This is a genomic window from Bacillus sp. FSL M8-0071, assembly GCF_037975455.1.
Taxonomy (GTDB): domain Bacteria; phylum Bacillota; class Bacilli; order Bacillales; family Bacillaceae; genus Bacillus; species Bacillus subtilis.
In genome coordinates this window covers 1,400,755-1,516,097 of the sequence record NZ_CP150256.1, presented here as the reverse complement: position 1 = coordinate 1,516,097, position 115,343 = coordinate 1,400,755, and the positions used below count along the sequence as shown (strand labels likewise).

117 protein-coding genes, 3 pseudogenes and 3 riboswitches (2 of these 123 only partly in view) are annotated in these 115,343 nt (G+C 42.2%); of the genes and pseudogenes, 33 read left to right on the top strand and 87 right to left on the bottom strand.

From position 1 onward, the window contains the following. Together MKX71_RS07885 and def are read left to right on the top strand one after the other, a co-directional pair. Position 1: a 1-nt sliver of a YjcZ family sporulation protein gene (locus MKX71_RS07885; RefSeq protein ID WP_003232317.1), read on the top strand. The gene continues 158 nt to the left of window position 1, outside the view; just 1 of its 159 coding nucleotides falls inside the window; the start codon falls outside the window, past its left edge; the stop codon is cut by the window's left edge — 1 of its three bases falls inside, at position 1. Between the two features lie 109 nt (positions 2-110). Continuing rightward, positions 111-665, top strand: a complete 555-nt coding sequence (def, locus tag MKX71_RS07880) for a peptide deformylase (RefSeq protein WP_003245474.1) — start codon at positions 111-113, stop codon at positions 663-665. A 35-nt stretch (positions 666-700) separates the two neighbouring features. Here def and MKX71_RS07875 read toward each other — a convergent pair whose 3' ends face one another. Then, positions 701-1,474, bottom strand: a complete 774-nt coding sequence (locus MKX71_RS07875; protein WP_015252170.1) for a Cof-type HAD-IIB family hydrolase — start codon at positions 1,472-1,474, stop codon at positions 701-703. A gap of 385 nt (positions 1,475-1,859) precedes the next feature. Here MKX71_RS07875 and rnpZA point away from each other — a divergent pair, with 385 nt between their 5' ends. Continuing rightward, on the top strand, positions 1,860-2,069 hold the full coding sequence (rnpZA, locus tag MKX71_RS07870) for an RNA polymerase subunit omega 1 (RefSeq protein WP_003222303.1): 210 nt from the start codon (positions 1,860-1,862) through the stop codon (positions 2,067-2,069). A 5-nt stretch (positions 2,070-2,074) separates the two neighbouring features. Continuing rightward, the gene (gene rnjA, locus MKX71_RS07865; RefSeq protein WP_339231936.1) at positions 2,075-3,742 is read left to right on the top strand and encodes a ribonuclease J1; all 1,668 of its coding nucleotides are present in this window, start codon (positions 2,075-2,077) and stop codon (positions 3,740-3,742) included. A 33-nt stretch (positions 3,743-3,775) separates the two neighbouring features. On the opposite strand, the gene ade is transcribed toward rnjA, so the two are convergent. The 5 genes from ade to abhA all read right to left on the bottom strand — a co-directional run bounded on the left by ade (position 3,776) and on the right by abhA (position 8,996). Continuing rightward, positions 3,776-5,509, bottom strand: coding sequence for an adenine deaminase (gene ade / locus MKX71_RS07860; RefSeq protein ID WP_144482484.1), 1,734 nt, complete (start codon positions 5,507-5,509; stop codon positions 3,776-3,778). A 155-nt stretch (positions 5,510-5,664) separates the two neighbouring features. Then, a complete protein-coding gene (ktrC, locus tag MKX71_RS07855; protein ID WP_003222311.1) occupies positions 5,665-6,330 on the bottom strand; it encodes a Ktr system potassium transporter KtrC in 666 nt (221 codons plus the stop codon). A gap of 62 nt (positions 6,331-6,392) precedes the next feature. Continuing rightward, positions 6,393-7,226, bottom strand: a complete 834-nt coding sequence (locus tag MKX71_RS07850; RefSeq protein WP_144482485.1) for a gamma-glutamylcyclotransferase — start codon at positions 7,224-7,226, stop codon at positions 6,393-6,395. A gap of 15 nt (positions 7,227-7,241) precedes the next feature. After that, positions 7,242-8,528 carry a two-component sensor histidine kinase KinC gene (gene kinC, locus MKX71_RS07845; RefSeq protein WP_003232333.1) on the bottom strand — a complete coding sequence of 429 codons (1,287 nt, stop codon included), beginning with the start codon at positions 8,526-8,528 and terminating at the stop codon, positions 7,242-7,244. A gap of 189 nt (positions 8,529-8,717) precedes the next feature. After that, on the bottom strand, positions 8,718-8,996 hold the full coding sequence (abhA, locus tag MKX71_RS07840) for a transcriptional regulator AbhA (protein WP_003244728.1): 279 nt from the start codon (positions 8,994-8,996) through the stop codon (positions 8,718-8,720). Positions 8,997-9,279: 283 nt separating this feature from the next. On the opposite strand from abhA, the gene mreBH reads away from it, so the two are divergent. The 3 genes from mreBH to MKX71_RS07825 all read left to right on the top strand — a co-directional run bounded on the left by mreBH (position 9,280) and on the right by MKX71_RS07825 (position 11,863). Beyond that, positions 9,280-10,287 (top strand): cell shape-determining protein MreBH, encoded by a 1,008-nt coding sequence (gene mreBH / locus MKX71_RS07835; RefSeq protein ID WP_003245743.1) that lies wholly within the window; start codon positions 9,280-9,282, stop codon positions 10,285-10,287. Positions 10,288-10,387: 100 nt separating this feature from the next. Beyond that, positions 10,388-10,522: a protein YkpC gene (locus MKX71_RS07830; RefSeq protein WP_003238865.1), complete on the top strand. Its 135-nt coding sequence runs from the start codon at positions 10,388-10,390 to the stop codon at positions 10,520-10,522. A 108-nt stretch (positions 10,523-10,630) separates the two neighbouring features. Then, on the top strand, positions 10,631-11,863 hold the full coding sequence (locus MKX71_RS07825) for an aminopeptidase (RefSeq protein ID WP_144482486.1): 1,233 nt from the start codon (positions 10,631-10,633) through the stop codon (positions 11,861-11,863). A gap of 33 nt (positions 11,864-11,896) precedes the next feature. On the opposite strand, the gene MKX71_RS07820 is transcribed toward MKX71_RS07825, so the two are convergent. Both MKX71_RS07820 and MKX71_RS07815 read right to left on the bottom strand, forming a co-directional pair. Next, positions 11,897-12,808: a ketopantoate reductase family protein gene (locus MKX71_RS07820; protein ID WP_144482487.1), complete on the bottom strand. Its 912-nt coding sequence runs from the start codon at positions 12,806-12,808 to the stop codon at positions 11,897-11,899. A 56-nt stretch (positions 12,809-12,864) separates the two neighbouring features. Continuing rightward, a complete protein-coding gene (locus MKX71_RS07815; RefSeq protein ID WP_029725931.1) occupies positions 12,865-14,487 on the bottom strand; it encodes an ATP-binding cassette domain-containing protein in 1,623 nt (540 codons plus the stop codon). Positions 14,488-14,667: 180 nt separating this feature from the next. Between MKX71_RS07815 and MKX71_RS07810 the strand changes: the two genes are divergently transcribed. Beyond that, positions 14,668-14,937: a hypothetical protein gene (locus tag MKX71_RS07810; RefSeq protein ID WP_003232345.1), complete on the top strand. Its 270-nt coding sequence runs from the start codon at positions 14,668-14,670 to the stop codon at positions 14,935-14,937. Positions 14,938-14,970: 33 nt separating this feature from the next. Here MKX71_RS07810 and lepB read toward each other — a convergent pair whose 3' ends face one another. From lepB to MKX71_RS07730, 16 genes and pseudogenes are all read right to left on the bottom strand, one after another. Then, positions 14,971-15,552 carry a signal peptidase I gene (lepB, locus tag MKX71_RS07805; protein WP_003232348.1) on the bottom strand — a complete coding sequence of 194 codons (582 nt, stop codon included), beginning with the start codon at positions 15,550-15,552 and terminating at the stop codon, positions 14,971-14,973. A gap of 143 nt (positions 15,553-15,695) precedes the next feature. After that, positions 15,696-17,600 carry a fructose-specific PTS transporter subunit EIIC gene (locus MKX71_RS07800; RefSeq protein WP_339231934.1) on the bottom strand — a complete coding sequence of 635 codons (1,905 nt, stop codon included), beginning with the start codon at positions 17,598-17,600 and terminating at the stop codon, positions 15,696-15,698. 14 nt (positions 17,601-17,614) lie between these two features. Continuing rightward, a complete protein-coding gene (gene pfkB, locus MKX71_RS07795) occupies positions 17,615-18,526 on the bottom strand; it encodes a 1-phosphofructokinase (protein WP_033883800.1) in 912 nt (303 codons plus the stop codon). Next, positions 18,523-19,278 carry a DeoR/GlpR family DNA-binding transcription regulator gene (locus MKX71_RS07790; protein ID WP_014476685.1) on the bottom strand — a complete coding sequence of 252 codons (756 nt, stop codon included), beginning with the start codon at positions 19,276-19,278 and terminating at the stop codon, positions 18,523-18,525. The genes pfkB and MKX71_RS07790 overlap by 4 nt, the downstream gene beginning before the upstream one ends. Positions 19,279-19,557: 279 nt before the next feature. Then, positions 19,558-20,751 (bottom strand): sporulation-delaying-protein transporter subunit SkiZ, encoded by a 1,194-nt coding sequence (skiZ, locus tag MKX71_RS07785; RefSeq protein ID WP_015252177.1) that lies wholly within the window; start codon positions 20,749-20,751, stop codon positions 19,558-19,560. Continuing rightward, a complete protein-coding gene (yknY, locus tag MKX71_RS07780) occupies positions 20,748-21,440 on the bottom strand; it encodes an ABC transporter ATP-binding protein YknY (protein WP_003232356.1) in 693 nt (230 codons plus the stop codon). The genes skiZ and yknY overlap by 4 nt, the downstream gene beginning before the upstream one ends. Then, positions 21,441-22,574: an efflux RND transporter periplasmic adaptor subunit gene (locus MKX71_RS07775; RefSeq protein ID WP_339231933.1), complete on the bottom strand. Its 1,134-nt coding sequence runs from the start codon at positions 22,572-22,574 to the stop codon at positions 21,441-21,443. Between the two features lie 4 nt (positions 22,575-22,578). Then, positions 22,579-23,274: a toxin SDP protection protein YknW gene (gene yknW, locus MKX71_RS07770; RefSeq protein ID WP_014479677.1), complete on the bottom strand. Its 696-nt coding sequence runs from the start codon at positions 23,272-23,274 to the stop codon at positions 22,579-22,581. A gap of 109 nt (positions 23,275-23,383) precedes the next feature. Then, a pseudogene (locus MKX71_RS07765) lies at positions 23,384-25,199 on the bottom strand (ABC transporter ATP-binding protein). A gap of 11 nt (positions 25,200-25,210) precedes the next feature. After that, on the bottom strand, positions 25,211-26,968 hold the full coding sequence (locus MKX71_RS07760; protein ID WP_339231932.1) for an ABC transporter ATP-binding protein: 1,758 nt from the start codon (positions 26,966-26,968) through the stop codon (positions 25,211-25,213). Positions 26,969-27,194: 226 nt separating this feature from the next. Next, the gene (moaD, locus tag MKX71_RS07755; protein WP_014476678.1) at positions 27,195-27,428 is read right to left on the bottom strand and encodes a molybdopterin converting factor subunit 1; all 234 of its coding nucleotides are present in this window, start codon (positions 27,426-27,428) and stop codon (positions 27,195-27,197) included. Then, positions 27,421-27,894, bottom strand: a complete 474-nt coding sequence (locus MKX71_RS07750) for a molybdenum cofactor biosynthesis protein MoaE (RefSeq protein ID WP_032721483.1) — start codon at positions 27,892-27,894, stop codon at positions 27,421-27,423. Before MKX71_RS07750 ends, moaD begins: the two co-directional genes overlap by 8 nt. Next, positions 27,894-28,415, bottom strand: a complete 522-nt coding sequence (mobB, locus tag MKX71_RS07745; protein WP_003232370.1) for a molybdopterin-guanine dinucleotide biosynthesis protein B — start codon at positions 28,413-28,415, stop codon at positions 27,894-27,896. Before mobB ends, MKX71_RS07750 begins: the two co-directional genes overlap by 1 nt. Then, entirely contained in the window at positions 28,376-29,668 is a 1,293-nt protein-coding gene (gene glp, locus MKX71_RS07740; protein WP_029317736.1) for a gephyrin-like molybdotransferase Glp, read from the bottom strand. The genes mobB and glp overlap by 40 nt, the downstream gene beginning before the upstream one ends. Positions 29,669-29,685: 17 nt before the next feature. Further along, positions 29,686-30,705, bottom strand: a complete 1,020-nt coding sequence (locus MKX71_RS07735; RefSeq protein ID WP_032721477.1) for a molybdopterin-synthase adenylyltransferase MoeB — start codon at positions 30,703-30,705, stop codon at positions 29,686-29,688. 50 nt (positions 30,706-30,755) lie between these two features. Then, positions 30,756-31,355 (bottom strand): molybdenum cofactor guanylyltransferase, encoded by a 600-nt coding sequence (locus MKX71_RS07730; protein ID WP_014479670.1) that lies wholly within the window; start codon positions 31,353-31,355, stop codon positions 30,756-30,758. A 136-nt stretch (positions 31,356-31,491) separates the two neighbouring features. Between MKX71_RS07730 and cse15 the strand changes: the two genes are divergently transcribed. Beyond that, complete coding sequence (cse15, locus tag MKX71_RS07725; RefSeq protein WP_048654871.1) at positions 31,492-32,457, top strand: spore protein Cse15; 966 nt, start codon at positions 31,492-31,494, stop codon at positions 32,455-32,457. Positions 32,458-32,497: 40 nt separating this feature from the next. On the opposite strand, the gene rok is transcribed toward cse15, so the two are convergent. From rok to ahpA, 3 genes are all read right to left on the bottom strand, one after another. Continuing rightward, the gene (gene rok, locus MKX71_RS07720; protein WP_003232378.1) at positions 32,498-33,073 is read right to left on the bottom strand and encodes a transcriptional regulator Rok; all 576 of its coding nucleotides are present in this window, start codon (positions 33,071-33,073) and stop codon (positions 32,498-32,500) included. A gap of 465 nt (positions 33,074-33,538) precedes the next feature. After that, positions 33,539-33,985: a thiol-disulfide oxidoreductase YkuV gene (ykuV, locus tag MKX71_RS07715; protein ID WP_015252187.1), complete on the bottom strand. Its 447-nt coding sequence runs from the start codon at positions 33,983-33,985 to the stop codon at positions 33,539-33,541. Positions 33,986-34,056: 71 nt separating this feature from the next. Further along, positions 34,057-34,599 (bottom strand): biofilm-specific peroxidase AhpA, encoded by a 543-nt coding sequence (gene ahpA / locus MKX71_RS07710; protein WP_003245371.1) that lies wholly within the window; start codon positions 34,597-34,599, stop codon positions 34,057-34,059. Positions 34,600-34,835: 236 nt separating this feature from the next. Here ahpA and mscT point away from each other — a divergent pair, with 236 nt between their 5' ends. After that, the gene (gene mscT / locus MKX71_RS07705) at positions 34,836-35,639 is read left to right on the top strand and encodes a small-conductance mechanosensitive channel protein MscT (protein ID WP_003244994.1); all 804 of its coding nucleotides are present in this window, start codon (positions 34,836-34,838) and stop codon (positions 35,637-35,639) included. 36 nt (positions 35,640-35,675) lie between these two features. Here mscT and MKX71_RS07700 read toward each other — a convergent pair whose 3' ends face one another. From MKX71_RS07700 to fadH, 13 genes are all read right to left on the bottom strand, one after another. Further along, positions 35,676-35,921 carry a YkuS family protein gene (locus MKX71_RS07700; protein ID WP_003232382.1) on the bottom strand — a complete coding sequence of 82 codons (246 nt, stop codon included), beginning with the start codon at positions 35,919-35,921 and terminating at the stop codon, positions 35,676-35,678. A 61-nt stretch (positions 35,922-35,982) separates the two neighbouring features. Beyond that, positions 35,983-37,107, bottom strand: a complete 1,125-nt coding sequence (locus tag MKX71_RS07695; RefSeq protein WP_048655217.1) for an N-acetyldiaminopimelate deacetylase — start codon at positions 37,105-37,107, stop codon at positions 35,983-35,985. 69 nt (positions 37,108-37,176) lie between these two features. Then, positions 37,177-37,887 (bottom strand): 2,3,4,5-tetrahydropyridine-2,6-dicarboxylate N-acetyltransferase, encoded by a 711-nt coding sequence (dapD, locus tag MKX71_RS07690; RefSeq protein WP_003218680.1) that lies wholly within the window; start codon positions 37,885-37,887, stop codon positions 37,177-37,179. 104 nt (positions 37,888-37,991) lie between these two features. Then, entirely contained in the window at positions 37,992-38,447 is a 456-nt protein-coding gene (locus MKX71_RS07685) for a flavodoxin (RefSeq protein WP_032721472.1), read from the bottom strand. A 15-nt stretch (positions 38,448-38,462) separates the two neighbouring features. Then, on the bottom strand, positions 38,463-39,356 hold the full coding sequence (locus MKX71_RS07680) for an exo-alpha-sialidase (RefSeq protein WP_339231931.1): 894 nt from the start codon (positions 39,354-39,356) through the stop codon (positions 38,463-38,465). Beyond that, positions 39,346-39,822 carry a flavodoxin gene (locus tag MKX71_RS07675; RefSeq protein WP_014476664.1) on the bottom strand — a complete coding sequence of 159 codons (477 nt, stop codon included), beginning with the start codon at positions 39,820-39,822 and terminating at the stop codon, positions 39,346-39,348. Before MKX71_RS07675 ends, MKX71_RS07680 begins: the two co-directional genes overlap by 11 nt. 111 nt (positions 39,823-39,933) lie before the next feature. After that, the gene (gene ccpC, locus MKX71_RS07670) at positions 39,934-40,815 is read right to left on the bottom strand and encodes a transcriptional regulator CcpC (protein WP_003232387.1); all 882 of its coding nucleotides are present in this window, start codon (positions 40,813-40,815) and stop codon (positions 39,934-39,936) included. Between the two features lie 146 nt (positions 40,816-40,961). After that, entirely contained in the window at positions 40,962-41,405 is a 444-nt protein-coding gene (gene cbpB / locus MKX71_RS07665; protein WP_003218674.1) for a cyclic-di-AMP-binding protein CbpB, read from the bottom strand. Positions 41,406-41,542: 137 nt separating this feature from the next. Further along, positions 41,543-41,740 carry an AbrB antirepressor AbbA gene (gene abbA / locus MKX71_RS07660; RefSeq protein ID WP_010886502.1) on the bottom strand — a complete coding sequence of 66 codons (198 nt, stop codon included), beginning with the start codon at positions 41,738-41,740 and terminating at the stop codon, positions 41,543-41,545. A 133-nt stretch (positions 41,741-41,873) separates the two neighbouring features. Continuing rightward, positions 41,874-42,392, bottom strand: coding sequence for a ribonuclease H-like YkuK family protein (locus tag MKX71_RS07655; RefSeq protein WP_003232389.1), 519 nt, complete (start codon positions 42,390-42,392; stop codon positions 41,874-41,876). Positions 42,393-42,502: 110 nt separating this feature from the next. Further along, a complete protein-coding gene (locus tag MKX71_RS07650) occupies positions 42,503-42,742 on the bottom strand; it encodes a DUF1797 family protein (protein WP_003218671.1) in 240 nt (79 codons plus the stop codon). A 607-nt stretch (positions 42,743-43,349) separates the two neighbouring features. Beyond that, entirely contained in the window at positions 43,350-44,573 is a 1,224-nt protein-coding gene (locus tag MKX71_RS07645; RefSeq protein ID WP_003232391.1) for an EAL-associated domain-containing protein, read from the bottom strand. 63 nt (positions 44,574-44,636) lie between these two features. Then, positions 44,637-45,401 carry a 2,4-dienoyl-CoA reductase gene (gene fadH, locus MKX71_RS07640; RefSeq protein ID WP_339231930.1) on the bottom strand — a complete coding sequence of 255 codons (765 nt, stop codon included), beginning with the start codon at positions 45,399-45,401 and terminating at the stop codon, positions 44,637-44,639. 142 nt (positions 45,402-45,543) lie between these two features. Between fadH and MKX71_RS07635 the strand changes: the two genes are divergently transcribed. The 4 genes from MKX71_RS07635 (at position 45,544) to MKX71_RS07620 (ending at position 48,913) form a co-directional block, all read left to right on the top strand. Beyond that, positions 45,544-46,404 (top strand): metallophosphoesterase, encoded by an 861-nt coding sequence (locus MKX71_RS07635; RefSeq protein ID WP_339231929.1) that lies wholly within the window; start codon positions 45,544-45,546, stop codon positions 46,402-46,404. Between the two features lie 56 nt (positions 46,405-46,460). Continuing rightward, positions 46,461-46,955, top strand: coding sequence for a L,D-transpeptidase family protein (locus tag MKX71_RS07630; protein ID WP_072174092.1), 495 nt, complete (start codon positions 46,461-46,463; stop codon positions 46,953-46,955). A gap of 75 nt (positions 46,956-47,030) precedes the next feature. Next, the gene (locus tag MKX71_RS07625; RefSeq protein WP_015252195.1) at positions 47,031-48,323 is read left to right on the top strand and encodes an MFS transporter; all 1,293 of its coding nucleotides are present in this window, start codon (positions 47,031-47,033) and stop codon (positions 48,321-48,323) included. A 125-nt stretch (positions 48,324-48,448) separates the two neighbouring features. Further along, on the top strand, positions 48,449-48,913 hold the full coding sequence (locus MKX71_RS07620) for a YkyB family protein (RefSeq protein WP_003232406.1): 465 nt from the start codon (positions 48,449-48,451) through the stop codon (positions 48,911-48,913). Positions 48,914-48,956: 43 nt separating this feature from the next. Here MKX71_RS07620 and cheV read toward each other — a convergent pair whose 3' ends face one another. After that, on the bottom strand, positions 48,957-49,868 hold the full coding sequence (cheV, locus tag MKX71_RS07615; RefSeq protein ID WP_014476655.1) for a chemotaxis protein CheV: 912 nt from the start codon (positions 49,866-49,868) through the stop codon (positions 48,957-48,959). A 203-nt stretch (positions 49,869-50,071) separates the two neighbouring features. On the opposite strand from cheV, the gene MKX71_RS07610 reads away from it, so the two are divergent. Both MKX71_RS07610 and MKX71_RS07605 read left to right on the top strand, forming a co-directional pair. Next, on the top strand, positions 50,072-50,233 hold the full coding sequence (locus MKX71_RS07610) for a hypothetical protein (protein WP_003245246.1): 162 nt from the start codon (positions 50,072-50,074) through the stop codon (positions 50,231-50,233). 200 nt (positions 50,234-50,433) lie between these two features. Further along, positions 50,434-51,615 carry an aminotransferase A gene (locus MKX71_RS07605; protein ID WP_033884231.1) on the top strand — a complete coding sequence of 394 codons (1,182 nt, stop codon included), beginning with the start codon at positions 50,434-50,436 and terminating at the stop codon, positions 51,613-51,615. 9 nt (positions 51,616-51,624) lie between these two features. Here MKX71_RS07605 and kinA read toward each other — a convergent pair whose 3' ends face one another. Continuing rightward, positions 51,625-53,445 (bottom strand): sporulation histidine kinase KinA, encoded by a 1,821-nt coding sequence (kinA, locus tag MKX71_RS07600; protein ID WP_015252197.1) that lies wholly within the window; start codon positions 53,443-53,445, stop codon positions 51,625-51,627. 163 nt (positions 53,446-53,608) lie between these two features. Then, positions 53,609-55,723, bottom strand: coding sequence for a penicillin-binding protein 2 (locus MKX71_RS07595; RefSeq protein WP_017697267.1), 2,115 nt, complete (start codon positions 55,721-55,723; stop codon positions 53,609-53,611). 336 nt (positions 55,724-56,059) lie between these two features. Between MKX71_RS07595 and MKX71_RS07590 the strand changes: the two genes are divergently transcribed. Next, on the top strand, positions 56,060-56,833 hold the full coding sequence (locus MKX71_RS07590) for a CAP domain-containing protein (RefSeq protein WP_003244693.1): 774 nt from the start codon (positions 56,060-56,062) through the stop codon (positions 56,831-56,833). Between the two features lie 39 nt (positions 56,834-56,872). On the opposite strand, the gene MKX71_RS07585 is transcribed toward MKX71_RS07590, so the two are convergent. Both MKX71_RS07585 and mcpC read right to left on the bottom strand, forming a co-directional pair. Further along, positions 56,873-57,739: an NAD(P)-dependent oxidoreductase gene (locus MKX71_RS07585; RefSeq protein ID WP_003245029.1), complete on the bottom strand. Its 867-nt coding sequence runs from the start codon at positions 57,737-57,739 to the stop codon at positions 56,873-56,875. 137 nt (positions 57,740-57,876) lie between these two features. Then, positions 57,877-59,844 (bottom strand): methyl-accepting chemotaxis protein McpC, encoded by a 1,968-nt coding sequence (gene mcpC, locus MKX71_RS07580; protein ID WP_339231928.1) that lies wholly within the window; start codon positions 59,842-59,844, stop codon positions 57,877-57,879. Between the two features lie 134 nt (positions 59,845-59,978). Between mcpC and MKX71_RS07575 the strand changes: the two are divergent. Next, positions 59,979-60,658, top strand: a pseudogene (locus tag MKX71_RS07575) (GNAT family N-acetyltransferase). Positions 60,659-60,672: 14 nt separating this feature from the next. On the opposite strand, the gene splB reads toward MKX71_RS07575, so the two are convergent. From splB to papB, 8 genes are all read right to left on the bottom strand, one after another. Continuing rightward, entirely contained in the window at positions 60,673-61,701 is a 1,029-nt protein-coding gene (splB, locus tag MKX71_RS07570) for a spore photoproduct lyase (RefSeq protein WP_003245173.1), read from the bottom strand. Positions 61,702-61,778: 77 nt separating this feature from the next. Then, positions 61,779-62,018 carry a splAB operon transcriptional regulator SplA gene (splA, locus tag MKX71_RS07565; RefSeq protein WP_003218644.1) on the bottom strand — a complete coding sequence of 80 codons (240 nt, stop codon included), beginning with the start codon at positions 62,016-62,018 and terminating at the stop codon, positions 61,779-61,781. A 90-nt stretch (positions 62,019-62,108) separates the two neighbouring features. Continuing rightward, positions 62,109-63,821, bottom strand: a complete 1,713-nt coding sequence (gene ptsP / locus MKX71_RS07560; RefSeq protein WP_003218638.1) for a phosphoenolpyruvate--protein phosphotransferase — start codon at positions 63,819-63,821, stop codon at positions 62,109-62,111. Then, positions 63,821-64,087, bottom strand: a complete 267-nt coding sequence (locus MKX71_RS07555; protein WP_003154654.1) for a phosphocarrier protein HPr — start codon at positions 64,085-64,087, stop codon at positions 63,821-63,823. The genes ptsP and MKX71_RS07555 overlap by 1 nt, the downstream gene beginning before the upstream one ends. A 97-nt stretch (positions 64,088-64,184) precedes the next feature. Then, the gene (ptsG, locus tag MKX71_RS07550) at positions 64,185-66,284 is read right to left on the bottom strand and encodes a PTS glucose transporter subunit IIABC (RefSeq protein ID WP_003244661.1); all 2,100 of its coding nucleotides are present in this window, start codon (positions 66,282-66,284) and stop codon (positions 64,185-64,187) included. 228 nt (positions 66,285-66,512) lie between these two features. Further along, positions 66,513-67,379: a ptsGHI operon transcription antiterminator GlcT gene (gene glcT, locus MKX71_RS07545; protein ID WP_339231927.1), complete on the bottom strand. Its 867-nt coding sequence runs from the start codon at positions 67,377-67,379 to the stop codon at positions 66,513-66,515. 62 nt (positions 67,380-67,441) lie between these two features. Beyond that, the gene (locus tag MKX71_RS07540; protein ID WP_033884224.1) at positions 67,442-68,407 is read right to left on the bottom strand and encodes a LacI family DNA-binding transcriptional regulator; all 966 of its coding nucleotides are present in this window, start codon (positions 68,405-68,407) and stop codon (positions 67,442-67,444) included. 281 nt (positions 68,408-68,688) lie between these two features. After that, complete coding sequence (papB, locus tag MKX71_RS07535) at positions 68,689-69,783, bottom strand: di/tri-peptidase (protein WP_042974913.1); 1,095 nt, start codon at positions 69,781-69,783, stop codon at positions 68,689-68,691. Positions 69,784-69,948: 165 nt separating this feature from the next. Here papB and MKX71_RS07530 point away from each other — a divergent pair, with 165 nt between their 5' ends. Continuing rightward, positions 69,949-70,152 carry a hypothetical protein gene (locus MKX71_RS07530; RefSeq protein WP_014476643.1) on the top strand — a complete coding sequence of 68 codons (204 nt, stop codon included), beginning with the start codon at positions 69,949-69,951 and terminating at the stop codon, positions 70,150-70,152. A 37-nt stretch (positions 70,153-70,189) separates the two neighbouring features. Here MKX71_RS07530 and pfeT read toward each other — a convergent pair whose 3' ends face one another. The 5 genes from pfeT to MKX71_RS07505 all read right to left on the bottom strand — a co-directional run bounded on the left by pfeT (position 70,190) and on the right by MKX71_RS07505 (position 75,461). Further along, positions 70,190-72,103 (bottom strand): metal-transporting ATPase PfeT, encoded by a 1,914-nt coding sequence (pfeT, locus tag MKX71_RS07525; protein WP_339231926.1) that lies wholly within the window; start codon positions 72,101-72,103, stop codon positions 70,190-70,192. A gap of 235 nt (positions 72,104-72,338) precedes the next feature. Further along, positions 72,339-72,836 (bottom strand): sporulation thiol-disulfide oxidoreductase StoA, encoded by a 498-nt coding sequence (stoA, locus tag MKX71_RS07520; protein WP_029317723.1) that lies wholly within the window; start codon positions 72,834-72,836, stop codon positions 72,339-72,341. Positions 72,837-72,886: 50 nt separating this feature from the next. Next, positions 72,887-74,224 carry a sporulation protein YkvU gene (ykvU, locus tag MKX71_RS07515; protein ID WP_014476640.1) on the bottom strand — a complete coding sequence of 446 codons (1,338 nt, stop codon included), beginning with the start codon at positions 74,222-74,224 and terminating at the stop codon, positions 72,887-72,889. A 117-nt stretch (positions 74,225-74,341) separates the two neighbouring features. Beyond that, the gene (locus MKX71_RS07510) at positions 74,342-74,968 is read right to left on the bottom strand and encodes a cell wall hydrolase (RefSeq protein ID WP_015252205.1); all 627 of its coding nucleotides are present in this window, start codon (positions 74,966-74,968) and stop codon (positions 74,342-74,344) included. A 298-nt stretch (positions 74,969-75,266) separates the two neighbouring features. After that, a complete protein-coding gene (locus MKX71_RS07505; protein ID WP_003218622.1) occupies positions 75,267-75,461 on the bottom strand; it encodes a hypothetical protein in 195 nt (64 codons plus the stop codon). 165 nt (positions 75,462-75,626) lie between these two features. Here MKX71_RS07505 and MKX71_RS07500 point away from each other — a divergent pair, with 165 nt between their 5' ends. Next, a complete protein-coding gene (locus MKX71_RS07500; RefSeq protein WP_003232446.1) occupies positions 75,627-75,812 on the top strand; it encodes a YkvS family protein in 186 nt (61 codons plus the stop codon). A gap of 120 nt (positions 75,813-75,932) precedes the next feature. Here MKX71_RS07500 and MKX71_RS07495 read toward each other — a convergent pair whose 3' ends face one another. The 5 genes and pseudogenes from MKX71_RS07495 to MKX71_RS07475 all read right to left on the bottom strand — a co-directional run bounded on the left by MKX71_RS07495 (position 75,933) and on the right by MKX71_RS07475 (position 80,832). Further along, positions 75,933-76,223, bottom strand: a complete 291-nt coding sequence (locus MKX71_RS07495) for a YkvR family protein (protein WP_015252208.1) — start codon at positions 76,221-76,223, stop codon at positions 75,933-75,935. A gap of 836 nt (positions 76,224-77,059) precedes the next feature. After that, positions 77,060-77,894, bottom strand: a pseudogene (locus tag MKX71_RS07490) (glycosyl hydrolase family 18 protein); the annotation flags it as partial. 96 nt (positions 77,895-77,990) lie between these two features. Next, positions 77,991-78,218 carry a LysM peptidoglycan-binding domain-containing protein gene (locus tag MKX71_RS07485; RefSeq protein WP_017695061.1) on the bottom strand — a complete coding sequence of 76 codons (228 nt, stop codon included), beginning with the start codon at positions 78,216-78,218 and terminating at the stop codon, positions 77,991-77,993. Positions 78,219-78,233: 15 nt separating this feature from the next. Continuing rightward, positions 78,234-79,433: a spore protein YkvP gene (gene ykvP / locus MKX71_RS07480; protein ID WP_339231924.1), complete on the bottom strand. Its 1,200-nt coding sequence runs from the start codon at positions 79,431-79,433 to the stop codon at positions 78,234-78,236. A 652-nt stretch (positions 79,434-80,085) separates the two neighbouring features. Next, a complete protein-coding gene (locus MKX71_RS07475; RefSeq protein ID WP_339231923.1) occupies positions 80,086-80,832 on the bottom strand; it encodes a glucose 1-dehydrogenase in 747 nt (248 codons plus the stop codon). 168 nt (positions 80,833-81,000) lie between these two features. Here MKX71_RS07475 and MKX71_RS07470 point away from each other — a divergent pair, with 168 nt between their 5' ends. Continuing rightward, complete coding sequence (locus MKX71_RS07470) at positions 81,001-81,357, top strand: winged helix-turn-helix transcriptional regulator (protein ID WP_015715792.1); 357 nt, start codon at positions 81,001-81,003, stop codon at positions 81,355-81,357. Positions 81,358-81,905: 548 nt separating this feature from the next. Here MKX71_RS07470 and queF read toward each other — a convergent pair. The 5 genes from queF to MKX71_RS07445 form a co-directional block, all read right to left on the bottom strand. Further along, positions 81,906-82,403, bottom strand: a complete 498-nt coding sequence (gene queF, locus MKX71_RS07465) for a preQ(1) synthase (protein WP_003218613.1) — start codon at positions 82,401-82,403, stop codon at positions 81,906-81,908. A 17-nt stretch (positions 82,404-82,420) separates the two neighbouring features. After that, positions 82,421-83,152: a 7-carboxy-7-deazaguanine synthase QueE gene (gene queE, locus MKX71_RS07460; RefSeq protein WP_003232460.1), complete on the bottom strand. Its 732-nt coding sequence runs from the start codon at positions 83,150-83,152 to the stop codon at positions 82,421-82,423. Next, positions 83,145-83,594 (bottom strand): 6-carboxytetrahydropterin synthase QueD, encoded by a 450-nt coding sequence (queD, locus tag MKX71_RS07455; RefSeq protein WP_003232462.1) that lies wholly within the window; start codon positions 83,592-83,594, stop codon positions 83,145-83,147. The genes queE and queD overlap by 8 nt, the downstream gene beginning before the upstream one ends. Then, positions 83,587-84,246: a 7-cyano-7-deazaguanine synthase QueC gene (queC, locus tag MKX71_RS07450; RefSeq protein ID WP_003245417.1), complete on the bottom strand. Its 660-nt coding sequence runs from the start codon at positions 84,244-84,246 to the stop codon at positions 83,587-83,589. Before queC ends, queD begins: the two co-directional genes overlap by 8 nt. 129 nt (positions 84,247-84,375) lie before the next feature. Next, positions 84,376-84,420, bottom strand: a riboswitch (PreQ1 riboswitch). Positions 84,421-84,558: 138 nt separating this feature from the next. Beyond that, positions 84,559-85,602, bottom strand: coding sequence for a membrane protein (locus MKX71_RS07445; protein WP_032721430.1), 1,044 nt, complete (start codon positions 85,600-85,602; stop codon positions 84,559-84,561). A gap of 366 nt (positions 85,603-85,968) precedes the next feature. On the opposite strand from MKX71_RS07445, the gene clpE reads away from it, so the two are divergent. From clpE to motB, 3 genes are all read left to right on the top strand, one after another. Further along, complete coding sequence (gene clpE, locus MKX71_RS07440) at positions 85,969-88,068, top strand: ATP-dependent protease ATP-binding subunit ClpE (RefSeq protein WP_339231921.1); 2,100 nt, start codon at positions 85,969-85,971, stop codon at positions 88,066-88,068. A 383-nt stretch (positions 88,069-88,451) separates the two neighbouring features. Next, positions 88,452-89,264 carry a flagellar motor stator protein MotA gene (gene motA, locus MKX71_RS07435; protein WP_003238984.1) on the top strand — a complete coding sequence of 271 codons (813 nt, stop codon included), beginning with the start codon at positions 88,452-88,454 and terminating at the stop codon, positions 89,262-89,264. After that, positions 89,236-90,021, top strand: a complete 786-nt coding sequence (gene motB, locus MKX71_RS07430) for a flagellar motor protein MotB (RefSeq protein WP_003232473.1) — start codon at positions 89,236-89,238, stop codon at positions 90,019-90,021. Before motA ends, motB begins: the two co-directional genes overlap by 29 nt. A gap of 39 nt (positions 90,022-90,060) precedes the next feature. Here motB and mhqR read toward each other — a convergent pair whose 3' ends face one another. Beyond that, on the bottom strand, positions 90,061-90,498 hold the full coding sequence (gene mhqR, locus MKX71_RS07425) for a MarR family transcriptional regulator MhqR (protein WP_003232475.1): 438 nt from the start codon (positions 90,496-90,498) through the stop codon (positions 90,061-90,063). A gap of 192 nt (positions 90,499-90,690) precedes the next feature. Here mhqR and kinD point away from each other — a divergent pair, with 192 nt between their 5' ends. Next, on the top strand, positions 90,691-92,211 hold the full coding sequence (gene kinD / locus MKX71_RS07420; protein ID WP_072557174.1) for a sporulation kinase KinD: 1,521 nt from the start codon (positions 90,691-90,693) through the stop codon (positions 92,209-92,211). Positions 92,212-92,238: 27 nt separating this feature from the next. Here the strand turns inward: kinD and MKX71_RS07415 are convergent, their stop codons facing one another. Both MKX71_RS07415 and spo0E read right to left on the bottom strand, forming a co-directional pair. Then, positions 92,239-92,670 carry a hypothetical protein gene (locus MKX71_RS07415; protein WP_144458953.1) on the bottom strand — a complete coding sequence of 144 codons (432 nt, stop codon included), beginning with the start codon at positions 92,668-92,670 and terminating at the stop codon, positions 92,239-92,241. Positions 92,671-92,755: 85 nt separating this feature from the next. Further along, positions 92,756-93,013: an aspartyl-phosphate phosphatase Spo0E gene (spo0E, locus tag MKX71_RS07410; protein ID WP_003232480.1), complete on the bottom strand. Its 258-nt coding sequence runs from the start codon at positions 93,011-93,013 to the stop codon at positions 92,756-92,758. A 202-nt stretch (positions 93,014-93,215) separates the two neighbouring features. Between spo0E and MKX71_RS07405 the strand changes: the two genes are divergently transcribed. After that, the gene (locus tag MKX71_RS07405) at positions 93,216-93,536 is read left to right on the top strand and encodes a YkvA family protein (protein WP_029317715.1); all 321 of its coding nucleotides are present in this window, start codon (positions 93,216-93,218) and stop codon (positions 93,534-93,536) included. A 40-nt stretch (positions 93,537-93,576) separates the two neighbouring features. Here MKX71_RS07405 and mtnD read toward each other — a convergent pair whose 3' ends face one another. The 5 genes from mtnD to mtnE form a co-directional block, all read right to left on the bottom strand. Continuing rightward, positions 93,577-94,113 (bottom strand): acireductone dioxygenase, encoded by a 537-nt coding sequence (gene mtnD / locus MKX71_RS07400; RefSeq protein WP_003232483.1) that lies wholly within the window; start codon positions 94,111-94,113, stop codon positions 93,577-93,579. 15 nt (positions 94,114-94,128) lie between these two features. Beyond that, positions 94,129-94,758, bottom strand: a complete 630-nt coding sequence (locus tag MKX71_RS07395) for a methylthioribulose 1-phosphate dehydratase (protein ID WP_339231920.1) — start codon at positions 94,756-94,758, stop codon at positions 94,129-94,131. Then, positions 94,716-95,423, bottom strand: coding sequence for a 2-hydroxy-3-keto-5-methylthiopentenyl-1-phosphate phosphatase (gene mtnX / locus MKX71_RS07390; protein WP_046380981.1), 708 nt, complete (start codon positions 95,421-95,423; stop codon positions 94,716-94,718). The genes MKX71_RS07395 and mtnX overlap by 43 nt, the downstream gene beginning before the upstream one ends. Further along, positions 95,420-96,637: a 2,3-diketo-5-methylthiopentyl-1-phosphate enolase gene (mtnW, locus tag MKX71_RS07385; RefSeq protein ID WP_339231919.1), complete on the bottom strand. Its 1,218-nt coding sequence runs from the start codon at positions 96,635-96,637 to the stop codon at positions 95,420-95,422. The genes mtnX and mtnW overlap by 4 nt, the downstream gene beginning before the upstream one ends. Positions 96,638-96,721: 84 nt before the next feature. Continuing rightward, positions 96,722-96,822: riboswitch (SAM riboswitch) on the bottom strand. A 38-nt stretch (positions 96,823-96,860) separates the two neighbouring features. After that, on the bottom strand, positions 96,861-98,057 hold the full coding sequence (gene mtnE, locus MKX71_RS07380; RefSeq protein WP_339231918.1) for a methionine-glutamine aminotransferase: 1,197 nt from the start codon (positions 98,055-98,057) through the stop codon (positions 96,861-96,863). A 94-nt stretch (positions 98,058-98,151) separates the two neighbouring features. Between mtnE and MKX71_RS07375 the strand changes: the two genes are divergently transcribed. The 3 genes from MKX71_RS07375 (at position 98,152) to mtnA (ending at position 101,525) form a co-directional block, all read left to right on the top strand. Further along, on the top strand, positions 98,152-98,931 hold the full coding sequence (locus MKX71_RS07375; RefSeq protein ID WP_003232495.1) for a carbon-nitrogen family hydrolase: 780 nt from the start codon (positions 98,152-98,154) through the stop codon (positions 98,929-98,931). An 82-nt stretch (positions 98,932-99,013) separates the two neighbouring features. Continuing rightward, positions 99,014-99,170, top strand: a riboswitch (SAM riboswitch). Between the two features lie 92 nt (positions 99,171-99,262). Then, positions 99,263-100,456, top strand: a complete 1,194-nt coding sequence (gene mtnK / locus MKX71_RS07370; RefSeq protein WP_339231917.1) for an S-methyl-5-thioribose kinase — start codon at positions 99,263-99,265, stop codon at positions 100,454-100,456. Between the two features lie 7 nt (positions 100,457-100,463). Then, entirely contained in the window at positions 100,464-101,525 is a 1,062-nt protein-coding gene (gene mtnA, locus MKX71_RS07365) for an S-methyl-5-thioribose-1-phosphate isomerase (RefSeq protein ID WP_046380979.1), read from the top strand. 33 nt (positions 101,526-101,558) lie between these two features. Here mtnA and MKX71_RS07360 read toward each other — a convergent pair whose 3' ends face one another. The 3 genes from MKX71_RS07360 to kinE form a co-directional block, all read right to left on the bottom strand. Beyond that, complete coding sequence (locus MKX71_RS07360; RefSeq protein WP_339231915.1) at positions 101,559-101,684, bottom strand: hypothetical protein; 126 nt, start codon at positions 101,682-101,684, stop codon at positions 101,559-101,561. 89 nt (positions 101,685-101,773) lie between these two features. After that, entirely contained in the window at positions 101,774-102,271 is a 498-nt protein-coding gene (gene ogt, locus MKX71_RS07355; RefSeq protein WP_339231913.1) for a methylated-DNA--protein-cysteine methyltransferase, read from the bottom strand. Continuing rightward, positions 102,268-104,484, bottom strand: coding sequence for a PAS domain-containing sensor histidine kinase (gene kinE, locus MKX71_RS07350; protein WP_217011470.1), 2,217 nt, complete (start codon positions 104,482-104,484; stop codon positions 102,268-102,270). The genes ogt and kinE overlap by 4 nt, the downstream gene beginning before the upstream one ends. A gap of 252 nt (positions 104,485-104,736) precedes the next feature. On the opposite strand from kinE, the gene MKX71_RS07345 reads away from it, so the two are divergent. Continuing rightward, a complete protein-coding gene (locus MKX71_RS07345) occupies positions 104,737-105,759 on the top strand; it encodes an acyltransferase family protein (RefSeq protein WP_003245573.1) in 1,023 nt (340 codons plus the stop codon). A gap of 40 nt (positions 105,760-105,799) precedes the next feature. Here MKX71_RS07345 and MKX71_RS07340 read toward each other — a convergent pair whose 3' ends face one another. From MKX71_RS07340 to htpX, 4 genes are all read right to left on the bottom strand, one after another. Next, positions 105,800-105,982 carry a hypothetical protein gene (locus tag MKX71_RS07340; RefSeq protein WP_029317708.1) on the bottom strand — a complete coding sequence of 61 codons (183 nt, stop codon included), beginning with the start codon at positions 105,980-105,982 and terminating at the stop codon, positions 105,800-105,802. Positions 105,983-105,984: 2 nt separating this feature from the next. Continuing rightward, complete coding sequence (locus MKX71_RS07335; protein WP_003232510.1) at positions 105,985-106,140, bottom strand: hypothetical protein; 156 nt, start codon at positions 106,138-106,140, stop codon at positions 105,985-105,987. Between the two features lie 144 nt (positions 106,141-106,284). Continuing rightward, the gene (gene ktrD / locus MKX71_RS07330; RefSeq protein ID WP_003244672.1) at positions 106,285-107,634 is read right to left on the bottom strand and encodes a Ktr system potassium transporter KtrD; all 1,350 of its coding nucleotides are present in this window, start codon (positions 107,632-107,634) and stop codon (positions 106,285-106,287) included. Positions 107,635-107,807: 173 nt separating this feature from the next. Continuing rightward, a complete protein-coding gene (gene htpX / locus MKX71_RS07325; protein WP_029317707.1) occupies positions 107,808-108,704 on the bottom strand; it encodes a protease HtpX in 897 nt (298 codons plus the stop codon). Positions 108,705-108,874: 170 nt separating this feature from the next. Between htpX and htpK the strand changes: the two genes are divergently transcribed. Together htpK and sspD are read left to right on the top strand one after the other, a co-directional pair. Beyond that, entirely contained in the window at positions 108,875-109,576 is a 702-nt protein-coding gene (htpK, locus tag MKX71_RS07320) for a transcriptional regulator HtpK (protein ID WP_015252224.1), read from the top strand. A 130-nt stretch (positions 109,577-109,706) separates the two neighbouring features. Next, positions 109,707-109,901: an acid-soluble spore protein SspD gene (gene sspD / locus MKX71_RS07315; protein ID WP_003218568.1), complete on the top strand. Its 195-nt coding sequence runs from the start codon at positions 109,707-109,709 to the stop codon at positions 109,899-109,901. A 10-nt stretch (positions 109,902-109,911) separates the two neighbouring features. Here the strand turns inward: sspD and rsgI are convergent, their stop codons facing one another. The 4 genes from rsgI to MKX71_RS07295 all read right to left on the bottom strand — a co-directional run bounded on the left by rsgI (position 109,912) and on the right by MKX71_RS07295 (position 113,789). Beyond that, on the bottom strand, positions 109,912-111,057 hold the full coding sequence (rsgI, locus tag MKX71_RS07310) for an anti-sigma-I factor RsgI (RefSeq protein ID WP_015252225.1): 1,146 nt from the start codon (positions 111,055-111,057) through the stop codon (positions 109,912-109,914). After that, entirely contained in the window at positions 111,054-111,809 is a 756-nt protein-coding gene (gene sigI / locus MKX71_RS07305; RefSeq protein ID WP_003245855.1) for an RNA polymerase sigma factor SigI, read from the bottom strand. Before sigI ends, rsgI begins: the two co-directional genes overlap by 4 nt. Before the next feature lie 263 nt (positions 111,810-112,072). Then, complete coding sequence (locus MKX71_RS07300) at positions 112,073-113,047, bottom strand: TerC family protein (protein WP_014479617.1); 975 nt, start codon at positions 113,045-113,047, stop codon at positions 112,073-112,075. 76 nt (positions 113,048-113,123) lie between these two features. Then, positions 113,124-113,789: a DedA family protein gene (locus tag MKX71_RS07295; protein WP_339232036.1), complete on the bottom strand. Its 666-nt coding sequence runs from the start codon at positions 113,787-113,789 to the stop codon at positions 113,124-113,126. Positions 113,790-113,969: 180 nt separating this feature from the next. On the opposite strand from MKX71_RS07295, the gene MKX71_RS07290 reads away from it, so the two are divergent. Next, on the top strand, positions 113,970-115,343 hold the 5' portion of the coding sequence (locus MKX71_RS07290) for an EAL domain-containing protein (protein WP_128992276.1). Its footprint extends 1,029 nt past the window's final position; the window shows 1,374 of its 2,403 coding nt (coding positions 1-1,374); it begins with the start codon at positions 113,970-113,972; its stop codon lies beyond the right edge, outside the window.

Below are 115,343 nucleotides of genomic sequence, written 5' to 3'. Positions count from 1 at the left end.
ACCACACAGCATGAAATTGACCAGCCATATACGGCTGGTCATTCGTTTCGTTGCACCTTTGTGAAGAAATCCGATATAATTTACATATTAAGCTTTAGGAGTGAAGTTTCTTGATTACTATGGAAAACATCGTACGTGACGGCCATCCAGCCCTCAGAGAGACTGCCGAACCTGTTGAGCTGCCTCCAACTGATGCAGAAAAACAGCAGCTGGCCGACATGATCGAATTTGTTAAAAACAGTCAAAATCCGGAATTAGCCGAAAAATACAAGCTGCGCCCTGGCGTAGGACTCGCAGCTCCTCAAATTAATATCAAAAAACGAATGATCGCCGTTCATGCGGAAGATGCTTCCGGTAAATTATACAGCTATGCTCTGTTTAATCCTAAGATCGTCAGCCATTCAGTTGAAAAAAGCTACTTAACAAGCGGCGAGGGCTGCCTCTCTGTAGATGAAGCGATTCCCGGTTATGTTCCCCGCTATGCTCGCATCAGAGTAAAAGGAACAACACTAGAAGGCGAAAATATTGATATTCGTTTAAAAGGATTTCCGGCTATTGTGTTTCAGCATGAGATCGATCATTTGAACGGCGTTATGTTCTATGATCATATTGACAAGGAAAATCCTTTCAAAGAACCTGAAAATGCAATCGCAATTGAGCGCTAAAAGAAAAAACGGCTGGCACAATGCCAGCCATTTCTTTATTTTAAAAGGCCCAATTCTTTGACAGCGTATGCAATTCCATCCTCGTCCACCGGTTTTGTTACAAAGTCCGCGATTTCTTTCAGTTCGGGAACAGCATTTCCCATAGCAACGCCTGTCCCAACATATTCAATCATTTGCAGATCATTTAATCCGTCGCCGAAAGCATATGTATCGCCGATATCAAACGGAAGACGCTCAATCACTTTTTTGATTCCTTCTGCCTTCGAACCTCCGTGCGGCAGAACATCAGTCGATAGCTCATGCCAGCGAACTAGATCAAACTCAGGAAAAGCGGCATAAGCTTTTTCTTCTTCATCCTGACAAAATAAAAGAAGCTGAAAAATTTCTTTTCCTTCATAAAAAAGGTCATCGGTCTCTGGGTAATCGGTTTTAAGGCTGCCGATTCCCTCGAGAACATGAGGGTGATCCGCAACAGTCGCTTTCATCGTGTCCTCAGCCATAAACACAACAGGATGCTTGCCTTCATCCGCCTGCTTTAATAATCGCCTGATTGCATCTTCAGGCAGCGGATTTTTATAAATCACTTGATTTTCAAAGACAACAAACTGTCCATTGTAGGAAATAAATGAGTGGATGCCCAGCTCCTCCAAAATCGGCTTAACCAAAAATGGAGACCGGCCGCTGGCAATAAACACATGATGCCCTTGGCGCTGCAGCTCCGCCACGGTTTTTCTCGTACTTTCCGGTATATTCTTATCATGATCATATATTGTGCCGTCAATATCAAAAAAGATTAATTTAGAATCCATCGCAACTTCCCCTTTATCGTCTTGGTCTGCAATTCCCACCCTCATCATACAAAAAGATTGTCATTCAGCAAACAATTTCGTTCAAAAATCATATTAAATTCCATTAATAACCACGAAAAGTCTTCCTCAATCTCCGTATACTATTTGTATAAAAAAACTCTGGGACAAATATTTTAATAAAGGAGGAACTGGCTAATGCTGCGTAAATTAAGAAAGAAACTCAGAAGACAATGGAACGGAATGCTCCGTAAGAAAGCAATTGCCTGACAAGGGATCTTTCACTTTTTGAGAGATCCTTATTTTGCTCAAGGCTTTCCTTATATTCCGTTTTCGAATATAATAGAATGAGCGAGTCTAACATACGGCATTTAAGGAGAGATTTGGAATGATTTATAAGGTATTTTATCAAGAGAAGGCTGACGAAGTACCTGTTCGGGAAAAGACAGATTCACTTTATATTGAAGGCGTATCTGAGCGTGACGTCAGAACAAAGCTGAAAGAAAAGAAATTTAATATTGAGTTTATTACACCTGTTGATGGTGCATTCTTAGAATATGAACAACAGAGCGAAAATTTTAAAGTATTGGAGTTATGAGCGGTATGAAATTTGTAAAAAATGATCAGACTGCTGTTTTCGCCCTCGGAGGTTTGGGCGAAATCGGTAAAAATACGTACGCGGTGCAATTCCAGGATGAAATTGTACTGATTGATGCGGGGATCAAGTTTCCCGAGGACGAACTGCTCGGAATTGACTACGTCATCCCTGATTATACGTATTTAGTCAAAAACGAAGATAAAATTAAAGGGCTTTTTATCACCCACGGGCACGAAGACCACATCGGTGGTATTCCATACCTGCTCAGACAAGTGAATATTCCTGTATACGGCGGAAAACTCGCGATCGGCTTACTTCGGAATAAACTTGAAGAGCATGGATTATTGAGACAGACGAAACTGAACATTATCGGCGAGGATGATATTGTAAAGTTCCGCAAAACGACTGTGTCATTCTTCAGAACAACACACAGTATTCCGGATTCCTACGGCATTGTTGTAAAAACGCCGCCCGGAAACATCGTACATACTGGGGATTTCAAATTCGACTTTACTCCAGTCGGCGAGCCGGCAAACTTAACGAAAATGGCCGAAATCGGTAAGGAAGGCGTTTTGTGCCTTCTTTCAGACAGCACAAACAGTGAAAATCCGGAGTTTACCATGTCTGAACGCCGTGTAGGAGAAAGCATTCATGACATTTTCCGCAAGGTGGACGGCCGAATTATCTTCGCTACATTTGCGTCGAATATTCACCGCTTGCAGCAGGTAATTGAAGCTGCTGTACAAAATGGAAGAAAAGTTGCCGTATTTGGACGCAGTATGGAATCGGCTATCGAAATTGGACAGACACTCGGTTATATTAACTGTCCTAAAAATACGTTTATTGAGCATAACGAAATCAATCGTATGCCTGCTAATAAAGTAACAATTTTATGTACAGGAAGCCAAGGGGAACCAATGGCGGCGTTATCAAGAATTGCAAACGGCACACACCGCCAAATTTCAATCAATCCTGGGGATACGGTCGTATTTTCTTCATCCCCTATCCCAGGCAACACAATCAGCGTGAGTCGAACAATCAACCAGCTGTATCGTGCGGGTGCTGAGGTTATTCACGGCCCTCTTAACGATATCCATACATCCGGTCACGGCGGACAAGAAGAACAGAAGCTGATGCTTCGTTTAATCAAGCCTAAATTCTTCATGCCGATTCACGGTGAGTACAGAATGCAAAAGATGCATGTCAAGCTTGCAACAGATTGTGGCATCCCAGAGGAAAACTGCTTTATCATGGATAATGGTGAAGTATTAGCACTTAAAGGCGATGAGGCTTCAGTTGCAGGAAAAATCCCGTCCGGTTCAGTGTACATTGACGGAAGCGGTATCGGTGATATTGGCAATATCGTACTTCGTGATCGCAGAATTCTCTCTGAAGAAGGACTTGTCATCGTTGTTGTCAGCATTGACATGGACGACTTCAAGATTTCAGCGGGTCCAGATTTGATTTCCAGAGGATTTGTGTACATGAGAGAATCTGGCGACTTGATCAACGACGCTCAAGAGCTCATTTCAAATCACTTACAAAAAGTAATGGAACGAAAAACGACTCAATGGTCTGAAATCAAAAACGAGATTACAGACACTCTTGCGCCTTTCTTGTACGAAAAAACAAAGCGCCGTCCAATGATCCTGCCGATCATTATGGAGGTTTAAAAAAAGAGGCACTCCCTAAGGGAGTGCCTCTTTTTATTGCAGTGATATGTGTTGAAATGATTTTACATCGAATAATCCCGTAGTCGTCATTTTAATATCAGGAATGACAGGCAAAGCTAAAAACGACAATGTCAAAAATGGATTAAATCCGCCTGTGAAACCGATTAACGGCAATTTATCATGAAGCGTCAGCAAGCTTTGATTCACTTGCTCTGCAGATTGGTCGGATAATAACCCTGCAATCGGCAACGGTACTGAATGGAGCTCTTCCCCATTTTTTATAATCGTTAATCCTCCGCCAATTTCCTGCAGCTTATTAACTGCCGCCGCGATATCCTCATCATTCGTTCCGACAGCAATAATATTATGGGAGTCGTGTGAAATGGTTGTGGCAATCGCTCCGCTCTTGAATCCAAAACCTTTCACAACACCAAGTCCGGTTTCTTTCAATCCTTTATGCCGCTCGACAACTGCAATCTTTAACAAATCAAACTCAGTGTCAGGCTCAAATTCGCGGGCATCAGGAGCCGGAACTTGTACTAATCTTGTTTCAAGCTGATTTGGTATGATTTGAATGACATTGATTTGCTGCTCTGAATCGATTGGCATATGAAAATCCTGTTTGTTAAGAGGAGCAGCAAGCTTAACAGAATCAAGCAGTGCCTGATCTGGTGCTGCAGTTGAAGCATGATCCTGATAGACCGCTTTGCTGTCTTCAGCAACAGTCTGCCCTTTTACCATCGTCATTGTGACAGTGACATTTTCCAGATCAGATACAAAGAGCAAATCAGCGTCAAAACCCGGGGCAATCGCTCCCTTTGTATCTAATCCGTAGCACTCGGCCGCATTGAGGCTTCCTAATTGATAGGCTAAAAACGGATCAAGTCCGGCTTGAATCGCCATTTTCACCTGATGGTTTACACTTCCCTCTGACAATAAATCATCCACATGCTTATCATCCGTACAGAAAAAGAACCGACGTGCGTTCTTTTCATTTACCGCCGGCAGCACATTGAGCGTGTTTTTGGCGACTGATCCTTCACGCATCATGACATACATGCCTCTTCTGATACGATCAAGGGCTTCTTCCTTCGATGTTACTTCATGGTCGTTTAAGACAAAGGCGGTTCTGTAAATGTTAATGAGGTCTGTTGATAAACCAGCTAAATGACCGTCTATCCGTTTTCCTGCCACACGGGCATCGAGCAGTTTCTGAACCATGTCTTCTTCAGCCTGCTGAACCGACACATAATCCATAACTTCAGCCAGCCCTAATACTTCTTCTTCTTCATAAAAAGGCTTGAGATCGGCAGCTTTGAGAATTGCGCCTGATCGCTCAAAACTTGCGGCAGGCACACTGGAAGGAAGCATAAAATGGATATTCAGCGGTGTATGCCGAGCTTGTTCAAGCATAAACACAATCCCTTTTTCACCAGACACATTCGCGATCTCATGCGGATCTGTAACGACCGTCGTCACGCCATGAGGCAACACTGCTTTAGCGAACTCAATCGGTGTAACCATTGATGACTCAATATGTACATGTCCATCAATAAAACCCGGAACAATCATTTGTCCCTCTGCATCAATGGTATTTTCGCCTTCATACTCACCGAGGCCTACAATAACTCCATCTGTAATCGCAATATCTTCATATATCCATTCTTGATTATATACGTCCATGATTTTTCCGTTCTTAATGACGATATCAGCTTTTTGTCTTTTGGCCGAAGCATTCAGCCTATTGACTAGCGCTTCTTTATTCAAATAGGCCCCTCCTCTTTTTTATTATATGGTACAATATGCTATCGGAACGCCTGTGCTTAGTCAATGAAATTTTAAGAACTTGACGCTCAGTTCATTAAAGTTGTTATATTCTGATAATATGAAAAACCGCCCTTTGAGGACGGCTTATTTGACTGCTATTTTGTATGAAGAACTCTTTTTTCGAAACGGGAGATGTCTGTAACTGATCCAATAACAATGAGTATATCTTCTTGGTGGATGACTTCGGTTGCAAGCGGTGATACGATGACTTCCTTGCCCCTTTTTATGGCTACGATGTTAATACCGTATTTCGCGCGAATATCTAAATCGAGAAGTGTATTTCCAGCCAGGCGGCTGTTAGCTACGATTTCAACAAGACTATGCTCTTCAGACAGCTCCAAATAGTCAAGTACATTGTTGGACACGATATTATGCGCAATTCGTTTTGCCATATCGCGTTCCGGGTGGACGATGTGATCCGCGCCAATTTTAGACAGCACTTTTTCGTGATAATCGTTCTGCGCTTTAACTGTAATCGTATGGACGCCAAGTTCTTTCAGAATGAGTGTCGTTAAAATACTCGCTTGAATATTTTCCCCGATTGCTACAATAACGTGGTCAAAATTTCGCAGGCCTAAATTTTTCAGGACAGATTCGTCTGTCGAATCACCGATAACTGCGTGAGATGCAATCTTGGCATACTCGTTGACTTTATCTTCATCGATATCCATTGCCATAACCTCGACGCCTTCTTCGCTTAATGCTTTGCAAATACTGCCACCAAAACGGCCCAGCCCAATTACCGCAAATTCTTTTTTCATCGTGGTGCTCCTTTATATGACATGATATTGATCAAATTTTATCATATTCTTTTGTTACAGTGTTATCCTTTTGGCAGCGAATTCATATGCCGCTTGAGCTTTTCAGTAAACTCAGGCGACAAATACAGCTCCGCTCCGCGTTCGATTTCAATCTGATAGTGCTGAGGCGGGGCAATTTCCGCTTCTTTTTGGAGGACGAGAAAGGTTAAGCAGTCTTTGTAGTGCCTTCCGCCAGCTTCAACGTCTACAAATGCCGGCCGATACGTAAGAGATTCGACGCCCTCCCTTTTAAATAGATAGGAGAGAGCAGAATAAGGAATACGGTATAAAACGCCTTCTGTTGTTCCTCCGTCTTCCAACATGTCCGCTCTTGAACCGTCATCCCTTTTTAGCGTGAAGCGGGTTGTGTATCCTTTTAAAACAGCTCTTCCTACTGGATCTTGAAAATAGTGATCGACTCCCGCTTTTTGAAAGCGGGCATTATCCATGCATGATCCATAGGCAAAATAATAAATGGGATTTTTCGATTTGCTGATCATCTGATGTTCTTTCCAGTCGCCGCTGCTTATTTTCGTAAAACCGGCACACCCGTCTTTGTTCATAAAATAAATAAGCGCAATTTTAATCCCGATATCCGTTTCTACAAACACCGTTTGTTTATGATATCCTTGAAAAAATTGATCGAGCTTATGTATACACAATTCATCTGCTTCATATACTTCGCCATAAATATAGCCTTCATCTTCATCATTGAAAACAGCTGTGGGCCCCTCTTTTGCAGCAAACAAACTTCCCTTTGTTCTCGCCTGCTCATTGATACATGCCGATTGTGCCAGCAAATGATGGTTTTTTTCATGCTTTCTTAATGTCCCGTATACAAACAGAAGCGAGTTCACTTTATTTTTCTCCTCTCAGCTGTCTGATTTTAAAGGCAAAACCACTTGAAAGACGCTGCCTTTTCCAGCTTCACTTTCGATTTTCAATTCCCCGTCATGTTCCTTCAGGATTCTCAAACAAATGGGAAGTCCCAGTCCAGTGCCCTTTTCTTTTGTTGAATAAAAAGGTTTGCCAATCTGCTTCAGCTTTTCCTGCGGCATGCCGTTTCCTTCATCCTTTACGCTTATCACTGCATGAGAGGCGGTTTTAGCAGTTGAAATGGTTACGACACCGCCCTTTGGCATTGCCTCAATTCCGTTTTTAATGATGTTGATAAAGACCTGCTTCAGCTGATTTTCGTCTCCATTAATCATACAGCCATCTGTCTCTTTGAAATTTTTCTCTATGACGATATTGGACAGAATTGCATTGGTATCAAGCAATGTCGTGACTTGTTTCAAGATCTCATTAAGCTGGTGTGTTTTAAATGTGATTGCCTGCGGTTTTGCAAGCAGCAGCAGCTCGCTGAGCACTAAATCGATTCTTTTAATCTCTGAAAAGATGATGTCAAAATAGTCTTTTCTGTCCGGATATTGTGTTTTCATAATCTGGAGGAAACCGCTGACAGATGTTAAAGGGTTTCTGACCTCATGAGCAATACCTGCGGCAAGTTCACTTGTGATTGATAGTTTCTGGGATTCCCTCGCCAGCCGTTCATTAATCTCAATGAGCTCATCTTCAGCCTCTTTCCGCTCAGTGATATCTGACATTGTACCCAGGCTGCCTGTAAATTGGTCATCCCGGTCATAGTAAAGTTTATAATGAACTTCTCCCCAAAAAATCGTGCCGTTTTTTGTCACGTATTTTGCCGTAAACATGCCAGAAGACGCTTTGTTTTGGATTTGGGTGTTAATGTGGTCGGCTACGTGCTTTTCTTTTATGAAGTAATCGTTATACATTGTTCCCATACATTCACTGATTGAAAACCCGGTTATAGATGCCCACGCTTGGTTTAAATATGTAATTTCACCTTTTGCATTCGTTTGAAATACGATTTCCTGCAAATTATCCATGATGCGGTTTTTTTCTTCAGAAAGCTGTTTATACTTCCATTCGTTATCCTTCATTTTCTTAACCAGCTGCTGTTTCTCATCAATATAATAAGCCAACATCCAGACACTTACCAGCGTGACTGCAGTATACACAATATCAACAGGCCAATTAATCGGGTTTTTGCCTATAAAATAAAATAAATAATCCCAAAACATTATAAAAATCATTGCCAAAATGATGGAAATGATACGAGCTTGATATTTTCTCATATGACCACCTGCCGCTTGTGTTTCTCTACTTATTGTACCATTCTTCGACAAATAATTGAGTAAAATATGTAAAGTATCCCAAATCATTCATTACCAAATATCTTGATGTCTTATCTTAGGCGGCGGTAATCAAAAATTGGCACGCAAAAAAGGCGGAGATGATATCACTCCGCCTTTTTTAGCATAATTTTATTCTTTTAAAGCGGCTTGAATTTCTTCGAGAAGCAGCTGTGCACCCTCAGGGCTTAGCGTAATTTTACCGTTGCCGTATTCTTTATTTTCTGAAGTGATTTCTCCAGTCATTAAACAAACGCCATGAGGTTTGTACTTTTTCAAGATAATTTTATCTCCGTCAACAAAAAACTCAATGCTGTCTTTTATGGCAATATCCAATGCCCGTCTCAACTCAATCGGCATGACAATGCGGCCTAATTCATCTACTTTTCTCACAACACCTATTGATTTCATAAAAACCCTTCTTCCTTTAAATGTTTCTTTTCTCATGTAATGTTTTAAGGATGTACCTCAATATATCGTAGACGAATGAAACTTTGAAAAAGTTTCCCGCTTTCTATAAGAATTACAAGATATTTTTTCCATAAAACCGAAAAATGTATTACTTCTATTACACAGTTCCTTGATTTTTTACAAAAACATTTCTTTACCGACACACACCCCCAAAAATCGCAGTATTTCTGAGAAACTTTAAATGTAGAATCATATTAAATTAGGATAGAGATTGGGTGAAAACATGTTTCAATCAACTGAAATTGGGATTGACTTAGGAACAGCTAATATACTTGTTTACAGCAAAAATAAAGGGATTATCCTAAATGAACCATCTGTTGTCGCAGTGGATACGACGACAAAAGCAGTGCTTGCAATCGGAGCTGACGCGAAAAACATGATCGGTAAAACACCGGGAAAAATTGTCGCTGTCAGACCGATGAAAGATGGCGTGATCGCAGACTATGATATGACAACTGACCTGCTAAAGCACATTATGAAAAAAGCCGCAAAAAGCATCGGCATGTCGTTCAGAAAACCGAACGTAGTCGTTTGCACACCATCAGGCTCAACAGCAGTAGAACGCCGCGCCATCAGTGATGCGGTGAAAAATTGCGGCGCGAAAAACGTTCATTTAATCGAAGAGCCAGTTGCAGCCGCCATCGGAGCGGATTTACCGGTTGATGAGCCGGTTGCCAATGTGGTAGTAGATATCGGCGGAGGGACGACAGAGGTCGCTATTATTTCCTTCGGTGGCGTTGTTTCCTGCCATTCTATCAGGATCGGCGGAGACCAGCTTGATGAGGATATCGTTTCTTTCGTCCGTAAAAAATACAATTTGCTGATCGGCGAACGCACAGCTGAGCAGGTAAAAATGGAAATTGGCCATGCTCTGATTGAACATATACCAGAGGCAATGGAAATTCGGGGACGTGACCTCGTGACAGGTCTTCCAAAAACCATTATGCTTCAATCCAACGAAATTCAAGATGCAATGCGTGAATCCCTCCTGCATATTCTTGAAGCCATCAGAGCGACACTTGAGGACTGTCCGCCTGAATTGAGCGGAGATATTGTTGATCGCGGCGTTATTTTAACAGGCGGCGGCGCGCTCCTTAATGGAATTAAAGAATGGCTCACAGAAGAGATTGTCGTGCCTGTACACGTGGCGCAAAACCCGCTTGAATCTGTAGCAATCGGCACAGGCCGTTCTTTAGAAGTGATTGATAAGCTGCAAAAGGCAATTAAATAGTCTTTACCCGCAAAATTCTCACACACGGCAAATTTCTTGCTTCTTTTTTCCTCACTTCCTTCATATTGTGGGAAATGGAGAAACGTTAAGGAGGAAACAGATGCTAAGAGATTTAGGAAGAAGAGTAGCGATCGCAGCCATTTTAAGCGGAATTATTCTTGGAGGCATGAGCATTTCTTTGGCAAATATGCCCCATTCGCCTGCAGGCGGCACTGTAAAACTGAATCATCCATAATATTGAAAAACCCAAGACGTGTCGTTTTGGGTTTTTCACTTTGGGCTCCTTCTTTCCTTTATAGGATCATATTTGATATGATGAGAAAAAAGCTTGGAGGAATGATTCATGGATTCATTTTCACAGAAATTAAATACATATGCACAGCTGGCGGTAGAAGTCGGCGTTAATGTCCAAAAAGGCCAGTATGTAGTCGTAAATGCTTCAACAGACGTTCGGGATTTTGTCCGTTTAATTGTAAAACACGCATATGAAAAGGGCGCAAAAAACGTCACCGTGAATTGGCAGGATGACGAAGTCGCCAAATTAAAATACGAACTTGCGCCGTTTGAAGCATTTGAAGAATATCCTGAATGGGAAGCAAAAGGCAGAGAAGAGCTTGCCAAAAATGGAGCTGCTTTCATTTCTGTTGTGTCGTCAAACCCAGACTTGCTAAAAGGTATAGATTCCAAACGGATTGCGGCATTCCAAAAAGCAGCAGGCAAAGCATTACATACATACAGACAATATATTCAATCAGACAAAGTCAGCTGGACTGTCGTAGGTGCGGCATCAGCAGGCTGGGCTCACAAGGTGTTTCCTGGCAAATCAGAGGAGGAAGCGATCCACCTTCTGTGGGAAGAAATTTTTAAAGTGACGCGCGTAAATGAAGACAACCCGGTTCAGGCGTGGATCAATCATGACCAAAATCTTCATGAAAAAGTTGACCATTTGAACGAGAGACATTACGCTGCCTTACATTATCAAGCTGAAGGAACTGATTTAACAATTAAGCTGCCTAAGAAGCATGTTTGGGCAGGTGCGGGAAGCGTGAATGAAAGCGGCCATGAGTTTATGGCCAATATGCCGACAGAAGAAGTGTTCACGCTGCCGCAAAAAGACGGGGTTGACGGAGTGGTATCAAGCACAAAACCATTAAGCTACGGCGGAAATATTATTGAAAATTTCACCCTGACGTTTGAAAATGGCCGTATAGTCGACATTAAAGCTGAAAAAGGTGAGGATATTTTAAAAGAACTGGTGGAAACAGATGAAGGTTCTCACTATTTAGGTGAAGTGGCACTTGTTCCTTACGATTCACCTATATCACAATCAAACATTCTTTTCTATAACACGCTGTTTGATGAAAACGCGTCAAATCATTTGGCGATCGGAAGCGCCTATGCCTTTAATATTGAAGGCGGAAAGCAGATGTCTCGTGAAGAGCTTGTCAAAGAAGGCCTAAATGAAAGCATTACACACGTGGACTTTATGATCGGTTCTAAGGATATGAATATTGACGGAATTACGGCAGACGGGAAAAGAGAGCCTATCTTCAGAAACGGAAATTGGGCTTTTTAAGTAAATAAAAGGAGGCTTTTCCGCCTCCTTTTTTTATTTTTCTGCTTCATACATTTGCAGATTCGCATAAACGGTTTCTAATACTGGTGCAGCGAGAGATAAACGTTTTGCTTTTTCAAGCAAAAATCCATGCAGGTGGTCTCCTTCAGTCGTTTGGCCGTTTTCCATATCCCGAAGCATGGAGGACTTCATATGGTAAGACATGCTGGTCATCGTACGAAAGCTCTCTTCCTCAAGATCCGGATCAGCCGGAACACCTTCTTTTCGTAAAACAGCGCAAATTTCCCCAATAAGAGTTTGGGCCGTGTGACGTCCGGCTTCTGTGGCGAGGATTGGGCCAAGCGGTCGTTGAAATAACGTTGTGATCCCCGCTTGCGCTGCAATAAAGAGATACTTTTTCCAAATGTCCTTCTCGATATGCCCGCTAATGATGACTTCAGCCTTCACACCTGAAAATGCCTCTTCAAGCGCTCTTATCCGCTCCGTACGCTCGCCGTTCCATTCTCCAAATACAAAACGATGCGATGTGCTCGTATGATGAATTTCTCCTTTGTTGTCTAAAGCACTTTCTATAAAACACAGGCCGCCCAGCACCTGTTCTTTTGAAAATGCCGCAAATAGCTGCTCATAGTGGCGGTACCCGTTTAAGAAAGGGATAATGACAGATTCCTGATGGATAAATGGTTTGACATCCTCTATCACTTGACCAAGTGAGTATGCTTTAGAAGCAATGATAACGACATCAAATTGCCCTGTTTCTCCGACACTGATTAGTTCGGGCTGAAATGATACATTCCCTTTTTCACTATGGATGACAAGCCCGGTTTTTTTCAGCTGCTCAGCTCTTTTTTGGCGCACAAGAAATGTCACATCATTTCCTTTCTCCGAAAGCCGTGCGCCAATATACCCGCCTACTCCACCTGCTCCGACAACTAAAAATTTCATGTTGTGATCTCCTTTCATATTTAGGTATCAAAAAAAGCAGAGAAATCTCTGCTTTTTTATTCCGCGTATAGTTCAGTCAATTTTTTCTGCACATCAGCATTTTCAAGGAACTCGTCATAGCTCATTTGCTTATCGACGATGCCGTTAGGTGTAATTTCTATAATTCTGTTGGCAATGGTCTGCACAAACTGATGGTCATGGGAAGTAAACAGCATAGCGCCTTTAAAGCTGATTAAGCCGTTATTGAGCGCTGTAATGGACTCTAGGTCTAAATGGTTAGTCGGCTCATCCAAAATTAAAATATTGGCGCCAGAAAGCATCGCTTTCGACAGCATACAGCGGACCTTTTCTCCCCCGGAAAGTACATTTGCTTTTTTGTGGACTTCTTCTCCAGAGAACAGCATGCGTCCTAAGAAACCGCGTAAAAAGCTCTCACTTTGGTCGTGCGGAGAATATTGGCGAAGCCAGTCTACAAGGTTCAGATCACTGCCTTCGAAATATTCGCTGTTGTCTTTTGGAAAATACGCTTGAGATGTGGTAACACCCCATTTAAACGTTCCGCTGTCAGCTTCCATTTCCCCGGAAATGATTTTAAACAGCGTAGTAACAGCAAGTTCGTTTCGGCCAGTGAAAGCAATTTTATCTTCTCGACTCATAATAAAGCTGACATTGTCAAGCACTTTTACGCCATCGATTGTTTTTGTTAAGCCTTCCACGCGAAGAACATCATTTCCGATTTCCCGTTCCGGCGTGAAGTTAACATAAGGATAGCGGCGGGAAGACGGTTTAATATCATCCAGCGTGATTTTTTCGAGAAGTTTCTTTCTTGATGTAGCCTGCTTAGATTTAGACGCATTGGCGCTGAATCTAGCGACAAACTCTTGAAGCTGTTTAATCTGCTCTTCTTTTTTCTTGTTCGCTTCTTGAGAAAGCTTTAACGCCAGCTGGCTTGACTCGTACCAGAAATCATAGTTTCCTACATAGATTTGAATTTTGTTAAAATCAAGGTCGGCAATGTGCGTACATACTTTATTTAAGAAGTGACGGTCATGGGATACGACAATAACTGTGTTTTCAAAGTTAATCAGAAACTCTTCAAGCCACTGGATTGCCTGAAGGTCCAAGTGGTTCGTCGGCTCATCGAGCAGCAGAACATCCGGCTTGCCGAATAATGCCTGTGCCAAGAGAACTTTTACCTTCTCCGAACCGCCGAGGTCTGCCATCTTTTTTGTGTGCAGATCTTCTGAGATACCAAGGCCTTTTAACAGGATCGCAGCTTCACTTTCCGCTTCCCAACCGTTCAGTTCCGCGAATTCACCTTCTAGCTCAGCAGCACGAATCCCATCCTCATCTGAGAAATCAGGCTTCATGTAAATAGCGTCTTTCTCCTGCATGACTTCATACAGGCGTTTGTGGCCCATAATGACCACTTTCAGCACTTCATACTCTTCGTACTCAAAATGGTTCTGCTTCAAGACGGCAAGACGCTCGCCAGGACTCATATGCACGTCGCCTGTCTGAGGCTCGATTTCGCCTGACAGCACCTTTAGAAACGTTGATTTACCGGCACCGTTTGCACCAATTAACCCATAGCAGTTGCCTGGGGTAAATTTAATATTAACATCTTCAAATAACTTGCGATCCGCAAACCGCAAGCTTACATTATTTACAGCAATCATTTATTATCCTCCATCATGTCTATCATCAATAAAAGTATACCATGAATGCAGGGCAAGAGAAATGATTCCCTGATAAAACAGAGAGAAAACACTTATACACCTAAACCAGCCAGCTGTGTTACAATTAAAGAGAGAGAATGCATCCGCTCGGAAAATTACACACTCTCATGGAGGAACACGTTGAGGCTTTTAACACTTACTGAATATTGCTTACTGATCTTTTTTACGGGCTTTTACCTTGCCGTAACAGGCTTTACCGCCAAAGATATCGGCTTATATATAGGCATAGCCCTTATTTACATATTTTCGCACATCTTTTCTAAACGGCTTTTAGAAAAGCGCGGAAAAGAGAACAAACAGGTTCACCTTTTCTTCAGTGTGCTAGCTATTATCGGTTCAGTGTTCATCACGGTTTTATGCATTGCATTGGTCGCTTCTTTTTCAAAATAAAAACGCCTGCTGTCCTAGGCCAGCAAGGCGTTTTTATTTTGTTTGACGCATTTCGTTAAACGGGAAAAAGACAAACTTCGATGTGCCGACAATTCGATCTTCCGCGATCAGTCCCAGCCCGTTTCGGCTGTCCATAGAATTTAGCCGGTTATCTCCCATGACAAAGTATTTGCCTTTCGGAACCTTAACCGGTCCAAAGTCTCCTGTCAGACTGACACCAAGTTTTTCTGCTTCCTTCTTGTTTTTAGACAAGTAAGGCTCGGCTACTTTTTTACCGTTTATATAAAGCGTGTCATCCTTCATTTGAACGGTTTCTCCAGGCTTTCCGATCAATCTTTTTACATAATGGATTTTAGAAGTTTCACCGTTAATAATAACGATATCTCCGCGCTTCAGCTCGCCGATATAGTTGACTGTTTTATTCACAAACAGCCTTTCTCCGTCATGTAATGTGGGATACATAGATGAACCTTCAACTAAATACGGTTCAAACAAAAAGTGACGGATCAGGAGAGCCAGCAGAACAGCGATGACAATCGCTTTACCCCATTCCAGGTACGTATTGGTTTTTTTCTTCGCCGTTTTCTCAGTATTCGTATTTTTTTCCTCGGTCAAAGTGTTTCCTCCTAGACAATTGCTATGTCAGTTGTTTCTCTTCTTTTACTTTATCATAAAAAAGAATAAAATACATAACTTAACCGCGCTCCCTGCCGGCCGGATAAGAAAAAGCGTCCTTTCGAACCAAGGACGCTTTTTTCTTATTTTTCTGTAACAGGTTTTTTGACGATACCGAGGATAATTGCCATCACGACAGCACCGATCACGATACTTAAAAGGTAAAGCATCGGATGGTTTGTAATGAAAGCTACGAATACTCCTCCATGAGGCGCCGGAAGCGTTACTCGGAAGAATTCAGTTAATCCGCCGGCAACAGCTGCACCGACTACAGCAGCTGGAATGACGCGAAGCGGATCAGCCGCAGCAAATGGGATCGCTCCCTCTGTTACGAAAGCAGCTCCCATGAAATAGCATGTAATACCAGCTTCACGGTCACGCTGAGTGAATTTGTTTCTGAAAATGGTTGTTGCAAGTGCGATACCAAGCGGAGGAACCATACCGCCGGCCATGATTGCTGCATGAGGCGCATAGTTGCCTGCATCGATCATGGCGATACCGAACGTAAAGGCTGCTTTATTAAGCGGGCCGCCCATATCGATCGCCATCATGCCGCCCAAGATAATACCCATTAACACAAGGTTTCCAGTACCAAGGCTTTCAAGCCAGTTTGTTAAGAAATTCATAAAAGCTGCTACAGGTGTATTGACGACAAATTGCATTAATACGCCAGTGATAAAAATACCGAACAGCGGGTAAATCAAAACAGGTTTTAATCCATCAAGTGACTGAGGGATAAACGTAAATACTTTTTTCAGTAAAATCACGACATAACCGGCAAGGAATCCGGCAATTAAGCCGCCTAAGAATCCAGCATTCGCTTGAGTTGCCATAAATCCGCCGACCATACCAGGCGCAAAACCAGGACGATCTGCAATACTCATCGCAATGAAACCGGCCAGAACTGCAACAATCAGTTTTAATGCATTGTCGCCGCCGATAAAGTTTAATGCTGCTGCAAACGTGTTGTAGCTAGGATCATTCGGATCAGCAGAGTGAATTCCCCAGAAGAATGAAATCGCAACGAGAATACCGCCGCCGACTACGAACGGAAGCATGTTGCTGACACCGCTCATCAGGTGCTTATAAAACGTGTTTCCGATACCGCTTCCAGACTTGCCTTTCGCTTCTTCATCATCGTTTGAAGCTGCTGAACCGCCGCCGCTGCCTTGATAAATCGGCGCATCTTGATTCATCGCTTTTTCGATAAGCTCTTGCGGACGTCTGATACCAGCCGTTACAGGAACTTGAAGTACGCGCTTGCCTTTAAAACGTTCCATTTCAACCTGCTTGTCCGCTGCGACAATGATTGCAGGTGCATCTTCGATTTCTTGGGCAGTGAGCTTGTGCTTAATGCCGCTTGACCCATTTGTTTCGACCTTAATTTCCACACCAAGCTCTTTCGCTTTTTCTTTAAGGGCATCCGCAGCCATGAATGTATGGGCAATACCTGTCGGGCATGCAGTAACCGCTAAAATTTTTCCTTTTCCGGCAGGTGCTGGTGCCGCTTCTTCTTCTTCCTCTTCGTCATCATCTTTATCGTGCTGATTAATAATGTCGATGATGGCATCTTCAGACTCAGCTTCAAGGAGCTGCTTACGGATTTCTTCACGCATTAACAGCGTTGAAAGTCTTGACAATGCTTCAAGGTGAGTGTTGTTTGCGCCTTCAGTCGCCGCAATCATGAACACTAAGTGAGCCGGCTGGCCGTCTAATGATTCATAATCGACGCCGCCTTTTGAACGTCCGAACGCGATCGCCGGGTTGATAACGCTTGCCGTTTTCGCATGGGGGATAGCGATTCCTTCACCGATACCCGTGGAGCTTTGGCTTTCGCGATTTAAAATGGCTTCTTTATAGGCTTGTCGGTCATTTAACTTTCCAGCCTTATCAAGAACAGTGACCATTTCGTCAATAACATTTTCTTTTTCTTTGCTCTCAATATTAAGCTTTATCGTATGCTTCGTTAAAAGCTCAGTTATTTTCACTTGTGTTTCCTCCTCTATAGACGTGTGACCTTAACTTCAGGAAGAAGCTGCTGGACAAATTCTTCTGTTCCAAGTTCTTCAGAGAACGCGGTAGCACTGCCTGAAGTAACTCCTAAGCGGAATGCTTCTTCAAGCGGCAGCTGTTTGGAAATTCCGGCAAGGAAACCTGCAACAACGGAATCCCCTGCTCCGACTGAGTTTACCAATTTCCCCTTTGGCACGTTAGCAAAATAAACAGCTTCGTTCGTAAACAGAAGCGCTCCGTCTCCGGCCATTGATACGATTACATGTTCAGCGCCTTGTTCTACAAGCTTTTTCCCATAAGGAACGGCTTCCTCAACAGATGTAATGGCCGTGCCGAACATTTCTCCAAGCTCATGATGATTTGGCTTCATCAAAAATGGTTTCATTTCTGTTGCTTTCAAAAGAGCCTCGCCTGAGATATCCAGAACAACTCGTGCGTTCTGCTGTTTGCAGGCCTCTGCGATTTTTTCATAAGTATCGTGAGGGAGTGAAGATGGAATGCTTCCTGCAAGAACAACGATATCTCCCTCTTGCAAAGATTGGAACTGTTCTAAAAAGGCTTTGAAATCTTCATCCGAAATTGTCGGTCCCTGCCCGTTAATTTCAGTTTCATCACCAGTTTTCAGCTTTACATTGATACGGGTATCCCCTTTTACTTCAGAAAAAGCTGTTTCCAGGTTTTCTTCCCGTAAAAATGTTTTGATATATTCTCCGGTAAATCCGCCGACGAATCCGAGCGCTTTAGACGCCACATGGTGTCTTTTCAGCAGTCTCGATACGTTGATGCCTTTGCCCCCTGGATACTTGGTATCATACGAAGAACGGTTCAGGCCTCCTACAGAAAAATCTTCAACGTGAACTATATAATCGACAGATGGATTAAGTGTTACAGTGTAAATCATGGTTTCACTACCTTTACGACAGTTTTTTCTTGGTAATTATCGAATGTAAGCTCTTCAGCGTCAGTCGTAATGATTGTTGCGTCGCCTATTCCGGCGAATGCCGAAAATGAAATTTCTCCGAACTTCGAAGGGTCTGCTAAGACGTAAGCGTGTTTTGCCTGTTTGATCGCTTTCTGTTTTAAAAGGGCCTCATCAGGGTCCGGCGTTGTAAATCCAGCCTCTGTATGGACACCGTTTGTCCCCAGAAAACTTTTGTCAAATCTGTACTGGTCCATGGCAATCAATGAAGCGCCTCCAATAATCGCGCCCGTTCTGTGCTTTACGTATCCTCCAAGCAGATAAAAAGAAATTTCTTTCCTTATTAATGCATCGATATGCATTACCCCGTTTGTGACAACGACAATATCTTTGGTTTTATCCATAAAATCAATCATGTGCAATGTCGTCGTGCCTGCATCAAGGTAAATGCAATCCCCTTCTTCTAAAAGAGAAGCTGCTTTTTCAGCAATCTTCAATTTATCGTGAAGGTTTTTGGATGATTTTTCAAGCATATCGGGTTCAAGTCTGATATCAGAAAGCTTGGCCGCTCCACCATGAACGCGCTTTAAAAAACCGCGTTCTTCAAGTGTCGATAAATCTCTTCTGATTGTTGATTCAGAAGCATTAGTCAGATTTATAAGCTCTTGAATCTTTACCACATCATGCTTTTCTATTTGATCAATAATCAATTGATGCCGTTCAGGAGTTAGCATGCTTCACCTCCTAATGAAAACGTATTCATTTTGAATACAATTTCATTGTAAACGCTATTTTCGGTTTAGGCAACTAAAATCATTCAAATTCATTCAATAACTATCAAAATCTTTCACGTTTCTCCATATTAACGTATGTCTATAGGGTTTGTAAACTGTAAATTCGACAAAAATAAGGACAATTGTACGACATTTTCTTCTTATTTTAATGAAAAAAGTCTTTTATATTCATAGTAGAAATCACTAAACATAAAAAAACCTCATGCATGTTGCATGAGGCTACTCATAACGCAGCGCTTCAATGGGATCAAGCTTTGCAGCTTTATTTGCAGGTAGCATGCCGAAAATAACACCAATGAGCATACTGAACAGCACGCCCCCGCATACAACCTGCCAGGATATGAGTGACGGCCAGCCCGCAATGGCTGAAACAAGCGCGGCCCCTCCGTATCCAATACCAATCCCGACCAGACCGCCAATTAGCGTCAATACGACTGACTCAATTAAAAACTGAGTCAGAATCTGTCCCCTCGTCGCACCGAGGGATTTTCTGATTCCAATTTCCCGTGTCCGTTCTGTGACTGATACGAGCATGATATTCATGACACCGATTCCGCCGACCAAAAGGGAAATACCTGCAATTGAGCCGATAATCGTCGTCATAATTGCCGTTACCTTGCCAATTCCAGCCGCAATCTCTTCCATGTTCATCACTTGATACGAATCCTCTGTGCCATGATTGTCATTTACCAGCTGTGCTGCTTCTTTTCCTGCCGATTTTATGTCGTCTGCTGATTCGACCTGCAATGATACGTTACTGAAATCACTTGTGCCAAAAGAGGATTTCATCATATTAAATGGCACATACATTTCACTTAAACCGAAAGAAAGCAAGCCTGTTTCTTTTTTCAGCACACCGATAATTTCAACGGGCTGTCCGTTTATCCAGACAACTTCACCTAAAGGGGAGGTTTTATCGAACAGTTCTTCAGCCATCTTTTGAGAGATGATTCCGGCTCTATTCCCCGCGAGAAAGTCATTGTCGGTAAATGTTCTGCCGCTTTCGATTTCTAAAGAATTGACATTCATGTATCCATCATTTATTCCGTTAACCGTAGCATCGGTTTCTTCTTCGTGATAACGCGCTTTCATACTTTCAGAAGTCGAAGCAACGACTTGTTTAATGCCTTCTATTCCTTTTAAACCTTTAATATCGTTTTCTGTAAACGTAGATTCAGCTGCGGCGTTCGGGTTGCTTGCAAGCTCCTCGTCGCTAGGCATATAGTACAGCTCCACAGTATTTCCCGGGCCGCTGATCGACTGCTTCAGCATTTGCTCGCCGCCCTGTCCTACCGCAACGACAACAATGACAGAGCCTACACCAATGATAATGCCGAGCATCGTTAAGATCGAACGCATTTTATGGGCAAGGACAGAGCTTAGAGCCATTCTGATGTTTTCTAACAGGCTCATTCTCCCACACTCCTTTGTCCGGAGCTGGCAGGAACAATGTTTCCGTCACGCACCATGACGATCCGATTCGTGCAATCTGCTACTTCAGGCTCGTGAGTAACCAGAACGATTGTCGTTCCCTCGGCATTTAATGCTGTAAACTGATCCATAATCGCCTCGCTTGTTTTCGTATCCAGGGCGCCGGTCGGTTCATCAGCTAAAATCAATTTCGGCTCATTCACGATCGCCCTCGCAATCGCCACCCGCTGCTTCTGCCCGCCCGACAGCTCGTTGGGCATGTGGAGCATTCGATCGGCTAACCCGACCTTTTCCAATGCTCTCTCAGCCCGCTCTTGACGTTCCTTTTTGCCTATCCCGGAATAAATCATCGGCAGCTCGACATTTTTTTTTGCGTTCAGCCGCGGAAGAAGCTGAAATTGCTGAAATACAAAACCGATGGACCGGTTACGGACTGCCGCCAGTTCTTTATCTTTATATGAAGAAATGTCTTCTCCGTCCAATTGATATGTACCGGAAGTCGGCCGATCAAGACAGCCGATAATATTCATGATCGTCGATTTTCCTGATCCTGACGGCCCCATAATCGAGACATATTCACCTTGATGAATGTCCAAATCAATAGAATGGAGAACATCAAACGTTTCCTTTCCGATCTGGTAGCTTTTTCGCACATTAGAAAGCTGAATCATTTAAGATTTCACTTCCATTCCGTCAGTCACCTGATCAGATGGATTCAAAATGACTTGATCATCTTGGGTAAGCCCCTCTTTAATTTCTGTCAGGTCATCTGTCACTTCGCCGATTTTGACATCAACTCGCTTTGCTTTTCCGTCTTTTACTGTATACACATAATATTGGTCATCTTCTTTTTTGACTGCCTTTGAAGGAAGCGTATTTGCTTTCCGTTTATCTGTTTCAATATTCATGATAAATTTAAAGCCTGGCTTTCCTTCTGGAAGATTTCCTTTTATTTTCACTTGAAGCGGGTATTGGACCGCCTGTTCTGTTCCTTGTGCCGCAGCGCTCTCCTGCTGATCCGGAACAAGCCCGACTGCGGAAACCGTGCCTTTCCATGTTTTACCCTGTATTACATCTGAAGTGAGTGTGACCTTCTGGCCTTTTTTGACTTTCAATGTATCGTATTCAGACAATTTCCCTGAGACGACAAGGTCTTTTGGGTTGCCGATATGTATGACAGGCTCTTGAATATCTGACTTTTTGGATGCCGCCTCTTGGTTGACAGAAATAACGGTGCCTTCAATTTCGCTTTTCACTTCAAGATCTGATACCCGGTTGGCAAGTGACTGTCGCTGAAGCTCGGTTTGTTTTAATTCGATCTCCGCTGTTTTTTTCTGCATTTGAAGCTCTGTTCGTTCAGATTCGATTTGTTTTTCTGCTTCTTTCTTTCCTACCTGTTTTTCCAGTTCTCTTTCTTTGCTGTCTAAGGCTTTTAACTTTTCTTGAATTTGGTCAATTTGAAGCCGATTGGATTCAGACGTTAACTGGTTCTGTTCTTTTTCCAGGCTCAGCTGCTCATTTGTATAGGTGACTAAAGGCGTGCCCTTTTTAACTTTATCGCCTTCCTTTACTTTAATGTCTTCTAATGTCCCTTTATCAGCTTCATAAAAGACATACTGTTCATTTGAAAATTTTAGCGTGCCAGGAACCATAACCGTTGACGAGATTTCATTTTCTTCAACGCTCCCCCTCTGTATCTCCTTGCCGGCGCTGCCGCTTGTCGGAGCGGCAGACCGGTATATATTGATTCCAATAAAAAGAGCGACTATAACTGCGATTCCAATTCCGATCCAGACTTTTTTCATGAGCTTATGCACCCGCCACAGAATTGATTAAACCTGAAAAGAGCGAAAATACAACTAAAATTCCGAATAGAATGATTGCTGAAATCCATCCGGCTTTTTTGGAGATGCCTCCCGTTTTGTGAAGTCCGATTGCTAATAATACAAAGCTCCAGATGCTGAAAATTTCAAAGGTATTTAACACGCTGGCAAGAGCCCCGTCAGATGGGATAATCCCTGCCAGTGACGTCGTGCTGTAAAGAGGATTCACGTCAGTCGTAAAAGCAACGATTCCATTAACCAATAATCCGAGACTGCTAATTAAAGAGACAAACAGACCGAGAGAAAGCATTTTTTTATATGTCGTAACTCCGCCTGATATTTTTACACAGAGCCAATAAATAAGAGGGGCAATAAATAATGCTGCGATACCGCCGATAATAGCGCCTGCCATTCCGCCAAATTTGGTTATTGTTGCGACAGTTTCCATTTGTTCAGCAGATAGCCCTTGCGTATCCTGGCTTTTCAAAAGCTCACTATAATCCGTACCGAGTGATTGCAGCACGGCACCGACGATGATAATTGCTGCAACAATCAAAAGCGGTCCCCATACAGCCGGCCTTTCTCTTATTCTTTCAAATTGAACGGACGGACTTGTGATTACTCCGAAAAGTGAAGGCTTTTCAGTCGCCGTTCCGCTGTTTTTTTCTACATTCGTTTCCATTTCAAAACCTCCTTGAGAATATCTAACAAATAGTACGGGAAGGATATCAAAAAGTTTCATGTTTTTCTAATAAATTTCCAAAAACCTTCAATATTGAAGGCTTTTCATATTATTCTATCGCTGTGCTGTATTGCGCTTTCACAAGCCCGGCATAAATGCCTCCTTTAGCGAGCAGCTGATCATGGTTCCCTTCTTCTATTTTCCTGCCGTGATCAAGAACAATGATGCGGTCGGCGTCGCGGATCGTAGACAATCTGTGAGCGATCATCACTGCTGTACGCCCTTTCAGAAGCGTTTTTAACGCTTGCTGAATTTTTACTTCTGTCTCTGTATCAATGCTTGCCGTTGCTTCGTCAAGGATGATAATAGCCGGATCGGCGAGCAATGCTCTTGCAAAGGAAATAAGCTGACGCTGACCGGCAGACAGTACGCTGCCTCTTTCCTCCACCTCTGTTGCGTATCCTTCTGCTAAATCAGAAATAAACTCATCCGCTCCGACCGCTTGGGACGCTTTCATCACCTCTTCATCCGAAGCATTTGGCCTTCCAAAACGAATATTTTCCATGATGGTCCCAGAGAAAATAAATGTATCTTGCAGGACAATGCTGATTTGAGAGCGCAGACTGGCAAGGGAAAGATCCTTAATCGGTATACCGTCTATTTTAATGGTGCCTCCGGTCGCATCATAAAAACGGCTGATTAAATTGGCAATCGTCGTCTTCCCGCTCCCTGTATGCCCGACAAGCGCAAGCGTCGAGCCCGCCGGAATAGAGAAAGAAACGGCGTAAAGGGCTTTTCGTTTTTCCATCATACGAAAATTCAACCTCTTCAAAACTGATCTCCCCATTTATCTTTTCATTATGAATGGCATTCGGCTTCTCCTTGACATTTGGCTGTTCGTCCAGAAACTCAAAAATCCGTTCTGATGATGCCATCCCCATTAACAGCTGATTATAGACCTGACCCAGTCTCGAAATAGGTTCCCAAAACATTCCCAGATAGAAAGCAAAAGAAACGAAGACGCCAATCGTAATGGTTTCATTCATGATGAGTGTGGCTCCATACCAAATCAAGACAGCCGTCCCAATCGCATTCGTCATTTCTACCAGCGGACGGAACATGGCATTTTTTCTAGTTGCTTCCCACCATGATTCGTAGTTCTCCTGATTGACACCGTCAAAATACGCCATGTTTTCTTCTTCCTGCGTAAATGCCTGTGTGACCCGGATGCCCTGAATGCTTTCGTTTAGATGAGAGTTGAGCTTCGATTGCTTTAGCCGTACCGTTTGCCAGGATCGGCGTATTTTTTTTCTGAGACTTGTTGAAATAAAAAACATAATCGGCAATGTCACCATGATGGCTATAGTCAGCTCAGGGCTCAGCGTAAACAAAATGATAATCACGCCGGCCAGAAGCAGCAAGTCGGTCAACAAATTGATGACTCCGCTTGTAAAGAGCTCCTGAAGAGAGTTAATATCATTCATGATCCTGACTAAGATCGATCCCGCCGACCGCTGATCAAAAAATCGATGGGATAAGCGCTGCACATGGGTAAATAAATGCTGTCGCAAATCGTAAATGACATGCTGGCCAAGCTGATTCATCCACCTGATTCTTAACACATTGGCGGCGTAATTGAGGACATATAAACCGCTAATAATAAAAATGAGCTGAATCAGCAGCTCCGAGTTTCTCCCTGTAATCGCTTGATCAAGAACATAAACGCCGATCAAAATGGGGATCACAAGCTTCACAGCAGTGCCAATTAATACGGTGAGAAAAGAAAGCGGCAAAATTGTTTTTCGATATGGTTTGACATAGCTCAGCAGCCGCCACATTTGAGCCCAGTTAAACGGCTTTTCAATGATTTCATCTGAAGAGTAATAGAAACGCTCTAAAATCCCCTGTTTTTTCGCTTGTTTCATTTGGCCCCTCCCTATCCGACCTCATGCGGCTCATTAATCATTTTGACATCACGGTATTGCAAATCGTAAATCTTTTTATAGTAGCTGCCTTTTTCAAGAAGCTCATGATGTGTTCCCCTTTCACGAATGCGTCCTTTATTAAAAACGAGAATTTCATCGGCGTGTTTCAGTGAAGAAATGCGGTGAGCGACGATAAAGGTTGTGCGGTTTTTCATGACTTCTTTTAAGGCAAGCTGTATGCTGTGCTCCGTTTGCATATCTACTGCACTTGTGGCATCATCCAATATCAAAATGCTCGGGTTCAAGCAGATGGCTCTCGCAATGGCAATACGCTGTTTCTGTCCGCCGGAAAGCCCCATTCCCCTCTCTCCCAGCATGGTGTCATACCCATCAGGAAGCTCCATAATAAAGTTATGAGCCTGCGCCCTTTTTGCCGCTTCGATGACGTCTTCCATTGAGGCATCCGGCCGCCCATACGAAATATTTGATCTAATCGTAGATGAAAACAGGAAGGATTCTTGAAGTACGACCCCGATATTGGAACGAAGGGTTTTTAACGAATAATCTGTGATTGGTTTGTGATCAATGGTAATCATTCCGCTAACAGGACTGTAAAATCTGGTGAGAAGCTGTGTCACTGAGCTTTTGCCTGAACCTGTCGGGCCCAACAGTCCGATTACCTTCCCGCTGTTTGCCTCAAAGCTTACATTGCACAGCGCGTTTGTTTGTTCTTTTCCGTATGCAAGAGAAACATTTTTGAAATGGACATCTCCGGTTAATTTTTGTTTATGCAAAGCATGAGGATGATCTGTAATGTCTTCTTCTTTTTCCAGAATGTCGAGCAGGCGTTCCCCTGACGCTTTTGCTTGAGAGAACATATTGATGACAAAACCTAAGTTCATAATGGGCCACATCATATAATTGACAAGGCTGAAGAAAGCAACAAGCTCGCCGGGATTGAGCTGATTTTGCATAACCAAGTAACCGCCGTATGAGAGGAGAGCTACAATACAAATGTTACCAATGAACTCCATTAAAGGGAAATACGCAGACCAGATGGATGATGTTTGTAAATACTGCGCCCTGTATTCTGCATTGGCTTTATTGAAAGTGCTGATCTGAAAATCTTCCCTGGAAAGAGATTTAACCGTATTAATGCCGCTGATATTTTCCTGAACTTTTGTATTGAGTTTCGCAAACGATTTGCGGATGCCTCTGAAGGCGGGATGGACTCTTTTGTCAAACCGGTATACCGCAACCGCGAGAAATGGCAGAACAGCTATTGTCACAAGCGTGAGAGGAACAGAATAGTAAAACATAACCGACAGGCTGATGGCTACCAGCAGGCCGAAGCGAATGAGCTCAGCGAGACCGTATGATAAGAAAAAACGAAGCCCTTCAACATCAGCAGTCAGCCTGGACATCAAATCTCCTGTTTTCGCGTTATCATAGTAAGAAAAAGAAAGCCGCTGCAGTTTTTCATACAGCCCATTTCTCAGCCGATAAACGGATTTGATCCCGAACATATCACCTAAATACTGATGAAAAAAGGTAGCCGTTCCTTTCAAAACCATTACCGCAATAAATCCTAAGCTGACCCACGCCGCAAGCTGATACTGCCGTCCCAACACGATCTCATCAATCGTAATTTGCAGGATAATCGGATAAACGATAGTAATTGCAGTCATCAAAAGCATGGCTAGAAGCGACCACATAAACACTTTTCTGTACGGCCAATAATACATTTTTAATCTTTTAAATATCTCCATATCCAGCACCTTTCCAACATTTATCATCTTTACTATATCGATACCTGAAATGAATTTCTATTATTTTTCAAAATTTCAGTCTAATTATGGAATGAGTCTCTTACTTTATAGGGAGTAACATATGTAGAATAAACGCCGCTTACAGAAAATCATTGTATGCTGAGGATACTTAGGGATATGCCAATGAAATACAGAAAAACCGGACGGCTGAAATGCCGTCCGGTTTTCATCCCCCGCTGACCGGCGGTATGATGGCTACCGTGTCACCCGAAGATACAGAGGTATTTTCTTTTACATAGCTTTCGTTAACGGCAATCATAGCCGTATCAATAGATTCAAGACCGTATTGTTCTTTTAGACTCGCTTTTATTTCATCTGTGGTTGCTTGTTCCACATCTATTTCTATCGCTTGTGTACCGGCCTGTTCAGCCAGTCCTGCAAATAAAAGAATTTTAATCATGCTGCTCTCCCTCGCTTAGGTCTGGTTTTCCGTTCGGATAAGCTGTTGTTTCTAGCTGGTCGCCGATCCATTGCTCACCGTCTTCCCAAATTTCTTTTTTCCAAATCGGCACAATCTGTTTAATGCGTTCAATCGCATACTCATTGGCTTCATATGCGGCTTTTCGATGGGGAGAAGATACAGCAATCACTACCGCTGCTTCACCGATATCGAGCACACCTATACGGTGCGTGATCGCAACAGAGGCACCTTCCCATTTTTCTTCGATTTCAGCGCCGATTTGAGCAAACATTTGCACGGCCATCGGTTCATACGCCTCGTATTCAAGCCGAACCGTTCTTTTTCCGTTTGTCCATTCCCGAACCGTACCAATAAATGTCGTAATGGCTCCTGCTTCCCGTTTCTCCACTTTTTTAATGATGTCTTCAGTATTAATGGGTGTTTTCGTAATCTCAAACCGTTCCATTATGCAGATTCCCCCTTCAGCTGTGAAAGCACAAAATCCACGGCAACCGGATCATCCGCATGAAAAACGGGTAATCCCTGATGCTCTGTCATATGCTCTTTTTTTCTATAGATGATGGCGATTATATTTACTGCTTGCAGCGCTTCCAGATCTTCCTTTTCACTTAGGATAACCACTTTAGGATAAGGGGCTTTTTTAAAGCCTTCAATCAGAAGACAGTCTGTTTCGAGAAATTGGTATAACTCGATCAGCCGTGCCAAATCCCAATTGCGGCGGGCAGTCAGCTGTAACACACCAGCACCTTCTACCGCTGTTACATCAGCACCTGCCGCCTTGTAACGGTCCGTGTCTTTTCCTTCCGTGAGCGTTTGCGGTTCACCGCCGTGACCATGGTGCTTCAGGCAGCCCAAATGGACTCCCTGTTCAGAGGCTTTTTCAAGAATGCGCTCAATAAACGTTGTTTTCCCGCTGTTTTGAAATCCTACAACTTGGACGATCGGGAAAGGACGGACCAAGGCCATTCACTTCCATTCTCTTCTCTGATGAGCAGCACTTGAACCGTTCTGCCAGATTCGTAGCCTCGCGTGCCGCCCGGCAGGATAATAAATGCATTGGCATCTGCAAGTGATGTGACAGAGCTCGACTTATCTAAGCCAACGGGTGTCGCCAACAGCTTCCCTTCCTGATGGTGCACGAGCGCACGAACAAATCGGGTAAATGGGTTCGGCTTCGGAAAATCCTTGGTCAAAACAGCTTCCGCACAAATTGAATGCGGTGTTTCATTGAGCAGCCATGTCTGGATTATCGGTTTGACAAACAGTTCAAAACCGACATAGCATGCCGACGGATTACCTGAAAGGCCAAACAGCAGCATATCGTTTGCATGCGCCACCGTTGTCACGCTGCCCGGGCGCATGGCAACTTTATTAAACAGCACGTCCGCTCCGAGTTTTTCATAGATCGCAGGCAAAAAGTCAAAGTCACCGACTGACACACCGCCAGTTGTGATCAGGAAATCCACTTTTTTCATCGCTTCTTTAACTGCAGCAAAGCTTTTATCCAGTTCATCAGAGATTTTCCCTAAATAAAGCGGTGTTGCGCCTGCTTCTATCGCTTGCGCATATACCATACTCGCATTGCTGTTGCGGATTTTTCCCGGTTCCAGCGGATCACTGACATTCAGCAATTCGGTACCGGTTGCGATAATCCCGACTACAGGCTTTCTCACGACAGGCACAGATGCGTATCCGAATGTTGCCAAAAGAGCCGTCACTCCTGGTGTCACCCGGGTGCCCTTTGTCAGTAAAACACTCCCTTTTTGAGCGTCCTCACCTGTTTTTGAAATATTATCCCCCGTCTGAAAGCGGCGTTTTAAAGACATAAATGACTTCCCATTCTCCTCAAAGGTTTGAGTCAATTCAATCATGACGACTGCATCTGCCCCTTCAGGGATTTGCGCGCCAGTCATAATCCGCACGGCCTGAAACGGGCCAAGTTCTTTTTCAGATACTGCTCCTGCTCCAATATGGTCAATAACTTCAAACCGAACTGGGTTTTCACGTGAAGCTTCTGCCGTATCGCACGCTCTGACAGCAAAACCATCGTATGGCGAACGGTCAAACGCAGGGACGTGGTGATCCGCAGTTATATCTTCGGCTAAAAACCGATGAAGGCTGTCTTCAAGCGCCACCCATTCTGTTTCACCTTGTTTTTGAAAATGGCAGACACGCCGAACTGCCTCGTCTACCGGTATCGGTGTTCTTTTCTCCAGCATTCTGACCCCTCCTGTTGTTACAGTCCAATCACTCTTGCCAACACGGAGTTGGCTTCTTTCACATCATTTGTTCCATGCACCAGTGCCCGTCCGTCATTGAAAATGACAATTCTGAAATCCTCGTAAAAAATATGCAGCAAAAACGCATTAGCCTCGACCTTGCCGATTGTTTTCAGCCGCTTAATGAGCTCCTGTTTCGGGATTCTTTTTAATGATTCTGACCTTACCTGCACTGTATCACGGCCGCATAGTACAGCAGCTTTTGGTGTGTTCCAATCCTGAAGATAAGGATATACCGCATTTGCTCCGCAAGATGGGCATTCCTCATGGCGTACATGATTAACGTTAATCTTCATATGCGAATTGTTCCAGACATCAAATGTCACAAAACCCCGCTGTATTGCTTCTATTTGGCCGGTTAACAGCTTAAATGCCTCAGCCTGCTGATATGCTGAAACGATATGCACAGCAGGCGGAATAATACCGGCAGTATCACACGTCGCCCCGCCAACAGGAATTTGCTCAAACAAACAAGACAGACAAGGGGTTTCTCCGGGAATGACAGTCATGAACATTCCCTGGCTGCTTACACAGGCGCCATAGACCCAAGGTGTCTTTGTTTTCTGGGCAAGATCGTTTATCAGCATGCGGGTTTCAAAATTATCTGTCGCGTCAATCACGACATCTGCTTTTTCAATCAGCGGCTCAAGCGTTTCGGCTGTTCCTTCGGTAACATACGCCTCAATATGTATCTCGCTGTTAATCGCTGATAGATGCTCTTTGGCAGCCATGGCTTTCGGCATGCGGAGTTTGGCATCGCTTTCTGTATAAAGCTGCTGCCTTTGAAGATTGCTCCACTCCACATAGTCACGGTCAATAATGGTAATCGTACCGACTCCCGCTCTCGAAAGCCCTTCAGCTCCTGCAGTGCCGAGCGCTCCCGCTCCGACAATCAGCACATGGCTGTCTGCCAGTCTTTTCTGGCCCTCTTCCCCAATTTGCTTAAATCTGATTTGCCGTGAATAACGTTCCTCCATCAAACCTGTTCTCCTTATCTTTTATGTCATCTTATCATGTTATTGCCCCGTCAGTCCCGCTTGAGGGAGTTCGATTTTTCTTCCAAACAGCTAAAATCATCACGTGTATTAATGTTGATAAACTCTGCCGGGTTTGCTCCGATATTTTCAGCCTGTACGTAACAAACCGAAATTCTGCCTAATAAATCTGATATTCTCAACCTCTTCTCAGAAAGCTGATCGTATAGAACTGGCATGATACGTTTGTGGTAAATCGCAATCAATGGCTGCACTTGTCCGTCTGAGATTGGGACTACCGCGTCCGCACCGGCAGTCATCAGACGTTTGAGCTCCAGCATCGTCCTTCTTTGTATCAGCGGTGTGTCACAGGAAAGAACAGTATAAAGATCACCGTCTGTCTTTTTAAAAGCGGTATATATACCAGCCAATGGCCCCATGCCTTGAAATGGCTCAGCATCTTGATACACTTCATTTTCACCGTTTTCTTGAAATCTATCAATAAATTCGGGACGGCTGATGATAACCGTTTGTTCTCCAAGTGCCTCTTTAGCGCATTCGTAAAGCATCCTGCCCTTCCATTTGACAAACGCCTTCGGTTCTCCAAATCGCCGCGAGGCTCCCCCTGCCAGCAGTACGTTTACATGCTTCATATCATCTCACCTCTAGTTTCGTTAAAAGCATAGCAAAAGCAAAGGCTCAACGCTACTGCTTGTCTGTTTATTAAAGAGGAATAGCTGTTCAGTATTTGCATATTGTAGTGTTAACATCATGAGGGAGATGGTTCGAATGAAAAGATCAGGTCCTTTTTTCCACGACGTGTCTCAGGAGAACCTTTATTTAAAATCCGAGCTTTCAAGGTGCCATAAGCTGATTGCTGAACTTGAAGCAAGCTACTTCCATCAGAAAAATAACAAACTGCTCAAAGAAAATACCGATATGAAAGAAAAACTCCAGCAGCTGTCTGCCGAATTAACACATATGTCAACAAAAGAAAAACATGCCTCCCACACCAGCCAAACCCTGCACCAAATAAGAGCGGAACTGCTTGATAAAATCGTTGTTTTGCAGGAGCTTCTATCTGCTGAAACCTATAAACGCAGAGCCGAAATCGAAGAAAAACATAAACTTCATATTGCTAAAGTCAAAATCGAAGAAGAAAATAAAAATCTCCATAAACGGATCAGCGAACTTCAAGCCTCGATTGAGCAGGAACAAAATGCACTGCTTCAGGCAAAACAGCAAGCCGAATTGATAAAAGCCGAAAACGGGCGTCTAAAAGAGCAAATGGTAGAAAAAGAATATCAGCTAAAACATATTAAAATAGAAGTTGATCATATGAAAGATCGAATCATAGAAACGAAAGAAAGACTGCTAGACATAGAAAAAACGAAAGAAAAATTATTTCACGAAACTATTATATCGTATAAACGGCAGCTTGATGAAAGCGATGCCTGGATTGCTTCTCATTTTGCCGATATTGATGGCGGCACGAAACAAAAAGAAAAAACGGAAGAAGAAGCTCCAGCGGTCTACGCGCAGCCAAATCATGTAGAGACTATCCTTGAAGATGTCACCAAACAGATACATGTGCTTCAAAAACAGCTTGCCCACGCCCAATCATCAGACCAGGCCAAGAGCCATACAATCGAAGAGTTGAAAAACAGAGCCGCTGAAGAAAAGCCTTATCAAAAGTGGGTGTATAAGCTTAATCTTGAAAAAGAAAACAAACCTTCACAGAAAAAACCTCAATAAAAAAACTGCTTGAGCGATGCCAAGCAGTTTTTCTTTATATTTATTCATTTGCTGATTCTGCAGATTCGATTTCACCCTCTAAAATGTACTGCCCGCGATATGGCTTTTTCACTTCCGGGTACATTTTAATTAAGCTTTGCATAAATGTTGTCATATTAGGGATTTCAAGACCGCTTTCTTTTTCAATCTCTTTTTGAAGCTCCGAGCTCTTAATCGCCGCGTTGTGGCGTTTTAATGTTTTAATAGCAGCTTCACGCAGCTTAGCTGCTTTTGATCCCGGTCTTGCCGTTCCTCTTCTTCTTCGTGTTGTTCCGTCTGGTATACCGGCAGGAAGAGAGGAAATAGATTGAAGCTGAGGCTGAACAGACTGCTGCTGTGATTGCGGCTGATAGCTTCTGATTTCCTGAGCCGCAAGCTCAGCGAGAACCGGCAGAGAGTCAGGTTTTTTTTCAGAACGGAAATCCTTTTTGATTTCGGAAGGGCTTCCATTTCTGTCCAGCTCTCTTAATTTTGCGTATATTTTATCACGTTCAATTTGATATTCACGAATGACTTTCACTTCAGCTTCATTTAATTGTTCTAACCGCAAGCGCAAAGCTTCTCTTTCATTAAACATTCCTCAATGTACCCCCTATCAAAATTAACATCTTTAATTAAGATATTAGATTACAAAAGTAATTTTATCAACTATTATTTTAGCATTTTACTATTATATTTACTCTATGAAAAATTCCTTATTTTCTGAAAATGTTTTATTTTTCAAAAGAGTCCTTTATTCTCAAGGGATTAAGGGGCTTTCTAGTTTATTTGGTATAATGTTGAAAATATATATTTTACTTACTTCTTTAAAGAAATTTAGTGTAATATCTACAATTTTCGAGTTATGAGATATGAGATTTATCTAAAATTGAGGAAAAACATCAAAAATTAGCTGTGTTTTCTAGCGTATCAATCAAACAAACCATCAATTCCTATACCCAAATTTGGAAAAATAAGCTTCTTACTCTTCTTCCATTGCTTTTTGCACAAATAAAAAACCTGATGTGATCAGGTTTTTAGGAAATACTATTTAGTCAGATACCTATTCCGTTTCAGCCAGAACGCGGTTCACACGTTTTTCAAGCATTTTCATACCGCTCCCGCCGGCTTGGAAGTGACGGAGCTGTCCTGTTTTATCAAACACATAATACGCAGGTACGTATTCATTTTCAAATGCATCGGTTAAAGCATGGTCACTGTCAACAAAAATCGGCTGAGTGATATCGTGTTCAGCGGCTGTTTCTTTAATTTTACCAAGGTCAAGATCATCTTCGGAACGGGGCATATGCACAGCTACAACATTCAGTTGATCTTGATATTTATCACGAAATTCATTCACTTGCGGCATCGCTTCTTTGCACAAGTGGCAGCTGATGGACCAGAAATGAATAAGCGTCGGCTTTTCCCCAATCAATTGCTCTCTCGTCACTTCACCATTTAACCAAGCTTTTTCTCCCGTCAATTCCGGCATGGGCTGACGTAATTTCATTGCTTTTTCCCTCCTATTTTAAAAGAGAGGCCTAACGAATATGCTAGACCGCTTTTCGTTCTTGGAAAGAATTAAAGTGTTTTTTGGCCTGGTTTCCAGTTAGCCGGACAGAGTCCGCCAGTTTGCAGCGCCTGGAGAACACGAAGCGTTTCATCAACATCACGCCCAATGTTGTTATGGAAAACAGTTTGATATTGAAGCTCCCCTTCAGGATTAATAATAAACAATCCGCGCAAAGCCACACCTTCTTCTTCGATTAAAACGCCATATTCCCGGGATACCTCATGGTTTGTATCAGCAGCAAGCGGGTATTTCAGCTGGCCAAGACCGTTTTCTTTGCGGTCTGTATTGATCCAAGCTAAATGAGTATGGATGGTATCAGTTGAAACCCCGATGACTTCTGCATCAAGATCTTCGAACTCGTCATAGCGGTCAGACATTGCTGTAATTTCTGTCGGACAAACAAAAGTGAAGTCCATTGGATAGAAGAATAGCACTGTCCATTTGTCATTTTTCATGTTTTCCTCAAGACTTACTTTGCCGAATTCTTTGCTTGCAAGGACTGCTTCCATTTCAAAACGAGGAGCTTGTTTACCTACCATACGTTCTGCCATATGTATCCCTCCAATTTATTGTTTGGCTTTAAGGTCAAAATCGCATGAAAATAAAGGATTATTAACCATTTTTAGTTATATTGCAATGCCATTATATAAAAGCAGATTTCCTGAGTCAATTTTTAACAAATCATGTATGTCTTTGGCTTCGACATTTTTAAATAAAACGTTTAACATGGTCATGTACAGGGTAACTAGCCTCAATGTGCAGCAATCAATTAGAAAAGGAGCTCAACATGGACTTTATTAAACAATATGATTGGGCGGGACTGATTACAAATGCCGGTGTTCTGCTCATTAAACTCGCCATTATGATATTGCTCTATTTTATCGTTCGATCATTAGGCATGAAAATCATTAAACATCTGTTTGCAAAATTCGAGGAGCAGAATAGCTTGTCTATCGGACGTGCACATACGCTCCGAAGCCTGACTCTTAACATATTTGCTTATACTTTGATTTTTATATTCTTCGTCATGGTTCTAGATTTGTTTCATTATGATCCAAGCGCTCTTTTAGCGGGGGCAGGAATCGTCGGCCTGGCTGTCGGATTTGGCGCCCAAGGGCTTGTCAGTGACATCGTGACAGGTTTTTTTATTTTGCTTGAGAAACAATTGGATGTCGGAGACTATATTACCGTTTCCACCTTTGACGGAATTGTCGAGCAGGTTGGCTTAAGAACAACTCAAATCCGCAGCTTTGACGGAACATTGCATTACATCCCCAACAGAAACATCACAAACGTGAGTAATCATTCTCGTGGTACCATGCAGGCTCTTGTTGATATTAAAGTGCCGGCTGAAAGAAACATTGATGAAATGATTCATATTTTACAGCAGGTTTGTGATGAGACGGCAGCGGCTCTTCCACAAATAAAAGAAGGCCCAAATGTCATCGGGATTCAAGAACTGGGGACTTCTGAAATTGTGATCAGGGTCATTGCCAAAACAGAAAATATGGAACAGTGGCGAGTCGAACGAGTGTTGAGAAAAGAAATAAAGAACGCGTTCGACCGCGCTTTCCCTAAAGAAACAGAATAAATAAAAGAACCGAAGCTTTTTGCTTCGGTTTTTATATTACTGAATTCTGCTTTCAACTTCGCTGCAAATTTCTTCAGCCGTCATCCCGGAAGCTGTAATGACAGGTGCTTGTGTTACCGTATCGGCTATCCCTTGCACATTATTATCAAGACCTGTTACGACACAGCAGTCACAGCCTTGAGCATCAGCAGGGCTTTTCATCATTACAACGTCATATCCTTTTTCTTTTAAAGCAGCTTCTACATCTGATAATGATTGTTCAATTCCTATTTTTTTAGCCATTTTTGAACACCTCCGTTTACTAGAGTGCTCATTTTATGGAATTTTATTCTTTCATTTGTACTTAATTGGCATAAACAGAAAAATAACCTGTCATGACATTAACCGCTGTTTCTATCGCATTTTCATCGGGATTCAGCTTAGCATGATGAAGCCCATGTTCAGAATCAGCGCCGAGCCAGAACATGAAGCCGGGATATTTTTTCAGCATGTAGCCAAAATCCTCTCCAGTCATTGCTTCTTTTGCTTCAATTACTGTCGCCAGTTGATGTTCAGCAACAAAAGACATAAATTCTTCTGTTAATCCGCTCGTATTGTAAACTTGGTGATATACAGACGGATATGTCACTTTTCCTTTGCAGCGGAATCCGATTTCGATTCCTTTCACTACATCTTCAATCCGTTCCTTTACTTGTTTCATCGATTCTTCAGAAAGCGTGCGGATCGTGCCTTCCAGGTGGGCCGTTTCTGCAATGATATTTTGTGCCGAGCCTCCGGTAATGGTACCAACTGTAATAACAGCACTGTCTAGCGGATCTGTGTTTCTAGAGATAATCGTTTGCAGCTGGGTGACAAGTGTACTTGCTGCTACAACCATATCCTCAGCCAAATGCGGATATGCCGCATGTCCCCCTTTGCCTTCCAGATCGATGACTAGCTCTGATGTATTCGCAAATAGAAGGCCGCTTTTTGTCGCAATGGTGCCTACCGGAAGCTCTGGAGCAATATGAAGGGCAGTGATGAAATCAGGCTGCCATTTTTTTAATACATCGCTCTCAAGCATTGGTTCCGCACCGCCAGGCCCTTCCTCTGCCGGCTGAAACAGAAAAAGCAAATCATGTTTGACTGGGTGGTGAACAAAATGATCAATAATGCCGAGTGCAATTGTCATATGCAAATCGTGACCGCAGGCGTGCATGTTGCCGTGATGCTCTGATGCGAATGGAAGACCAGTTTGCTCTTCTATAGAAAGCGCATCGATATCCGCTCTGTATGCCAGCATTTTTTCCGGCGCCGTCCCGTTCACTTTTACAAAAAGCCCTGTTCGCCATTTCTCAATTTCAATTCTGTCTTGCGGATATTGTTCCAAGACATTTAATAAATACTGCTGGGTTTTGAACTCCTGAAATCCAAGCTCCGGTATACGATGCAGATCTCTGCGAATTGCGATGAGCTCCTCTATCTTCATTTCTATTCCTCCTGCCTATACGAATAAGGCGTGGATATATTATCCACGCCTTTTTTATCAAACTTTTCCTTACAGCTGGCGTAATTCCTGCTTGATTTCAGTTTTGCCTTTTGTTTTTTCATCAATGTCTTTGATTTTTTTAGCTGGTGTGCCTGCAACGACAGTGTATGGCTCAACGTCGTTTACCACGATCGCTCCCGCAGCAACAACAGCTCCTTTACCTACTGTTACACCTTCAAGCACAACAGCATTTGCGCCGATTACGACGTCGTCTTCAATCACAACCGGTTTAGCGGATGGCGGCTCAATAACGCCCGCAAGTACAGAACCCGCGCCGATATGGCAGTTTTTTCCGACAGTAGCTCGTCCGCCAAGCACAACGTTCATATCAATCATTGTGCCTTCGCCGATGACTGAACCGATATTAATAGAAGCACCCATCATGATGACTGCGTTATCACCGATTTCAACTTGGTCGCGGATGATCGCGCCCGGCTCGATACGCGCTTTGATGTTTTTTAGATCAAGCATTGGGATCGCAGAATTGCGGCGGTCATTTTCAACCACATAGTCTTCGATTTTGCTTTGGTTTTCTTCGATTGCTGTTTGGATTTCGCTCCACTCACCGAAAACGACACCAGTGTTTCCGTTGATAAAAGCTTTCGCAGATTCGCCGAAATTGATTCCTTCCAGCTCACCTTTCACGTAAACCTTTACAGGTGTTGATTTTGTACTATTTTGAATAAATGAAATAATTTCATTTGCGTCCATCATTTTCATATGTATAGTCCTCCTCCTGATTTTCTACCTCATTACTGTATCAAAGGAAAGATACAAAGACAAGAAAAAAAGGAACAGCCGTTTTAGCAGTTCCCAGTGAGTGATCAGACAGCGCACCCGCTTTTCTTTGCGAATTGTCTCCCGAAGTTTATTAATTCTTCCTCTTCTTCACCTTCTGGATTATTTTCGATTTTTACCGAAGGCAGCACAATGTCTCCACCGCGTTCTTTTATTTTTGCCTCTAGCGTATCAACCGCTCCGCAGAAAAATTCATATGCTGTATCACCGGAACCGAATACAGCGCATGTTTTGCCGGAAAAATCAATCTCATCCATGTCTTCAGCCAGATCTAAAAATTCATCAGGCAGATCTCCGTCTCCCCACGTATAGGTTCCCATTATGATATGGTCATAATCGGTAAACAGCTGGGCATCATCAATATCCATTGCTTCGAAACGGTCTACTTCTGCTTCCGCCTCCTGTAGCCCCTTTTCAATCAAATCTGCCATTGCTTCAGTGTTGCCTGACATTGTTGCATAAACGAGCAAAATCTTCGCCAATTCCTTGTTCCTCCTCTAATGAATCATTGCTGAAACTTCGTACGGCTGGACAAATTTACATTCATACAAGCCTGCGCAAAAGAAATTCTCTTTCTGATTGGCCACTCTCCATCCATGTCCCTTAATGGTATCGAACCATTTTAACGACCGGGCTTCGAGATCAGCCTGGTAAATTCTCGAAAAACCGTTTTCATCTTGTGTTGTAGTGACATATATAATGCCATCATCCTCTGAAAGATCAAGAAATGATTCTTCATTTCTGATCATACTGGATTGTATGATGAATTCTTCACCATTCAAAAGATTCCTTACAGTGACAGCACCGTGCTTTCCTTTCACAGAACCCATCGCCGCCACCAGCCAATTTTCATTGAACACGAGCATGGATGCCGTCATCCGGTTTTTTTCTTTTTTGACAACTTGGACAGTGTCACGCTTAATGTCGTAAGCCCAAATGCCGCCAAAATATTCGTGTATTTGCGTGCCGATAAAAAGATTGCCCCCGTGAAGGCATAAAGACCGGATAACAGGGGGATTATGAAATTCGGCAAAAGGTTTGGCTACGCGCCATGAGACACCAAAATCATCCGATACATAAATACAATGCTTACCGTGGGCGCAGACAAACCCGTTGTTTCTGCCGGTAATCGCCCACACTGTTGCATTTGTCGGAAAGCTCGACATCGTCCAGGTTTTCCCTTCATCAGCCGAACGAATGACTGTTCCCTTTTCACCGACGCCAAATAAGTAAGGCCCTATGTAGCTGATACAGTGTATATTACTTTTCAAACGAAAAAGCTTTCTCCAGCCCTGCTCCAAAGAATAATGAAAAATGCCTTCTCTTTGTACCGCCACAAAATATCCAGAAAACGCCGATGCCGTAACAGCAGTTGCTCCTTTATGAAACATGGCTTTTTTCCTTGTTCATATAATCTGCCCATGCAAGAAAACCTCTCGCAAACGCTCGGCAGCTTTCCACATCTTCATCTGTTTCAGGCGCTAATTCAATTTTTAGTGTTTCCTGGTAAACAGCAGCTCCCGCCTCTTGCAGCATGGCATTGAACAAATTCACCGCTTCGCAAAACTTTGGATAAGAATAATCGCCAGACCCGAAGCAGGCTGTTTTTAAACCATTAAGCTGAAGCTGTTTGACCTCTTCGAAAAAATCCTCCGCTTCGTAGGGCAAATCGCCGTCCCCCCATGTATAGGTGCCAATCAGTACGTAATCATAGGAGGTTAAACAAGACACATCCACATCATCTATCTCGACACAATCGATATCCAACTCATATTCCTGAAGCGTATCTTTTATTATGAAGGCAATGTCTTCTGTATTTCCTGACATGCTGGCATATGTAATCAAGGCTTTAGCCATGTTATCACCCCATTAATTGATAATGATTTTCAATATCATATGTATCACTTTAAATGATAATGATTTTCATTGTCAACAGATAAATAAAAAAAAGACAGCACCTCGCTGTCTTTAAAATGGATTTTCCTGATCCAGCATATCCTTTATCACTTGTACAAAAGCTTGAACTTGTTTCAGTTCAAAGGCAGGCTCATAGCCTAATAACCATGTATCCCGACCGATCGGATGCCCTTTCATGTCTAAAAGAGGCATTTTATTCACTTTATCTTCATTTTGAAGGGTAACAGACGGCAAAATGGCATACCCGATTCCGTGCAGCGCCATCTGTTTGCACGTTTCAATCTGATCAACCAATATCGTCTGTTTCGGCGACGTTTTAAATTTTTGATGCCACCAGTGCTGAATTTCCTGAAAATAAGTGCTGTCACTTTTAAACTGGATAAACGGCCGTTCTGTATGGGCAATGTCTTCGATGCAGGAAATTTCAGTATCTACTAAATACAGATGATCTGTCATTAAGTAATCTTTGCGCCCCTTCCACTCAGGGTTGCCTCTTATAATGCCGATATGAACCTGATCCTCATACAAGCTTTTCAGCATTTCGCTGCTCCATCCGGTTATGAGCGAGATCTTTGCATTCGGATACTTTTCCACATACGTCTTCAGGACTTTAGGGAGCCAATGCTGACCGATTATGGAGGCAACGGCAAGCTTCAATGTACCGTGAATTTCACCTTCAAGCTCGTCAATATTTTCTCTTATTCTTTCCTGCTCTAATGTCACATCATTCGCAAACTGAATGATTTTCTCACCGGCGGGCGTTACCGTCAATCCTTTTTGGGATCTTAAAAAGATTTTTGTTCCCCACGCCTTTTCAATGGTTTGTAAGCGCTGAGATAAAGCCGGCTGAGATACAAAAAGCCGTTCTGCCGCCTTTCTCATATTTAATTCCTCAGCTAAAACTACGAGCATATGAAGCTCTTGAAGCTGCATGTCGTCCTCCTTTTTGTTATCAATAAGTTTTTCTTATCTCCCATTCTAATAAAATCTTAGTTTCTTATTCAAGCCCTATTCTCGTTTAATTTATGTATGCGCTTTCTTTTTCGCTCTGGCTATATAATAAAAATAGGCCGTACAGCCTACTTATTCAACGAGCGTATATGCTTATTCAATTCCTTTAAAACGACTCTTCTCGTAAAAATCCCTTCAAATACCTGCTCGTCATTTTCAACACAGACAAATCCGTTATTAATGACCATGCCGAATCCCTTCATAATCGGATCATTGATATGAAGGCGCGGAATGTCGGTCAGCATGACTTCCTCAACAGTGATTTGGTCAAGCTTTTCAAACTCAATTCGCTCAAGTCCAAAAATACTGTTCATGATCATATTTGTCCCGATTAAGCCATGTAAACGGTAGGAAGGATCCAGAACCGGGATGGCTGTGTATCCGGTTTTTGTCAATACTAATAATGCATGCTCAAGGTTATTTCCGACTTGCACGTGCGCTACTTTGTCCGCCTCAATCATAAATTGTCCGACTGTTGCCTCAAGAAGTTGATCTGATTGTAAGCTTATCATGTTTTCGACCCCTTTTCATTTTCATCATCAATACATTCCCTATATTGCAATAATATAAACTTTATCAGTATTTGTCGAAAAGTTTCCTTTCAATAAAAAAGATACTCTTTGTGGAGTATCAATTATAGGGTGTCCCATTAATTTTCAAATCGAAATCGGTCGTATAGCGTTACAAGTTTTTTGTAGGTGGTTCCGTCAACGTTTTTGGTCCCTGTCTCTATATCGTTGATCTCACTGCTTAATAGCTCGATGGCATACTCATGGTTGATCAGGATATTCAGCAGAAGTTTTTGTTCTTCTTCTGTAAATCGTTCACCGATAAGACTCATTCGCAATCAGGCCCCCTGTTTTATACTGAATACCTCTGAAAGCAAGACAACTTACTTTCAGCTCTACCGCTAGAATAAGTAATCAGATAACAAACGTCAACCGCATAATTCGACATTTACCTTGGCTTTTTCAGCCAAATTATTTTGTGAAACGATTTGCATAGCTGAAGGCAGTGTATGAATCCGGCTTTATTTTGGCCTCAATCCCCATGGAGGTAATACGTCCAGTCATTTCTTGGATCAGATCTTTTGTAAGCCCTTTTTTCCCAATATCCAAGTGAACTTCAAAGGTAAGATCCGCCCCCTCACCGGTAAAGGGCAGGAGCAGATCGGTAATATCCATTAAGTGTCCATCAAGAATATGAGCGGCCGTTTCTTGGCTGTACGCCGTTTCTAACGAAATCTTCTCCCGAAGGCTATGTATGGGTCTGTCGACTGTATGATTTTTCAAGCAGCCCCAAGCTCCCTTGCCTGTACGATGCAAATGCAATGCGGTAATAAACTTTGTGTAGTCGCGGTAAACCTGTGAATCGGTTCCGATCGATAACACATAAGAAGAACGGGGGTCCTTTTGAACAAAGGCTTTAAGCCGTTCCATCACATCTTGAAAGGTCATCTGTGCTTCTGAAAGATTATAAAACAGAAAAGAATCAGCCATCACGACACTCCTTTTCAAGGATTTACAACCATGAAACAAGTATGTTCCTTACCGTTTATTTCGATTACTTTTGCAAAGGTGGAAGCTTGTTCCCCCCTATTTCAGGAATCTTACTGAAGAAGTTCAAAGATTTCGATGGAAACCATGTCGATATTATCAAACGGATATGTGTTAGGTTTTTCACCTTTTTGGAAAACCGTCAGTTCAAACGTTTGATTTTTTTCGAAATATTTAACACTGCATATTTTCTCACCATTCACTTCGAAATAGCGCTGCATTGGCTCGTTAGCCGCTTCCGCTGTTTCTTGCAGACTTTGCAGCCGTGTGATGATACCCATTAATTGTGACATTCTAAAAAAAGACTCCTTTCAAAAAGCAACTTCAAATCAACAAGTATTTATTATAATACAAGTTCTATTGAGCATCATACCATAAAGTCGGACAGGATGGCATTTTCACTGCTGAATTTAAGCAAAGAAAAAAAGTGAAAAAAACTATTTTTCTTTAGTTTGAGGCTTTTTTTGAATGTCATGCACACAATTATAATTTTTTTCGAATCTTTGGCAGCATTAAGAATGCCTTTTTGCAACTTTGTCAAAACCTTCTTTTGATTTTTATGGTGAAGTCCCGCGTGGCCATAATCAATGGGAGTCATGCTGGATAGAGGGGAACTGAACACCCGTGCAGCAGTGTCAGGGGTGTTCGGCACTGAATGTTTCTCCCCGTGTTAAACGTTTACCACTAGTTAGGTTTATTGTTTCATTGGATTGTCCTATGCTTTGACAAATAAAAAACTTGGCGGGGGTAGCGCCAAGTTTTTTCGGATCTTGATCTGATAGAGGGGTTGGGGAACAGAGAGTAGCTTCTCTCTACAATTAAATGATAATGATTCTCAGTATCAATGTCAATCGTTTTTTGATATTTTTTTCAATTCATAAAAAAACGGCCTTTCAGCCGTTAAATCAGTCCGTCCTGCTCATATAAATAAGAATAAGGCAAGTCTATAAATAAATACATCTGATCATCCATCGGATATGAAAATGTTCTGATCATTTCACCTGTTTCCAAATCACTGTACAGATCACTGAAAAAACCTTTTCTGAGATTTCTCATTCTCATAATGTTCTCCAGAAAATAAGGGCGCCAGCTCCAGTTCTTTTCAGCATATTCCGGCTGATAAATCCATTCTCCGTCTTGCTTAAACACATTTCCCGTCAGCTGATCGCCTTCTTCATCACACATGTAAATCCTGAAGCTGCAATCTGTCAGCTCTTCCGCCAGCTTTTTAATAAAGTCATCATCAGAAGACAGATTGTTTTTTCTCAAAGAGGTCACAGCCTGATGCACTCGTTTGTAAAACTGTTCAGAGTGCTCATAGACGGTCTCCAGTTTCTTTTTCTCATGTGTGATAAATTGGTGAAATTCAGTTTTAAGTCTTTGTTTCAATACATCTCTCTCTAGAAACGTTTCAGATGGAGACACTAAGTAATAGCCCTGAAAATAGCGGCCTCCGTTTCTCCAGGCGTACTGAAGCTGGAAGTTCGCCTCAATGTCTTCATACAATAGCGCCGCACCGATTTTTCTTGCTAATAAAGATATGCTGTACAGCACATGCTCATATGACGGTGACGGCTGTGACACTTTCAGCGCCTGCAAATCGATTTTTAACAGATCTGGTGAGAGCAGCGCGATTCTGTCCAAGTTGCTGCTTTCTTTTCCGATGTTGTCAACTGCGATTTTAATTCCGTATGTACGATAGTATGCAAGCATATGGTAGAGCTGCTCAATATCCCCTTCAAAATTGTGCTCTGTAATTTCAAGAACAAAACGGTGGAGTTCGATTCCCTTCGCTTCATATTCTTTCAGAAGCTCCAGAAAGCTTTCACCATGATCCAGCATCAGCAGATTGGCATCCTGATTCATAAAAATCAGCAGATCAGAATCCGCCTCTAAAAAGCGGTCAAGAGCCTGGCGGATAATTCTGTTATCAACCTCTAGTTTATATTCTTCGGGTATCCCCGCATCTAAAAAGAAGGGCCCGAGACTTTGGATTTCTGAATCTGCCAAAATTCGTCCAAGCACCTCATATCCGACAACCTTCTGCTCCTCGGCACTAAAAATCGCCTGGTAATATGGAAGGACATCATCAATGTTCGTTAAAATATCAAGTGGATCCAACATGTTATCACCTGCTTCTCTATCTTTGTCTGATTATACCACATTGAATCCAAAGATTAATATTCTTTAAAACGGATAAGGATTCAGCCATTGCCCCCCGTCCATTGTGATACAATCCCCGTTTATATAGGATGCTTCATCAGAAAGCAAAAACGCTGCCAAAGCGGCGATTTCCTCCGGTGTGCCCAATCGGCCGAGCGGCACACTGTTCATCGTGCGGGCCATCGCTTTTTCCGATTCAAATAGCTTCTCCGCACCGCCTGTTCGTTCAATCGGTCCGGGGGCTATCGCGTTTGTACGAATGCCGTATTTGCTCCCCCATTCAACGGCCAGCGTTCTTGTCAATGACAATACCCCCGCTTTGGCTGCAGCGGAATGAACGACCCCCGCTCCCGCTCCCCAAGCGTACGTGGCTGCCATATTTAAAATGACACCCTGCTGCTTCTGGTCAATCCAATGCCTTGCCGCTGCTTGGCTGCAAAAAAATGTGCCGTTTAAAACAATCTCAATAACGGCTTTCCATCCATTGGGCGTCAGCTTTTCTGCCGGACAAATAAAGTTTCCGGCCGCGTTGTTAATCAGCGCGTCAAGCCGGCCAAAGGCTTTTACCGCTTCTTTAATCATGTCTGAAGCGGCGGAATCGGAACGGACATCCATTTGAAAACAAGCGACCTGTCCCTCAAAGGTCTGAATTTCTTTTTTTGTTTCCTCAAGTGCCTCATAGTTCCTCCCTGTCACCATAACGTGCCACCCTAATTCAGCCTGTTTTTTTGCCATCGCTTTTCCCATGCCGCTTGACCCGCCGGTAATAATTACCGCCTTTTTTTCCATGTTTATCCCCCCAATTGTGAATGAGTATTCATTCAATAATATTCTATCATTATATCCCTGCCTCTGTCAGCACATGCTCATATGAGATTTTTATCAGATACAGATGATATAATAGAAAAACTCTATTAAAGGTTGGTTTGAAATGAAAAAGATGTCCAGAAGACAATTTCTAAAAGGAATGTTCGGCGCTCTTGCTGCCGGGGCTTTAACGGCCGGCGGGGGATATGGCTATGCCAGGTATCTCGAGCCGCATATGATCGAGACAACCGAACACACAATAAAAAGCTCTCTCATCCCGCACGGATTTGACGGTTTTAAAATCGTGCAGTTCAGCGATGCACACTTGAGTGATTACTTTACTCTCGAAGATTTAAAAACTGTCATTCTTACAATTAATGAATCTAAACCTGATCTCATTGTTTTTACAGGTGATATTATCGATAATCCTGATACGTACCAGCACCACCAGGCAGTCATTCCATTATTGAGAAAGCTTAATGCTCCCTTCGGCAAGCTTTGTATTTACGGCAATCATGATCACGGAGGCTATGGAACTGCCGTTTACAAAAGCCTGATGACAGTCGGAGGTTTCACGGTATATCGCAATGGCTATCAAACATTGTCACTCGCAGATGGCAGCAAAATCGAAATTGCTTCGCTTGATGACTTAATGCTGGGAAACCCAGATTATGAAGGCACCCTTTCAAGGCTGAGCGACAGACTTTTTTCCATTCTTCTCGTCCATGAACCTGATGCGGCCTTGAAAACAACAGATTATCCCGTGAACCTTCAGCTTTCCGGCCATACACACGGCGGCCAGATTCAGCTGCCTTTTTACGGACCGATTATTACGCCTCCATATGGAAAAGTCTACACAGAGGGAATGTATCAAACGGGCAGCACTCATATTTACGTAAACCGAGGCCTCGGGATGACCAGGCTGCCTTTGCGGTTTCTGGCCAAGCCTGAAATCACTGTCTTCACCTTAAAAAGCACAAATTAATGTAGCAGGATGGGCTCCTCATCAATACTTATAAGTAAAAAAGGAGGATGAGGAAACTGCTTACGTACCAGGTGAAGCAAGGCGATACACTGAACAGCATCGCGGCTGATTTCAGAATCAGCACGGCTGCATTACTCCAGGCTAATCCGTCACTGCAGGCAGGGCTCACCGCAGGACAGTCCATAGTCATCCCCGGACTGCCGGACCCTTATACAATTCCGTATCATATCGCAGTCTCAATCGGAGCGAAGACCCTTACGCTGTTCCTAAATAATCGGGTAATGAAAACCTATCCCATCGCCGTTGGTAAAATACTAACGCAAACGCCTACTGGCGAGTTTTACATTATTAACCGCCAGCGCAATCCCGGCGGCCCATTTGGCGCTTATTGGCTGAGCCTTTCAAAGCAGCACTACGGAATACATGGGACGAATAATCCCGCTTCGATTGGTAAGGCTGTTTCTAAAGGCTGCATTCGCATGCATAACAAAGACGTGATCGAACTTGCTTCAATTGTGCCAAACGGAACGAGAGTCACGATTAACCGGTAATGTTTTCTTATTTGTTTCAAAAACAGGCGGTTTATAATATGATAAAGTGGGACCTTTAGGGTAAGGAGCGTTTTTATGGATATATTTAAAAATCGTAATTTTGTTCGTCTATTTTTCGCAGCACTCGCTTCTCAAATGGGCACGACAGTAGGCAACATGGCCTTTGCTTTTTTTTTGCTGGACCGATTCAGCAGCCAGCCTTCATATACGACCTTGGCGGAGCTGATGTATTCTCTTCCGACCATATTTGTATTTCTGATCGTGGGAGTCGTCGCGGACCGGTTTGACAGAAAAAAGGTGGCAGAAAATTGTGATTGGATCAGAGCAGGCCTGACTGTCGTGCTTTTTTTCACTTTATTTACCGGCAATATTCCTCTTGTTTTTTGTATCTTATTTATCAGAAGCGCTGTAACAAAGTTTTTCTTTCCGGCAGAAAACAGTTTGGTACAAGCCATTCTGCCGAAGGAGCATTATGCGAAAGCCGCAGGGCTTAATCAGATGCTTTTTAGCATTTTTATGGTGTTTGGAGTCGGTATAGGCGCGTTTATGTACAACACCATCGGTATTGAAGGCGCCATTATTCTTGATTTTGTCAGCTTTATCATTTCCGGGCTGCTGATCCGCAGCTGCCGGATTCCAAAAGAAGCCCGACAGCCAAACGGTGCATTCAGCTGGAGAAAGACTTCTGTTAAGGATTCAATAAATGACTTTAGAGAAGGCATCCTCTATATTTTAAAAAACAAATTGCTGGCATCTCTTATTTTCGGCTTCTTCATTTTTGGATTTGTCAACGGAGGATTCGCCGTATTGCCGATGTTTACAATGAAATATGGATTGGCGCCTGACCGTTATGAGTGGCATACGTCTGTATTTACGATCGCACTCGGGTTTGGGCTGCTGGCGGGCAGCGTAATCGGCACGATCATCTCTAAAAAAGTGAAGCCGCACTTTTTAATGTCGATACCGATTTTCATTGCAGGTTTGCTGATCTTCGTCCTCGGCTACACCAATATTTTATGGGTGTATTACGCGGCAGCTTTTGCACTGGGAATGTGCATCGGACCGATCAACATTGCAATCGGAGGGTGGATGCCCAAAATTGTTCATCCAAAACTGATGGGACGTGTAAGCGGCATGCAGGACCCTTTTATGATGTTTGCACAGTCTTTGACACTCGGCTTAGTTGCGCTGTTATTCCCTAAGTTCGTTTCAAACATTGATTATCTTTATTACGGCATGGGTGTTATCATCCTGATCGTTTTTATTTTTTATTTTATTGCACTGCCAAAATACAGTGCCCAGGCTGTGGAAGTGAATGTTCAGGAAGCATTTCAAGAACAGCCGAAAAAGAAGGCAAGATCTGTATAATGCAGGTTAAAAATGCGCTTTTTTTCTTAGAAAAAAGCGCATTTTTACATTCAATATTTGCATTTCAACTTTAAAAAAGTATAATCTAAACATATAGAAATTGATAAGAGCAAAGGAGAGAAATAATGGACGACCATGCATATACGAAAGATCTGCAGCCAACCGTAGAAAATCTTTCAAAAGCAGTTTACACTGTGAACCGCCATGCAAAAACCGCCCCCAACCCTAAATACCTATATCTGCTGAAAAAACGGGCTTTGCAAAAGCTTGTCAAAGAAGGTAAAGGAAAGAAAATAGGGCTTCATTTTTCAAAAAATCCAAGGTTCAGCCAACAGCAATCGGACGTGCTTATCTCAATCGGAGACTACTATTTTCACATGCCTCCAACTAAAGAAGACTTCGAACATCTTCCGCATTTAGGTACACTTAATCAATCGTACCGAAATCCTAAAGCTCAAATGTCTTTAACAAAAGCGAAACACCTATTGCAAGAATATGTCGGCATGAAAGAAAAGCCGCTAGTGCCAAATCGCCAGCAGCCAGCTTACCATAAGCCGGTCTTTAAAAAACTTGGCGAGAGTTACTTTTAAAATAAAAACAGCCGTGCCTCTTTCTGGCAACGGCTGTTTTTATTTATTCAATAACATACGTATCCACTTTTTTAATCAAATCACTGATCTCAGGCTTGCTGATTTGCTCATCTGCGCCTACAACTTCGCCGCGGTGACGCAGATCATCCGTAATTAACGATGAGAAAATCATAACCGGCACATCTGAGCTTTTCGGATTTTCCTTCAGCAGCTTTGTGAGCCTGTGTCCGTCCATTTTTGGCATTTCAATATCCGTGATGATCATATCAATCTGTTCTGATAAATCAGTTTCGTTTTCAGCAAGGTTCATAATGTATTCATATGCCTCTTTTCCATTTTCAAACGAAGCGATATTGTTGTACCCTGCTTCTTTTAATTCATCCTGCAAGAGGCGCATCAAAAGCGGTGAGTCCTCTACAATGATTAGCTTTTTATCAGTTCTTCTTTCATCGAAGCCCTCGGTATGCATATTATACGTGTCAACACCTGAATCTGATTCAATGTCATAAATAATTTTTTCATAGTCAGGCAAAAAGATCATCAGGTCTTCGAGCTTAATAATCCCGGTAAGGTGCCGCTCCATTCCTTGATTTAACGATGTCGGCTTTTCAATCGCTTCCCAGGATACTCTGTGAATTTGAGAAACAGAGCCGACATGAAAAACAATTTTCCGTTTATTAAATTCAGTCACGATATATTTCTCATCTTTTGATCCTTCAGGCTCTACTCCAAAAAATGAGAAGAGACTGATCACAGGGAGGATTTCTCCTCTGAGTTTAATCATTCCTTCTACATGCTGATGGGAGTGAGGCACTGATGTCACCTCGACAGGCTGAATAATTTCTCTTACCTTCATGACGTTAATTCCGAAAGCATTTTCACCCACGCCAAACTTCACAATTTCTAATTCATTTGTACCAGAATCCAATAAAATTTCGTATTGTTGTAACGACAATTCAATCCCTCGCTATTCGCATTCAGTATTGTACTGTATATATCGGCGTAATTTGTAAAAAGTGAATGGCAGCTCTTCAAAATCGAATTCCGAAGGCAACAAGCCGCGTTCCTCAAAAAAGAAACTTTTTTCCTAATAACCATTGACTTTCCAACTAACAGTGATAAAATAGTCAAGGATTTTTCCAAAGAAGGGTGTAAATAATGGGTACCTTAGTAATATTTAAAGAAAACGAAATGACTGTTTTAGAGGATATCAGTGAAGAAACTTACCTGAATATGAAGAAAGAATCAGCTGACCTTCAAGAAGAGCATCCTCCGTATCTGATTTGGCACGAAGACCTTCATTTTGATTATGGCTATTAATGAAATTGGCACATATAAACAATAATAGAACATGATACAATAAAGACAATCAAATCGCTGGTTGTCTTCTTTTTTCTGAAAAGAAAGGTATGTTTAGAAAAAAGGCGCATACAATCGAAATATATCAGTTAAAAAGGTGACAAATGATCAGCTAGTGGTAAAATAGGATAAACTCATTATATTTGTTAAGGTGATGAATTATGGAACATTTGCTGAATCCGAAAGCAAGAGAGATCGAAATTTCAGGAATACGCAAATTCTCGAATCTTGTAGCCCAACACGAAGACGTCATTTCACTTACAATCGGCCAGCCTGATTTTTTCACACCGCATCATGTGAAAGCTGCCGCAAAAAAAGCCATTGATGAAAACGTGACGTCATATACTCCGAATGCCGGCTACCTGGAGCTGAGACAAGCTGTGCAGCTTTATATGAAGAAAAAAGCGGATTTCAACTATAATGCTGAATCTGAAATTATCATCACAACAGGCGCAAGCCAAGCCATTGATGCTGCATTCCGGACGATTTTATCTCCCGGTGATGAAGTCATTATGCCAGGGCCTATTTATCCGGGCTATGAACCTATTATCAATTTGTGCGGGGCCAAGCCTGTCATTGTTGATACTACGTCACACGGCTTTAAGCTTACCGCCCGGCTGATTGAAGATGCTCTGACACCCAACACCAAGTGTGTCGTGCTTCCTTATCCGTCAAACCCTACCGGCGTGACTTTATCTGAAGAAGAACTGAAAAGCATCGCAGCCCTTTTAAAAGGCAGAAATGTCTTCGTATTGTCCGATGAAATATACAGTGAATTAACATATGACAGACCGCATTACTCCATCGCAAACCATTTGCGGGATCAAACAATTGTCATTAACGGCTTGTCAAAATCACACAGCATGACCGGTTGGAGAATTGGATTTTTATTTGCACCGAAAGACATTGCAAAGCACATTTTAAAGGTTCATCAATACAATGTGTCGTGCGCCTCATCCATTTCTCAAAAAGCCGCGCTTGAAGCTGTCACAAACGGCTTTGACGATGCATTGATTATGAGAGAACAATACAAAAAACGTCTGGACTATGTTTATGACCGTCTTGTTTCCATGGGACTTGACGTAGTTAAACCGTCCGGTGCGTTTTATATCTTCCCTTCTATTAAATCATTTGGAATGACTTCATTTGATTTTAGTATGGCTCTTTTGGAAGACGCTGGCGTGGCACTCGTGCCGGGCAGCTCGTTCTCAACATATGGTGAAGGATATGTAAGGCTGTCTTTTGCATGCTCAATGGACACGCTGAGAGAAGGCCTGGACCGTTTAGAATTATTTGTATTAAAAAAACGTGAAGCAATGCAGACGATAAACAACGGCGTTTAAGCCGTTGTTTTATTTTTTTGGAAATGAAATTTTAAACGCTGTGCCTTTTTCAGGATGGCTGTCCACATGTATGACTCCCTGATGGTTTTCAATGATATTAAATGTCACCATTAATCCAAGCCCCGTACCTTTTTCTTTTGTTGTTAAAAATGGCTCTCCAATCCGGTTTAGTACCTTTTCAGGTATACCTTCCCCTTCGTCTTTGACAGTAACATGAACAGAATGCTCATCTTCGGTTATGATAATGTCTACTGTTCCCCCATCAGGCATTGATTCAACTGCATTTTTGATTAAATTAATGAATACCTGCTTTAATTGGTTTTGATCCCCGTTTATATAAATGCTGTCTTTTTCATAACTTGTTCTGATAAAAATGCCATTTAAATTCGCCTGCGTTTCTAACAGGGCTGAAACCTCACCAATTAATTTTTTCAAGTTCAAATATTCTTTGACAGCATTTTGCTGAGGTTTCGCCAGCATGAGCAGTTCACTGAGTATTAATTCGATACGACTGAGTTCAGAAAACACAATATCAAAGTAATGTTCGTTGCCTTCCATTGTCGGTTTCATCAGCTGTAAAAATCCTTTGATCGCTGTAAGAGGGTTGCGGATCTCATGGGCGATTCCCGCCGCGAGCTGCCCTGCGATTGATAATTTTTCCGATTTCAGCATCAATTCTTCTGTTTGTTTTCTCTCTGAGATGTCCCGAAGAATGACCTGGACGGCCGCTTCACCAAAAAAGGTCGTCGGAATGCAGACCATCTCCGTATAGATAACCCTGTTCTGAAAGGTGAACCAGGATTGCTTGACAATTTCAGATTCTGTTTTTTGCTCGGCAATGTTTTGGATTCTCTCTTTTACATCCTCGTGATCGCAAGGATGCAGCTGATCGTATATGTTTTTGCCAATTAAATCCTCATATGTAGCCGCTTCAAACAGGGAAATTCCAGACTCATTCATAAATACCCATTTTCCATTGTGAATCACCGCAATGGTATCAATGGAATTTTGAATCAGCAGCTGATATCGTTCACGGCTTTTTTGCAGGATGGTTTGGAATTTCTTCCTTGAAGAGATATCGATCAGCAGCAGCAGCTCAGCCTGCTGGTTTTTGTAGACGGTCGGGGATGCTTTCACTTCTAAATGAACAGGTGTGCCATCAAGCCTTTTCCACGTCTGTTCAATCATTCCGACTTCCATTCCTTTTTGCATTCGTATAATCCTGTTTTTCACGATATCATGATATTCTTCTTCAATAAATTCATAGGACCATTTACCAATAATAGCATCCTTGCTTTTTGCTCCCAGCATTGAGAGCATCGCGCTGTTTACATAGACGATCTTGCCTTTGACACTGATGCATAGCGGACTCGGGAGATTTTCAACCAACCGTTCATAATCATCCGTTATATATGTAGTCGATTCCGGGCTTGCAGGTTCGATTTCATGTTTTTCGCAGTTTAGGGATTGATGGCCTGTTTCTTCTTCAAGAACCTTCATTTTCAAAATGATTTCCCGTTCTGTCCGCTCAGCTCTTGTCGTAACAATTTCTACCGCAGCCTCCACCCACACAATCGTATGATCTTTTTTAATAAAACGAAAGGTGCACGGCATCAGATGATGTTCATTATAAAAATAGCTTTCAACCAAAAATTGGTCTTCCTCATGCAGAAACGTTTTGAGGAATGATCCGATCATCTCTCCTTGGAGATAGCCCAAATGCAGTTTGGAGTTGGCAGATATATAAATGATGCGTCCATTAGAGGCCAAGACTGCATGAATATCGGTTTTTGTTTGAAGTGGTTTAACATGCTGCGTATCCTGTTCCACAGAATCCCTCCTTTGCATGATCATCGTGTTTCGACATATACAGATTGACTTTTACCTAGTATGATTCGCTAGAAAATGAGTATTCTCCTTCTATTCTTATGGTGAACGTCAATTTTTGAATAAAAGAAAGGGCACACAATCTTTTCGTTGTGCACCCTGTTTTTTATTTTTTACTGTGTTTTTTTTCGAGCTCTGCGTAGGCGTGGATAGCTCTTTTGGCAATAATTTTATTGATCTTATCATCATCATCTACTGATGGAACAACAACACTAAAGGCCACTTTTGGTTTTTTCGACGGGTAATAGCCGACAAAAGTCAGATTGTATGTTTTTTTCCCCCACCAGTTGCGATTCGTGCCGTAGTAAAATGTTTCCGCTGTTCCCGTTTTCCCTGATACATCTTCTGTAAACGTATTTTTTGCTGTCCCTGAAGAAGTGACTAATTTCATGCCTGTTTGTACTTGTTTCAAATCGCTCTCTGAATTATTAATCTTATTGAGTACTTTAGGTTTCCTATGTTCAATCGCCTTACCCAGCTGGTCTTTTTTTCCTGGCTTATGAATACTTGTGACGATTCTAGGCTGAACACGATAGCCACCATTGGCGATTACTGAGATGTATTGAGCCATTTGAAGCGGTGTGTATGTATCGTATTGGCCAATTGCTAAGTCTAAAATTAATCCTCCTACAGTTTTAGGTGTGGTTTGCATTCCGGCTGATTCCTGCGGGAGATCAATACCTGTCTTTACTCCCAGACCAAACTGGCTGTAATAGTTTCTCATTTTCAGTAGATCGTTCTGATCAGCCGGGAGAGATCCATGCGGCTTGTATGTTACGCCTGCAATATGCATGGCAACATTGAACATATATACGTTTGAACTTTTTTGCAATGCGGTTAATTCATTGATGGTTCCCATATTAGTATAAGATTTTTTTATAAGATTCGTTCCTAAAAGCATTGGAGCATCGACATAATATTTATAATGCGGAATTCCGTCCTGATAGCCGGCTAGCACGGTGGCCCCCTTTACTGCTGATCCCATTTCATATTGGGTGGTAAATGCCCCTATCGCATAATCTTCAATTTTGTTGGTTTTTAAATCTATCTTTTTCCCTGCCATTGATAAAATATCGCCGTTATTCGGGTCCATCATTACGGCAAAGGCTCTGTCAAGCATGTAATTTCCGCGTGCACGGCTGTTTCTTACTTCTTCTTCAATAATCTTTTCTACCTTTGCCTGAAGCTCCATGTCAAAAGAAAGCTGAAGATCGTATCCCCTGCTGCCCTTATCAATGGTTTTTTGGCTGACGACATTTCCTTTATTATCTTCTACGTATTCCACTTTTTCTTTATGCGAATTTAAATATTCTTCATATTGATACTCTAAATAACTTTTTCCCACCCTGTCATTATTCGCATAGCCTCTTGTTAAGTAGAAATCTTTCCGGTCGCTCAGCAGGCCCTGATCAGGTGTCGTGACGCCCCCGAAAACAGAATAAAGGGTTTTGTCATAAGGATATTTTCGTGTCCAATCGTTTACGATATCGATTCCCGGAAGTTCTTCTAAATGCTCAGAAACAATGGAAATTTCATCATATGTTAAGTCATTTTTTGGTCTTTGCGAGGAGTTTTTCTTCTCATCAAGCAGCGCTCCGTTTTTTCCATTGCTATTGCTCTTATTTGGATTCATTGCCTTTACGATTTGAGGTTCGTAAGCATTTCCGCTTGAAAACCTTGTATATATCGCAGCAGTTTCCATTTCTTCGTCATCTTGCTGAATAGCCTTTAATTCTTGATCCGGAACACGCTCTATTTGAAGCTTGTAAGCTTGGTCTCCTTTCAGATTGCTTTCTGATTCCTTAAGCAGAGCGGCGGCTTTTTTCGGATGAGCTGCGATCCAGTAATCACGAAGATCCCTTTCCTTCAAAAATTCGGTATCAATATGAATGAAAGAAGCAAGCCGCTTCGCTGTTTTGATTTTATCTTCTGTTTTTGTGCTAGATGTTGATACATACACAATTTCTGGAACGCTCTGGTTGTCGACAGCAACTTTCTGGTTTCTGTCGTACATCTTCCCGCGAGGCGCAGGATAGTAAGCTGTTTTTGCATTTGATTTCTCAGCGTCTTCTTCATGCTGTTCGCCTTCAACAATTTGAACAACCCCGAGCTTAAAAATTAATGCAGTGAATAGAACAAAGACAGCTAGGAAAAAAAGGTTCATTCTGATTGCTCTGTTTCCTTTGCTCTTTTTCTTTGGTTCACGTCCTATTTCAGTCACTTCTGGTTACCCCTCTCAAATCATTCAATATATTTACATATACTGAGATTAATTGTAACACCTTTGTAATAGTTGTTACAGCGAAAAGGAGTAAAAAAAGCTGTCAATATAAAAACACATTAAAATATAACTAACGGTTCAAAAAAAAGGAAGCTATGTAACGGTACGATAAAATCATATATACCGCTGATTCCCTTATTCTTAGTGATTCAACGGATTTACTTTACGAAAATGACAATCTCTATTTGTCAAAGGAAATTGCTGGAATATTTATGACAAAAAAGCTATGTTATGATTTTTCTGTAGAAACAAACAACTCTAGGAGGTTACGAACTAATGAAGAAAGCATTTATTTTATCTGCTGCCGCTGCGGTTGGATTATTCACATTCGGGGGCGTACAGCAAGCATCAGCGAAAGAACTCTCCTGCCAGCCTGTGGTTACAGTAAAAACGGGGAACACAGTACAAAACATGTCACTTAACGATGCAGTGAAAAAACTGCATATTAACACAAATATCAAAACGTTAAACGCTGCAAACGAAAAAGAGATGAAGCAGCTTCTTCAAAAACATGCGAAGCAATCTAACGTGAAAGTTCAGGATGTTCAAAAGACAGAAACGGCCAAACCTGCACAAAAGACTACTGAAAAAGCAGCTGCTGATCAAAACACTGCTTCTAAAGCACCCGCAACTGCTGAAAAAACAAACACAACAACATCTGCACCTTCATCTGTAAGTGCATATGAGAAAAAAGTTGTTGAACTTACAAATGCAGAAAGACAAAAACAAGGATTAAAGCCGCTTCAAATTGATGAAACGTTAAGCAAATCCGCACGCGCAAAATCTCAGGATATGAAAGACAAAAACTACTTTGATCACCAAAGCCCAACATACGGCTCACCGTTTGATATGATGAAATCTTTCGGAATCAGCTACAAAACAGCAGGTGAAAACATTGCGAAGGGCCAAAAGACACCAGAAGAAGTAGTAAAAGCTTGGATGAACAGTGAAGGACACAGAAAAAACATTCTAAACCCTAACTTTACTCACATCGGTGTTGGCTACGTTGAGTCTGGAAGCATCTGGACACAACAATTCATCGGAAAATAATAAAAAAAAGATTGCCTGTTTCGTACAGGCAATCTTTTTTTATTTCACCCAAAGCTTATAGATACTCTGTGTTCCGCTGTTTTCTTCACCTTGAGCAGCTAGCTTGTCATATAAGGATTTTGCGAGCGACAAGCCTGGCATTTCTTCCCCCATTAATTCTGCTTCCTCTAGTGCGATTCCCATATCCTTAATAAAATGCTTCACATAAAATCCCGGTTCAAAGTTGCCTTGCAGCATACGGGGAGCAAGATTTGACAGTGACCAGCTTCCGGCTGCGCCCGTTGTGATGCTTTTCAGAACATTTTCCGGCTCTAGGCCTGATTTTTGGGCATAAGCCATCGCTTCAGCAACACCGATCATACCGGCTGCAATTGCAATCTGATTGCACATCTTGGTATGCTGTCCGCTTCCAGCCGGTCCTTGATACTGAATATTCTCTCCCATTAAAGAGAAAATCGGCATGCAGGCTTCAAAAGCTTCTTTTTCTCCACCGACCATAATCGCGAGTGTTCCGTTTTGTGCACCGATGTCTCCACCGGAAACAGGAGCGTCTAAAGCGAACAATGCTTTTTCTTTGGCCGCTTCAGCAATCTTCTTCGCAAGCGAAGGCTTAGATGTCGTCATATCAATAAGATATGCCCCTTCTTTTGCGTTTTCAATAATTCCATTGCTTCCGAAATACACTTCTTCAACATCACTGGGATAGCCGACCATTGTGATGATAACATCCGCTTCTTTCGAAAGATCTTTGACCGTATCTTTCCAGATCGCGCCTTTTTGAAGTATGCTTTCTGCTTTTTCTTTTGTCCGGGTGTACACCAATACAGGATGGCCGTCATTGAGAATATGTGATGCCATGCTTTTTCCCATTACTCCAAGACCGATAAAACCAATTGTTTTTTTCAAGGTCATTCCTCCCAGATGTTTCGTTTAGATTTTAGTTAAAATTTATCATTTTTCCTTCATTTTCTAGACTACCATATCTATTCATCTTATAAAATAAAAAATCCCCAAAACAAATGATGTTTGGGGATGTAATTGGATTACAATGTGAATTTTGCAATTGTGTTCATAAGCTCTTGGCTTGCATGTTTTAGTGTTTCCGTTGAGTGTTTGACTTTCTCAAGGGTGACAAGCTGTTCATCGGTTGATGCGTTCACTTCCTCTGCTGCGGCAGCTGATTCCTGTGATATGGCTGAAATGCTTTGAATAGCTTCAGATATCGCAAGCTGTTCTTCACTCATTCTTTGAATTTCCGCGTAAATGTGATCAATACCTTGTACCAGTGACTGCATTTCTGCAGTTATCGTATTTAATACCTCTCCAGTTTCGTGAATGGCACTGTTTTGTTCATCATTCATTCTGCTTGCCTCAACCATCGCGTGAGAGGCCTCTTTTGTCTCAAGCTGGATAAGCTTCACAGTCTCGCTGATATGCTTTGTAGAAAGGGCTGATTGCTCAGCTAACTTCCGCACTTCATCGGCTACGACGGCAAAACCGCGCCCGCTTTCTCCGGCTCTGGCTGCCTCAATACTGGCATTTAAGGCAAGCAAGTTGGTTTGATCAGATATGTTTGAAATCGCTGTAACGACTTCTTCAATATTCTTAGTTTGATTTTCCAAATCCAGCAGCATCGTTTCAACCTTTTTCGTTTCCATATTGGCTTCGTTTGATTTCATCAGCAGCTGGCCGAGCGCATCAAGTCCTTTATAGCTTGCATCCTCGGACGATTTTGAGCGTTCTTTAATTCCGCCTGCCTCCTCAGCGATTTGCCTGATTTTCGTTGACAGGCTTTCCGATTTTTCATTAATGGTTTCAACTTCAGAAGCCTGTTCCGATGCCCCTGCGGCTACTTCTTCAATCGCTTTTGCAATTTGTCCGCTTGTTTCATTAGTTTCGGCAGCGACAGCCGTTAGTTGTTCAGAGGTGTCAGATACTTTCCCTGAAGAGAGTCTCACTTGCTCAACCATTTCCTTCATATTTTCAACCATCAGATTGAAATCTCTTGTTAAAATACCGACTTCATCCTTAGATTTTGATTCCGCGCGCACTGTTAAATCGCCTGCGGAAACAGCTTTCGTTTTTACGATCAGCTGCTGTATCGGACCGGTTATCGTTTTGGCCAGGAAGTAGCTGAGAATAATTGTTATGATAAGCGCAATCAATGATATCCAAAGATTTGCCCGATTCATTTTATCTGAAATCCACATTAATTGATCGGTATCAAACTGCGTTCCGACCTTCCAGCCCGTTTCGCCAATCGTTTGGTACACAACCATTTTCCCATTCACATCTTGTATCCCTTGTTTCTCGGATGCGATGGTTTGCAGTGTTTGATCCTTTGATATATTTTTTCCTTGATTTGACGGATGGGCTAAAAGATTGCCGCTCGCATCAGCTAAAAAGGCAAATCCTTTGTAAGGCACCTTTTGTTTATTGACCATACTCTGGATAGCAGAGAGTTTCAAGTCATAGCTGGCAACCCCTATCACTTTTTGCCCGTCTAAGATCGCTTTCGATGCAGTAACAATCATGTCTCCTGTCACGACATCTTTATAAGGTTCCGTCCAAACAACTTGATCCGGGGTTTCAGCTGCAAGCTTATACCATGGTCTTGATGTTGGATCGTAATCCTCAGCGAAATCCGCTTTTGGATATGTAAACATTTCTTTTTTTGCGGTGCCTATGTAAGCCATCGCAACATAATCATCGTTGTCTTTGATTTGCTTAATGTCATCGTGAAACAGCCGAGCAGCTTTCTTACTTGGTTTCGTTACAAATGTATGCGTTAATTCCCCATTAGCCAATCTTGATAACGAAATGGCATAACTCTTTAATTGCAATTCAATATTTTGTTCAAGTGACTGCGTCACGTTTTGAGTTGTATTTTTCCCATCCTCTGTAATCATCGGTTTTAGCGTCAAATAAGAAGACAGCATTAAAAGAACAACTGTGATGATTAACATAATCGAAACAAAAACAGCAATCTTCATGTGAAGTTTTTTAAACAAACCAATCCCCTCCTAATTTCTATATCGGCCCTTTCGTTTGAAAAATGAATAATCAAAAAATAAATTATAAGAAAATCGGAATATATTTACTGAAAATTCAATCTTCGTTATAATGAAACAACATAAGGAGAGTGATGATCATACTAAAACAAATGTATGTGCATGACGGCAGAAAATTTGAGGCTCTGACCATCAGAAACTACACTGAGACTGACATCGAGAGGCTGATTTCTCTTCAAGAAGAATGTTTCCCTCCTCCGTTTCCCCAGGAATTGCTGTGGTCAGAGGACCAGCTTGCCAGCCATATCAAAACCTTTCCGGAAGGCGCTTTATGCGCGCTCATCAATGGCAGAATTATCGGTTCCATGACTGCTCTTATTGTACAATTTGAGCCTGATTCTCCTGATCATACATGGGCACAAGCAACTGACAATGGATCGATTAAAAATCATGAACCTCATGGAAATACTTTATATGTAGTGGATATTTCTGTTTCTCCTCATTATCGAAAGCTTGGAATCGGAAAATGGCTGATGAATACGATGTATGAGCTGACTGTTGATAAAAGACTGGAACGCCTTCTCGGCTGCGGCCGCATTCCTTTGTATCATAAATACGCACACGAGATCAGCGCTGTTCAGTACGTTGAAGATGTGATGGAAGGCAGGAAAAACGACCCTGTGCTGTCCTTTCTCCTCCGTTGCGGGCGTTCACCTATTCGTGTAGTCAGCAATTATTTGGAGGATAAAGAATCATTGAATTACGGCGTTTTGATGGAAGGAAAAATCCTTTTTATAAAAAAGCGAGCTGTTGATCACAACAGCCCGTTTAAGTGAAATATTCAATTTTTGCGTTAGGGAAAAAGGTATCAATATAGGATTCAAGTGCTTCTCGAAGTGCATGCTCTTCATCTTTCTGATAAATATATTTTCCGATCCCGTAACGGCCCCATTTATAACGGCGCTTTTCTTCATCTAATTCGAGCTTCGTCTTCGGATAATTTTTCTCTATCACTCGTTTGGCCGGTTTTGTAAAACGGTGTTGAATTAATTCAAACGTAATGTCATGTCTAACGTCCTGCGGCAAAGCAGCATCTAGCTTTTCAAACAGATGTCTGTATCCTTCTTCCCAGCCTTCATGAATATAAATCGGAGCAACAATAAAGCCTAGCGGGTAGCCTGCTTTTGCAACTTTTACTGCCGCTTCTATCCGCTTATCAAGAGGTGAAGTTCCCGGCTCAAAGTTTTTAATCACATAGTCGGCATTAATACTGAATCTGAATCTCGTTTTCCCGTTATGCTTTGCGTCTAATAGGTGATCGACATGATGAAATTTCGTTACAAATCGGAGCTTTCCGAGATCACTTTGGCCAAAATGTTCAATGGCGCGCTTCAGCGTGTGTGTCAGATGATCAATTCCTACAATGTCTGACGTACATGATGCTTCGAACCTTGTGAACTCTGGTGCGCGCTCCTTCATATACTTATCTGCCTGATCTAAAATCTCTTCGACGTTTACATAAGTTCTGATATACGGCTTTGATCCCATGGTTGTTTGCAGGTAGCAGTAATGACAATGCCCCATACAGCCTGTTGCAAACGGAATGGCATATTCGGCCGAGGGTTTGGATGAATCAAACTTTAATGTTTTCCGGACACCGATAACTAAAGTTGATTTCGCATTGCGATATTGCTGAAGATGATTTTTCCCAGGAATATTACGCACCTGATTGTGGGATGTTGTTTCTCTGATTTCAATGCCCATATTCTCAAATTTATCTTGTAATTCTTGGCCTAGCGGATATTCCAGCGCCCTCGGTTCTATATATACAAGCTGCGGAACAAATGGGTTCTGCATGATGCCACATCCTTTTCCTTTACTAACGTTACTTTTCTCACTAGGCGGAAAGGATATGAGTTGTAATGATTTCCTTGTTACTCATACGGATCAATATCAAAGAGTTCTTTGTAAAGCGATTTAGCTTCTTCATAGCTTGCAAACACAGCATCGTCCTCTGCGAACGGATGATAGGTTTCATAAATAAACAGGGAAAGCTCGCCTTCATGGTATGGATGGTGCACAATTTCGGCTTCCTTTATGTGGGCTACATTGGCGGCGTGCGGATTTCTGTAGATCACATAAACAGTATCTCCTGCGTTAAATTGGTTTGACATACTATCCCTCCTAGCCATGTTATTGTGTCCTTCTATACCCTTACTTATGAAAAAAACCAGACAGGCCGGAGGCCGTCTGGTTTTTGTACATTACTTGAATGTTTCTTTTACGAACGCGACAACTTCTTCTGTCGTGCTCATAGATAAGATTTTCTCTTTGAATGACTCAGCTTCTTGTTTAGACAATTTGCTGATTTGTGTTCTTGCCGGAAGGATAGACGTTGCGCTCATTGAGAACTCATCTAAGCCTAAGCCGAGAAGGATCGGAATCGCAATCTCGTCTCCTGCCATTTCTCCGCACATGCCAACCCATTTTCCTTCTTTGTGTGCTGCTTCAATTACCAGTGTAATTAAGCGAAGGATTGCCGGGTTGTATGGCTGATACAGGTAAGATACACGTTCATTCATACGGTCAGCTGCCATTGTGTATTGAATCAAATCGTTTGTTCCGATACTGAAGAAATCAACCTCTTTAGCAAACTGATCAGCGATGACTGCAGTTGACGGAATCTCAACCATCATTCCGACTTCAATATCGTCAGATACAGCCTGTCCCGCTTTTACGAGCTTTTCTTTCTCTTCAAGAAGGATCGCTTTTGCTTCTTTGAATTCGTTAACTGTCGCAATCATAGGGAACATGATTTTCAAGTTTCCGTATGTACTTGCACGAAGCAGCGCGCGAAGCTGTGTTCTGAAGATTTCTTGCTCTTCAAGGCAAAGACGAATCGCTCTATATCCCAGGAACGGGTTCATTTCTTTAGGAAGCTGCAGGTAAGGAAGCTCTTTGTCTCCGCCGATATCAAGTGTCCGCACGACGACTGATTTTCCTTCCATACGCTCAAGAACCGTTTTGTAAGCATCAAACTGCTCATCTTCTGTAGGCAGCTGATCTCTTCCCATGTAAAGGAATTCTGTACGGTAAAGGCCAACTGCTTCTCCGCCGTTTTCAAGAACACCTTTTACATCATCAGGAGTACCGATGTTCGCTGCAAGCTCTACATGATGTCCGTCTTTTGAGACAGTCGGTTCATTGACAAGCTTCGCCCACTCAGCTTTTTGAGCCAAATAAGCATTATGTTTTTCTTCATACTCTTTTACAGTTTCCGCAGATGGGTCAATAATGACATCGCCATTGATACCGTCAACGATAACAGTCACGCCGTTTTGGATCGTGCCTGTAGCCGCTTTCGTTCCAACAACTGCTGGAATCTCAAGAGAACGTGCCATGATGGCAGAGTGAGATGTGCGTCCGCCGATATCAGTAGTGAATCCTTTTACGAACTCACGGTTTAATTGAGCTGTGTCAGACGGTGTTAAGTCTTCAGCTACAATAATAACCTCTTCTGAGATCATGCTTGGGTTTGGAATTTCGACGCCAAGCAGGTGGCCGGTTACGCGTTTTGTTACATCGCGGATATCTGCCGCACGCTCTTTCATATATTCGTTGTCCATAGATTCAAACATGGTAACGAACATAGAAGACGTTTCTTTTAAAGCGAATTCAGCGTTCACTGAATCAGTGCTGATTTTTTCTTTCACAGGGTTCAGAAGCTCAGGGTCACTGAGAACTAAAAGGTGAGCAGAAAAAATATCAGCTTTATCCTGACCCAGTTCTTTCAAAGCGTGCTCTTTGATTTTTTCGAGCTCTTCTTTTGAACGTGCAATCGCTTCATCAAAACGGCTTACTTCCGCTTCAGAATCAGAGATGTTTTTCTTTTCAACCGTTAAATCTGGCTCTTCAAGCCGGTATGCTTTTGCAATCGCGATGCCGGCTGAAGCACCAATCCCTTTTAATTCTTGCATTACTCGCCGAGTCCTTCGCTTTTCATTGTTTCTTCTAAAGCGTTAAGAGCATCGTTTTCGTCAGCTCCGGAAGCAGAGATTGTGATCTCAGCGCCTTTAGCGATACCTAAAGACATAACACCCATAATAGATTTAAGGTTAACTGTTTTGCCGTTATATTCTAAATTAACGTCAGCGTCGTATTTGCTAGCAGTTTGTACAAGAACTGTCGCAGGACGAGCATGGATTCCAGAATCTGCAGTTACTTTAAATGTTTTTTGTGCCATTTTTATCATTCTCCTTTTAACTTAAAGCTTTATTACTTCACAATATTATATCATACAACCGTACTTGTCATCTGACAAGCACGGCGTACTAACACCCTTATTTTTCAATCTTCACAATATCTTCTTGTTCTCTGTTGACTGAACCGCTTGCTTTAATGCTGACTGTTTCTCCTTCAGCAAGGTTTGTAAATACAATCGGTGTCATGAGAGATGGTACATTCGGTTTGACTGCATCCAGATCAACTTCAAGAAGTTTTTGTCCAGGCTCAACACGGTCTCCTTCTGATACGAAAGACGTAAATCCTTCGCCCTTCAGGCTGACGGTATCAATACCAAAGTGGATTAAAATTTCTCTTCCGCCGTCGGATTGCAGGCCGATCGCATGTTTCGTCGGGAACACATTGAGAATTTTTCCGCGAACCGGTGATACGACAATTCCTTCAGAAGGGAGAATCGCAAAACCGTCACCCATCATTTTCCCTGAGAAGACTTGGTCAGGAACATCCGTAATCGGGTGAATTTCCCCGGTAATCGGAGAAACGAAAACTTCCTCGCCGATTTCATTTTGCAGCGGTTCTGCAATCACTTCCTCAACCTGCTGGCCTACTTCCTCTTGAGCAGATGTTTTCGGTTCAGGTCTAGGCTTGCGTCCCGCAATAATGTCTTGCATTTGTGTTTTTAACCCGTCAGAACGCGGTCCGAAAATAGCCTGAATGTTGTTGCCGACTTCCAGCACTCCGGAAGCGCCAAGCTGTTTCAGACGGTCTTTATCAACCTTTTTCTGATCGTTTACAGTCACACGCAGACGAGTGATACAAGCATCAAGGTGTTTGATGTTTTCCTGGTCACCCATTGCCTGCAGAATCTCATAAGGAAGATCCCCTGCTTCACCTGTTTTCCCAGGTGCTGCTGTTTCTTCCGCAGCATCCTCGCGTCCAGGTGTTTTCAGATTAAATTTGCGGATGGCAAATCGGAATCCGAAGTAGTAAATGACCGCTAACCCTAAGCCGACAGGGATGACAAGCCACCATGCCGTCCGGTTCGGTAAAATACCGAATAGGAAGTAGTCAATTAAACCACCGGAGAATGTCATACCAATCTTAACATTCAACAGCTGCATGACCATGAATGAAAGTCCCGCAAACAAACAGTGAATCGCAAACAGGACTGGAGCAACGAATAAGAAAGAAAATTCCAATGGCTCTGTGATCCCCGTTAAGAAGGATGTCAAGGCCGCTGAACCCATAATACCTGCAACGAGTTTTTTGTTTTGCGGTTTTGCTTCATGATAAATGGCAAGCGCCGCAGCAGGCAGACCGAACATCATAAATGGATATTTACCTGTCATAAACGTACCTGCCGTTAACTGTACGCCGTCTTTAATCTGCGCCATAAAGATACGCTGATCCCCGCGGATGATTTCTCCTGCTGCACTCTTATAGCTGAAGAATTCATACCAGAACGGCGAATAGAAAATGTGGTGCAATCCGAATGGGATAAGCGAACGTTCAATCACCCCGAAGATAAATGCAGCAAGGGTTGGATTCGCTTCCACTAATCCTGTTGAAAAGGCATTCAATCCATGCTGGATCGGAGGCCAGATCACTAACATAATAAGACCCAGAATCAGTGCAGAAATTGACGTAACAATTGGAACGAAACGTTTACCCGCAAAGAAACCAAGGTATTGCGGCAGTTCAATTGTGTAAAATCTGTTAAACAATAATGCAGCTAACACACCGACGATAATACCGCCGAACACCCCTGTCGCCAAGGTAGGTATACCAAGCATGTTTACATATGCAGGATGGTTTTCCGTAAAGAACTTGGCTCTTTCAACTGAATCCGAAGGAATGGTTCCGTTTGCAAGAAGAACCGCACTCATGGATACATTCATTACAAGATAACCGATAATTGCTGCAATCCCTGCAACTCCATCACCATTGGCAAGCCCGATGGCTACACCTACTGCGAAAAGAAGCGGAAGGTTATCGAAAACAATCTGCCCAGCGCTTTCCATCACACCTGCTACAAGCTGAACATTGTCATTGCTCAAGAAATGCAGGACCTGAATCATGTCCTTATTTTGCATCGCATTCCCGATCGCAAGCAAAATCCCCGCAGCCGGAAGGATCGCAACTGGAAGCATAAGCGCACGCCCAATTTTTTGAAGAACGCCGAATAATGCTTTAAACATAAGAATTGACCTCCTCTTTTTACTAGTCTGACCTTACAGCTAAAAATCATGACAACGAATTCACAGGCGTAAGTCTTCCAGTTTAACCGTTTACATTTGCCCTTTTACACAACAAAAAGGCATGAGCAAAATTGGGTGCGCAAAAGAACGAGAATGAACTTCCCGTTTTTTTCCCTCAATCACTCATGCCTGATCGAATCAGTAACACGTTATAAGGATAAACTGAATTTATGAAATTTTATTGGTTAATCGGTACAGATGAAGCGTCAGATAAACCGCTTCCGCCTCATGAACTGGTTTCTTCAATGTTTGCTGCAAGATTTTAATCAATTTCCAAGCTGTATTGTAGCATAGCGGATATTCATTTTTCAATAACAACATTAATTTTTCTGGTTCTTTAGTCGGTTCTTCTTTTTTAATTCTTTCTATTGTAAATCTGATATGTCGGATCAGCCGCAAATAGTTGACACTTTCCTTATTTACTTTCATTTGAAATGAGTCTTCAATCACCTCGACAAGCTGCGCCATGAGCTGAGAGTGCTGATTGACCTCGGACAGCGGACGGTTTGTCAACGCTGAATGGATATGCAGAGCGATAAAACCAATCTCCCCTTCCGGAAGGCAGATTCCCGCTTTTTCATTGATCATATCTATGACTTCTTTGGCAATTTGGTACTCCTCAGGATATAGTGACTGAGTCTCCATTAGAAATGGATTTTTCATATCAAATCCCTGCTGCTGCCTTTTGATCGCAAATGCGATATGGTCTGTCAACGCAATGTGAATATGTTCATTTAATGAGTTATTAGTCCTATTGCTTATGTGATAGATGACATCGTTTGAAATATCAACGAGGTTTTCATCAACATAGTCAAGGAGCTTTTTAAACTGTTTTTGTTCCTTCTCGTCTTTTAAAATGAACATTTTATCGTAGCCTTTATCTTCAATGACATCATCTTGTTTTTTTCCGAAACCAATACCTTTTCCGATTAAAACGACTTCGCTGTATTTATGATGAGAAGCAATTAATACGTTATTATTCAGTACCTTTTTCACTGTGAAGGACCCATTCACGATCCTCAGCTCCTTTGTCATTCAATACCTCATATCGTACATAACGAACGGAAGACACGTCAAACCTTTTTTCAATGCATTCACTAAACAGTCGATCTTTCGATGAGACGGTAATCCAGAACTTTCCTTTCAATCGGCTGCCCTTGAATTCTTTTTTCCAGTATGGCAAATGCCTGCTTTCCCATTTCCCTTGTCTGAATATCGATCGTTGTGATTCCAAGCGCTTGGCTGATTTCGTGGTTATCAACGCTTAAGATTGCAAGCTCATCCGGTACTGACACCCGCTGGTTCTTTGCTTCAAGAAAAAGCCCTGCTGAGACTTGGTCATTGGCAACAAAAATAGCCGTCGGCTTTTCCTTCCACGTTTTCCATTTATGAAAAAGCGCCTTCCCATCATTGATTGTAATCGCTTTCTCAACTACCCAGCCTTCACGAAATGCCTCACCGATCTCTTCCAATGCCTCTTTATAGGCTTTGATTCGAAAATGGCTGTTCATGCCTTTTTTTCTTGCCAAACAGATGGCTATTTTTTTGTGCCCTTTGGCAATTAAATAGTCCAAGCCGTTCCGAAATGCTTCTTGGTGAGGAATGCTGATGGTTGGGAAGCGGGCATTATCTGAATTCTGGCAAAGCAAAATCGGGCCCTCCCATTCCATGAGTTTCTCATCAGCAAGCGCCTTTGAGCAAAAAATCAGGCCGTCAACCTGGCGCTGCTTTAATTGGGACAGCGCAAAGATTTCTTTTTGTACCTCATAGTTTGTTTGGAATAAAGAGAGGTGAACCCCGGATTCCGCGGCTGCGTCGGCTATTCCTGCAATCAGCTCTGCAAAATATGGCAGATTAACCGTCGGCAAGACAACACCAATCATGTTTGAAAATCCTTTCGACAAATGTACAGCGTGAATATTTCTCGTGTACTCCAATGATTCCATTGCCTCAAACACTCTTTTTCGTTTGTCTTCACTGACGTATGGATGATTGTTTATGACTCGGGAAACCGTTGTAACAGAGACACCGGCTTTTTCTGCAATGTCTTTAATATTAGCCATAGATTCCCTTCTTTCTAAATCCCCTTGATCTGGAATGCGTTTCATACAATAAGATATGGACGTACCAGATATCTTTTTGTGTTTTAAGCTGAAAGGAGAAGATCACATGGGTTTCTTCATTTTAATTGGGTTATGTCTCACTGTTCTCGGTGGCAGCTGTCTTGCTGTAAAACCTCTCAACCAAAAACATGAAATTAAACCCTTTCGAACATTTGATGATTTTTTTATTTAATGCAGATAAAAAAGGACGATGTCGAGAACAAAGTCCTTTTTTATTTCTATTACGGCAGTATGATTAACTCCTTTGGATATTGGGTCAGAGCAACTGCTCCGTCCTTTGTTACGTGAACGTCATCCTCAATGCGCACGCCGCCGATCTCAGGCACATAAATCCCCGGTTCGATCGTGTAGACCATGCCTTCCTGCAGCAGTGTATCGTTGGCCTGGCTCATTGATGGATACTCATGGACAGAAATTCCGAGTCCATGCCCAAGCCGGTGAGGAAAATAATCACCGTATCCCGCTTTTTCAATGATTCCGCGGGCAGTTAAATCCAGATCTCCGATTCTCACACCGGGTTTGCTTGCCTCAATCGCGGCTTTTTCCGCTTGAAGTACAGTCTCGTAAATGGCCTCCTGCTTCGGATTGATGGTTTTGTAAGCAAACGTTCTTGTAATATCAGAGCAATAGCCGTCAAGAATAACACCGAGATCAAATAATACAAAATCACCTTTCTTCAACGTGGCTGTACCAGGATTTCCATGAGGCTGGCCAGATTTTTCTCCAAATAAAACCATTGTAGAGAAAGACATGCCCTGAATTCCTTTTTTCTTCAGCTCATACTCAATTTGAGCGAGCACTTCCACTTCACTGATGCCTTCACGCAAAGCGGCTGTGCCGACTTCAACACCGTAATCTGCAAGCTTTGCCGCCTCTTTCAGCAAACGAATCTCATTGTCATCTTTAATCAGGCGAAATTGATTGAGTGTTTCTTCTGCTGAAACAAATTGAGCCCCGCCCGTCGCATGCTTCAGCTGTTCTGCACGTGATAGCGAGATTGAATCCTTTTCTACCGCAAGCGTATGTATGCTGATATTTCGCTTTTTCAAGGCCTTCTCTATCAGCTCCCACGGATTTTCGTGATCCGCATAGGCAATGATTTCATGATTCCAGCCTGCGTTGCGGGCCTGTCCTGCTTCCATTCCTGGACAAACAAAGAAAGGCTCCTCTTCTTGAAAAACAAATAACCCCATTAATCTTTCATGCGGCTCTGTGTAAAAACCGGTTAAGTAAAAAACATTTTCTTTTGTATGAATAAATGCGGCAGTATGCCCCGCTTCCTTCAGCCATGAAGAGACGCGTTGTATTCTATTCACTTCTTGTTCCTCCCTGCCATTTGCAATGCATTGTTCTGTCTTCCATTGTAACAGGTTTTACCGGTGTTTGCCTTTCACGACGCCTTCATTTTCTAATGCATTTTATTTCCTGCTCCTCTTCCTGTATACTGACAGTAACGTTCAATCGCAGGGGGGTTGTTCCGTTTGCTGATGAATTTTTTCAGACGAAAAGCAGTTATGCTCTTAACGGTTTTGGGAATTTCCGCTCCTTTTATCGGGATGAAGATGGTGGGCTTTTATTATTACAGCTCTATCATAGGCTGTGCAGCGGGTTTCCTTTGCTGCATCCTCGCTCTCATCCTGGTTATGAAAAGATCTGATAAAGACAAAAATGAAGGGAAAGCTTGATACATAAAAAGCCAGCAGCCTGATTAGGCTGCTGGCTTTATTTTAGGAGTCTTAAACCGTTTAGTATGACTAAAATCGTGCTGCCCTCATGACCAATCACGCCAAATGGCAATTCCATCGCCTGCAAAAAGTTTGCACAAATCAGCAGGCAGATTACAGCTAGAGAAAACACGATATTTTGTTTGATGATCCTGTTCATTTTCCGAGACAAGCGGCACATGTTTACGAGCTTTTTCAAATCGTTTTTCATGAGGACCATATCAGCGGTTTCAAGTGCTACATCTGTTCCGCCGCCCATCGCAATGCCGACATCCGCCGCTTTGAGTGCCGGCGCATCATTGATTCCGTCACCCACCATTGCAATCGTTCCGAATTCTTCTTTTAACCGTTTGATTTCATTCACTTTTTGGTCAGGCAGGCATTCTGCTACGACAGTTGTCATGCCGGCTTCCTTGGCAATCGCTTGAGCCGTGTCTTCGTGATCTCCTGTCAGCATGGCCGTTTTAATCCCAAGTCGGTTCAGTTCTTCCATGACCTCTTTTGCTTCAGGCCTGATTTGGTCCTTCAGTGCGATACAGCCTGCTATTTGATCATCCTTTTTCACAAATACAATTGTATGACCGCTTTGAATGACATCGGATGCTGTTTGTTTCAAAAATTGTGCTGCCATTTCCTCGCCGATAAAACCTGCTTTACCGACCTTCCATTTCGCACCCGACACTTCTGCCATAACGCCAAACCCTGAGGTTTCTTCTATAGATATGTAGCCGGACTGATTCACGCCACGGCTGTCAGCGTACGCCGTTATGGCTTGGGCGAGCGGATGGCTTGATTGCGTTTCGATGGCATAGACAGCCTCAAGAACTTCCGCTTCACTGAATCCTTCTGCTATTCTGATCGTCTCTACGGCAGGCTGGCCTTTTGTTACAGTGCCGGTTTTATCAAAGGCGATCATTTGCACTGAGCCCAGCTGTTCAAGAAAGACGCTTCCTTTCACAAGCATACCGTTGCGGGCGCCATTTGAAATCAGGGACAGCGCCGCTGGCATAATAGAGGCGACAAGCGCACAAGGTGACGCGACAACCATAAACACCATTGCGCGGTAGAAGGTTTCACTCCAGCTCCAGCCCAGCGCAAAGTGCGGGACGAATAAAAGGAGCGCCACCGCAATTAGCACACCTTTCACATAAGCATTTTCAAATCGTTCGATAAAAGCCTGAGCGGGTGAAACACTATTTTGCGCTGATTCAACCAGTTTGATAATTTTTCTGAATAACGAATCTTCATTTGCTTTCGTGACACGGACAGTCAAGGAGCCATTGCGATTCACCGTTCCTGTGAATACAGTGTCGCCTGTGTTTTTTTCTACAGGCATTGATTCACCTGTTAAAGCCGACTCGTCAAGACTTGTCGAGCCCGATTCAATGATACCGTCTGCCGCTACGCGTTCTCCAGGTTTGATCACGATCATATCACCGGCCTGCAAGTCTGAAACCGGAACTCTTTTGGTTTCACCATTGACCATCAATGTCGCTTCTTCAGGCTCAAGCTGCATTAAAGACGTTAAATCTCTGCTGCTTTTATTCATCGTGTATGTTTCTAAAGCTCCGCTTAAGGAAAAAATAAATATTAAAATAGCACCCTCTGCCCAGTATCCGATCAAGGCGGAACCAACGGCAGCGAAAATCATTAAAAGTTCTACATTCAGCGTTTTGGATTCGAGTGTTTCTTCGATTCCTTCCTTTGCTTTAGCAAATCCGCCGATCACAAAAGCCAGCAAGAAAAGTATTATGGATAATACCTGATATCCGGATAAGAGCCAGCCTGCCAAAATAAAAGCGCCTGATACAAGTGCTGCAATAAGCTCCGCGTGCTGTGCCCAGTTTTTTTCCCTCTTGTCTGTTTTCAATGGCTCGTGCGGGTCGCGTTGAACGATAACTTGTTCATTCATATCGAATTCTCCTCTCTAATTGAGAACGTAAATCATCTTCATTTCTCTTATAAAAACAAAATCGCTGCCCAAAAGGCAGCTTTATCGTCAGTTATTTCTTGATGTCTTCCTTTATTATAGCACGCACGAAGAGAATTTCAATTATAATTATTTTAATTTCTTTTTGATAATAATTATCATTAATGTTTATTCACTTCTTCTCTATATGAAAAAAGCTGAGAGTCTATACTCTCAGCTATTCTTCCGTCCATTCCTTCAGTTGTTCCGCTGTCATCGGGCCAATTTTTGTTTTTTCAATTTCTCCCTTTTCATTCAGCAAAAATGATGTTGGGATCGTGATGATATGATACTCCTTCATCAATTCCCCTTTTGAGTCAAGGACAATTGGAAACGTCAGCTTGTTTGCTTTAATAAAGTCTTCAACGACTTGCTGATTTTGTTCCGAATTCACTAAATTCACCGTTACCAGCTTTACACTGTCGGATGGATGGGCATCATAAAACGATTGAAACTGTGGAAGCTCCTTTTTGCAGGGCGGACACCATGACGTCCAAAAATGGAGAATTGTTTTTTGCCCTTTATTCGGAATCGAGATGTCCTCCCCTTCTATCGTTTTCATAAGAAAAACAGCGGGAACAGCAGGCTGTTTTTCCTCAGCTTGTGCCGCACCTGGAATCCATACAATCAACCCTAATAACATAATGTATATAGTAAGCAAGCGCTTCGTCAACATGGAATCTTCCTTTCATGCTTTTCAATTAGCTTGCCCCTGCTGTTCCTTTATCATCCTTCAATTCGCGGCGTTCTGGTCCCTCCCGTAAGAAATACGGATACCTTCAATGCTTTGCAGATCGTGGCATAGTGCAGGCTCGTCAAAAGAATCATGCCAGTGTTCATTCCAAGGATAATCCCGAGCATTTGCAGATTCTCCATTGATCCCAGTACATACATCATACTTAGCGCAACGATATGGCTCCATACATTGTGATAAAAAGCCTCTTTCACAAAACCCATCCCGATTAAGCACGCCTGCAGCGGCATGACAAACAGATGAAAGAGAAAGTAAGGCCACAACAGCTGCAAGTAATACTGCGCTTCAGGAGAGTGAAAAAACAAATGCGTGAGAGGTCCCGCAAACTGGAACATGACCCAGACGGCAGGTATACCGTAACCTAATGTAATGAAAATCGACTGTTTCAGCCTTTTTAACACGATGTCATACTGAGAAAGTGCATAAGCTTCCGAAATACTCGGTATCATGACGACCATTAACGAATGGGCAATAAAAGCAGGGAACGACCCTATCGTCACAGCCACTCCTGCCAGCATTCCGTATTGATCGATCGCCGCTGTCCCGGCAACGCCCGCAGCCAAAAGAGCTCCTTTTACTAAAAAGGGTTCAATTGCATTGACAACCGCATGAAAAATGCGCAGTCCTGTTGTAGGAATTGAAACAGCAAGCAGTCTTTTCCTTACATCCTTTCCGCGCAAATGAATGTGCTGCTGGCCGGATAACGCCCGCCTTGCCATGATAAATTGTGAATATAAATAAACAAGCACGACCACATCACTCACGACTAGAACAAACAAGGAAATCAGCACAGCCATGTCCAATTCAAATGAGTACCATTGAAAAAAGAGGAATAAGCACAAGAGCTGGATGATTTTTTTCAGCACATTGGCAATTGCGATCTTCCCCATTTTCTGCACACCCATAAAGTAGCCCCTGGCGATTGAAGTAAAGGCGACAACAGGAATTAAGCCGATGACAATCCCTTTAATAAACGGGTGGTATGTATCAAATACTGGAATAAACGGAAGCGCAATACTAGCGGCGACAGTAGAAAAAGCAGTAAAAATGGCTGTCATTCTGAAAGCGTGCCTCAGCATGCTTTCATGAAGCTTAGGATTTGACTCGGCAATGAATTTAGAAATGGATATCGGCAGTTCCAGGCTCGCGATGACAATAATTAAAAAGATCGTGGGCAAAATACTCATGTAAAGCCCCATCCCATGCTCGCCAAGCTCCCGCGCCAAAATCATATTGACGACAAATTCAAGGCATTCAGCGAAAAAGGCGGCAATGGATAAAAGAATGATCCCTTTCACAAATCGATTCATGATGTCTCTCCTTGTCTCTTGTACTACCAACATCATATGAGACAAGTTCAAAAATTATTTTATTTTTACTCTTTATATGAAAAAAAGCACAGCTGAGACAAATTGTCTCTTCTATGCTTAGACGGCAAAAACGTGTCTGCCGATTTTTTCTACGATTTTTCTTGAACGAATCCAATTATCTGACGCTGTTTTCGGATTATAAAAGAATATGGCATCTGTTTCTCTATTTTTTGAGGACAGCGCTTCTTCGGCAGCTTCAATCGATTCTTTATCAGGCTTTTGGTTAATGCTCCCGTTTGCGACCGGTTCAAAGGCGTTTTTCTGATAAATAACTCCTCTTATCGTATCAGGAAAACCTTTTTTCTCCGTCCTGTTCAGTACAACGCTTGCTACAGCGACCTTGCCTTTATATGATTCTCCTTTGGCCTCTGCGTGAACGAGACGGGACAGCAACTCTTTTTCAGACTGTGTATATGTTTCTTTCTCATCATTTGTTTTGTTCGGTTTATCTTTCTCTTTCTTTTCAGTGTGTGCTGATAGCTTAATCGGTTTTATTTTCTTGTCTTTATCAGCAGACAGTGAAGGGAAAGATTCATTCGTATTTCGATCTATATGTGTAAGCCATTTCGCTTCTTCATGTTTTGTCTTCTTTGCGCTCAGTAGTGAAGCTTGTGTATGCTCAATTTTGGCTGCAGGCATGAAACAAAGAAGAAAAACAGCCAGAGCAGTGAATTTCGTTGTCATACAGTTTCCTCCTTAAAGTGCTCCAAAAAACACTTCATAACCTTAACAAGAGATCCATTCATTTTCACGGAAAAAGATTTTCCAACTCTCCCAAGGAGGTATCAGGATGGAATAAAGAGGATGACTCACTGCTTAATGGCAAAAAAACAGTTTGAAATTCTATAAATATTGTCAAATCAAAACATGTTTATCCATTTTTGACACTTTACATTTTATTTACACCTGTTACAGACAGCTGTAATAAAAGGCTTGTATTCTGTCATATATGATAAAAAGGCTTCTCACGTATGAGAAACCTTCAGCTTCTTGGCTGTTCTAAGTATTGAAAGATAACATCTCCGCCTTGCTGGGCAATTCCTCGGAAATGTTTAAAATCATCTTGTTTAGATAACACGGCCCTGAAATCAAGAAAATGCTCTTTCTGGACTCTCAGTTCGTTTATGGCGCCGGTGCGCAGCTGTTCAATCATTTCTGTTATTTCTTCGGGACGCAACAAAAATTCCCCCCTTTTCTTTCTATTGACGAAAATCAATATATCATCTTTATAGCGACAGAACAATTCATAAGGGAGATAAAACTCCTTATCGCTTTACTTCTCAATGAAAATACTGCAAAATACTTTCAAAAGGCATTATTATGTTTAAAGGAGAGGAAGCTTGTGAAAATCGCTAAGGTTGGGAATGTCATTGAATTTAAAAACGGATTAACCGGTGTTGTTGAAAAAGTAAATGAGAATTCTGTTATCGTTGATGTGACGATCATGGATAACTATCGGGATCTTGAGTTAGATTCATTGACAGTTGTTAATCATAAAAATTATAAGATCATCAGAGACTCCTATTAAAACCTCCTTATTTCCACATTTATTCAAAAAACTGCAAGACGGACAATTTAACACCTTACATATGAAATTCGCTTTCTCAAAAGCTGCCGGCCGGCAGCTTTTTTACATAAAAAACACCGATCATGAATCGGCGTTTTTGTCTATTTCCGTTATTTCTATATAGAACTCGCTGACGGCCCCTGGTTCGTACAGGTTGGTCAATGATGTTGAATAATTTGTCATTTCCCCCCGGAAGGCAAGACCGCGTTCCGGAACCTCGACATTAAACGTTTTTTCATACAACAGGACAGCGATATCATGGTAAGTCTCACTCGTAACGTTTAAGGTAAATGCAATTTTTCGCTTCGGCTCGCTCTCCTCTTGATATGCAGCCATTTCTAACGTTACATTGTTTAACCGCAATGTCTTCACTTCATATCACTCCTTTATAGTCCATGCATCTTAGCATACCTTAGCGAATGTTTACAATGAATCTGTTCTTAACGGTTATATGAACCAATTCATTCGAAAAGACATCTTTACAAACATACGTTCGTTAAATTATAATAAAACAGACGAGCTGCCATCCAGCATCCCGTCTTTTCATTAGAAAGCGGCGAGTGGAATTCCCCCCCGGATTCGCTCGTCTTTTTTATGTAAAAACCCCCTCATTTCTAAGGAGAAACTATATGGTCGATTATCAACAAGTCATGTTTCACCATGCGTACCTTGGCGCCTTGAATTTCCCCATCCTTTAATGAGAGCGGCCAATCAATTCTCATCATGTTTTTTAGATAAACCAGCATCCATTCAGGAAGTATATGAGTGTATGTTTTTAAAGTTCTAGTTATTCGTGCGCTTCCATATCGATCCTGAACAATTCTGAATGAAATGCAATAATCCTGCTATTAAGGTAGCATGTGTATGACTTAAATCATGGAAGCAGAATAAATTCAACACATCCGTAATTACTTGAAATGCGTACTATAATATAAGTTTGAATGGGGATTTCAAGCCCAATGTAATGCCTCGTATAGAACATTCCGGGAGAAGGGCCTATGGAATGCCCACACTGTTTTACCCACACTCGTAATAAACTCCTTTCAGTATGTCCATTTAGAGATTCATTGCAATTATCTTCGAATTTTGTTCTGAACTATAAATCATTATATATTTTTAAACACTGTATTCCAGACTGACGCATCTTCTTGTCCAAGACTCCAGCTGCCAAGACCTTTCAGATTATATTTTTGAGCGAGTTTTATTTTTGCTCTGAGTGACTGTTCATTTTCAAACCATAATGTATATGTTCCCGAAGGCAACGGCCCCTTGTTATCGTGATTGACAGTAAAAATAGCTTTTGGAGATTGACTCTTGGTGTCAAAAATAATTGTTCCGCTATGCCTTTTTACTAATGAGTCAACAAGGTAAAGGGGAATGGCTTGAGAGGCAGATTGGCCTTCCATCCAGCAGCGGCCATAGAATGGCAATCCTAAAACTAGTTTTTGAGGAGAGATTTTTTGGGTCAGAACATATTGAATGGACTTTTCCACCCATCCTACACTTGCGGTAGGCCCAGCAAGGCGGCTTTCATCATAGGCCATAACCATAAGATAATCTGCATATTTAGCCTAAATACTCGTAATCATATGATCCGTGCCAGCCCTTCGTCCAGCCAAAAGGATTTGCCGCCACTGCAACTGATACTTCTTTATGTCTAGGAATACTTTCCCTTACCAATCTAACAAAATCTGTAAATAGATTCCGATCTTTTTCTGTAAGGTTTTCTATATCGATATTAACTCCGTCCAAATCCAGTTCTTCTATTGCATGAGAGATTTGTTTAGCTAAAAGAACTCGGTTCATTAATGCAAATCGTCCCAAATCCTGATCCCAATGATTGCTTAGAAAAGGAACTACTTTTAATTTTCTTCTATGAAGAGCTTTAATCACATCGGGATTAGCTGAACGGAGAAGTAATGATCCATCTTTTCTGATATAGAAAAAATCAGGAGACACAACATTTAATACTCCGTTCGTTTGATCAACGTGTTGAATAAAATCCCATCCTAATCCAGAATAGAAATAGCTCATTTGAAACATCTCATAACCCCTTCATCCCCAAAAATATCAAGTTCCCCACAAATAAAAAAATGAGGATTGTCATTTCAATTTGATTCGTTTCCGAAACCTCAAAGATTATCTTTCTCTTATCTTTATAATTTGTCCAGGATAAATTCTATCTGAAGAAAGCTTATTAAGATTCATAAGTTGTTGTACCGGAATTTTAAAGGATTTGGCAATCGTCCATAATGTATCGCCGGATTCCACATGATATACTTCGTATGTCACGGGAAATTCCATATAACGAGGCGTTCTTTTTACTTTATTCGCTTGATTTCTTATTTTAGGTATTTTCCCCTTCATTCATATTACTCTCCTTTAGAAAAATTTGTTATTAATATTTCTAAACCGTTTCTCTCTAATCTTAATGATTTGTCCAGCATATATTTGATCTGATTTGAAATGATTAAGCTCCATGAGTTGCTGCAGGGAAACATTATACTTCCTGGCAATTATTGATAATGTTTCACCGGGAGTAACATGATGGATCACGTATTTTTCTTTGAGAACATCTACATAATGAATGGTTTCCCCTAAGTTTCTTATGATTCCTCTGCTTTTTAGCACCTCAAGCATTCTCTCGGCTCTATGCCGATAGGAATCATTCTTTACAGCCTTTTTACCGTTTATCTGAATCTTTTTTCTCTCGCTATCATGATTCAAATAGTATTTAACCTTTTCCAAAGTTTCTTTTGGGGAGGAAGAAACGATGAGATCGCGGCCAGGTTTGAATTTATCTCGAACTGCTGGTATATCCGATGTCAATAAAAACCCCCCGGAACCAAGAATCTCATAGGTGCGTTGCGTAAGTTGGCTTTCACAGTTTTGCAAACCGATAACGACTTTTGCTGAACTGTAAACTTTATATGCTTCAGTATAATCAAGGTATCCATGGATCCAATTGGGGGGAATTTCTCTTCCTATATATTTACTCATTTTTTCCCAGTTTCTCCCCCAAAAATCAATGCGAATACCTTTCCGTATAAGAGGACGAATAAGCGTTTTTAAAGAGGACGAACGGAACACTTCCGGATGTTCTTCAAGAAAATTAGGGTAAGCATTAGCCACCACTGCTATATCACAACTGTATTTCGCTAATGGTTTAATCTGGTGATGTATACTTTCGTGAAATGCAAAGTCTAAGTGAGCTGCTTTAATCCCCATGCTTTCATAAGTTTTACACAGAGAAGGCGTAACCGTGAAAACAAAATCCGGTTTCATCTTTTTAATTAACGGGATAGTAAAGTTTTGAGTGTGCAGCGGGTCTTCAGTTGCCCAATAAACGAGAGGGATATTCACCTTTTTAGTAGCGTTGCGAATCCAGGCCTGCTTTTCCCTTGAATGCTCTGGTGTCCATCCCATAGATACTATTAGATCTGGTTTAAATTCGTCTATCATTTCAGTTATATTTTCCCGACTTACAGGACCGGAAATCATTACGGTATGTCCTGCTTCCCTAAACCCATTCGGTAAACCATAGAGCCACATGGGATGACTCTCAAGGAAAAGAATTTTCACACATTTCCATCCTCTCTTTCACTTTTTAATGTCTACTTTATTGGTATGTATATGTAATATAACTTGTCGCGGTACTAGTCTATAAAAAACGTTCAGGTGTGAGATCACGAGATAGCTTGTGTGGGATGCCCCACAAAAAAAGAAAGCAACCTACAACATATTTTCCTATGTGGTTATTCAGGACATAAGGATTCCTTTAAATATTTTTAAAAGTATTAGAATACAAGGACAGGGATATTATTTTTTATTAAAAGTCAAGAAAATGTTTAATTTTATTAATAATTAAGAAACCAAATGAAATGTCACACATTTTATAAACAAAAAGAGAGGATAGATGAACAGGGTGAAAATGCCTGTATTCAACTATCCTTTTTTTGTACAACAAATGACCTCATTTACTACAACAACGGTGTTGTTTGTTCTTCAACTAACGCCCCCGTTACTTTAAGTACATTTATTCACAGTGTAATCTTTTTTACAGGTCATTTAGTAGTAGCCCCAGGAAAATGCGAATTTACAACGTTAAGCAAATTCAAACATAAAAAAGTCGAATTCCCTGTCCTTTAAGGAAAACGACTTTTTTATACGACTTCTTCAAGTAAATCCCCATTAACCTTTTTTGGGGACTATTTGTAATCTCTGCGCAGTGAAATTATACCTGTGCTAGCCCGCCATCTACGAACAATTCAACACCCGTCAAGTAACTGCTTTCGTCTGAAGCAAGGAAAGATACAGCGTTTGCTACTTCTTCAGGTGTCCCAACTTTTCCAGCTGGAACAGTATTTCTGCTATTTTCCAGTACCTCTTCAAGTGTATCACCAAAAAGCTCATCGTAGGCAGGTGTAAGAATACCTCCTGGACTAACCACATTTACACGGATTTCAGTACCTTTTAGGTCAAGAATCCAGTTGCGAACTAGTGCTCTTAATGCTGCTTTAGATGCTCCATATACACTAAACGCTGGGTTGGCAATTGATCCAGCAGTAGAGCCCGTTACAATAATAGAACCTACTTTGTCTGGGAATAGTGATAATGCTTTTTGAACAGTAAAGATGGTTCCTTTAACGTTAATGTCGAACGTTCTATCAACCTGCTCTTCAGTAATTTCACCTAATGGAAGGAAGTTGCCGATGCCTGCATTAGCAAAAAGAATGTCCAACTTACCTTTTTCCTGCTTTATAATGTCATATAGTTTGTCTAAGTCTTCAAGCTTAGAAATATCACCTTGAACACCGGTTACGTTCTTGCCAATTTGGTTAACAGCTTTATCAAGTTCGTTTTGTCTACGTCCCGTGATATAAACATATGCACCTTCGTTTACAAATTTTTGTGCTGTAGCAAGACCAATCCCGCTTGTTCCACCCGTTACAAGCGCTATTTTGCCTTCAAATTTACCCATACTTAACACTCCTTTAGAATTAATATTATTTTATGTCTAGTACCTTTAAGTACTTGAAGAACAACTTACAAGATATAGTATCCTTCAGTAAGCACAGTATCGGAAGTACCCACTTTTTTGTGATATAGTAACTAAAAAGTAATAAATGTGGAATGGAGAGCTTTAGACATGAAAAAATTTAGCTGTGGGTTTGAAGTGACAAAGGAAGTTATTGGCGGAAAATGGAAAGGCCTTGTATTATACTTTTTAATGAATGGACCAAAGAGAACGAGTGAATTAAAGCGCATTATCCCAAATATAACTCAGAAAATGCTGATTCAAACACTTAGAGAGCTTGAAGCCAGTGGACTTGTGAGCAGAAAGATGTATAATCAAGTACCGCCGAAGGTTGAATATTCATCCACTGAACTCGGAGAATCTCTTAAACCTATCTTGCAGGAGCTCTGTCAATGGGGAAGCCATTATGCGGAGCAAAAGTATACAGAAGGTGAATATGAAATTGTACAACCAGAACAACTAAGTTAGGATTGATGTAGCTGCTGAAGTAAATGCTAAACAACTTCAATACCATCACCTAACAGATGAAGAACAGTCAGAAATAAATGAGATATTCAATTTTGAAAGTGAAGTTCTAATAAGAAGTGGCATCGACTATATTCAGGAGAATTGATGAAATTCAAAAAAGAGCTGTTTCAAATGTTAAAGAGAAGGTTCAGAAACTTAGCCAAAAAATAAATGAAGATATTGATAATAATATTTAATGCCTATGATCTCTAGATAGGCATTTTTTCTTTCGGATAAAAAAGAAAAGACGTACAAATTGTACGCCTTAATCTGCTTCTGTACTATCAATTTTTCACTGCATAAAAGTCACAGTTCAGGTTGCACCTCAGGTCACACTTTTTAATACAATTCCCATGAGTAGAGCCATTTTCAGGTGTGACTTTTCCCATTTTTATTGAGCTTAGTACGGGTCACACTCCGGTCACATTTCCGCTGAAAATTAACGCTGAATGTTCGGATTTTACTGTGACTCCACTTCGTTTCACACTCCGTATCACACAACGGAATAATTAACGATTATCAATTGTCTCCGGATACAAATCATGGTTCATCATACGGTATTCGGCCATTTTCTCATACTTCGTGCCAGGCTTTCCGTAGTTTGTGTACGGGTCAATGGAAATTCCGCCTCTTGGCGTGAATTTGCCCCATACTTCAATGTAGCGCGGGTCCATTAATTCAATCAAGTCATTCATGATGATATTCATGCAGTCCTCGTGGAAGTCACCATGGTTTCTGAAGCTGAATAGATACAGCTTTAATGATTTGCTTTCAACCATTTTTTCATCAGGAATGTAGCTGATGTAGATTGTCGCAAAGTCTGGCTGGCCTGTTTTAGGACATAAAGATGTGAATTCCGGACAATTGAATTTTACAAAGTAGTCACGGTTTACATGTTTATTAGGGAAGGATTCCAGCACGTCCGGTGCATATTCGAACAAATAATTTGTACCTTGGTTGCCTAGCAATGTTACACCTTCTAATTCTGATTCTTTTCTTGTCGTCATGTTCATCTTCCTTTCTATTATACTCCGCGTTTGTTGCCCCATAACAGGGTATGCAGCTGCGGGAGCACTCTGACGAGATTCAGCTCCGCATCGACAGCTACCTTATCAACAAGCGCTTCATATTTCCCAAGCAAATGTGCAATCAGTGACTGATCATCTGTCGTATGCACGTCATCATTTCCGACTTGTAAATAAAACGGGATTCCCGGATACCGCTTGTGCACAGTTTTGGCAAATTCCAGATCTTCATCATTAAAGATGACAACCTTCAAGCTGACAGCATGCTGTCTATCATTCTCTTGAAGTGAAGTTAAAATGTGGTCAAGCTTTTGAAAGTTCGTTACCATTTTTGAGCTTGGCGGTTTTGGAGAAATTGTCAGGTCATCAATCAGCGTAAACCAATCCTGATAAACGGTCCCTTGAGTTTCAAGCGCTGCACGGATGTTATTTTCCTTCAGCAGTTCAATAAAAGCATCCAGCTGTTTTAACAGAGCCGGGTTGCCGCCTGAGATCGTCACATGAGAAAACGCATCTCCCCCAATGTCCTTAAGCTCCGCAAAAATCTCCTCCGCCGTCATCCAGCGAATATCTTTTTTAGCAGACCCATCCCAAGTGAAAGCGGAGTCACACCAGCTGCAGGAATAATCGCAGCCGGCTGTCCGGACGAACATCGTTTTCTGTCCGATCACCATGCCTTCTCCTTGAATCGTCGGGCCGAAAATTTCTAATACAGGAATTCCTTTAGCCATTCAAACCACCCTTTTTCGGACGGTAGACACAGTAGCTTGTCGGTGTTTCACGGACAAACACCTGTACACAGGTCGGCTTATTCTCCAAAGTGTCTAAATAAGCCTGTACGTTGTCATAAATCGTTTTCGCCACGACTTCAGTTGTCGGCAGCGAATACCGGTCGTCCTGAGAAAAATCTTCATGATCATTTAATAGCGTGTGATCATAGTTTCCGTGCACCAGTTTTTTGAGTACGCTGAAATTGACAAGAAAGCCTGAATCGTCAAGTTCGTCGCCGGCAACGGTTATATTTACGGTATACGTATGCCCGTGAACCCTGCTGCACGCTCCCGCACTTTCCCGAGGGATAAAATGAGCGGCTGAGATATGCATGTCCTTATTCAGTTCAAACGAATAAGGATGCTGGGCCTGCGGATAAATTTGAGATAACAATTTATGCACGCTCTCCTTTCATCACCATATATTCTTCATAACCTTTTGAACGAAGGTGACATGCCGGACATTCGCCGCAGCCGTCTGCGATGATGCCGTTATAGCATGTCAGCGTGTTGTTTTTCACAAAATCCAGCGCGCCAAGCTCATCTGCAAGCTTCCACGTTTCCGCCTTATTGAGCCACATGAGAGGCGTGTGGATCACAAACGGCTTCTCCATTGCCAGATTTACCGTGACATTGCAAGATTTCACGAATTCGTCACGGCAGTCAGGATAACCACTGAAGTCTGTCTCGCAAACTCCTGTAATAATGTGGCGCGCGCCAATTTGGTAAGCCAGGATAGACGCAAAGGATAAGAATACCAAATTGCGGCCTGGAACGAATGTGGATGGCAGTTCACCGTCTTTTACTTCTATCTCAATATCATTTCTAGTCAGGGCATTCGGTGCAAGCTGATTTAAAAGTGACATATCAAGCAAATGATTTTTCACACCAAGCTTTTCCGCAATGGATTTTGCCACTTCAACTTCCTGCGAATGTCGCTGATTATAATGAAAAGTCACCGTTTCGACTTCTTCGAATTCTTTTAAGGCCCACAGTAAGCATGTTGTGCTGTCTTGACCGCCGCTAAATACGACAATTGCTTTTTCTTTTTTCATGATTCCTCTCCTTCTCCGCAATAAAAACGCCGGCGAGAGACATCGCTACAGCTAATTCACGCAAAAAAACACCTTTTTTCGGAAGGTGCTCTAGAAAAACATAAAAAAGGCCGTATCCAAGGATACAGCTCGTCCTTAGTTTTTTATAGAGGGTGTAGCTAGAACCTCTCCCGCATATCGCACGGATTTTCTTCAATTTTTTCACTTCTGCTATCTTACCATAATGATGTTTTTCTTGACAATAAAAAAGTCAGTCCCCGGTTCCTAGATCAATTATCGCTCTATAGTGACGGTTCGTTTCATTATATATATTTATAAACTGCGCCGCCGAGGAGCTTTTTTGCAAAGCAAAGCGCCTATGAAGGCCAGGCTCACATAGCCAAACAAGGGATAAATCGTTGAAATAAGCCTGCCGTACCCTATTTGGCTCGTAATATAAGCCGTGATCATAATGGCCGCAAAGATATATTTGCTTTTCACTGGAAGAAAGCTTTGAACTTGTTTTTCTAATCCATATAGATTACCGATAACTGATGTGAACACTTCTCCGAAAATAATGAGTAAATAAATCAAATGGACAGATCGTGCAAAGAGATAAACCACTTGTGCCATCGGTATATCATACAAAAATACATCCGGAAGAGTTGACAAAGACAGAAAACTCGCGGACAGCACAATCGTCAGCATCGTCCCTCCGATTAAAGCGCCTTTTTTGATCACTTTCTCCGAGGACATTTCATTCGCCAGCGGAACCAAAACTGCTTGGGCAAGCGATAAATTCAAAGCCCCGTAAGAAAAGGCTGATAACAGCCAATCCCAGCGATGCGGCCAGACCCACTGAGCTGCGTTTCGTGATTCGCTGAATATAAAAGAGTCGGCCACCACAATCATTGAAAAGATGATTAAAAGGGGAACAACAAACACATTGACACCGAAAATGCCTTTTACTCCTCTAGTCATCACAATTAAGCTCAGACCGATTGTAATAAGCATCCCAATCTGAGCGGACATCCCCAGCTGTTCCTCAAAAAGCGCCCCTGCCCCTGAAAGCATGACAGATGTAACTCCGAGGAGAACAAACAGCATAAATACATTGATAATCCGCCCAGCCGCCGCCCCGAACAAAAAGATGTTCATTTCTTGATATGACTTGGCATTGATTCGCTTTGAAATGATCATCAGCTTGGCGCCCAGAAACGTAAACATTCCACCGCTGACGAGAATGCCGAATAAACCGAACCAGCCGAACTTCAGAAAAAACTCAACAATTTCTCTGCCAGTCGCAAATCCAGCTCCGACTACTGTGCCGACATACACAAAAGCAAGCTGACTTGCAGACCCTTTTGATTGTTCCATTTCTCCCCTCCGAACGAACCGCAGTTTTGTCCATAGGTGCCTTTTTATAACCTATGAGACAAGTTCCTTGAAAAGACGAAGAAAACATGTTTTACTTTGTAACAAATCAAAAATTTTTTGTGCGTAAGACTTGAAAGTCAAAGATAGTCAGAGTATACTATTAATCAAAGTTGGTCAAACAAACCGGCCTTTTTTTAAAAATCAATTGGTCAAAGATAGTCAAATATTCAGTCTGCTTTGAGCATATTGGTTTGAATGCCGTTAAGTTTGCCGTATACTAATAGTCAAAGAAGGTCAAATCCAATAGACCTTTTTATTCACTTTCATTGGTCAAAGAAGATCAAATTATTAAGGAGGTTTTGGCAAATGCGTTGTCAACATTGTCATCAAAACGAGGCGACGATTCGCCTTAACATGCAAATAAATTCCGTTCATAAACAGATGGTTCTTTGTGAAACTTGCTATAACGAACTGACCCGTAAACCTTCAATGAGTATGGGTCCTCAATCTTTCGGATTTCCGTTTGAACAGGCATTCCAGCCGAAAGAAAAGAGCGCAGCAAAACAAAGCGGAAAAAAAGGGTTGCTTGATGAGCTGGCTCAAAATATTACAAACGGTGCTAAAGCCGGTCTCATTGATCCCGTCATCGGCCGTGATGATGAAGTGGCGCGAGTGATCGAAATTCTAAACCGCCGCAACAAAAACAATCCGGTTCTTATTGGTGAGCCGGGTGTGGGGAAAACTGCCATCGCTGAAGGGCTCGCTTTAAAAATTGCTGAAGGCGATGTTCCAAACAAACTGAAAAACAAAGAGCTATACTTGCTTGATGTTGCATCCCTTGTTGCAAATACAGGGATCAGAGGCCAATTTGAGGAGAGAATGAAACAGCTGATCACTGAGCTGAAGGAACGAAAAAATGTCATTCTGTTCATTGATGAAATTCACCTTCTCGTCGGCGCAGGCTCTGCAGAAGGATCAATGGACGCCGGCAACATTCTCAAACCGGCCCTAGCCAGAGGCGAACTGCAAGTCATTGGCGCGACAACACTGAAAGAATATCGTCAAATCGAAAAAGATGCCGCGCTGGAAAGACGTTTTCAGCCTGTCATGGTGCAGGAGCCTTCAGCTGAACAGGCTATCCTCATTCTGCAAGGGATTAAAGACAAATACGAGGCATACCATGGCGTAACATTCAGTGATGAAGCAATCAAAGCGTGTGTCACTTTATCATCCCGCTACATTCAGGACAGACACCTGCCGGATAAAGCAATTGATTTATTAGATGAAGCAGGTTCAAAAGCCAACCTGTTAATTGATGAACTGAATGATGAGGATGCCGCTGAACGCTTAACTGCAATTGAAGCCGAAAAAACAAAAGCCCTGGAAGATGAAAATTACGAACTGGCGGCAAAACTCCGTGATGAAGAACTCGCATTGGAGAAAAAACTGAACAGCTCCTCCGCTCATACCGCTGTCACTGTGGAAGCTGAGCACATTCAGGAAATTGTTGAACAAAAAACAGGCATCCCTGTCGGCAAACTGCAGGCAGACGAACAAACGAAAATGAAAGAACTCGAAGCAAAACTTCATGAACGCGTGATTGGACAAGAAGCCGCTGTTCAAAAAGTGGCAAAGGCGGTAAGACGAAGCCGCGCCGGTTTAAAATCCAAAAACAGACCAGTCGGCTCCTTCCTCTTCGTCGGTCCTACCGGCGTAGGGAAAACAGAGCTTTCTAAAACACTGGCAGATGAATTATTCGGCACAAAAGACGCTATTATCCGACTCGATATGAGCGAATACATGGAGAAACACGCCGTATCTAAAATTATCGGTTCACCGCCTGGATATGTCGGCCATGAGGAAGCTGGACAATTAACTGAGAAAGTGCGCCGCAATCCTTACAGCATTGTGTTGCTAGATGAGATTGAAAAAGCACACCCAGACGTTCAGCATATGTTCCTGCAAATTATGGAAGATGGCCGTCTGACAGACAGCCAAGGCAGAACTGTAAGCTTCAAAGACACTGTGATCATCATGACAAGTAATGCGGGTGCTGGTGAGAAACAAACGAAAGTCGGTTTCCAATCAGATGACAGTGTCATCGAAGAACAAACATTAATTGATTCACTGAGCATGTTCTTTAAACCTGAGTTCCTCAACCGTTTTGACAGCATTATTGAGTTCCGCTCATTGGAAAAAGAACATCTTGTCAAAATCGTCAGCCTTCTTCTTGGAGAACTTGAAGAAACATTGGCGGAACGGGGCATTAGCTTGAATGTGACAGATGAAGCGAAAGAAAAAATCGCTGAGCTGGGCTACCACCCTTCATTCGGTGCACGTCCGCTTAGAAGAACCATCCAAGAATGGGTTGAGGATGAAATGACCGATCTGCTGCTTGATAATGGCGAGATCACAAGTTTTCACGTGATTTTAGAAGATGATAAAATCAAAGTGCGAGCGAAATAACAATCAGCGGTTTCCTTTTAGGAAGCCGCTTTTTTTATGCTTTCATACTCTTGACTTAGAAAATACCGTCCCTTCCCCTGAAGCGCTACTTCCCTTCATCCTTTACACTTTTTTTAAGGAGGGATGGAACATGTTTATATACAGTGAATATGTATTTCTACTATTATATGAATACCATCTGAAGGACAGCTTGCAAGAAAGCTGCTAATTTCAGTAGACACCCGGGCTTTTCAATTTTGGAGAGCCCGTTTTTGTTTATTTCTCCCTTCTATGCCTCTTCCTTGAATATTTCATGAACAAATTCACAATGTCCCTAAAGTTCCGGGCACCAAAACCGATATTAACCATAGACAAGCTAGTAAAAAAGGATTTGGTGAAAAACTATGGATAAAACTTCGTTAATCGGTATTATTCTTGCTTTTGTGGCATTGAGCGTCGGGATGGTTCTGAAAGGCGTCAGTTTCAGCGCCCTTGCAAACCCCGCTGCCATTTTAATTATTATCGCTGGGACAATCTCAGCAGTCGTTATTGCGTTCCCAACAAAAGAAATTAAAAAAGTGCCTGCGCTGTTTCGAGTGTTATTTAAGGAAAATAAACAGCTCACAATAGAGGAACTCATTCCTATGTTCTCTGAATGGGCTCAGCTTGCACGCCGCGAAGGTCTGCTTGCTTTAGAAGCAAGCATTGAGGATGTAGATGATGCTTTCTTGAAAAACGGGCTCAGCATGGCTGTTGACGGGCAAAGCGCGGAATTTATCAGAGATATTATGACAGAGGAAGTCGAAGCAATGGAGGACAGGCACCAAGCCGGAGCCGCTATTTTTACACAAGCAGGAACGTACGCTCCGACACTTGGAGTACTCGGCGCTGTAATCGGGCTGATTGCCGCTCTCTCTCATATGGATAACACAGATGAGCTTGGACACGCCATCAGTGCCGCCTTTGTTGCCACACTTCTCGGTATCTTTACAGGGTATGTGTTATGGCATCCTTTCGCAAATAAATTAAAACGAAAATCAAAACAAGAAGTAAAACTGCGTGAGGTCATGATTGAAGGTGTTTTATCCGTTTTAGAAGGACAAGCACCGAAAGTCATCGAACAAAAGCTTTTAATGTATCTTCCTGCGAAGGACCGCTTGAAATTTGCAGAACAAGGAGAGGCGCAAAATGGCGAGAAAAAAGAAGAAGAAGCATGAGGACGAGCACGTTGATGAATCATGGCTCGTTCCTTACGCCGACATCCTTACTCTTCTCCTGGCATTGTTTATTGTGCTGTACGCGAGCAGCTCGATTGACGCAGCTAAGTTTCAAATGCTCTCAAAATCATTTAATGAAGTTTTTACAGGCGGAACCGGTGTACTGGACTACTCCAGTGTCACTCCTCCTGAAAACGAGTCAGACGGCATCGATGAAGTGAAAAAGGAAAAAGAAGAGAAAGAGAAAAACAAGAAAGAAAAAGAAAAAGCAGCTGATCAAGAAGAACTTGAAAATGTGAAGAGCCAGGTGGAAAAGTTCATCAAAGATAAAAAGCTGGAACATCAGCTGGAGACGAAGATGACTAGTGAAGGCCTTCTGATTACGATTAAAGACAGCATCTTCTTTGATTCTGGAAAAGCGACCATCCGTAAGGAAGATGTGCCGCTTGCAAAAGAGATTTCAAATCTTCTTGTGATTAACCCGCCAAGAAATATCATTATCAGCGGACATACTGATAATATGCCAATTAAAAATTCTGAATTCCAATCAAACTGGCATTTAAGCGTCATGAGAGCAGTAAACTTTATGGGGCTCCTGATTGAAAACCCCAAGCTCGATGCAAAAGTGTTCAGCGCCAAGGGTTATGGCGAGTATAAACCGGTGGCTTCCAATAAAACTGCGGAAGGCCGAAGCAAAAACCGGCGGGTTGAAGTTCTCATTTTGCCGAGAGGCGCAGCGGAAACAAATGAAAAATAGCAAAAAAGGAAGCCTTGTGACATATCAGGCTTCCTTTTTTTACTTATTATGAAACTGTTTTGCGTTTAACCCTACTCTTTTTAACATTTCAGTGCACATCTCTACCTCTTCTTCGCTTAATACGCTGATCATTTCATCAATTTCAGCAGCGTGATCAGGGAAAATATCGTTCAAAAGACCGATGCCTTTTTCAGTAATTTGCGCAAATGTCACTCGTCTGTCTGTAGGAGACGCTTTCCGAATGAGAAGTTCTTTTTGCTCCAGCTTATCTACAACGTATGTGATGCTCCCGCTAGCCAAGAGAATTTTATCTCCTATCTGCTGCAGCGGCTGATCGCCTTTATGGTACAAAAGCTCTAGCACAGCAAATTCAGTCGGATTCAGCCCATGCTTATGAATATGCTTATTCATATGATCGTTAATAGACCGATACGCGCGCGACAGCACGATAAATAACTTCAGTGATTTTTCTGTCATGTCTCAATCATCCTTTTAGAAACCGTTACAGAGAAACATTAATAAACAAAGACCAAAATGTCAATAAAAATCTTTCCAATATTTCTCTTCTTTTTTAAAATGTAAGCTTGCCAACACCTTTTTCTAATTTTTTTGGTTATTTTTTCTTATTAAAGAAGAAGAAACAATGATATAATACCTCTAATCAGGTGTATGTTGGAGCGATGCAAATTGAAAATACTAAAAGGCGCCTGCGGGAGAGTCAAACTTTATATCATACTGGTCGTGATTCCGGCAATCGTCATCAGCTTTTTCGTATATGAAAAAGAAAAAGATACAATAGCTGCAGAACATAAACAAGAAGCAAGTGTCCTGCTAAACCTTCACCGCAACAAAATCAATTATTTAATCGGAGAAACAATGGCGAGAATGACCTCCTTGTCCATCGCCATCGACAGACCGGTTGATATAAAGAAAATGCAATCAATTTTGGAAAAGACCTTTGATTCAGAGCCGAGATTTTCCGGTCTCTATTTTCTCAATGCCAAAGGAGACGTCACCGCAAGCACAACCGAATTAAAAACGAAAGTAAACCTGGCCGACAGATCTTTTTTTACAAAAGCAAAGGAAACTAAAAAGACAGTCATTTCAGATAGTTATTCGAGCAGAATTACTGGTCAGCCAATTTTCACAATTTGTGTGCCTGTTTTGGACTCAAAACGTAATGTGACAGATTATCTTGTCGCAGCTATTCAAATTGATTATTTGAAAAATCTCATTAACTTACTAAGCCCTGATGTTTATATTGAAGTTGTGAACCAAGACGGGAAAATGATTTTTGCGAGCGGACAAGCCTCTCATGCAGAGGATCAGAAACCTGTCAGCGGATATCTGGATGATATCAGCTGGAATATGAAAGTCTATCCGAACCCGGTCACAATAGAAGAACTGACGAAAAGCCTAGTGCTTCCGCTTTCATGTATTATTGTTCTGCTGAATATCCTTTTTATTCTCGTGCTGTATTATTTGCTGAAGCGGCAGACCCAGCTGGAGCGCTCAGAAAATGAGGCGCAAAAATTAGAGTTGATCGGGACGCTTGCTGCCAGCACAGCCCATGAAATCCGTAACCCCCTCACCGGCATAAGCGGCTTTATTCAGCTGTTGCAAAAGAAATATAAAGGTGAGGAAGATCAGCTTTACTTCTCCATTATCGAACAGGAGATAAAGCGCATCAATCAAATAGTGAGTGAGTTTCTTGTTCTCGGCAAGCCGACAGCTGAAAAATGGGAGCTGAACTCACTTCAGGACATTATCGGAGAAATTATGCCGATCATTTATTCTGAGGGCAATCTATACAATGTTGAAGTCGAATTACAGTATTTAACCGAGCAGCCCTTACTCGTAAAATGTACAAAAGATCATATTAAACAAGTGATTTTAAATGTAGCAAAAAATGGCCTCGAGTCAATGCCTGAAGGAGGCAAACTGACGATCTCCCTGGGAGCTTTAGATAAAAAAGCCATAATCAAAGTTGTGGATAACGGTGAAGGGATTTCTCAGGAAATGCTGGATCACATCTTCCTTCCCTTTGTTACTTCTAAAGAAAAAGGAACCGGTCTCGGCCTTGTTGTTTGTAAACGGATCGTACTGATGTACGGAGGCTCTATTCATATTGAAAGTGAAGTGCGAAGAGGCACAGAGGTGACAATCACCCTCCCTGTATCCGCTTCATAGCCCCCCTGACCATGTCAGGAGGGTTTTTTATCTTCGTGATCGGGCATTGCCATTCGATTTGCTTGCTGGTCTTCCAGAAAAAAGGACTTTGATGAAACGCAACAGCATTTTCAAAAGCAAAAAAAACATAAAAAATACTAAAAAACCCTTTATACCTTCCGTGGCATCTAAAAACTCCATATTCCCTCTCCCCGTCACCTTTTGCTGAATCTCAATCGCAAATACGATGACAATGATGACTGTAACGGTATAGATAAAGGACAAGGCTGTCATACTCCATTTAGAAAGCCATGTAAACACAGCGTGAGTGACGCCGAAAAAGAATATGCCAAAAATGCCGATCACCCAAAAATGCATTTCTTTGTCAGTTAAATGAATGCCAAATATTTCGCATAAGGAAATAAAAGCATCATGAAATTGATTGACCATTTCGGTAATGAGAATCGCCAGTTCTTTCATTAGTTCCCTCTTTCATATGAATTTTTCCCAGAAAAAAAGAGCGCTTCCGAAAAGCTCTCTCTTTATATATGCATCTGATAGGCCGCTATTTATTTGCATCATATGCTGGCATAACATCTCTGCGGGGCCACAAGCCTAATTTCTTTACAAGGCCTTGAATCCCTTGGGAATGTTCGTTTTCGTGCATAAGCTGGTGATATTCATTTATTAAACAATCCAGCTCCTGACTGTGCCTGATCGTGTCATGCCCTGTAAATCCCTGCTTTCTAGCGGCATCTATCATTAACTTTCTTTTTTCATCAATAGACACCAACAATCTTTCTTGTTCAGAAGAACCGCCCATTCACTTCACCCCTCGCCGCTAAGAAATAGGAAACAAGTTTGATTGGGTTATTGTGCATTATTACAGATTATACTTTATTTGTAAACATATTTTCATTAAATAAGTTAATTTTTCAGGTATAATAGATATATTGATAGGATTAGAAGAACAATACCCAGGTGAAGAATATCTTAAACACGCCGCCAGGCAGGAGGTATGCCCAATGAAGAAAAAGAAAGCAATAATGCTCGGAGCGGCAGGCGGAAAATCGATTTTAAAGAGGAAAAACCGAAAAAAATGTATCCAGCACATTACTACTTTTTTTCAGATGCTTCGCGATTGGCGAAATGGCGACTACCCTCGTTCACAGGTTAAAACACTTTTGCTGTTAACTGCCGCAATCCTGTATATCGTCATGCCGCTCGATATCATTCCAGACGTAATCCTCGGTCTTGGATTCATTGACGATGCAGCTGTTTTAGGTTTGATTTGGACACTGATTAAAAAAGAACTGTCACAATATGAAAAGTGGCGTTTGCAATAAATATAAAAAGCCCCGTTCGATGAACGGGGCTATCTCATGCTTATTGATTCACGCTGTCTTTTTCATAAATCGGAACCCAGCCTTCAGTTGTGACAAAAATTCTCACCGCGACAACTTTGCGGTCCTCCTGAAGCGTGAAGTAATGGCGGATATTCTCAGGCACGGAGATTAAATCTCCAGGGTTTAAACGGACATCAAAAAACGTGCCGTCCTTGCCTTGAATGACAAAAATACCGTGTCCGCTTACAATAAAACGAACCTCATCGTCTGTATGGTGATGCTCTCTTTTAAAGTTTTCAAGCAGTTCATCAAGTTTCGGATTGCTGTCTGACAATGAAATAACATCCTGTGCTTTATAGCCGCGGCGGGTTGAGATATCTTTAATTTCAGTTTCGAAGGTATCAAGAATTTGCTGTTTTTCTTCTTCTGTCAGGTCATATTTCTCTGAGAGATGTTCCGGAAGCTTCGTGATATCCCATTGCTCATAAATAACCTCTTGACTGTCCAGAAAGCTTGCCACTTCCTCTTGATTTTCAATCGTTGTATTTGCCTCATCATGAATTCGAATTGTAGCCATTTAGAATTCCTCCTTTTATTTAACCAGCTGATGCTGGAGTGTTTTCAATTTCAAATGGTAGCTGAATAAAAATTCATATGCTTCAAGCACTCTTTTTGCCTCAAATGCTGTTTTCCCCCAAGCCGTAATACCATGATTTCGGATCAGAACAGCTCCTGAATCTTCTGAAATCTCTTCCGCAAACAGTGCCGCAAGCGTTGGGATATGTGCCGGATTTTCTATAATCGGAACGGTCACTTCTGCGTTCTCTTCCCACAAGCCGAGTGCTTTTATAATTTCCTGGCCTTTGAATGTGATTTTCTTTTGGTCTCCGTATAACTCTGAAATCACATTATTGTTTACCGTATGGACATGCAGGCAGCACCCGGCATTGGTTTTATTGTACAAATGTGTATGCAAAAGCGTTTCTGCTGACGGTTTCAGAGAATGCCCGCTTTCAGCAGGCTCTCCGTTTTGATCGACCAGCAGAAAATCTTCAACCGTCTCTTTGCGTTTGTCTTTTCCGCTTGCAGTGACGAGAAATGTTAAAGGCTCATCTGTAACCTTAATTGACAGATTACCGCTAGTCGCCGGAAACCACTCTCTCTCTGCCAATTCCCGTTTTACTTCAGCGAGCTCTCGCCAGCGTTCTTGTTTTGCAGCCATTCCTGTACCTCCTTTACATTCTCAATTTCCTTTGTTATCTCATAAAAATCTTGATACGGAAGATGATTGAGGTTTTGCTCCCGGCATTCGTTTAATAAATAATCCCTTGCAAAGCATAGGTCAGACAGCTTTGCTGCCTCCACATCTGTAACCGAATCACCGATCATGATGATATATTGGTTCGGTTCAGAAAGTTCATGGATGACCGACGGCTTACAGCACCCGCATTGATTGCTGCATGTGCCCTTGCAGGAATGAGGCCAGTCAATATGGATATAGTCATTGTCAAATGAAGCATGGTTGCAATAAATGCGGTCTTTCTCCACAATGCCTTCAAGCAAAGGATATACAAAAAAGTCCATTCCACCGCTTATAACATAAAACGGAATCTCGTGCTCATTGATAAATGCTACAAATTCCCGAAAGCCTTCCCTGATTTTTGCATCTTCTAATACAAAACTTGTAATCTCTTCTTTTAAACGGCTGGGCAGAAGGCCGAACATCCGCCCGACACCTTCCTTGATCGACAGCGTTTTGGAAAGTACGCCGTCTTTTAATGCCACCCACTCTGGGGGAGCAAATGTTTTCATGATATTTATAATGTTGTCGTTCATCGTGATGGTTCCGTCAAAATCACAAATAATAAAAGGTTTTCGAGTCGTCATACGGCTTCAACCTTTCCCCATTTATCTAGCGCAAGCTTAAGATCCTTGCACTGTTCGGCTTTTTCATCAATCGGCTGGGCCTCTAGGACCGCATCAATAATGGCTCTGAACGCTCGCCCCCCGCCTTGGGCACCGTTCGGATGTCCATGTACGCCTCCTCCGGCGTTAATAATGTGGTCTATGCCGTAATCACGCATTAATAGCGGAACCATGCCGGGATGAATGCCTGCTGACGGAACCGCAAATGTTTGGTTAAAAGCATCCTCTCTCACACATTCTTCATGAATCGCCAGTGCGTCTGCTCTTGGAAGCGCAACCGAACCATATGGAGACGGAAAGAGGCTGAAGTCAGCACCGCAATATCGGTTTAATTTTCCGAGTAAAAGAGCGTGAGAAAAACCGTAAAACGGAGAAGACGTAAACGCTCCGCTGACCGCTGGATGCGCCATAATCGGAACTGGGATTTCAGGATCTTCCGCAAGGCCTTGCATAACGTCCAAGCCGTAAGCGAAGACATTAAACAAAAGCGCATCCGCTCCCAGCTCGGCGGCGCGTCTCGCTTTGTCTTTCAGATCAGCCGTACGTCCAGTCAAATTCACCGCATACAGCGTTTTATGTCCGGTTTGCTCATACGTTTCTTTCAATATTTGCTTTCCTTCTGCAATTCTTGTTTCAAAAGGCGCTAGACCTGTCTCAAAGAAAATTTCATCGTCTTTAATCAAGTCAACTCCGCCAAGCGCCTGCTGCCGGAGCTGTTCTTTAATATCACTCAGGTCCCTTCCGATTACGCCTTTAAATATGCTCATTAACAGCGGTCTCTCAAACTCTCCCAGCAGCTTCCGGATGCCGTATACGCCAAACTTCGGTCCCGGCAGTACACGCTTAAATGCTTCAGAGAAGTGAAGATCGATTAATTTGATTTTTCCGTCCAGGGACAGCTTGCCAAACACTGTTGTCAGCAAAGCCGGAATATCCTGAGAGAAATTGATTTCAGGATAGGCAATTGTGATGACCGCTTGTTTTTCTGATGCAGGAGTTCCCCCTCTCTCCTCAACTTTTATCACCCGCCCCTTATGCTTTTGCATTTGCTCCTGTTTTACAAGGGGCAGATCAGTCCAGGAGCCTACTGTCAATCCTGTTGCGATTTGTTCTGCTTTCTTCTCTGTATCGGCTCCCGGTTCGGTCAGGAGATATGTCGCTAATAACTCACTCATGCCAGAGCTCCTTTCATTTTCATCCATATCAAAAAACCTCTTCAAACTGCAATCGCGTCTAAAGAGGTTTCGTTTCTCGTCCGAATCTTATCTCTCAGCCGCTAGCTGCAAGAATTAGCACCGTGCTTTATAAGTCGGTTGCCGGGCTTCATCGGGCTCGTCCCTCTGCCTGCTCTTGATAAGAAAATATAGATTTTATAAATTATTTTGAATTATCCCATCGTTATAAGGTCTTGTCAATGCTTTTTTGGGTAAACAGGTTCAGTTTGCCAATTCGATAAGCGGCTTCCTTAAGTCTTTCTTCACTTGTTAAAAGTCCGACTCTGACGTAGCCCTCGCCATATTTACCGAAGCCGTTTCCAGCCGCAACCGCCACATTCGCTTTTTCCAGCAAAAGATCTGAGAACTGCTCAGAAGTATAGCCTTCAGGCACAGGCAGCCATGCAAAAAAAGAACCTGCGGGAGCTGTTACATCCCAGCCGATTTCCCGGCATGCCGTGATCCAAGCGTTTCTCCTGCTCTCATATCTGGCATTTTGCTCTGCCACACACGTCTGATCGGCTAACAGTGCCTCTGCTGCAGCCTCTTGAGTCGCTCTGAAAAGACTGACAAACATATGGTCTTGATAAAGATTGATCGCTTCAATGACCGAAGCGTTTCCGACGGCAAAGCCAACCCGCCATCCTGCCATATTATACGTTTTTGACAGCGTGTAAATTTCAACTCCGATATCCTTCGCACCTTCAGTCTGCAAAAAGCTTAAAGGCTTGTAGCCGTCAAATCCTACAGCGCCGTAAGCAAAATCGTGAACGACGCAGATTCCGTTTTCAGCCGCAAAACGCACGGTATCTTCAAAGAACTCGGAAGTAGCAACAGCTCCAGTCGGATTATTCGGATAATTCAAATACATCAATTTCGCCTGTTCCCTTACTTCAGCGGTTATGCTGCTGTAATCAGGGAGAAACGCCCTGTCCTTTACGAGCGGCATCATTTCCATCTTTGCTTTTGCAAGTGTGACACCCGACCAGTAATCAGGATAACCCGGATCGGGAACTAAAATCGTATCACCGGGATTCAATAAGCATTGCGGGAGCTCGACTAGACCGGCTTTTCCGCCGAATAATACAGCGACTTCGGTTTCCGGATCCAGATCAATGCCGTACTCTCTTTTATAAAATGCAGCAGCCGCTGACTTCAGACGGTATGAGCCGCGAAAAGACGAATATTTATGATTCTCAGGATCAGCAACAGCTCGTTTCATCTCCTCAACAATATGCTCAGGAGTCGGCTGATCTGGATTTCCCTGTCCTAGATTGATAACGTCATGTCCTTCTGCGAGCTTTCGGTTCACTTTCTGCACCAGAGAAGCGAAGAATTGTTTAGGCAATTCCTTCAATACATGAGACTGTTCAAATTTCATCTATTCTCACCTTCTAAAAAAATCTTGAAATGATAGTCCATCATCATATATGGTTAAATGAAAAAAGTAAAGAAAAATTTGGGGTGTTAAAAAGATGAAATGGACGATATCTTGTCTTCAATTTGATATTTCATACGGCAAACCTTCGGAAAATATAAAAAAGGCTGAATTTTTCATCGAAAAAGAAAGCAAACATGCTGATGTTCTTGTTCTGCCTGAATTATGGACGACCGGATATGATCTGGCCAATCTTGATGAACTCGCTGATGAAGACGGCCGCTCCGCTCAGAGCTGGCTGAAGAAAACGGCAAAAAAACATGGTGTTCATATTGTCGCCGGATCGGTCGCTGTCAGGAAGAATTCTGATGTTTATAATACAATGTACATCGCGGATAAGGAAGGGCAAATCATTAAAGAGTACAGAAAAGCCCATCTTTTTCAGCTGATGGATGAGCATCTGTATTTATCAGCCGGTTCCGAAGACGGATACTTTGAGCTTGACGGCGTCAAAAGCTCAGGATTGATCTGTTACGATATCCGTTTTCCGGAATGGATCAGAAAACATACGACAAAAGGCGCCAACGTGCTGTTTATTTCTGCGGAATGGCCTCTTCCCCGCCTTGATCATTGGAAAAGCCTGCTTATTGCGCGGGCCATTGAAAACCAATGCTTTGTCGCAGCCTGCAATTGTACCGGTTCAAATCCGGATAATGAATTTGCAGGACATAGCCTGATTATTGATCCATGGGGGCGTGTACTTGCTGAAGGCGGCCGGGAAGAAGGCATAGTCCGAGCGGAAATCGACCTTCAAGAAAGCGCAGAAGTTCGGGAGAGCATTCCTGTTTTCGATGATATCAGAAAAGATTTATATTAAAAATATATTGACAACTAACTAAATTACCTGTTACCATGTTCATCAACTGATAAATTAGAATTGTCAAACAAGTGAATATATTCTCTTATCGAGAGTTGGGCGAGGGATTTGGCCTTTTGACCCCAACAGCAACCGACCGTAATTCCATTGTGAAATGGGGCGCATCTTTTTCGCGCCGAGACGCTGGTCTCTTAAGGCACGGTGCTAATTCCATTCAGATCTGATCTGAGAGATAAGAGAGGCGGACATAGATGTTAAGCCTCCTTCTCTCTGAGAAGGAGGCTTTTTTACGGCTACATATTAAGTGATTACATAATTGGAGGTTATGATGATGGGAGTCACAAAAACACCTTTATACGAAACGTTAAATGAAAGCTCCGCTGTGGCGTTGGCGGTGAAGCTTGGCCTATTTCCAAGCAAAAGCACGCTGACATGCCAGGAGATCGGAGACGGCAACTTAAATTACGTTTTTCATATTTATGATCAAGAACATGACAGAGCATTGATCATTAAACAGGCGGTTCCGTATGCAAAAGTGGTGGGAGAAAGCTGGCCGCTGACAATCGACCGTGCAAGAATCGAAAGCAGCGCTCTCATCCGTCAGGGCGAGCATGTGCCTCACCTGGTTCCAAGAGTGTTTTATTCTGATACGGAAATGGCCGTTACCGTCATGGAGGATCTCTCTCACCTCAAGATCGCAAGAAAAGGACTCATTGAGGGTGAAAACTATCCTCATCTGTCGCAGCACATCGGTGAATTTTTAGGAAAAACACTTTTCTACTCATCAGATTACGCGCTTGAACCTAAGGTGAAAAAACAGCTTGTTAAACAGTTTACAAATCCAGAGCTATGCGACATTACGGAAAGACTTGTTTTTACAGATCCTTTCTTCGACCATGACACAAATGATTTTGAAGAAGAGCTTCGTCCTTTTGTCGAAAAGCTTTGGAATAATGACAGCGTTAAAATCGAAGCCGCTAAGCTGAAAAAGTCATTTTTAACGTCTGCAGAAACGTTGATTCATGGTGATTTGCATACAGGAAGCATTTTCGCAAGTGAGCACGAAACAAAGGTGATTGATCCTGAGTTTGCTTTTTACGGACCGATCGGCTTTGATGTAGGGCAATTTATCGCCAACTTATTTTTGAACGCACTCAGCCGTGACGGGGCTGACAGAGAGCCGTTATATGAACATGTCAAAAAGGTCTGGGAAACGTTTGAAGAGACGTTTAGTGAATCCTGGCAGAAGGACAGTCTGGATGTTTACGCCAACATCGACGGTTACCTCACTGATACGCTCAGCCATATTTTTGAAGAAGCAATCGGATTTGCGGGCTGTGAGGTGATACGACGCACGATCGGCCTTGCCCATGTAGCTGACCTGGATACGATCGTGCCGTTTGATAAACGAATCGGCAGAAAACGCTTGGCGCTCGAAACCGGCACAGCCTTTATCGAAAAACGTTCGGAATTCAAAACGATAACAGATGTTATTGAATTATTTAAGTTACTTGTAAAGGAATGATCTATTCATGACCCATTCATTTGCTGTTCCACGTTCTGTTGAATGGAAAGAAACAGCTATTACCATTTTAAATCAGCAAAAGCTTCCTGATGAGACGGAATATTTGGAGCTGACGACGAAAGAGGATGTATTTGATGCGATTGTCACGCTCAAAGTAAGGGGCGCTCCGGCGATCGGCATTACGGCTGCCTTCGGACTGGCGCTTGCTGCCAAAAACATTGAAACAGATAATGTCACGGAATTCCGCCGCAGACTGGAAGACATCAAACAATATTTAAACAGCTCACGGCCTACCGCCATTAATTTGTCATGGGCGCTTGAGAGACTGAGTCATTCGGTCGCAAACGCGATTTCCGTAAATGAAGCAAAAACAAACCTTGTCCATGAAGCCATTCAGATTCAGGTTGAGGATGAGGAAACGTGCCGGTTGATCGGCCAAAACGCCCTGCAGCTTTTCAAAAAAGGCGACAGGATCATGACAATCTGCAATGCCGGCTCAATCGCGACAAGCCGCTATGGAACGGCGCTAGCTCCGTTTTACTTGGCCAAACAAAAAGATTTGGGATTACACATTTATGCCTGTGAAACAAGGCCTGTCCTGCAAGGTTCACGCCTTACTGCTTGGGAGCTGATGCAGGGGGGCATTGATGTCACTCTGATCACAGACAGCATGGCTGCCCATACGATGAAGGAAAAACAAATTTCCGCTGTTATCGTCGGAGCCGACCGAATTGCAAAGAACGGTGATACGGCAAATAAAATCGGCACATACGGTCTTGCTATTTTAGCAAACGCCTTTGATATTCCGTTTTTTGTCGCCGCACCTTTATCTACATTTGATACAAAGGTCAAATGCGGCGCTGATATCCCGATAGAGGAACGAGATCCCGAGGAAGTCAGGCAGATTTCCGGAGTTCGGACCGCTCCATCCAATGTGCCTGTCTTTAATCCCGCTTTCGACATTACACCTCATGATCTCATTTCAGGAATCATCACAGAAAAAGGGATTATGACCGGAAACTATGAAGAAGAGATTGAACAGCTGTTTAGAGGAGAAAAGGTGCATTAAAAAACCGCCGGACTTTGCTCATTTGGAGCCGAGTCAGCAGTTTTTTTGTTTCTTTTTGTTAACATTGATGATTTCATCTTTTTGAGCGCTTGATAAGATATGCAGTTTCACAAACAGTTCGGCAAAAACGGCAAGTTTCTCAGAGCGGCTCGGCTTCAATTGCTTTGTCCTCCTTTTTCACCAGACCAACTTTTTTAACTTAATAAAATGATATGTCGGCCGTGAAAAAAGGGAACGTGCCATATGTTTTATTTTTCTTTATAGGAGATTCGCTCGATGTTTAGCAAAAATGCTTTGATCTCCGTTTTGGTTCCGGCGTATCCTGTTAACGCACTGTTTTTGCCGATCACTCTGTGGCACGGGACAAAAATCGGCAGGTCGTTACGTTTATTAGCCTGTCCGACAGCGCGCACCGCTTTCGGACTGCCGACCGCAGCGGCAATATCTGCATAGCTTCGGGATTCACCATATGGAATCCTCTCCAGCGCCTTCCACACTTTTTGCTGAAAAGGAGTGCCCTTTTGGCTGAGCGGCAGGGAGAATGTCTTCCTTTCGCCTGCGAAATATTCTTGAAGCTGTTGTTTCGCTTCTGCAAGATTAGATGTTTCCTTGTGCTCAGTATTCTGAACCGTTTCTTTCCAATCCACCCAATCTTCCTGACTGAGAAATAGACGAGTGATCCGGTCATCCTCTTCGGCAATGATAAGTTCACCGAGCGGCATTTCGGCTGTCGTATAGTAGTTCATTCATCATCCCTTCTTTCTTCAGCATTCTGTCTGACAGGAAGCGTAATATGGAAAACGGTGCCCTTCCCTTCTTCACTTTCTACCATAATTTCGCCTTGATGTTCTTCAATAATTTTATAGCTTACCATAAGCCCAAGTCCAGTTCCCCGTTCCTTTGTCGTATAAAACGGTTCACCAAGCCGCTTTAATTTATCTTCTGTCATTCCGATTCCCTCGTCTTTTAAGGAGATAAGAACATGATCTTGATCCAATGCCTTTATCGTTACAAAAATATTTCCGCCGTCAGGCATCACTTCGATGGCGTTTTTTAATATATTGATAAAAACCTGTTTCAGCTGATTCGGTTCACAGTAAATCGGGGGAATGTCGTCAATTAAATCAAGTTGCATTTGTACATTGCTGAGATTGGCTTGCGCATTTAGAAGGTCTATCGTGTCCCTCATAATTTGGGTAACATGTTTTTCCTCATACATAATGGCCTGGGGCTTAGCTAAAATCAAGAATTCGGTGATGATGGATTCGATGCGCTTTAGTTCTGAGGTGATCACGTTGAAGTAAAGGGCGTAGTCTCCCTCGACACTCCCTTTCAGAAGCTGAATGAAGCCTTTAAGAGCAGTCATCGGATTTCTGATTTCATGAGCAATGCCGGCTGCAAGTTCGCCGACAACATGAAGGGTATCTGATTTGCGCAGGCGCTCCTCCAATTCTTTTCGCTCTGTTACGTCTTTAAAGATAGCCAAGTTCATATTTTGAATAATATTCCGTTTAAATGAGAATTCGAGTTTTCTGTTATCACCGCTGCTCAGCAAAAATGGAATTTCGTTGTCCATTTCATCAAAATTAATCTGCCTTGCCGGTGATGCCAGATTTTCTATTTCATAAGCAGAAATAATGTCTAACAGGCTGTGCTGTTTGATCTCTTCATGTGACAGGCCCAAAATATGGCTTGCCAACGGGTTGGCGTCGATGATCCTGTATTGATTGTCGAACAATACATTGCCGTCCATTGAGCCGTTGAACACTTTTCTGAATTTCAGCTCGCTTTCCCGAAGCTCCTTTTCCATCCGCTTTCTGTCGCTTACATTTCTTAAGATCGTCAAATGCTGATTTTCAAGGATTGTCCGTTTTGAAGTAAATTCAAGCTCTTTGAATTGGCCGTTCCCCATTTGAAACAGCAGCTCTTCTCTGATCTCTCCGTATTTTGCGTATTTCCTCTTCGTTATGCTGTATTTCTGCTGCGAGTCAACGAGAAAATCACACAGCTTTCTTTTCAACAGCAAATTCATCGGCAGCTCAAAAATTTTACAGGCTGATTGATTCGCTTTTACGATTCTTCCGTCATTCGACCAGATGATGATGGCGTCCATTGCATTTTCAAAGATTTCTCTGAAGCGCTCCTCACTTTTAAAGAGCTGTAGCTCCATAGACCGCTTCTCTGTGATATCCCTCATAATGGACATATAAAAACCGCTGATGATGTTTGATGTAATCGTGAATTCAAATAGTTTTTGAACTCCTGAACGAAGCTTGACAGGCAGCTCCCCCTTCGCTTTTCCCTTGCGGTTGAGCGCCTTCCAGATATTGTCGAAATCTTTTCGTGAGCCGCTGTCTATGAACTCATACAACGATAAATGAGACAGCTCATTATGATTGATTTCAAAGCTTTTACAAAAGGACAAATTGGCATCAATAAAACCGCCATCTTTATCAAACAGGACGATTCCGTCAACTGCTCTGTCAAACAAGTCCTTAAAAAGCTGTTCATTCATAGAGAATTCCCGCTCCAGAATCTTCTTAGAAGATATGTCCCTCATGACAACAAAAAAGAAATCCTCGCCAATACCTCTTTTGGCCAGAAACTCTATGTATTTTGTTGCCCCGCAATCAAGCCTGATCGGAACCTCCTTCCACAGAAAGCCTTTTTTAAAAAACTTCTTTACGGAAAGATTCAGTTCATCCTTTGGGATTGAAAACAAAAAATCCAAAACAGAACGCTTTTTCAAATCTTCCGAGTCAACTTGAAGCATCCTTTCTGTTGCTTCATTTGCCTGAACAATCCGCATTTCGTTATCACAAATAAAAATAGCATCGAGCGTATTGTTGACAATCACTTGATGCTGATTCAATTCCTTTTTCAGTCGCGCGTTTTCTTTTTTGAGGCGATTCAGTTCCTCTCGCAGCTCCGAGTTTGTCTGGACACCAAGAGTTTCCATGCATGTACACTCCTTCTTCAAAACCTATCCTTCAATATTTCTACAAAATGCGGGAACTTCCTTCATTTGCCCTATAAATTTCAGAAAATTTCAGCGCCATTACATTACGAAGACATTTTCTACGATCCTTACCATCACTTTACATCGACCTAACAATCAGCATTTTTTTAGATTCCTTTTTCATCTTTTATTTTAAAATATGTACCAGCAGGGAATAATCTCTTAGTGACTGATGAAAGAGAAGGTGATGCTATGAGTAAATCGCGGGACAGTTATTTCGATAACGCAAAATTTTTATTGATATTCCTTGTTGTATTCGGTCATATCCTTCGTTCCTTTATTAATGATAATCATTTTATGCTCTACCTCTACAAGTTCATTTACACATTCCATATGCCTGCATTTATTCTTGTATCCGGTTATTTCGCGAAAGGCTTTAAACGGGCGGGATATGTAAAAAAGCTGGCGGTCAAGCTGATTATTCCGTATTTGATTTTCCAAATCATTTATTCCGTCTTTTATTACATTATGCAAGATGAAAGCATGGCAAATGTGAACCCGATTGATCCGCAATGGTCGTTATGGTTTCTTGTAAGCTTATTCTTTTGGAACCTGCTCCTATATCCTTTTTCAAAGCTTTCAAAGCAGTGGGCGCTGTTTGTCAGCTGCGGAATCGCCGTGCTGATCGGTTATCTGGACTTTGTCAGCAGCACGCTGAGCTTGTCACGGACATTCGTATTCTTACCGATGTTCCTTGTCGGTTTTTATTTAAATAAACATCATTTTGATTTATTGAGATCAAAACGCGGCAAACAAATTGCGCTCGGAGTGCTTGCCGCAGTATTCGTCATCTGCTGGGGCATCGATTTTGACTATTCTTTTCTGTTTGGTTCAAAACCGTATTCTTCATTTGGAGACGTTACCCTGGTAAGCGGACTATCCCGAATCGGCTGGTATGTACTCGCCTTTGGGGCAACCTTCAGCTTTTTAGCGCTTGTTCCGCAAAAACGGTATTTCTTTACCAAATGGGGAACCCGGACATTTTACGTGTATCTGCTTCACGGGTTTATTATTAAGACATTACGACAGGTCGGGCTTGAGGATTGGCTTACTGACTATCAAAGCTTAGTGATCCTCTTGCTTTTAACAGCAGCCCTGACATCAGTCCTCTCCAGCAACTTTGTTAAGACAGTCGCTCAGCCCTTCATTGAGCTGAGGATGACCAGCTTATTGCAATTTGTCAGAGGAACGGGCAAAAATGCTTATTTAAAATAGAAAAGCACCTCTTAAGCGGACGCCGCCTAAGAGGTCTTTTTTATTGGTGTTTTTTATTTTTGTTTTTTTCTTTTTTCTTTTCAGGCTTGGTGACTTCCAGCGTTTCGATGATCTTCCCGGCATTGTAATCCCCAAGTTCACTTGAGAACTCTTCCTCCAGCACCTTTTTATTCATAGGTTTTTTATGATTTTGCATGTCTTTGCTATGACGGTTTTTCTTCACAATTACATGCCTCCCTGCTGGCCCTGTTTGGAATTGCGGTTTGCCCCTCTAAAATTGGGGTCATCATGATATTGTGTCTTATATGAATTAGGGTCCATGCTCTCGGTAGGTGTATTGTTATTTTTAATGGCTTCATTCACTTCAGCTTTACGCTTCATACGAATCCTCCTCGCCAATTTTCAGACATTTTAAGATGCAGGAGCGTAAATTGCACCTGTCGAAGTTAGGTTCTCCAACTGAACAGGAGGCACACATCTTTTTTTTGGCAATCAAAAAACACCGCAAAATATGCGGTGTTTTGCCTATCCGATAATCACTCTTTCTTTCGGATAGTGATAATTCGCTTCAATTTCCTTTCTTCCGATCAGATACAGGAAGGTCAGGATGCCGATTCGCCCGATAAACATGACAATCATAATGACGCATTTTCCAACACTGCTCAAATCTGCCGTAATTCCAAGCGACAGGCCGGTTGTACCGAATGCCGAGCACACTTCAAACAAAAGCTCCAGCAGGGAATGCTTTTCTGTAATGGTCAGAATGAGTGTCGCGCCAAAAACGAGCAGGATCGCCATCATCGTGACAACAAGCGACTTCATCAAGTCAGCAGGGTGAAGCTCCCGTTTGAATACCTTTACGGCCTTATTGCCGCGGGCAAAATGAAACAGCGCAAGAAGGTTCAAAGCAAAAGTCGTTGTCCGTATGCCTCCCCCGACTGAGCTTGGCGACGCTCCAATAAACATCAGCGCACAAATAAAAAAGAGTGTGGAATCTGATAATTGGCTGATATCGATTGTTGCCAGTCCCCCGCTTCGGGTTGCCGTTGATTGAAACAGGGACAAAAACAAAATATCATGCCATGATTTTCCTGCGAACGCATGGTTTGCTTCCAGGGCAAAGATGCCAATGGCTCCAAACAAGACAAGTGAGCCGAACGTAATCGTCGTGATCTTTGTAAAAAGCGTAAATGGATAACGCCGATGCTTTGAAAACAGGAAATCCTTTACTTCAACAAGCACGGGAAATCCAATCGCTCCAAATATAATTAAAAGCATTGTAATAAACTGCACAAAGTAATCGTGGCGAAATGGAATCATCGAATTACCGGTAATATCAAATCCGCCGTTTGTCGTTGCACTGATACTGGCAAAAAATCCGTGTAAATAGGCTTCCTGATAGGAGTCATAGTAGGTTAAGAAATATGTGCCGAGTATCAGCCCGCCAAAAAATTCAATCCACAAGATCAGAAACAGTACCTGCTTCATCAGATTGACAATTCCTGAAAACTGGGATTGGTTTTGATCAACCATAATCAGCTTCCGTTCTTTCAGCCCGATTCGTTTTCCCATGATCAGCCAAATGAACGTTCCGAGCGTCATAATTCCGATTCCGCCAAATTGCAGAACAAATGCTAATATAAAAATCCCTATTGTGCTGAATGTATCAGCTGTATCAACAACTGTCAGTCCCGTTACACTGACTGAACTGACAGCTGTAAAAAGCGCATCAATAAACGTCCAATCCGCCCCCGGTTTATGGGCCGCCGGCAAACTCAGCAATATAACGGCCACAGTAACTGCAAGAAAATAATATAATGCGATCAGCTGGGCCGGTGACAAGGCCTGTATCAATTTTCCAAACTTTAATCTCATGTAAAATCCTTCTGCCTCTCTTTTTAAGTACGGTAATTATTCTAAAGATATTAGGTCCATTTTTAAAGGCTTTTACGAAACATTTTCTTAACTTGCTTATTTTTTTATGATTTTAGTCAATGGATAAAATAAAAAACCTCTGAGAATTCTCTCAGAGGAACAATGTGTTTGTATTATTTAGCTTCCAGCCGTCTGATTCGCTCATCTAAATCAGGGTGAGTAGAGAAAAGTGAAGAGCGCTTCTTGCCATTAATCTTTAACGTTTGGACAGCTGTCTGATCGTCTTCCATAATCCGGGAAGAATAGCTTTTAAGCGTCCGCAGCGCATGAATCATCTTGTCCTTGCCGGCAAGATCCGCTCCTCCTCTGTCAGCATGGAATTCACGATGGCGTGAATACGCAAACACAACCAGGCTGCCAAGTATCGAAAAGACAATCTGAAAAATAATCATTGCAATAAAATGAACGATCGGCGCTAGATCTTCTTTGACAAAACGGCTTGCTATCCAAGCAGCGATACGCGATAAAAAGACGACAAAGGTATTAACGATACCTTGTAAAAGCGTCATTGTTACCATATCACCATTTGTGATATGCGCGACCTCGTGGGCAAGCACACCTTCAACCGCTGCGTCATCCATCTGCTCCAGCAGCCCTGACGATACTGCGACAAGTGAACGGCGTTTTGACGGTCCAGTCGCAAACGCGTTTACTTCAGGTGAACGGTAAATCCCGACTTCCGGCATTTTCGTTAAACCGGCAGAGCGGCTTAATCTGTGAACACGTTCAACCAATTGCTGTTCCTCATAGCTGAGCGAGTGTTTTTTCGGATTCAGCACTCTGACACCCATCATCGTCTTTGCCATCCATCTGGACATCGCAAGAGACGTAAAGGAACCGACAAATCCAACGACTAAACTGAACACAAGAAGCGCCATTGGATCGATACCGCCATCAGCTGTAAAGTACGTCCCGACTCCTGTAACAGAGCTTAAAACAGACAAAACGATCCCGATTGTTGTAAGCACCAAAATATTCGTTAGAATAAACAGAAAAATTCTTTTCGCCATAACAACCTCCGTTATTTTAAGTTCAAAAGAACCCGTATATTTAAATTATAAAACATCCATTTGAAAATGCAAGGAATTCGACGTATGATGTTAATGTAATTTGCTGACGCTTGAATTTTGAACTTATACATAGACCTATATCCGCGTCAAATTGTTTAAAGAGGTGAACAATGAACATTTTTAAACTCTCTCGAACCGATATGGTGCGGCTGCTCTATTCCCTAAAAGGACAAGGAGAACATAGCCCGCTCGACATTCTCGTCCAATCAGCGAACATGTCAGCAGAAAAAGCAGCCAATCATCTAGAAATTCCTGAATTTCTTACAAGATATGAACGAAAAAAACAGAAAAAAGAATACGGACTGTCTACAAATGAAATCGTAGAGCTTGGCAACTTATGCGAGCTGACTTCGTTAAAGTCAACCGCAATTCAAAACTGGGTAAAGCGTGATATCAAAGATCTGATCGGACACCCTGAGCTGGGCAAAAAATACTCAGTTGAACAGGCAGTTATTCTTTTAATTGTACGTGATTTAAAATCCATTTATGACTTTGAACACATACGGGCTATTTTAAAAGTGGCCTTTAACACAATCTCAGACAGATCTGATGATGTCATCAGCCCGATTGCTTATTATGAAAGCTGCGCATATGTGCTTGATGCCATCCATCACCAAGATACTCCTTCTATGAAAGAATCAAATCTGCAGGAGATCGCCGAACAGGAGACAGAGCGTCTCCGTCACCGTTTTGAAGAACTGAATGACAGCCAATGGCTTAAAATCAGACAAATTATCGCCATTACAGTCCTCTCCATTTTGACGTTCCATATTCAGGCAACCGCACATAAAATGACAGCAGACATTCTATAGTCTGCGTCACCTCGGCTTAGAGGCCGGGGTTTTATTTTTCTCCACAACAATTGCCAGCATAAATAAACCCCGTATATTTCAAACTAAATACGCGTTAAGAATTTCTTTATCGAAAAAGGAGATGAAAAAGATGGCGAGCAGAAATAAACTCGTTGTTCCAGGGGTGGAGCAGGCACTAGACCAATTTAAACTCGAAGTGGCTCAAGAATTCGGTGTGAACCTTGGTTCTGATACAGTCGCACGCGCTAACGGCTCTGTAGGCGGAGAAATGACAAAGCGGCTGGTACAGCAAGCACAATCACAATTAAATGGCACAACTAAATAAATTCAGGTCTTTATTCGCCGGGGGCACTCGGCGAATCTTCATTTTGAGCTGAATGATTATCACTGCTGTAGCCGTTTGGATTACGTCGGTCTGAAGCGTTATCCCTTCTGGACGAAGAACGGTTCTTGCCTTGTTCACCATTGTTCCAGTCCCTGTGATATTGGCTTTGACCCTTGTCAGCGCCGTTATTTTCATTTCCTTTATCTTGAGGATCTTGTATTGGGGTTTGCTCATGGTCCCCATCTTTTTCGGTATTTGTATTTTCATCTGATTCCTTTATTTTTTTATCTTGGTCACTATCATCAATCTGGTCATCCGCTTTCTCTTCTTTCTGGTCTCCGGAATCCGCATCATTCAGCTGTTCATTATCTCCTTGCTTGCTGTCCTGGGTGTCAGTTTGATCGGTGTTTTCATCCTCATTTTCATCACTCTTTTGATCCTCTTCCCCGGATGGTTTGCTGGAGTCATCTTTTAAATCTTTATTGTCATTCTTTTCATTTGATTTGATGTAGCTGCCTGTTGAGACGCCTTCTTTCTTCGCTTTTTCCCTCGTTTGCATATCTGACTCGAGAGATTCCATGCGGTATGTCGTTTTATATTTTTCAGTCACATCATTCAGCTGTTTTTTCACAGCCTTTTTATATGTATTGTCTTCTGTGTTTTCATAAACAGTGGAAATCAATATTTCTTTCGATTTCTTTACATACCCGTGTTCACTGCAGTCGGTTATAATATCGTCAATCACCTTTTTAAAATCAGTCTTCTCCCAATCATCTATATCATTCACGACTTTCTGTCCCTCATCGTTTAGAGGCGTCAGTTCAATCACTTCATAATCGCTGTTTAACGCCATTTCGACGCTTGGATTGATATCAATTGTCATATACGCATAGGCCTTATTATTAGAAAAAACGGGGAGAACTATAAAAATAAAGAGCATAATAGCAGTCATCGTAAAAATCCCCATTTTGAAAGGGCGCAGTTTAAAAAAATCAAAAAAGCTGGCCCTTCTGCCCATGCGTGTTTCACTCGGAAGCATGATTTCTTCTCCGATTTCATAGCTGTGTCGATCATTTTTGGCTTTTAAAAATTGTCCGTCAGGGGTCAGCAACGTGACGAATTTTTTATTTTTCTCTACTATAATCCCTCTTCTCATGAGTGCAGCACCCCTTTAAGATAATCTTTTAAATAAATATAATCACCCGTAATGATAATACACATCGCAATAATATATTTTCTGTTTCTCTCAATCGTTTTTCGGCTCACAGAGACAAGCTGTTCAAGCTGTTTGACCGGAAGCTGCTTCTTTGTATACAGGATAGCGGCCAATTCTTCATGTTCAACAAGCGTCATTGCCACCTTTATGGCGTTTTGCCTTGCATCCGTGTGCTTTGGAGAATTTTCAAGCAGTTCTTTAAACGATAAACCATAATCCTTGAGCTGCTTTTGAAAATAGAGGATTTCCTCCCGCCTCTGCTCCTGTTCAATCTGACGACGGTATTCATCAATGGAAAGCTCGGCTTCAATCAGGCTTTGTGATGACTCCTGATCGTCTCCTTCCTGTAAATCGATATTTATATTTTGTGCGCTTCTGGCTTCTTTTCTAATGTAATCAATGACTTTTCTTTTTATAATAAGCTCAGCAAATGCGAGCAGAGAATTTCCTTTTTCAGGTGAATATTTTTCTATAGCTTCATTAAACGCGATCAGTCCAATACTGAACTCATCGTCTTTTTCATCTATATATCGTTTACAAACGGATGAAACCGTCTTTGCGATAAATGGCTTATATTGCTGTATTAATTCATTTTGCAGATCTTTATTGCCTTTTTGTATACTCTCAACAGCTTTTTCAAGTGTTTGCTTCTTTTTTCCCAATTTAAACAAAAGGCTAAGCACTGGTTTCACCTCAGTTCCTCCCTATAACTACTCATTAATGATAGCTAATTTGATAGGGATTCGCAAAGGAGAAAAAGAAATATTGATTTCCAATGTCTCAATTATGACAAACCATTCTGACGTCCTATACATGATTTCGTGCCTTTCTAAAGAATTAAGGGGGTTTTATGCGTGTTTTTTGTAACAAAGATGTTATAAAAATGTTATTTTATTTCGCTTATGAAAACGCTTCAAACACAAAAAGACTCTGCTTTTAAGCAGAGTCTTTCAGATTACGCCCGTTCACGGGTGCTGTTTCTTTGTTCGTTTTGTGCGCCCTCCGGCTGTTTTTTCCCACCTGACATAAACCAGCCGCAAACCGCGATTGCTGCTAAGACACCCCAGAATATCAGCTTCCATGTTCCAGAATGAATAAAGTGCTCAGAAACAACCGCTATGTCGCGATGGGCAAGCGTATATAAAGCAAGCTTCACTCCGACCCAGCCGACAATCACAAAGGCTGCTGTTTCTAGGCTTGGACGTTCCTTTAATAACTTCACAAACATGGAAGCCGCAAACCGCATGATCACCAGTCCGATGATACCGCCGGCCAAAATGACGAGAAATTGTCCTCCGTCAAGTCCGCCGATCTTCGGGAGTGATGTCCCAGGAAGTGTAACCGCCAGCGCTACTGCTGCTAAGATGGAATCAACAGCAAACGCGATATCTGCCAGCTCAACTTTTAAAACAGTCGGCCAAAAACCGCTTTGCTTCGTCTCTTTATGTGTGTCTTCTTTCTTAAATACATATCTTTTCAATAAGTGGCTTGCTGAGATATACAGCAAATAGATCGCGCCAATCGCTTGAACCTGCCATACGTTGACCAAGAAAGAAATTGCAAATAAAGAGCCAAATCGCAGAACAAAAGCCCCTGCCAATCCATAAAATAACGCTTTTTTTCTTTTTTCCTCCGGCAAATGTTTTACCATTACCGCCATAACCAGCGCGTTATCGGCGGCTAAAATCCCTTCCAGCCCGATCAAGACGAGAAGAACCCAACCATACTCTAATAATAATGCTGCATCCATAAATGATACCCTCCCAAAAAAGTTGTTTTCTTTCTCTTCATCCGATCTTATGCCGGCCGGACCATGCAAAAAAGACCTTTGCCGACATAAGGCAAAGGTCTTGCTAGACATGAATTCAGGCATGCCAACAAAGCCGATGGATACAATCCATGAAATGACGACTTTGTTTCCGGAATACATTCCGGACGCTACTCCCCTTTGGGATTTCAAGAAATATGATTTTATACGTCAATGATATGCGCAGCGCAATGATTTGTCAACGCTTATTTTTTAAAAATACAGATAATTGTTCGGAATGCGTGCGTTTCTTCCTCTTTTTCATCAGTAAGTAGAGCAGGAACAGCGACAAAATCGCTATCCCGATCGGAAGCATATATTGATCAAGAATAGAGCCGACTTCCTTCCAATTTTCACCGAGCTTCACACCGAGATAAACATATACAAATGTAATCGGAAGCATAGCAATGAATGTATAAAGCGAAAACACCCAAACATTCATTTTTGCAATTCCGCACGGTATGGAAATCAATGTCCTGATGCCAGGCAAGAAACGGCCGCTGAAGGCGACAAAGCCTCCATGTTTTTTGAAAAAATTATCTGACTTATCAAGCGCTTCAGGTTTAATAAAGAGATACTTCCCAAAACGTTCAAGAAACGGCCTTCCTCCGTACCGGCCTATCCAATACAGCGTAAGCGGACCGGCCACTCCTCCAAGCGATCCTGCCAAAACAACGCCAGCAAGTGTCATATCGCCTTTAGATACCCAATAGCCCGCAAGCGGCAAGACGACTTCGGCCGGAATAAACTCAATGCTGAGCGCTAGAAATATTCCAAAATAAGATAAGCTTTTAAATGCTTCTATCCATGACATAACCAGCTCTTCGATAGCCACCAACTCCCTTGTTTCATGTTTATGTATTATACATTTTTGTTTTTTCGGAAAACGTCAAGATGATTTTAACACATTTTTCACGGTCAGTTGAACTAAAAATAGATCTCCCTCGTATTTCTATCGTTTTGAAGGCTGAAACTCTGCGGTTAAGCAGCCGATAATAAAGAGAGTCAACAAGACTGGAACACACGATACGGGGGGAATCTCCATTTGGAAATACACGTTACATATAATACGACTCTCATATGTTTATCTATTCTAATTGCCTGTACCGCCTCGTATATTTCCCTTGAACTTTCAAGGAAAGTCACCATCAATACAGGCTTAAAAAGTAAAATTTGGCTGATCGGCGGCTCACTTATTATGGGATTCGGTATTTGGTCAATGCATTTTGTAGGGATGATGGCCGTCCATATGGAAATGCCGATGGAATATGAATTCATGCCTTTAATGGCAGCCATTGGCGCATCTGTTTCGGGATCATTTGTGTCATTATATTTTGTCAGCCGGCACATTCTTACATATTACAGACTGCTTACCGGATCAGTTGTGCTTGGCGCATCTATTGCTTCTATGCACTATATCGGAATGTCTGCCATTTCCCGGGTAATGATTATTTACGAACCTATTTTATTTACAGTTTCAATTATCATTGCGATTGCAGCCTCTTTCGTCTCGTTAAAAATATTCTTTGACTTGGCCGTAAAAAAACATTCTGAGCATCTTATATTCTATAAAGTCGTCAGTTCAATTGTAATGGGCATTGGGATTTCGGGCATGCACTACACAGGGATGCTTGCGGCAACTTTCCATAAGGACATGGCTCCGCCCGGAAGCCATATGGAGGTGCAAACGTTTCATTGGTCAATTTTTGTTACTTTAATTATTTTTTGTATCCAAACGTTATTGTTATTCAGTTCCCATGCAGATCGAAAGTTTATTAAACAGAGCGAACGCATAAAGGATAACGAACAGCGATTTCAGTCTTTAATCGTCCACAATATTGATGCAATCTTTATTTTATCATTAGAAGGAAACATAATATCTTCCAATCACGCTGGTGAGGAAATGATCAGCAAATTTGGCTTCAGCATGCATGACTGGAGGAATTACACATCACTGAAGATTAAGCGCCTTTTTGAGCAAGTTAAAAAAGATAAACAAGCGATGAACAGTGATGGCGAACTTATCACTGAAAAAGGCCAGTTTCACTTAAATATTACTCTCATACCTGTTGAGGTCAATCAAGAACTGGACAGCATTTATGTCATTTGCAAAGACATGACGAAGCAGTACAAAGCAGAAAAAGAAATCCATAGAATGGCTCATTATGATTCGCTTACAGACTTACCTAACAGAAGACATGCCATCTCTCATCTAACAAAGGTACTGAATCGCGAGCATACCTTGCATTATAACACCGTTGTTTTCTTTCTCGACTTAAACCGGTTTAAAGTGATTAACGATGCATTAGGGCATAATGTCGGGGATCAACTGCTTCAGTTTGCGGCTAAACGTTTGTCATCTGTAGTCCCTGATAACGGATTTATCGCCCGTCTTGGCGGTGATGAATTTATTATTATA

Excerpts from the sequence above, each read along its gene's own strand:
- MKX71_RS07620 (WP_003232406.1), top strand. The coding sequence starts at position 48,449 with ATGGACGACCATGCATATACGAAAGATCTGCAGCCAACCGTAGAAAAT.
- htpK (WP_015252224.1), top strand. The coding sequence starts at position 108,875 with ATGAACATTTTTAAACTCTCTCGAACCGATATGGTGCGGCTGCTCTAT.
- glp (WP_029317736.1), bottom strand. The coding sequence starts at position 29,668 with ATGCTGGAGAAAAGAACACCGATACCGGTAGACGAGGCAGTTCGGCGT.
- MKX71_RS07790 (WP_014476685.1), bottom strand. The coding sequence starts at position 19,278 with ATGCTAACTCCTGAACGGCATCAATTGATTATTGATCAAATAGAAAAG.
- mtnK (WP_339231917.1), top strand. The coding sequence starts at position 99,263 with ATGGGAGTCACAAAAACACCTTTATACGAAACGTTAAATGAAAGCTCC.
- abhA (WP_003244728.1), bottom strand. The coding sequence starts at position 8,996 with ATGAAATCAATAGGTGTTGTGAGAAAAGTAGATGAATTAGGCCGCATT.
- mtnA (WP_046380979.1), top strand. The coding sequence starts at position 100,464 with ATGACCCATTCATTTGCTGTTCCACGTTCTGTTGAATGGAAAGAAACA.
- MKX71_RS07815 (WP_029725931.1), bottom strand. The coding sequence starts at position 14,487 with ATGATTGCTGTAAATAATGTAAGCTTGCGGTTTGCGGATCGCAAGTTA.
- ahpA (WP_003245371.1), bottom strand. The coding sequence starts at position 34,599 with ATGGCAGAACGTATGGTAGGTAAACAAGCTCCTCGTTTTGAAATGGAA.
- MKX71_RS07405 (WP_029317715.1), top strand. The coding sequence starts at position 93,216 with ATGAAGAAAAAGAAAGCAATAATGCTCGGAGCGGCAGGCGGAAAATCG.
- sspD (WP_003218568.1), top strand. The coding sequence starts at position 109,707 with ATGGCGAGCAGAAATAAACTCGTTGTTCCAGGGGTGGAGCAGGCACTA.
- spo0E (WP_003232480.1), bottom strand. The coding sequence starts at position 93,013 with ATGGGCGGTTCTTCTGAACAAGAAAGATTGTTGGTGTCTATTGATGAA.
- MKX71_RS07300 (WP_014479617.1), bottom strand. The coding sequence starts at position 113,047 with ATGTATTCCGGAAACAAAGTCGTCATTTCATGGATTGTATCCATCGGC.
- MKX71_RS07650 (WP_003218671.1), bottom strand. The coding sequence starts at position 42,742 with ATGTCACAATTAATGGGTATCATCACACGGCTGCAAAGTCTGCAAGAA.
- MKX71_RS07680 (WP_339231931.1), bottom strand. The coding sequence starts at position 39,356 with ATGTTTCATAAAGGAGCAACTGCTGTTACGGCATCGGCGTTTTCTGGA.
- ptsG (WP_003244661.1), bottom strand. The coding sequence starts at position 66,284 with ATGTTTAAAGCATTATTCGGCGTTCTTCAAAAAATTGGGCGTGCGCTT.
- splA (WP_003218644.1), bottom strand. The coding sequence starts at position 62,018 with ATGTCAAACCAATTTAACGCAGGAGATACTGTTTATGTGATCTACAGA.
- MKX71_RS07415 (WP_144458953.1), bottom strand. The coding sequence starts at position 92,670 with ATGAAAGAACTGGCGATTCTCATTACCGAAATGGTCAATCAATTTCAT.
- rnpZA (WP_003222303.1), top strand. The coding sequence starts at position 1,860 with ATGATTTATAAGGTATTTTATCAAGAGAAGGCTGACGAAGTACCTGTT.
- MKX71_RS07735 (WP_032721477.1), bottom strand. The coding sequence starts at position 30,705 with ATGGAGGAACGTTATTCACGGCAAATCAGATTTAAGCAAATTGGGGAA.
- MKX71_RS07395 (WP_339231920.1), bottom strand. The coding sequence starts at position 94,758 with ATGGCTGCAAAACAAGAACGCTGGCGAGAGCTCGCTGAAGTAAAACGG.
- ccpC (WP_003232387.1), bottom strand. The coding sequence starts at position 40,815 with ATGCAGCTTCAAGAGCTTCATATGCTCGTAGTTTTAGCTGAGGAATTA.
- MKX71_RS07700 (WP_003232382.1), bottom strand. The coding sequence starts at position 35,921 with ATGGCTAAAAAAATAGGAATTGAACAATCATTATCAGATGTAGAAGCT.
- ogt (WP_339231913.1), bottom strand. The coding sequence starts at position 102,271 with ATGAACTACTATACGACAGCCGAAATGCCGCTCGGTGAACTTATCATT.
- mhqR (WP_003232475.1), bottom strand. The coding sequence starts at position 90,498 with ATGACAGAAAAATCACTGAAGTTATTTATCGTGCTGTCGCGCGCGTAT.
- clpE (WP_339231921.1), top strand. The coding sequence starts at position 85,969 with ATGCGTTGTCAACATTGTCATCAAAACGAGGCGACGATTCGCCTTAAC.
- yknY (WP_003232356.1), bottom strand. The coding sequence starts at position 21,440 with ATGATTCAGCTTTCTAATGTGCGAAAAAGCTACCAGATCGGAAAGGAA.
- mtnD (WP_003232483.1), bottom strand. The coding sequence starts at position 94,113 with ATGGCTACAATTCGAATTCATGATGAGGCAAATACAACGATTGAAAAT.
- cse15 (WP_048654871.1), top strand. The coding sequence starts at position 31,492 with ATGAAAAGATCAGGTCCTTTTTTCCACGACGTGTCTCAGGAGAACCTT.
- dapD (WP_003218680.1), bottom strand. The coding sequence starts at position 37,887 with ATGAAAATGATGGACGCAAATGAAATTATTTCATTTATTCAAAATAGT.
- ptsP (WP_003218638.1), bottom strand. The coding sequence starts at position 63,821 with ATGCAAGAATTAAAAGGGATTGGTGCTTCAGCCGGCATCGCGATTGCA.
- MKX71_RS07485 (WP_017695061.1), bottom strand. The coding sequence starts at position 78,218 with ATGAAGGGGAAAATACCTAAAATAAGAAATCAAGCGAATAAAGTAAAA.
- rsgI (WP_015252225.1), bottom strand. The coding sequence starts at position 111,057 with ATGAGAAGAGGGATTATAGTAGAGAAAAATAAAAAATTCGTCACGTTG.
- htpX (WP_029317707.1), bottom strand. The coding sequence starts at position 108,704 with ATGGCGAAAAGAATTTTTCTGTTTATTCTAACGAATATTTTGGTGCTT.
- mtnX (WP_046380981.1), bottom strand. The coding sequence starts at position 95,423 with ATGACGACTCGAAAACCTTTTATTATTTGTGATTTTGACGGAACCATC.
- MKX71_RS07345 (WP_003245573.1), top strand. The coding sequence starts at position 104,737 with ATGAGTAAATCGCGGGACAGTTATTTCGATAACGCAAAATTTTTATTG.
- MKX71_RS07760 (WP_339231932.1), bottom strand. The coding sequence starts at position 26,968 with ATGGAGATATTTAAAAGATTAAAAATGTATTATTGGCCGTACAGAAAA.
- MKX71_RS07470 (WP_015715792.1), top strand. The coding sequence starts at position 81,001 with ATGAAAAAATTTAGCTGTGGGTTTGAAGTGACAAAGGAAGTTATTGGC.
- kinE (WP_217011470.1), bottom strand. The coding sequence starts at position 104,484 with ATGGAAACTCTTGGTGTCCAGACAAACTCGGAGCTGCGAGAGGAACTG.
- MKX71_RS07605 (WP_033884231.1), top strand. The coding sequence starts at position 50,434 with ATGGAACATTTGCTGAATCCGAAAGCAAGAGAGATCGAAATTTCAGGA.
- MKX71_RS07555 (WP_003154654.1), bottom strand. The coding sequence starts at position 64,087 with ATGGCACAAAAAACATTTAAAGTAACTGCAGATTCTGGAATCCATGCT.
- MKX71_RS07590 (WP_003244693.1), top strand. The coding sequence starts at position 56,060 with ATGAAGAAAGCATTTATTTTATCTGCTGCCGCTGCGGTTGGATTATTC.
- MKX71_RS07655 (WP_003232389.1), bottom strand. The coding sequence starts at position 42,392 with ATGGCTGATTCTTTTCTGTTTTATAATCTTTCAGAAGCACAGATGACC.
- MKX71_RS07445 (WP_032721430.1), bottom strand. The coding sequence starts at position 85,602 with ATGGAACAATCAAAAGGGTCTGCAAGTCAGCTTGCTTTTGTGTATGTC.
- ktrC (WP_003222311.1), bottom strand. The coding sequence starts at position 6,330 with ATGAAAAAAGAATTTGCGGTAATTGGGCTGGGCCGTTTTGGTGGCAGT.
- mreBH (WP_003245743.1), top strand. The coding sequence starts at position 9,280 with ATGTTTCAATCAACTGAAATTGGGATTGACTTAGGAACAGCTAATATA.
- kinD (WP_072557174.1), top strand. The coding sequence starts at position 90,691 with ATGTTGGAGCGATGCAAATTGAAAATACTAAAAGGCGCCTGCGGGAGA.
- mobB (WP_003232370.1), bottom strand. The coding sequence starts at position 28,415 with ATGGCCTTGGTCCGTCCTTTCCCGATCGTCCAAGTTGTAGGATTTCAA.
- MKX71_RS07820 (WP_144482487.1), bottom strand. The coding sequence starts at position 12,808 with ATGAAATTTTTAGTTGTCGGAGCAGGTGGAGTAGGCGGGTATATTGGC.
- MKX71_RS07825 (WP_144482486.1), top strand. The coding sequence starts at position 10,631 with ATGGATTCATTTTCACAGAAATTAAATACATATGCACAGCTGGCGGTA.
- mtnW (WP_339231919.1), bottom strand. The coding sequence starts at position 96,637 with ATGAGTGAGTTATTAGCGACATATCTCCTGACCGAACCGGGAGCCGAT.
- MKX71_RS07750 (WP_032721483.1), bottom strand. The coding sequence starts at position 27,894 with ATGGAACGGTTTGAGATTACGAAAACACCCATTAATACTGAAGACATC.
- MKX71_RS07510 (WP_015252205.1), bottom strand. The coding sequence starts at position 74,968 with ATGACAACGAAATTCACTGCTCTGGCTGTTTTTCTTCTTTGTTTCATG.
- mtnE (WP_339231918.1), bottom strand. The coding sequence starts at position 98,057 with ATGAAATTTGAACAGTCTCATGTATTGAAGGAATTGCCTAAACAATTC.
- MKX71_RS07475 (WP_339231923.1), bottom strand. The coding sequence starts at position 80,832 with ATGGGTAAATTTGAAGGCAAAATAGCGCTTGTAACGGGTGGAACAAGC.
- MKX71_RS07675 (WP_014476664.1), bottom strand. The coding sequence starts at position 39,822 with ATGGCTAAAGCCTTGATTACATATGCCAGCATGTCAGGAAATACAGAA.
- MKX71_RS07625 (WP_015252195.1), top strand. The coding sequence starts at position 47,031 with ATGGATATATTTAAAAATCGTAATTTTGTTCGTCTATTTTTCGCAGCA.
- ykuV (WP_015252187.1), bottom strand. The coding sequence starts at position 33,985 with ATGAAATTACGTCAGCCCATGCCGGAATTGACGGGAGAAAAAGCTTGG.
- motA (WP_003238984.1), top strand. The coding sequence starts at position 88,452 with ATGGATAAAACTTCGTTAATCGGTATTATTCTTGCTTTTGTGGCATTG.
- pfeT (WP_339231926.1), bottom strand. The coding sequence starts at position 72,103 with ATGAATGAACAAGTTATCGTTCAACGCGACCCGCACGAGCCATTGAAA.
- queF (WP_003218613.1), bottom strand. The coding sequence starts at position 82,403 with ATGACGACAAGAAAAGAATCAGAATTAGAAGGTGTAACATTGCTAGGC.
- MKX71_RS07635 (WP_339231929.1), top strand. The coding sequence starts at position 45,544 with ATGAAAAAGATGTCCAGAAGACAATTTCTAAAAGGAATGTTCGGCGCT.
- motB (WP_003232473.1), top strand. The coding sequence starts at position 89,236 with ATGGCGAGAAAAAAGAAGAAGAAGCATGAGGACGAGCACGTTGATGAA.
- cbpB (WP_003218674.1), bottom strand. The coding sequence starts at position 41,405 with ATGATAAGCTTACAATCAGATCAACTTCTTGAGGCAACAGTCGGACAA.
- skiZ (WP_015252177.1), bottom strand. The coding sequence starts at position 20,751 with ATGAGCCTGTTAGAAAACATCAGAATGGCTCTAAGCTCTGTCCTTGCC.
- moaD (WP_014476678.1), bottom strand. The coding sequence starts at position 27,428 with ATGATTAAAATTCTTTTATTTGCAGGACTGGCTGAACAGGCCGGTACA.
- MKX71_RS07830 (WP_003238865.1), top strand. The coding sequence starts at position 10,388 with ATGCTAAGAGATTTAGGAAGAAGAGTAGCGATCGCAGCCATTTTAAGC.
- splB (WP_003245173.1), bottom strand. The coding sequence starts at position 61,701 with ATGCAGAACCCATTTGTTCCGCAGCTTGTATATATAGAACCGAGGGCG.
- stoA (WP_029317723.1), bottom strand. The coding sequence starts at position 72,836 with ATGTTGACGAAGCGCTTGCTTACTATATACATTATGTTATTAGGGTTG.
- MKX71_RS07695 (WP_048655217.1), bottom strand. The coding sequence starts at position 37,107 with ATGAAGATAGAGGAGCTCATCGCAATTCGCAGAGATCTGCATCGTATA.
- yknW (WP_014479677.1), bottom strand. The coding sequence starts at position 23,274 with ATGGAAACGAATGTAGAAAAAAACAGCGGAACGGCGACTGAAAAGCCT.
- MKX71_RS07335 (WP_003232510.1), bottom strand. The coding sequence starts at position 106,140 with ATGAAGCGTAAAGCTGAAGTGAATGAAGCCATTAAAAATAACAATACA.
- ktrD (WP_003244672.1), bottom strand. The coding sequence starts at position 107,634 with ATGAGATTAAAGTTTGGAAAATTGATACAGGCCTTGTCACCGGCCCAG.
- MKX71_RS07775 (WP_339231933.1), bottom strand. The coding sequence starts at position 22,574 with ATGAAAAAAGTCTGGATCGGAATTGGAATCGCAGTTATAGTCGCTCTT.
- queC (WP_003245417.1), bottom strand. The coding sequence starts at position 84,246 with ATGAAAAAAGAAAAAGCAATTGTCGTATTTAGCGGCGGTCAAGACAGC.
- MKX71_RS07540 (WP_033884224.1), bottom strand. The coding sequence starts at position 68,407 with ATGGCTAATATTAAAGACATTGCAGAAAAAGCCGGTGTCTCTGTTACA.
- rok (WP_003232378.1), bottom strand. The coding sequence starts at position 33,073 with ATGTTTAATGAAAGAGAAGCTTTGCGCTTGCGGTTAGAACAATTAAAT.
- queE (WP_003232460.1), bottom strand. The coding sequence starts at position 83,152 with ATGGCTAAAGGAATTCCTGTATTAGAAATTTTCGGCCCGACGATTCAA.
- ykvU (WP_014476640.1), bottom strand. The coding sequence starts at position 74,224 with ATGAATCGATTTGTGAAAGGGATCATTCTTTTATCCATTGCCGCCTTT.
- kinC (WP_003232333.1), bottom strand. The coding sequence starts at position 8,528 with ATGAGAAAATATCAAGCTCGTATCATTTCCATCATTTTGGCAATGATT.
- MKX71_RS07375 (WP_003232495.1), top strand. The coding sequence starts at position 98,152 with ATGAAATGGACGATATCTTGTCTTCAATTTGATATTTCATACGGCAAA.
- MKX71_RS07610 (WP_003245246.1), top strand. The coding sequence starts at position 50,072 with ATGGGTACCTTAGTAATATTTAAAGAAAACGAAATGACTGTTTTAGAG.
- MKX71_RS07645 (WP_003232391.1), bottom strand. The coding sequence starts at position 44,573 with ATGTTGGATCCACTTGATATTTTAACGAACATTGATGATGTCCTTCCA.
- MKX71_RS07875 (WP_015252170.1), bottom strand. The coding sequence starts at position 1,474 with ATGGATTCTAAATTAATCTTTTTTGATATTGACGGCACAATATATGAT.
- glcT (WP_339231927.1), bottom strand. The coding sequence starts at position 67,379 with ATGACAAAGGAGCTGAGGATCGTGAATGGGTCCTTCACAGTGAAAAAG.
- rnjA (WP_339231936.1), top strand. The coding sequence starts at position 2,075 with ATGAAATTTGTAAAAAATGATCAGACTGCTGTTTTCGCCCTCGGAGGT.
- fadH (WP_339231930.1), bottom strand. The coding sequence starts at position 45,401 with ATGGAAAAAAAGGCGGTAATTATTACCGGCGGGTCAAGCGGCATGGGA.
- mscT (WP_003244994.1), top strand. The coding sequence starts at position 34,836 with ATGGACTTTATTAAACAATATGATTGGGCGGGACTGATTACAAATGCC.
- pfkB (WP_033883800.1), bottom strand. The coding sequence starts at position 18,526 with ATGATTTACACTGTAACACTTAATCCATCTGTCGATTATATAGTTCAC.
- MKX71_RS07730 (WP_014479670.1), bottom strand. The coding sequence starts at position 31,355 with ATGAAGCATGTAAACGTACTGCTGGCAGGGGGAGCCTCGCGGCGATTT.